At 70.9% G+C, this 111,544-nt stretch carries 109 protein-coding genes and 2 pseudogenes (2 of these 111 cut by a window edge); 43 read left to right on the plus strand and 68 right to left on the minus strand.

Annotated features, from left to right (window positions below; genetic code table 11):
• The 5 genes from PUW82_RS00340 to pxpA form a co-directional block, all read right to left on the minus strand.
• A protein-coding gene (locus PUW82_RS00340) for a DNA-directed RNA polymerase subunit beta' (protein WP_274220395.1) crosses the window boundary here: on the minus strand, nt 1-1,741 show its 5' portion. It extends 2,132 nt beyond the left edge of the window; only the first 1,741 of its 3,873 coding nucleotides appear in the window; its start codon is at nt 1,739-1,741; its stop codon lies beyond the left edge, outside the window.
• 41 nt (nt 1,742-1,782) lie between these two features.
• Entirely contained in the window at nt 1,783-5,277 is a 3,495-nt protein-coding gene (gene rpoB / locus PUW82_RS00345; protein WP_274220396.1) for a DNA-directed RNA polymerase subunit beta, read from the minus strand.
• Between the two features lie 285 nt (nt 5,278-5,562).
• Nucleotides 5,563-6,186 carry a hypothetical protein gene (locus PUW82_RS00350; protein WP_274220397.1) on the minus strand — a complete coding sequence of 208 codons (624 nt, stop codon included), beginning with the start codon at nt 6,184-6,186 and terminating at the stop codon, nt 5,563-5,565.
• 76 nt (nt 6,187-6,262) lie between these two features.
• Complete coding sequence (locus PUW82_RS00355; protein WP_274220398.1) at nt 6,263-7,819, minus strand: 5-oxoprolinase subunit B/C family protein; 1,557 nt, start codon at nt 7,817-7,819, stop codon at nt 6,263-6,265.
• Between the two features lie 31 nt (nt 7,820-7,850).
• Nucleotides 7,851-8,597, minus strand: a complete 747-nt coding sequence (gene pxpA / locus PUW82_RS00360) for a 5-oxoprolinase subunit PxpA (protein ID WP_274220399.1) — start codon at nt 8,595-8,597, stop codon at nt 7,851-7,853.
• An 85-nt stretch (nt 8,598-8,682) separates the two neighbouring features.
• On the opposite strand from pxpA, the gene PUW82_RS00365 reads away from it, so the two are divergent.
• On the plus strand, nt 8,683-10,404 hold the full coding sequence (locus tag PUW82_RS00365; RefSeq protein ID WP_274220400.1) for a dipeptide ABC transporter ATP-binding protein: 1,722 nt from the start codon (nt 8,683-8,685) through the stop codon (nt 10,402-10,404).
• A gap of 72 nt (nt 10,405-10,476) precedes the next feature.
• Here PUW82_RS00365 and PUW82_RS00370 read toward each other — a convergent pair whose 3' ends face one another.
• The 3 genes from PUW82_RS00370 to PUW82_RS00380 form a co-directional block, all read right to left on the minus strand.
• Nucleotides 10,477-11,430: an ABC transporter permease gene (locus PUW82_RS00370; protein WP_274220401.1), complete on the minus strand. Its 954-nt coding sequence runs from the start codon at nt 11,428-11,430 to the stop codon at nt 10,477-10,479.
• Nucleotides 11,427-12,431: an ABC transporter permease gene (locus PUW82_RS00375; RefSeq protein WP_274220402.1), complete on the minus strand. Its 1,005-nt coding sequence runs from the start codon at nt 12,429-12,431 to the stop codon at nt 11,427-11,429. Before PUW82_RS00375 ends, PUW82_RS00370 begins: the two co-directional genes overlap by 4 nt.
• Before the next feature lie 80 nt (nt 12,432-12,511).
• Nucleotides 12,512-14,185: an ABC transporter substrate-binding protein gene (locus PUW82_RS00380; RefSeq protein WP_274220403.1), complete on the minus strand. Its 1,674-nt coding sequence runs from the start codon at nt 14,183-14,185 to the stop codon at nt 12,512-12,514.
• Between the two features lie 161 nt (nt 14,186-14,346).
• Between PUW82_RS00380 and PUW82_RS00385 the strand changes: the two genes are divergently transcribed.
• The 3 genes from PUW82_RS00385 (at nt 14,347) to PUW82_RS00395 (ending at nt 16,344) form a co-directional block, all read left to right on the plus strand.
• Nucleotides 14,347-15,210 (plus strand): spermidine synthase, encoded by an 864-nt coding sequence (locus tag PUW82_RS00385; protein ID WP_274220404.1) that lies wholly within the window; start codon nt 14,347-14,349, stop codon nt 15,208-15,210.
• Nucleotides 15,211-15,289: 79 nt separating this feature from the next.
• The gene (locus PUW82_RS00390) at nt 15,290-15,814 is read left to right on the plus strand and encodes a hypothetical protein (RefSeq protein WP_274221721.1); all 525 of its coding nucleotides are present in this window, start codon (nt 15,290-15,292) and stop codon (nt 15,812-15,814) included.
• Nucleotides 15,815-15,855: 41 nt separating this feature from the next.
• Complete coding sequence (locus PUW82_RS00395) at nt 15,856-16,344, plus strand: SprT-like domain-containing protein (RefSeq protein WP_274220405.1); 489 nt, start codon at nt 15,856-15,858, stop codon at nt 16,342-16,344.
• Between the two features lie 47 nt (nt 16,345-16,391).
• Here the strand turns inward: PUW82_RS00395 and PUW82_RS00400 are convergent, their stop codons facing one another.
• Complete coding sequence (locus PUW82_RS00400; protein WP_274220406.1) at nt 16,392-16,976, minus strand: 2-phosphosulfolactate phosphatase; 585 nt, start codon at nt 16,974-16,976, stop codon at nt 16,392-16,394.
• Between the two features lie 32 nt (nt 16,977-17,008).
• On the opposite strand from PUW82_RS00400, the gene PUW82_RS00405 reads away from it, so the two are divergent.
• The gene (locus tag PUW82_RS00405) at nt 17,009-17,560 is read left to right on the plus strand and encodes a hypothetical protein (RefSeq protein ID WP_274220407.1); all 552 of its coding nucleotides are present in this window, start codon (nt 17,009-17,011) and stop codon (nt 17,558-17,560) included.
• 36 nt (nt 17,561-17,596) lie between these two features.
• Here PUW82_RS00405 and PUW82_RS00410 read toward each other — a convergent pair whose 3' ends face one another.
• From PUW82_RS00410 to PUW82_RS00430, 5 genes are all read right to left on the minus strand, one after another.
• Complete coding sequence (locus PUW82_RS00410; protein WP_274220408.1) at nt 17,597-19,069, minus strand: ABC transporter permease; 1,473 nt, start codon at nt 19,067-19,069, stop codon at nt 17,597-17,599.
• Nucleotides 19,066-19,827 (minus strand): ABC transporter ATP-binding protein, encoded by a 762-nt coding sequence (locus PUW82_RS00415; RefSeq protein ID WP_274220409.1) that lies wholly within the window; start codon nt 19,825-19,827, stop codon nt 19,066-19,068. Before PUW82_RS00415 ends, PUW82_RS00410 begins: the two co-directional genes overlap by 4 nt.
• Before the next feature lie 96 nt (nt 19,828-19,923).
• The gene (locus PUW82_RS00420; protein WP_274220410.1) at nt 19,924-20,577 is read right to left on the minus strand and encodes a response regulator; all 654 of its coding nucleotides are present in this window, start codon (nt 20,575-20,577) and stop codon (nt 19,924-19,926) included.
• Complete coding sequence (locus PUW82_RS00425; RefSeq protein ID WP_274220411.1) at nt 20,574-21,770, minus strand: sensor histidine kinase; 1,197 nt, start codon at nt 21,768-21,770, stop codon at nt 20,574-20,576. The genes PUW82_RS00420 and PUW82_RS00425 overlap by 4 nt, the downstream gene beginning before the upstream one ends.
• A gap of 9 nt (nt 21,771-21,779) precedes the next feature.
• Complete coding sequence (locus tag PUW82_RS00430; RefSeq protein WP_274220412.1) at nt 21,780-22,784, minus strand: diacylglycerol/lipid kinase family protein; 1,005 nt, start codon at nt 22,782-22,784, stop codon at nt 21,780-21,782.
• Between the two features lie 169 nt (nt 22,785-22,953).
• Here PUW82_RS00430 and PUW82_RS00435 point away from each other — a divergent pair, with 169 nt between their 5' ends.
• A complete protein-coding gene (locus PUW82_RS00435) occupies nt 22,954-24,507 on the plus strand; it encodes a DUF6421 family protein (protein ID WP_274220413.1) in 1,554 nt (517 codons plus the stop codon).
• A gap of 71 nt (nt 24,508-24,578) precedes the next feature.
• Nucleotides 24,579-25,646, plus strand: a complete 1,068-nt coding sequence (locus PUW82_RS00440) for a threonine aldolase family protein (RefSeq protein ID WP_274220414.1) — start codon at nt 24,579-24,581, stop codon at nt 25,644-25,646.
• A gap of 61 nt (nt 25,647-25,707) precedes the next feature.
• Here PUW82_RS00440 and PUW82_RS00445 read toward each other — a convergent pair whose 3' ends face one another.
• A complete protein-coding gene (locus PUW82_RS00445; RefSeq protein WP_274220415.1) occupies nt 25,708-26,163 on the minus strand; it encodes a VOC family protein in 456 nt (151 codons plus the stop codon).
• Between the two features lie 99 nt (nt 26,164-26,262).
• Here PUW82_RS00445 and PUW82_RS00450 point away from each other — a divergent pair, with 99 nt between their 5' ends.
• Entirely contained in the window at nt 26,263-27,279 is a 1,017-nt protein-coding gene (locus PUW82_RS00450) for a helix-turn-helix transcriptional regulator (RefSeq protein WP_274220416.1), read from the plus strand.
• Here the strand turns inward: PUW82_RS00450 and PUW82_RS00455 are convergent.
• Both PUW82_RS00455 and PUW82_RS00460 read right to left on the minus strand, forming a co-directional pair.
• Nucleotides 27,252-29,171 (minus strand): M3 family metallopeptidase, encoded by a 1,920-nt coding sequence (locus PUW82_RS00455; protein WP_274220417.1) that lies wholly within the window; start codon nt 29,169-29,171, stop codon nt 27,252-27,254. The two genes, PUW82_RS00450 and PUW82_RS00455, sit on opposite strands and share 28 nt — an antisense overlap.
• 22 nt (nt 29,172-29,193) lie before the next feature.
• Nucleotides 29,194-29,805, minus strand: a complete 612-nt coding sequence (locus PUW82_RS00460; RefSeq protein WP_274220418.1) for an NUDIX hydrolase family protein — start codon at nt 29,803-29,805, stop codon at nt 29,194-29,196.
• Nucleotides 29,806-29,876: 71 nt separating this feature from the next.
• Between PUW82_RS00460 and PUW82_RS00465 the strand changes: the two genes are divergently transcribed.
• The 4 genes from PUW82_RS00465 to PUW82_RS00480 all read left to right on the plus strand — a co-directional run bounded on the left by PUW82_RS00465 (nt 29,877) and on the right by PUW82_RS00480 (nt 38,097).
• The gene (locus PUW82_RS00465; protein WP_274220419.1) at nt 29,877-30,530 is read left to right on the plus strand and encodes an alpha/beta hydrolase; all 654 of its coding nucleotides are present in this window, start codon (nt 29,877-29,879) and stop codon (nt 30,528-30,530) included.
• Between the two features lie 212 nt (nt 30,531-30,742).
• Nucleotides 30,743-32,398 carry an ABC-F family ATP-binding cassette domain-containing protein gene (locus PUW82_RS00470; protein ID WP_274220420.1) on the plus strand — a complete coding sequence of 552 codons (1,656 nt, stop codon included), beginning with the start codon at nt 30,743-30,745 and terminating at the stop codon, nt 32,396-32,398.
• A 97-nt stretch (nt 32,399-32,495) separates the two neighbouring features.
• Nucleotides 32,496-37,331: an Lhr family ATP-dependent helicase gene (locus tag PUW82_RS00475; RefSeq protein ID WP_274220421.1), complete on the plus strand. Its 4,836-nt coding sequence runs from the start codon at nt 32,496-32,498 to the stop codon at nt 37,329-37,331.
• Complete coding sequence (locus PUW82_RS00480; protein WP_274220422.1) at nt 37,324-38,097, plus strand: DNA-formamidopyrimidine glycosylase family protein; 774 nt, start codon at nt 37,324-37,326, stop codon at nt 38,095-38,097. Before PUW82_RS00475 ends, PUW82_RS00480 begins: the two co-directional genes overlap by 8 nt.
• 39 nt (nt 38,098-38,136) lie before the next feature.
• Here PUW82_RS00480 and PUW82_RS00485 read toward each other — a convergent pair whose 3' ends face one another.
• A complete protein-coding gene (locus PUW82_RS00485; RefSeq protein WP_274220423.1) occupies nt 38,137-38,784 on the minus strand; it encodes a YitT family protein in 648 nt (215 codons plus the stop codon).
• A gap of 220 nt (nt 38,785-39,004) precedes the next feature.
• Between PUW82_RS00485 and PUW82_RS00490 the strand changes: the two genes are divergently transcribed.
• Together PUW82_RS00490 and PUW82_RS00495 are read left to right on the plus strand one after the other, a co-directional pair.
• Entirely contained in the window at nt 39,005-39,412 is a 408-nt protein-coding gene (locus PUW82_RS00490; protein ID WP_274220424.1) for a transferase, read from the plus strand.
• 31 nt (nt 39,413-39,443) lie between these two features.
• Nucleotides 39,444-40,199, plus strand: a complete 756-nt coding sequence (locus PUW82_RS00495; protein WP_274220425.1) for a LysR substrate-binding domain-containing protein — start codon at nt 39,444-39,446, stop codon at nt 40,197-40,199.
• 12 nt (nt 40,200-40,211) lie between these two features.
• On the opposite strand, the gene PUW82_RS00500 is transcribed toward PUW82_RS00495, so the two are convergent.
• Nucleotides 40,212-40,511 carry a hypothetical protein gene (locus PUW82_RS00500; protein WP_274220426.1) on the minus strand — a complete coding sequence of 100 codons (300 nt, stop codon included), beginning with the start codon at nt 40,509-40,511 and terminating at the stop codon, nt 40,212-40,214.
• Between the two features lie 89 nt (nt 40,512-40,600).
• Between PUW82_RS00500 and PUW82_RS00505 the strand changes: the two genes are divergently transcribed.
• Nucleotides 40,601-41,326: a glutamine amidotransferase gene (locus PUW82_RS00505; protein WP_274220427.1), complete on the plus strand. Its 726-nt coding sequence runs from the start codon at nt 40,601-40,603 to the stop codon at nt 41,324-41,326.
• Between the two features lie 18 nt (nt 41,327-41,344).
• Here PUW82_RS00505 and PUW82_RS00510 read toward each other — a convergent pair whose 3' ends face one another.
• The 10 genes from PUW82_RS00510 to PUW82_RS00555 form a co-directional block, all read right to left on the minus strand.
• On the minus strand, nt 41,345-42,196 hold the full coding sequence (locus PUW82_RS00510; protein ID WP_274220428.1) for a TspO/MBR family protein: 852 nt from the start codon (nt 42,194-42,196) through the stop codon (nt 41,345-41,347).
• 32 nt (nt 42,197-42,228) lie between these two features.
• Nucleotides 42,229-43,965 carry a malto-oligosyltrehalose trehalohydrolase gene (treZ, locus tag PUW82_RS00515; protein WP_274220429.1) on the minus strand — a complete coding sequence of 579 codons (1,737 nt, stop codon included), beginning with the start codon at nt 43,963-43,965 and terminating at the stop codon, nt 42,229-42,231.
• Nucleotides 43,962-46,391, minus strand: a complete 2,430-nt coding sequence (treY, locus tag PUW82_RS00520) for a malto-oligosyltrehalose synthase (RefSeq protein ID WP_274220430.1) — start codon at nt 46,389-46,391, stop codon at nt 43,962-43,964. The genes treZ and treY overlap by 4 nt, the downstream gene beginning before the upstream one ends.
• A complete protein-coding gene (glgX, locus tag PUW82_RS00525) occupies nt 46,388-48,604 on the minus strand; it encodes a glycogen debranching protein GlgX (protein WP_274220431.1) in 2,217 nt (738 codons plus the stop codon). Before glgX ends, treY begins: the two co-directional genes overlap by 4 nt.
• Before the next feature lie 182 nt (nt 48,605-48,786).
• Entirely contained in the window at nt 48,787-49,551 is a 765-nt protein-coding gene (locus tag PUW82_RS00530; RefSeq protein ID WP_274220432.1) for a hypothetical protein, read from the minus strand.
• Complete coding sequence (locus PUW82_RS00535) at nt 49,548-50,177, minus strand: hypothetical protein (protein ID WP_274220433.1); 630 nt, start codon at nt 50,175-50,177, stop codon at nt 49,548-49,550. Before PUW82_RS00535 ends, PUW82_RS00530 begins: the two co-directional genes overlap by 4 nt.
• Complete coding sequence (locus PUW82_RS00540; protein WP_274220434.1) at nt 50,174-50,791, minus strand: hypothetical protein; 618 nt, start codon at nt 50,789-50,791, stop codon at nt 50,174-50,176. Before PUW82_RS00540 ends, PUW82_RS00535 begins: the two co-directional genes overlap by 4 nt.
• A 43-nt stretch (nt 50,792-50,834) precedes the next feature.
• A complete protein-coding gene (locus PUW82_RS00545; RefSeq protein WP_274220435.1) occupies nt 50,835-52,079 on the minus strand; it encodes a hypothetical protein in 1,245 nt (414 codons plus the stop codon).
• 4 nt (nt 52,080-52,083) lie between these two features.
• Complete coding sequence (locus PUW82_RS00550; protein ID WP_274220436.1) at nt 52,084-52,392, minus strand: BAR domain-containing protein; 309 nt, start codon at nt 52,390-52,392, stop codon at nt 52,084-52,086.
• A gap of 7 nt (nt 52,393-52,399) precedes the next feature.
• Entirely contained in the window at nt 52,400-52,687 is a 288-nt protein-coding gene (locus PUW82_RS00555; RefSeq protein WP_112617469.1) for a WXG100 family type VII secretion target, read from the minus strand.
• A 183-nt stretch (nt 52,688-52,870) separates the two neighbouring features.
• Here PUW82_RS00555 and PUW82_RS00560 point away from each other — a divergent pair, with 183 nt between their 5' ends.
• The 5 genes from PUW82_RS00560 to PUW82_RS00580 all read left to right on the plus strand — a co-directional run bounded on the left by PUW82_RS00560 (nt 52,871) and on the right by PUW82_RS00580 (nt 57,553).
• Entirely contained in the window at nt 52,871-54,328 is a 1,458-nt protein-coding gene (locus PUW82_RS00560) for an HNH endonuclease signature motif containing protein (RefSeq protein ID WP_274220437.1), read from the plus strand.
• Between the two features lie 251 nt (nt 54,329-54,579).
• Nucleotides 54,580-55,404: a F0F1 ATP synthase subunit B family protein gene (locus PUW82_RS00565; RefSeq protein ID WP_274220438.1), complete on the plus strand. Its 825-nt coding sequence runs from the start codon at nt 54,580-54,582 to the stop codon at nt 55,402-55,404.
• The gene (locus tag PUW82_RS00570; protein WP_274220439.1) at nt 55,394-55,810 is read left to right on the plus strand and encodes a phage holin family protein; all 417 of its coding nucleotides are present in this window, start codon (nt 55,394-55,396) and stop codon (nt 55,808-55,810) included. The genes PUW82_RS00565 and PUW82_RS00570 overlap by 11 nt, the downstream gene beginning before the upstream one ends.
• Entirely contained in the window at nt 55,807-56,382 is a 576-nt protein-coding gene (locus tag PUW82_RS00575) for a DUF3618 domain-containing protein (protein WP_274220440.1), read from the plus strand. The genes PUW82_RS00570 and PUW82_RS00575 overlap by 4 nt, the downstream gene beginning before the upstream one ends.
• Before the next feature lie 130 nt (nt 56,383-56,512).
• The gene (locus PUW82_RS00580) at nt 56,513-57,553 is read left to right on the plus strand and encodes a YihY/virulence factor BrkB family protein (RefSeq protein ID WP_274220441.1); all 1,041 of its coding nucleotides are present in this window, start codon (nt 56,513-56,515) and stop codon (nt 57,551-57,553) included.
• 4 nt (nt 57,554-57,557) lie between these two features.
• Here the strand turns inward: PUW82_RS00580 and PUW82_RS00585 are convergent, their stop codons facing one another.
• From PUW82_RS00585 to PUW82_RS00595, 3 genes are read right to left on the minus strand one after another with little or no spacing between them, the layout of a single operon-like run.
• Nucleotides 57,558-58,028 (minus strand): glutaminase, encoded by a 471-nt coding sequence (locus PUW82_RS00585; RefSeq protein WP_274220442.1) that lies wholly within the window; start codon nt 58,026-58,028, stop codon nt 57,558-57,560.
• A 9-nt stretch (nt 58,029-58,037) separates the two neighbouring features.
• Nucleotides 58,038-58,895, minus strand: a complete 858-nt coding sequence (locus tag PUW82_RS00590) for a transposase (protein WP_274220443.1) — start codon at nt 58,893-58,895, stop codon at nt 58,038-58,040.
• Between the two features lie 10 nt (nt 58,896-58,905).
• Complete coding sequence (locus PUW82_RS00595; protein WP_274220444.1) at nt 58,906-59,046, minus strand: hypothetical protein; 141 nt, start codon at nt 59,044-59,046, stop codon at nt 58,906-58,908.
• Between the two features lie 89 nt (nt 59,047-59,135).
• Between PUW82_RS00595 and PUW82_RS00600 the strand changes: the two genes are divergently transcribed.
• A complete protein-coding gene (locus PUW82_RS00600; protein ID WP_274221722.1) occupies nt 59,136-59,495 on the plus strand; it encodes a DUF7882 family protein in 360 nt (119 codons plus the stop codon).
• Nucleotides 59,496-59,499: 4 nt separating this feature from the next.
• Here PUW82_RS00600 and PUW82_RS00605 read toward each other — a convergent pair whose 3' ends face one another.
• The 5 genes from PUW82_RS00605 to PUW82_RS00625 all read right to left on the minus strand — a co-directional run bounded on the left by PUW82_RS00605 (nt 59,500) and on the right by PUW82_RS00625 (nt 63,502).
• Nucleotides 59,500-59,817, minus strand: coding sequence for a DUF7882 family protein (locus PUW82_RS00605; protein ID WP_274220445.1), 318 nt, complete (start codon nt 59,815-59,817; stop codon nt 59,500-59,502).
• A 58-nt stretch (nt 59,818-59,875) separates the two neighbouring features.
• Complete coding sequence (locus tag PUW82_RS00610) at nt 59,876-60,127, minus strand: hypothetical protein (RefSeq protein ID WP_274220446.1); 252 nt, start codon at nt 60,125-60,127, stop codon at nt 59,876-59,878.
• 75 nt (nt 60,128-60,202) lie between these two features.
• A complete protein-coding gene (locus PUW82_RS00615; RefSeq protein WP_274220447.1) occupies nt 60,203-60,757 on the minus strand; it encodes a MarR family winged helix-turn-helix transcriptional regulator in 555 nt (184 codons plus the stop codon).
• A 96-nt stretch (nt 60,758-60,853) separates the two neighbouring features.
• Nucleotides 60,854-62,113 (minus strand): Na+/H+ antiporter NhaA, encoded by a 1,260-nt coding sequence (gene nhaA / locus PUW82_RS00620; protein ID WP_274220448.1) that lies wholly within the window; start codon nt 62,111-62,113, stop codon nt 60,854-60,856.
• Nucleotides 62,114-62,191: 78 nt separating this feature from the next.
• Nucleotides 62,192-63,502, minus strand: coding sequence for a hemolysin family protein (locus PUW82_RS00625; RefSeq protein WP_274220449.1), 1,311 nt, complete (start codon nt 63,500-63,502; stop codon nt 62,192-62,194).
• Nucleotides 63,503-63,715: 213 nt separating this feature from the next.
• Between PUW82_RS00625 and PUW82_RS00630 the strand changes: the two genes are divergently transcribed.
• On the plus strand, nt 63,716-64,546 hold the full coding sequence (locus PUW82_RS00630; protein ID WP_274220450.1) for a hypothetical protein: 831 nt from the start codon (nt 63,716-63,718) through the stop codon (nt 64,544-64,546).
• Here PUW82_RS00630 and PUW82_RS00635 read toward each other — a convergent pair.
• Nucleotides 64,531-65,070 carry a YaeQ family protein gene (locus PUW82_RS00635; RefSeq protein WP_274220451.1) on the minus strand — a complete coding sequence of 180 codons (540 nt, stop codon included), beginning with the start codon at nt 65,068-65,070 and terminating at the stop codon, nt 64,531-64,533. The two genes, PUW82_RS00630 and PUW82_RS00635, sit on opposite strands and share 16 nt — an antisense overlap.
• A 43-nt stretch (nt 65,071-65,113) precedes the next feature.
• Between PUW82_RS00635 and PUW82_RS00640 the strand changes: the two genes are divergently transcribed.
• Complete coding sequence (locus PUW82_RS00640; protein WP_274220452.1) at nt 65,114-65,959, plus strand: NAD-dependent epimerase/dehydratase family protein; 846 nt, start codon at nt 65,114-65,116, stop codon at nt 65,957-65,959.
• Nucleotides 65,960-66,018: 59 nt separating this feature from the next.
• Here the strand turns inward: PUW82_RS00640 and xylB are convergent, their stop codons facing one another.
• Complete coding sequence (gene xylB, locus PUW82_RS00645) at nt 66,019-67,314, minus strand: xylulokinase (protein WP_274220453.1); 1,296 nt, start codon at nt 67,312-67,314, stop codon at nt 66,019-66,021.
• Nucleotides 67,315-67,369: 55 nt separating this feature from the next.
• Nucleotides 67,370-68,557 carry a xylose isomerase gene (gene xylA, locus PUW82_RS00650; protein WP_274220454.1) on the minus strand — a complete coding sequence of 396 codons (1,188 nt, stop codon included), beginning with the start codon at nt 68,555-68,557 and terminating at the stop codon, nt 67,370-67,372.
• 88 nt (nt 68,558-68,645) lie between these two features.
• On the opposite strand from xylA, the gene PUW82_RS00655 reads away from it, so the two are divergent.
• The 4 genes from PUW82_RS00655 (at nt 68,646) to PUW82_RS00670 (ending at nt 70,995) form a co-directional block, all read left to right on the plus strand.
• On the plus strand, nt 68,646-69,848 hold the full coding sequence (locus PUW82_RS00655) for an ROK family protein (protein WP_274220455.1): 1,203 nt from the start codon (nt 68,646-68,648) through the stop codon (nt 69,846-69,848).
• A gap of 69 nt (nt 69,849-69,917) precedes the next feature.
• Nucleotides 69,918-70,274, plus strand: coding sequence for a DUF6804 family protein (locus PUW82_RS00660; protein ID WP_274220456.1), 357 nt, complete (start codon nt 69,918-69,920; stop codon nt 70,272-70,274).
• Nucleotides 70,271-70,537: a hypothetical protein gene (locus PUW82_RS00665; RefSeq protein WP_274220457.1), complete on the plus strand. Its 267-nt coding sequence runs from the start codon at nt 70,271-70,273 to the stop codon at nt 70,535-70,537. The genes PUW82_RS00660 and PUW82_RS00665 overlap by 4 nt, the downstream gene beginning before the upstream one ends.
• Nucleotides 70,534-70,995 (plus strand): BLUF domain-containing protein, encoded by a 462-nt coding sequence (locus PUW82_RS00670; protein WP_274220458.1) that lies wholly within the window; start codon nt 70,534-70,536, stop codon nt 70,993-70,995. Before PUW82_RS00665 ends, PUW82_RS00670 begins: the two co-directional genes overlap by 4 nt.
• Before the next feature lie 42 nt (nt 70,996-71,037).
• Here the strand turns inward: PUW82_RS00670 and PUW82_RS00675 are convergent, their stop codons facing one another.
• Together PUW82_RS00675 and PUW82_RS00680 are read right to left on the minus strand one after the other, a co-directional pair.
• Nucleotides 71,038-71,217 (minus strand): DUF3072 domain-containing protein, encoded by a 180-nt coding sequence (locus PUW82_RS00675; protein WP_271175000.1) that lies wholly within the window; start codon nt 71,215-71,217, stop codon nt 71,038-71,040.
• Nucleotides 71,218-71,471: 254 nt separating this feature from the next.
• Nucleotides 71,472-71,867, minus strand: a complete 396-nt coding sequence (locus PUW82_RS00680) for a hypothetical protein (RefSeq protein WP_274220459.1) — start codon at nt 71,865-71,867, stop codon at nt 71,472-71,474.
• A 380-nt stretch (nt 71,868-72,247) separates the two neighbouring features.
• Here PUW82_RS00680 and PUW82_RS00685 point away from each other — a divergent pair, with 380 nt between their 5' ends.
• Entirely contained in the window at nt 72,248-72,442 is a 195-nt protein-coding gene (locus tag PUW82_RS00685) for an Rv3202a family protein (RefSeq protein WP_274220460.1), read from the plus strand.
• Nucleotides 72,443-72,554: 112 nt separating this feature from the next.
• On the opposite strand, the gene PUW82_RS00690 is transcribed toward PUW82_RS00685, so the two are convergent.
• The 3 genes from PUW82_RS00690 to PUW82_RS00700 form a co-directional block, all read right to left on the minus strand.
• Nucleotides 72,555-72,710: a zinc transporter permease gene (locus tag PUW82_RS00690; protein ID WP_274220461.1), complete on the minus strand. Its 156-nt coding sequence runs from the start codon at nt 72,708-72,710 to the stop codon at nt 72,555-72,557.
• A 106-nt stretch (nt 72,711-72,816) separates the two neighbouring features.
• The gene (locus tag PUW82_RS00695) at nt 72,817-73,098 is read right to left on the minus strand and encodes an ArsR/SmtB family transcription factor (protein WP_274220462.1); all 282 of its coding nucleotides are present in this window, start codon (nt 73,096-73,098) and stop codon (nt 72,817-72,819) included.
• Nucleotides 73,099-73,152: 54 nt separating this feature from the next.
• The gene (locus PUW82_RS00700) at nt 73,153-73,512 is read right to left on the minus strand and encodes a hypothetical protein (RefSeq protein WP_274220463.1); all 360 of its coding nucleotides are present in this window, start codon (nt 73,510-73,512) and stop codon (nt 73,153-73,155) included.
• Between the two features lie 158 nt (nt 73,513-73,670).
• Between PUW82_RS00700 and PUW82_RS00705 the strand changes: the two genes are divergently transcribed.
• Entirely contained in the window at nt 73,671-74,912 is a 1,242-nt protein-coding gene (locus PUW82_RS00705; RefSeq protein WP_274220464.1) for a maltokinase N-terminal cap-like domain-containing protein, read from the plus strand.
• An 85-nt stretch (nt 74,913-74,997) separates the two neighbouring features.
• Here PUW82_RS00705 and treS read toward each other — a convergent pair whose 3' ends face one another.
• Together treS and PUW82_RS00715 are read right to left on the minus strand one after the other, a co-directional pair.
• Entirely contained in the window at nt 74,998-77,301 is a 2,304-nt protein-coding gene (treS, locus tag PUW82_RS00710) for a maltose alpha-D-glucosyltransferase (RefSeq protein ID WP_274220465.1), read from the minus strand.
• Nucleotides 77,302-77,374: 73 nt separating this feature from the next.
• Complete coding sequence (locus PUW82_RS00715; protein ID WP_274220466.1) at nt 77,375-80,764, minus strand: DUF5979 domain-containing protein; 3,390 nt, start codon at nt 80,762-80,764, stop codon at nt 77,375-77,377.
• A gap of 325 nt (nt 80,765-81,089) precedes the next feature.
• On the opposite strand from PUW82_RS00715, the gene PUW82_RS00720 reads away from it, so the two are divergent.
• The 3 genes from PUW82_RS00720 (at nt 81,090) to PUW82_RS00730 (ending at nt 87,966) form a co-directional block, all read left to right on the plus strand.
• The gene (locus PUW82_RS00720; RefSeq protein WP_274220467.1) at nt 81,090-85,412 is read left to right on the plus strand and encodes a DUF7933 domain-containing protein; all 4,323 of its coding nucleotides are present in this window, start codon (nt 81,090-81,092) and stop codon (nt 85,410-85,412) included.
• A gap of 85 nt (nt 85,413-85,497) precedes the next feature.
• Nucleotides 85,498-86,988, plus strand: coding sequence for a SpaH/EbpB family LPXTG-anchored major pilin (locus PUW82_RS00725; protein WP_274220468.1), 1,491 nt, complete (start codon nt 85,498-85,500; stop codon nt 86,986-86,988).
• Between the two features lie 12 nt (nt 86,989-87,000).
• Nucleotides 87,001-87,966, plus strand: a complete 966-nt coding sequence (locus PUW82_RS00730) for a class C sortase (protein ID WP_274220469.1) — start codon at nt 87,001-87,003, stop codon at nt 87,964-87,966.
• On the opposite strand, the gene PUW82_RS00735 is transcribed toward PUW82_RS00730, so the two are convergent.
• Nucleotides 87,891-88,751, minus strand: a complete 861-nt coding sequence (locus PUW82_RS00735; protein WP_274220470.1) for a phosphatase PAP2 family protein — start codon at nt 88,749-88,751, stop codon at nt 87,891-87,893. The two genes, PUW82_RS00730 and PUW82_RS00735, sit on opposite strands and share 76 nt — an antisense overlap.
• Nucleotides 88,752-88,835: 84 nt before the next feature.
• Entirely contained in the window at nt 88,836-90,134 is a 1,299-nt protein-coding gene (locus tag PUW82_RS00740; RefSeq protein WP_274220471.1) for a PP2C family protein-serine/threonine phosphatase, read from the minus strand.
• Nucleotides 90,135-90,242: 108 nt separating this feature from the next.
• On the opposite strand from PUW82_RS00740, the gene PUW82_RS00745 reads away from it, so the two are divergent.
• Nucleotides 90,243-91,307 (plus strand): magnesium and cobalt transport protein CorA, encoded by a 1,065-nt coding sequence (locus tag PUW82_RS00745; protein WP_274220472.1) that lies wholly within the window; start codon nt 90,243-90,245, stop codon nt 91,305-91,307.
• On the opposite strand, the gene PUW82_RS00750 is transcribed toward PUW82_RS00745, so the two are convergent.
• Entirely contained in the window at nt 91,285-91,734 is a 450-nt protein-coding gene (locus tag PUW82_RS00750) for a VOC family protein (RefSeq protein WP_274220473.1), read from the minus strand. The genes PUW82_RS00745 and PUW82_RS00750 overlap by 23 nt on opposite strands.
• 79 nt (nt 91,735-91,813) lie before the next feature.
• Between PUW82_RS00750 and PUW82_RS00755 the strand changes: the two genes are divergently transcribed.
• Together PUW82_RS00755 and PUW82_RS00760 are read left to right on the plus strand one after the other, a co-directional pair.
• A complete protein-coding gene (locus tag PUW82_RS00755; protein ID WP_274220474.1) occupies nt 91,814-92,290 on the plus strand; it encodes a hypothetical protein in 477 nt (158 codons plus the stop codon).
• Entirely contained in the window at nt 92,287-92,607 is a 321-nt protein-coding gene (locus tag PUW82_RS00760; RefSeq protein ID WP_274220475.1) for a transcriptional regulator, read from the plus strand. The genes PUW82_RS00755 and PUW82_RS00760 overlap by 4 nt, the downstream gene beginning before the upstream one ends.
• Before the next feature lie 16 nt (nt 92,608-92,623).
• Here PUW82_RS00760 and PUW82_RS00765 read toward each other — a convergent pair whose 3' ends face one another.
• Nucleotides 92,624-93,166: a TetR/AcrR family transcriptional regulator gene (locus PUW82_RS00765; protein WP_274220476.1), complete on the minus strand. Its 543-nt coding sequence runs from the start codon at nt 93,164-93,166 to the stop codon at nt 92,624-92,626.
• A gap of 84 nt (nt 93,167-93,250) precedes the next feature.
• On the opposite strand from PUW82_RS00765, the gene PUW82_RS00770 reads away from it, so the two are divergent.
• The gene (locus PUW82_RS00770) at nt 93,251-94,018 is read left to right on the plus strand and encodes an SDR family NAD(P)-dependent oxidoreductase (protein ID WP_274220477.1); all 768 of its coding nucleotides are present in this window, start codon (nt 93,251-93,253) and stop codon (nt 94,016-94,018) included.
• A gap of 31 nt (nt 94,019-94,049) precedes the next feature.
• Here PUW82_RS00770 and PUW82_RS00775 read toward each other — a convergent pair whose 3' ends face one another.
• A complete protein-coding gene (locus tag PUW82_RS00775) occupies nt 94,050-94,514 on the minus strand; it encodes a hypothetical protein (protein WP_274220478.1) in 465 nt (154 codons plus the stop codon).
• A gap of 103 nt (nt 94,515-94,617) precedes the next feature.
• Nucleotides 94,618-95,109 (minus strand): hypothetical protein, encoded by a 492-nt coding sequence (locus PUW82_RS00780; RefSeq protein WP_274220479.1) that lies wholly within the window; start codon nt 95,107-95,109, stop codon nt 94,618-94,620.
• Between the two features lie 90 nt (nt 95,110-95,199).
• Here PUW82_RS00780 and PUW82_RS00785 point away from each other — a divergent pair, with 90 nt between their 5' ends.
• The 4 genes from PUW82_RS00785 to PUW82_RS00800 are packed head-to-tail and all read left to right on the plus strand — an operon-like array spanning nt 95,200 to nt 97,789.
• Nucleotides 95,200-95,397 carry a hypothetical protein gene (locus tag PUW82_RS00785; protein WP_274220480.1) on the plus strand — a complete coding sequence of 66 codons (198 nt, stop codon included), beginning with the start codon at nt 95,200-95,202 and terminating at the stop codon, nt 95,395-95,397.
• Nucleotides 95,394-96,194 carry an ABC transporter ATP-binding protein gene (locus PUW82_RS00790; protein ID WP_274220481.1) on the plus strand — a complete coding sequence of 267 codons (801 nt, stop codon included), beginning with the start codon at nt 95,394-95,396 and terminating at the stop codon, nt 96,192-96,194. Before PUW82_RS00785 ends, PUW82_RS00790 begins: the two co-directional genes overlap by 4 nt.
• Before the next feature lie 10 nt (nt 96,195-96,204).
• Nucleotides 96,205-96,972 (plus strand): ABC transporter permease, encoded by a 768-nt coding sequence (locus PUW82_RS00795; RefSeq protein WP_274220482.1) that lies wholly within the window; start codon nt 96,205-96,207, stop codon nt 96,970-96,972.
• A gap of 40 nt (nt 96,973-97,012) precedes the next feature.
• Nucleotides 97,013-97,789 (plus strand): helix-turn-helix domain-containing protein, encoded by a 777-nt coding sequence (locus PUW82_RS00800; RefSeq protein WP_274220483.1) that lies wholly within the window; start codon nt 97,013-97,015, stop codon nt 97,787-97,789.
• Nucleotides 97,790-97,839: 50 nt separating this feature from the next.
• Here the strand turns inward: PUW82_RS00800 and PUW82_RS00805 are convergent, their stop codons facing one another.
• A complete protein-coding gene (locus PUW82_RS00805; RefSeq protein WP_274220484.1) occupies nt 97,840-98,460 on the minus strand; it encodes a tripartite tricarboxylate transporter permease in 621 nt (206 codons plus the stop codon).
• Between PUW82_RS00805 and PUW82_RS00810 the strand changes: the two genes are divergently transcribed.
• Nucleotides 98,353-98,742: a FadR/GntR family transcriptional regulator gene (locus PUW82_RS00810; RefSeq protein ID WP_274221723.1), complete on the plus strand. Its 390-nt coding sequence runs from the start codon at nt 98,353-98,355 to the stop codon at nt 98,740-98,742. The two genes, PUW82_RS00805 and PUW82_RS00810, sit on opposite strands and share 108 nt — an antisense overlap.
• Before the next feature lie 118 nt (nt 98,743-98,860).
• Here PUW82_RS00810 and PUW82_RS00815 read toward each other — a convergent pair whose 3' ends face one another.
• The 11 genes from PUW82_RS00815 to PUW82_RS00865 form a co-directional block, all read right to left on the minus strand.
• Nucleotides 98,861-99,025, minus strand: coding sequence for a hypothetical protein (locus tag PUW82_RS00815; RefSeq protein ID WP_274220485.1), 165 nt, complete (start codon nt 99,023-99,025; stop codon nt 98,861-98,863).
• 402 nt (nt 99,026-99,427) lie between these two features.
• Nucleotides 99,428-100,267 (minus strand): F510_1955 family glycosylhydrolase, encoded by an 840-nt coding sequence (locus PUW82_RS00820; protein WP_274179329.1) that lies wholly within the window; start codon nt 100,265-100,267, stop codon nt 99,428-99,430.
• Nucleotides 100,268-100,466: 199 nt separating this feature from the next.
• Complete coding sequence (locus PUW82_RS00825) at nt 100,467-101,087, minus strand: DUF305 domain-containing protein (RefSeq protein ID WP_274179331.1); 621 nt, start codon at nt 101,085-101,087, stop codon at nt 100,467-100,469.
• 124 nt (nt 101,088-101,211) lie between these two features.
• Nucleotides 101,212-101,616, minus strand: a complete 405-nt coding sequence (locus tag PUW82_RS00830; RefSeq protein WP_274179332.1) for a four-helix bundle copper-binding protein — start codon at nt 101,614-101,616, stop codon at nt 101,212-101,214.
• Between the two features lie 100 nt (nt 101,617-101,716).
• Nucleotides 101,717-102,553, minus strand: coding sequence for a F510_1955 family glycosylhydrolase (locus PUW82_RS00835; protein ID WP_274179333.1), 837 nt, complete (start codon nt 102,551-102,553; stop codon nt 101,717-101,719).
• A 64-nt stretch (nt 102,554-102,617) separates the two neighbouring features.
• A complete protein-coding gene (locus PUW82_RS00840; RefSeq protein ID WP_274179334.1) occupies nt 102,618-103,229 on the minus strand; it encodes a DUF305 domain-containing protein in 612 nt (203 codons plus the stop codon).
• Between the two features lie 94 nt (nt 103,230-103,323).
• Complete coding sequence (locus PUW82_RS00845) at nt 103,324-103,755, minus strand: DUF6153 family protein (protein WP_274179335.1); 432 nt, start codon at nt 103,753-103,755, stop codon at nt 103,324-103,326.
• Nucleotides 103,756-103,789: 34 nt separating this feature from the next.
• A complete protein-coding gene (locus PUW82_RS00850; RefSeq protein ID WP_274179336.1) occupies nt 103,790-105,928 on the minus strand; it encodes a heavy metal translocating P-type ATPase in 2,139 nt (712 codons plus the stop codon).
• A gap of 41 nt (nt 105,929-105,969) precedes the next feature.
• A complete protein-coding gene (locus tag PUW82_RS00855; protein WP_274179337.1) occupies nt 105,970-108,234 on the minus strand; it encodes a heavy metal translocating P-type ATPase in 2,265 nt (754 codons plus the stop codon).
• Entirely contained in the window at nt 108,231-108,554 is a 324-nt protein-coding gene (locus PUW82_RS00860; RefSeq protein ID WP_210007723.1) for a heavy-metal-associated domain-containing protein, read from the minus strand. Before PUW82_RS00860 ends, PUW82_RS00855 begins: the two co-directional genes overlap by 4 nt.
• Before the next feature lie 30 nt (nt 108,555-108,584).
• A complete protein-coding gene (locus PUW82_RS00865; RefSeq protein ID WP_114587688.1) occupies nt 108,585-108,866 on the minus strand; it encodes a metal-sensitive transcriptional regulator in 282 nt (93 codons plus the stop codon).
• Between the two features lie 133 nt (nt 108,867-108,999).
• Between PUW82_RS00865 and PUW82_RS00870 the strand changes: the two are divergent.
• Both PUW82_RS00870 and PUW82_RS00875 read left to right on the plus strand, forming a co-directional pair.
• A pseudogene (locus PUW82_RS00870) lies at nt 109,000-109,318 on the plus strand (ArsR/SmtB family transcription factor).
• A pseudogene (locus PUW82_RS00875) lies at nt 109,315-109,757 on the plus strand (cation diffusion facilitator family transporter); the annotation flags it as partial. The pseudogenes PUW82_RS00870 and PUW82_RS00875, both read left to right, overlap by 4 nt.
• A 196-nt stretch (nt 109,758-109,953) precedes the next feature.
• Here PUW82_RS00875 and PUW82_RS00880 read toward each other — a convergent pair.
• The 3 genes from PUW82_RS00880 to PUW82_RS00890 form a co-directional block, all read right to left on the minus strand.
• Nucleotides 109,954-110,562: a cadmium resistance transporter gene (locus tag PUW82_RS00880; protein WP_210006387.1), complete on the minus strand. Its 609-nt coding sequence runs from the start codon at nt 110,560-110,562 to the stop codon at nt 109,954-109,956.
• Nucleotides 110,559-111,032 carry a signal peptidase II gene (locus PUW82_RS00885; RefSeq protein ID WP_228176924.1) on the minus strand — a complete coding sequence of 158 codons (474 nt, stop codon included), beginning with the start codon at nt 111,030-111,032 and terminating at the stop codon, nt 110,559-110,561. Before PUW82_RS00885 ends, PUW82_RS00880 begins: the two co-directional genes overlap by 4 nt.
• Nucleotides 111,033-111,093: 61 nt before the next feature.
• Nucleotides 111,094-111,544, minus strand: the 3' portion of a protein-coding gene (locus tag PUW82_RS00890; protein WP_114587691.1) for a heavy metal translocating P-type ATPase. The gene runs 1,469 nt beyond the window's last position; only the last 451 of its 1,920 coding nucleotides appear in the window; the start codon falls outside the window, past its right edge; the stop codon is at nt 111,094-111,096.

Consider the following 111,544-nt stretch of genomic DNA (forward strand, 5'->3'; position numbering starts at 1 on the left):
TGTCCTGCGAGGGCAGGGTCACCGGGCGACCGTCGGACGGCTTGAGGATGTTGTTCGACGCGAGCATCAGGATGCGCGCCTCGGCCTGGGCCTCGACCGACAGGGGCAGGTGGACGGCCATCTGGTCACCGTCGAAGTCGGCGTTGAACGCCGCGCAGACGAGCGGGTGCAGCTGGATCGCCTTGCCCTCGACGAGCTGGGGCTCGAAGGCCTGGATGCCCAGGCGGTGCAGGGTGGGTGCACGGTTGAGCAGCACGGGACGCTCGCGGATGATCTCCTCGAGCACGTCCCAGACCTCGGGACGCGTGCGCTCGACGGCGCGCTTGGCGGCCTTGATGTTCTGCGAGTGACCGAGGTCGATCAGGCGCTTGATCACGAACGGCTTGAACAGCTCGAGCGCCATCTGCTTGGGCAGACCGCACTGGTGCAGCTTGAGCTGGGGTCCAACGATGATGACCGAACGACCCGAGTAGTCGACGCGCTTTCCGAGCAGGTTCTGACGGAAACGTCCCTGCTTGCCCTTGAGCATGTCGGACAGCGACTTCAGCGCGCGGTTGCCCGTACCCGTGACGGGACGACCGCGACGACCGTTGTCGAACAGCGCGTCGACGGCCTCCTGCAGCATCCGCTTCTCGTTGTTGACGATGATCTCGGGAGCCCCGAGGTCGATCAGACGACGCAGACGGTTGTTGCGGTTGATCACGCGGCGGTACAGGTCGTTGAGGTCGGAGGTCGCGAAGCGGCCACCGTCGAGCTGGACCATGGGACGCAGCTCCGGCGGGATCACCGGGACGACGTCGAGCACCATCGAGGCCGGCGACATGCCGGTCTGCAGGAACGAGTTGACGACCTTCAGGCGCTTGATCGCACGGATCTTGCGCTGGCCCTTGCCCTCGGAGATCTGCAGGTGCAGCGACTCGGCCTCGGCGGCCAGGTCGAACGCCGCGAGGCGACGCTGGATGCCCTCGGCGCCCATGTAGGCCTCGAAGTACTGGCCGAAGCGGTCCTGCAGCTCGTGGAAGACGTCGTCCTCCTGCTTGAGCTGGCCGACCTCGAGGGAGCGGAACTCCTCCCACACCCGCTCGAGGCGCGAGATCTGCTCGTCGAAGTTCTTGCGGACCGTCGCCATGTCCTTCTCGGCGGAGTCCTTGGCCTTCTTCTTCTGGTCGGCCTTGGCACCGTCGGCCTCGAGGGTCGCGAGCTCCTCCTCCAGCTTGGCCAGACGCGTCGCCACGCGGGCGTCACGGCGGTCGCCGAGGTTCTTGATCTCGAGGCGCAGGTTGTTCTCGTGCGTCGGGAGGTCGCGGTGACGCGCATCCTCGTCGACCGAGATGACCATGTAGGCGGCGAAGTAGATGACCTTCTCGAGGTCCTTCGGCGCCATGTCGAGCAGGTACCCGAGGCGCGAGGGCACGCCCTTGAAGTACCAGATGTGGGTCACGGGAGCGGCGAGCTCGATGTGGCCCATGCGCTCGCGACGGACCGAGGACTTGGTGACCTCGACGCCGCAGCGCTCGCAGACGATGCCCTTGAAGCGGACGCGCTTGTACTTTCCGCAAGCGCACTCCCAGTCGCGGGAGGGCCCGAAGATCTGCTCGCCGAAGAGGCCGTCCTTCTCGGGCTTGAGCGTGCGGTAGTTGATGGTTTCGGGCTTCTTGACCTCGCCGAAGGACCAACGACGGATGTCGTCAGCGGTGGCCAGGCCGATGCGAAGCTGATCGAAGGTGTGTGACTCGAGCACTAGTTCTCCTGTGTCGGAATTCTGTTCGTTGCCTGGCCGGATCAGATCTCGTCGATCGACGAGGACTCGAAACGGCTGGAGATGTTGATGCCGAGCTCCTCCGCTGCGCGGAAGGCTTCATCGTCGGTGTCGCGGAGGTTGACCTCGGTGCCATCGGCCGAGAGGACCTCGACGTTCAGGCAGAGCGACTGCATCTCCTTCATGAGCACCTTGAACGACTCGGGGATGCCGGGCTCCTGGATGTTCTCGCCCTTGACGATGGCCTCGTAGACCTTCACGCGGCCGACGATGTCGTCGGACTTGATCGTCAGGAGCTCCTGGAGGGCGTACGCGGCGCCGTAGGCCTCGAGGGCCCACACCTCCATCTCACCGAAGCGCTGGCCACCGAACTGCGCCTTACCACCGAGCGGCTGCTGGGTGATCATCGAGTACGGGCCCGTCGAGCGCGCGTGGATCTTGTCGTCGACGAGGTGGTGCAGCTTCAGGATGTACATGTAGCCGACCGAGATCGGAGCCGGGAACGGCTCGCCGGAGCGGCCGTCGAACAGCTTCGTCTTGCCCGAGGAGTCGATGAGACGCTCGCCGTCGCGGGTGAGGTTCGTCGAGTCGAGCAGACCGGCGATCTCGGACTCGAACGCGCCGTCGAACACGGGCGTCGCGACCTTGGTGCCGGGGGCGGCCTCACGGGCGATCTCGGGCAGGCGGTCGGCCCACTCGGGGGTTCCCTCGACCTTCCAGCCCTGCGCCGCGATCCATCCGAGGTGCAGCTCGAGGACCTGGCCGAAGTTCATTCGACCGGGGATGCCGAGCGGGTTCAGCACCACGTCGACGGGCGTGCCGTCGGCGAGGAAGGGCATGTCCTCGACGGGGAGGATCTTCGCGATGACACCCTTGTTGCCGTGGCGGCCGGCGAGCTTGTCACCTTCGGTGATCTTGCGCTTCTGGGCGATGTAGACCACGACGCGGCGGTTGACGCCCGAGCCGAGCTCGTCGTCGCCGTCCTCGGCGTTGAACTCCTTGACGGCGATGATCGTGCCCTGCTCACCGTGGGGCACCTTCAGCGACGTGTCGCGGACCTCGCGGCTCTTCTCGTTGAAGATCGCGCGCAGCAGGCGCTCCTCGGCCGACAGCTCGGTCTCACCCTTGGGCGTGACCTTGCCGACGAGGATGTCGCCGGGCCGGACCTCGGCGCCGATGCGGATGATGCCGCGCTCGTCGAGGTCCTTCAGCAGGTCGGGCGCGACGTTGGGGAGGTCACGGGTGATCTCCTCCTTGCCGAGCTTGGTGTCGCGCGCGTCGACCTCGTACTCCTCGATGTGGATCGAGGAGAGCGTGTCGTTCTTCACGAGCTCCTGGCTGAGGATGATCGCGTCCTCGAAGTTGTGACCCTCCCACGTCATGAACGCGACGAGGAGGTTCTTGCCGAGCGCGAGCTCGCCGTTCTCCGTGGCGGGACCGTCGGCGATGACCTCGCCGACCTCGACGCGCTCACCGGCCGAGACCACGACGCGCTGGTTGTACGACGTGCCCTGGTTCGAGCGGTCGAACTTGCGGAGGAAGTAGTCCTGCGTGCCGCCCTCGTCGAGCTGCACGGTGACGACGTCGGCCGAGACCTCGGAGACGACACCGGCCTTCTGCGCGGTGAGGACGTCACCGGCGTCGATCGCGGCGTAGCCCTCCATACCGGTGCCCACGAGCGGCGAGTCGCTGCGCAGCAGCGGCACAGCCTGACGCTGCATGTTCGCACCCATGAGGGCGCGGTTCGCGTCGTCGTGCTCGAGGAACGGGATGAGCGAGGTCGCCACCGAGACCATCTGGCGCGGCGAGACGTCCATGTAGCCGATCTCGTCGTTCGGGAAGAGGTCGACCTCGCCGCCCTTGCCGCGACGGGCGAGGACGCGGTCGGCCACGAACGAGCCGTCCTTGTTCAGCTCGACACCGGCCTGCGCGACGACGTAGTCGTTCTCCTCGCTGGCGGTGAGGTAGTCGATCTCGTCGGTGACCTTGCCGTCGACGACGCGACGGTACGGGGTCTCGATGAAGCCGAACGCGTTGATGCGGGCGAACGACGCGAGCGAGCCGATCAGACCGATGTTCGGGCCTTCGGGGGTCTCGATCGGGCACATGCGGCCGTAGTGCGAGGGGTGGACGTCGCGGACCTCGACGCCGGCGCGCTCACGCGACAGACCACCGGGACCCAGCGCCGACAGGCGGCGCTTGTGGGTCAGACCCGCGAGCGGGTTGTTCTGGTCCATGAACTGCGACAGCTGCGACGTTCCGAAGAACTCCTTGATCGCGGCGACGACGGGGCGCACGTTGATCAGGGTCTGCGGCGTGATCGCCTCGATGTCCTGCGTGGTCATGCGCTCGCGGACGACGCGCTCCATGCGCGACAGACCGGTGCGGACCTGGTTCTGGATGAGCTCGCCGACGGCGCGGATACGGCGGTTGCCGAAGTTGTCGATGTCATCGGTGTCGAGGCGGATCTCGACGGCCTTGCCGTCGCGGACGCCGTCGAAGGTCGCGTCACCGCGGTGCAGACGAACCAGGTACTTGATGGTCGCGACGATGTCGGCGACGGTGAGCACCGACTCCTCGATCGGGGTGTCGAGACCCAGCTTCTGGTTGATCTTGTACCGGCCGACCTTGGCGAGGTCGTAGCGCTTGGCGTTGAAGTAGAAGTTGTCGAGCAGCGCGCGGGCGGCCTCGGCGGCGACCTGCTCGCCCGGACGGAGCTTGCGGTAGATGTCGCGGAGCGCGTCCTCCTTGGTGAGGATCGTGTCCTTCGCGAGCGTCTCCTCGATCGAGTCGAACCCGGCGAACTCGGCCATGATGTCCTCGCTCGTCAGGCCGAGAGCCTTGAGGAAGACGGTGACCGACTGCTTGCGCTTGCGGTCGATGCGGACGCCGACCTGGTCGCGCTTGTCGATCTCGAACTCGAGCCAGGCGCCACGGCTGGGGATGACGCGGGCCGACACGATGTCCTTGTCGGAGGTCTTGTCGGGCGTCTTGTCGAAGTAGACGCCGGGCGAACGCACGAGCTGCGACACGACGACGCGCTCGGTGCCGTTGATGATGAAGGTGCCCTTGCCGGTCTGGAGCGGGAAGTCGCCCATGAAGACCGTCTGGGTCTTGATCTCACCGGTGAGGTGGTTCATGAACTCGGCCTCGACGTAGAGCGGGGCCGCGTAGGTCTTGCCGCGCTCCTTGCACTCCTCGATGGAGTACTTCTCGGGCTCGAGGTAGGGGTTGGTGAACGAGAGCTGCATCGTCTCGCCGAGGTCCTCGATGGGCGAGATCTCCTCGAAGATCTCCTCGAGGCCGCTCTGCAGCGCGATGTCGGTGCGGCCGGCGGCCTGCGCCTCGGCGAGGCGGGCCTTCCAGGTGTCGTTGCCGACGAGCCAGTCGAAGGACTCCGTCTGCAGCGCGAGCAGGTCGGGGACCGTCAGCTTGTCGGAGATCTTCGCGAACGAGAGGCGGGAAGCGCCGCGGCCGTTCTTGGGGGTGGTGGTGGATGCGTTGCTCGCAGCAGCCAAGGGGATTACCTCCGTGGCCCGAGGGGGGCCGGTTCCTTGTCGTCAGGTGGAGTGCTCCCGATCCAGCTCGCGCGTCTCACGCCGTTGAACGGGGCGGAATCGCGCAGAGCACAAGCCGACCACCATATGAGGGCAAGGGGACGGGAGCGCAACTACCAACTATAGGCGGCACGACGCGCCATGTCCAGCACTATCCTTGACGACCCCCGGTCGCTGCGGTATAAATGCGCGCCGCCCGCTCGGATGAGCGGGCGGCGCGGGTGCCGACGAGGCCGGCCGAGGCGATTACGCCCAGGTCCAGGTGGCCAGCACCGACTCGTAGACGGCGGCGCGGTCGGCCTCGGTGACCTCCGGGCTGAACGAGAAGGTGATCACGTAGGTCTGGTCGCCCTGCGAGGCGTAGAACTGGTCGATGTTGTACTGCACGCCCTGCTGGTCGAGCGCGGCCGAGAGGTGCGCGGACTCCTCGCCGGCGACGGTCGTGCGCTCCTCGACCGTCACGTCGGTGGCACCCGCAGCACCCTCGAGCTCGTCGACGCCGAGCGACTCGACCTGGTCGGCGGTGATGGCCTGCGGCGCGGGCGAGAGCACGACGTTGACGTTGTCGGCGAACCCGTCGGCCGAGGCGTCGGAGAGGTTCGCGACGAACACGTCGATGCCCTCCGTGCCCGGCAGCTCCTGCTCGGGGATGCCCCAGCCCTCGGGGACCGAGAAGCTGTAGCCGGTGCCGGTGATGCTCTCGCCCGCGGCGGGCTCGACGGCGGGCGTGCTGGCGGACGGCGACGCGGACGCGCCGGCGTCCCCCGACGCGGCGGGCTCGGCGTCACCGGACTGTCCACCGCAGCCCGCGAGAAGCAGGGCGGCGGAGACGAGAAGGGTGGCAGCGGTGGTGGTTCTGGTGCGAGTCATGGCTGACACGCTAGGGGAATCGCGTCGTCCCGGACGGCCCTTGACAGGGGGAGTTCTCCCCTTGACATACCGGCGATCACGCGCCGGTCGTCGGCGGCACGGTCGGCCGCAGCCGCACCCGGTCGCCCGGTCGCACCTGCGCCAGTCGCGCACGGCCCGTCGCAGTGACGACCCCGACCACCGGGTAGCCGCCCGTGACGGGGCCGTCGGCGCCGAACACGACGGGCAGCCCCGACGGCGGCACCTGGATCGCGCCCGGCGACATCCCCTCGCTGGGCAGCTCGTCGGTGCGCGCGCGGTCGAGCACCGGTCCGTCCAACCGGATGCCGACCCGATCGGCGTCCGCCGACACCGTCCACACCGCGGCGGCGAGGGCGCGACGCGACGCGATCGTGATCCAGCCGCCCCGCGGGCCGGGGACGAACGGGATGTCGAGCGGAGCGGCATCCGTCGCCACCGGGGGTAGCCCCCACGGGTGCAGCGGCAGCGCGGGGATCGGGCCGGCCGTCTCGTCGCCCACGGCGACGCGGTCGTCCGTGCGCACGGGGGCAGGGCCGAGCCCCGACAGCGTGTCGGTCGACCGGCTGCCCACGGCGGGCGGCACGAGCCAGCCGCCGCGCACGGCCAGGTAGGCGCGGGCACCGGCGAGGAACGCGTCCATCCGCAGCTCCGAGCCCGCGGGCCAGGGATGAACGACGTACGGGTCGCGAGCGCGCCCGTCGATCGTCAACGGTGCCCACCCGCCGGTGACGACGACCGCGAGGTCGCGCTCCGCCACGGCGCGGAACCCGCCGAGCACGACCTCGATCGCGGCGGCGTGCGGCCGATTGCCGAGCAGGCGGTTCGCGAGCGCCCACGCGGGCGCATCGGCCGCACCGGAGCGGGCGATGCCCTCGGCGGCGCGTCCGGGTCGGCCGGCATCCTGGAACGTCGCTCGTGCACCGGCCGCGACGACCCGGATGCCGCTCCCCGGCGGCTGTGCCCTTTCGCTCTCGGTCTCGCGGCGCCCGACGCTGACGGCCCGGCTTGCCGCGAAGCGGACGGCGGCACCGGGGGCGAGGAGCGCGGGCCGAGCGGCATCCGGGTCGAAGAGGACGGCGTCGGTCGTGCCGATGAGCTGCCAGCCGCCGGGGGTGTCGCGCGGGTACGCCCCCGAGAACGCTCCGGCGAGCGCCACCGACCCGGCCGGCACCCGCGTGCGGGGCGAGGCGCGACGGGGGACGTCGAGGTCCCACCCGTCGCCGATGAGGTAGCCGAACCCGGGAGCGAAACCCGTGAACGCCACCGTCCATGCCGTGCTCTCGTGGCGCGCGGCGAGCGCATCGGCGCTCGTGCCGAGCAGCGCCGCCGTCTCGGCGAGGTCGGCTCCGTCGTAGACGACGGGCACGATGACCGCGGCAGCCGTCGCCGGTGGCGCGGCGGCGGTCGCGGCTGCCCGGGTGATCCAGGCGCGCACCCCCTCAAGCGAGAGCATGCGGGGGTCGGCGCGGACCAGCACGGTGCGCGCCGCGGGGACGATGTCGACGACGCCGGGCGGCGGATCGGCGACGAGGCGGGCGTGCAGCGCCACGGCGTCGGTGAGGCCGCCGACCTCGACGAGAACGGCATCCGCACCCATGCGCAGCATCCTCATCGTGCCGCCTTCGCCGCCCTCATCGCGCTCGTCACCAGGGCGCCCGGATGTCGACTCCTGCGCTGTCCAGCGCGGCACGCACCGCGCGGGCCATCGCGACCGCACCCGGAGAGTCGCCGTGGAGGCACAGCGACACCGCCTCGCTGCGCACGACCTCGCCCGACACCGCGACGACGACCCCCTCGGCGGCGAGGCGCAGCGCGCGCTCGGCGACCTCGTCGGGGTCGTGCAGGAGCGCGCCGGTCTCTCCGCGCGGAACGAGTCCGCCGCCGGGGAGGTAGCCGCGATCGAGGAACGCCTCGTGCCGGAACGGCAGCCCCGCCGCGCCCGCCTCGGCGGCGAGCGCGCCGCCCAGCCCGAGGATCGGAACCGCGCGGCCGAGCTGCGCCGACAGGTCGGCCACGGCTTGCGCCACCGCCGCCGCGGTCGCCGGGTCGTCGGTCGCCGCGTGATAGAGCGCGCCATGCGGCTTGACGTAGCGGATGTCGCCGCCCGCGGCCGCGAGCGCCACGAGCTGTTCGTGCACCTGGCTGCGCAGCACCGCGGCGTCGACGGCGATGCGCACGCGCCCGAAGCCCGCGCGGTCGAGGTACGACGGGTGCGCGCCAACGGCGACCCCGGCGGCGGCGGCGGCGGCGACGGCCGCGCGCATCGCGGTCTCGTCGCCGGCGTGACCGCCGCACGCGATCGACGCGCTCGAGACCACCGCGAACATGGCCCCATCGTCGGCGGTCGGTACGCCGTCGACGGTCTCGCCCAGGTCGGCGTTGAGGTCCATGCCCCCACGCTAGCCCGCGTTACGTCGATGTAACGGCTCGCGTGGGGGCGATGCGTTCGGGCCCGCGGCCGGGCAGGATGGGCAGATGACAGACTCCCCCACTCCCCTGCTGCGGGTGCGCGACATGGCCGTCGACTTCCGCACGCTCGAGGGCCCCGTCCACGCCGTCGAAGGCGTCGACCTGGAGATCTCGGCCGGCGAGACGGTCGCGATCGTCGGCGAGTCCGGCTCGGGCAAGTCCACGACGGCGATGGCCGTGATCGGCCTGCTGCCCGGCAACGGACGCGTCGTACGCGGCAGCATCCAGCTCGACGGCCAGGAGCTCGTCGGCGCCTCCGAGGGCACGATGCGCCGCATCCGCGGCGGGGCGATCGGCCTCGTCCCGCAGGACCCGATGTCGAACCTCAACCCCGTGTCGAAGATCGGCACGCAGGTGGCAGAGACGTTGCTCGCGCACGGGCTCGCCACGTCCAAGGACGTCGACCGCAAGGTCGTCGAGACCCTCGCCGCCGCGGGTCTGCCCGACGCCGCCGAGCGCGCCAAGCAGTACCCGCACGAGTTCTCGGGCGGCATGCGCCAGCGCGCGCTCATCGCGATCGGCCTCGCCTGCAACCCGCGGCTGCTCATCGCCGACGAGCCCACGAGCGCCCTGGACGTCACGGTGCAGAAGACCATCCTCGACCAGCTCGGCCGGATGACCGGCGAGCTCGGCACGTCGGTGCTGCTCATCACCCACGACCTCGGACTCGCCGCCGAGCGCGCCGCCCGCGTCGTCGTCATGCACCGCGGGCGCATCGTCGAGCAGGGCCCCGCCCGGCAGATCCTCGAGGACCCGCAGCAGCCCTACACGCAGGCGCTCGTGAAGGCCGCACCGTCGGTCGCCGCCGTCCGTCTGCGCCCCGACGCCTACCGCCCCGCGGCATCCGTCAGCGCCCCGGCATCCGTCAGCGCCCCGGCCGCCGTCGGCGAGCCCGCGTCCGCGACGCCCGCGGCGACCGTGGCCTCGCCGGCAGCGGCATCCGGGAACATCGTCGAGATCGAGAACCTCACCAAGCTGTACAAGATCCGCGGCAAGAAGGAGGACTTCGCGGCCGTCCGCGACGTCTCGCTCGCGATCCCCCGCGGTGAGACCGTCGCGATCGTCGGCGAGTCCGGCTCGGGCAAGACCACGACGGCGCGGATGCTGCTGAAGGTCGTCGAGCCCACGTCGGGCAGCATCCGCTACGAGGGTCAGGATGTCGCCGGCCTCACCGGCGCGAAGCTGCGCGAGTTCCGCCAGAAGGTGCAGCCGATCTTCCAGGACCCCTACTCGTCGCTGAACCCCATGTTCACCATCGAGCGGATCATCGGCGAGCCCCTCGACTTCTACAAGCGCGGCTCGTCGAAGGACCGCGCCGCGCGCGTCCGCTCGCTGCTCGACGACGTCGCGCTGCCGCAGAGCATGCTGCGCCGCTACCCCTCCGAGCTGTCGGGCGGCCAGCGGCAGCGCGTCGCGATCGCGCGTGCCCTGGCGCTGAGCCCCGAGCTGATCGTGTGCGACGAGCCGGTCTCGGCGCTCGACGTGCTCGTGCAGGACCAGATCCTCACGCTTCTGCGCGACCTGCAGAGCGAGTACGGGCTCAGCTACCTCTTCATCTCGCACGACCTCGCCGTCGTCCGCCTCATCTCGGACTACGTCTGCGTCATGAAGGACGGCGCCCTCGTCGAGGCCGCCTCGAGCGAGGAGATCTTCACCAACCCGCGTGACCCGTACACGCGCCGGCTGCTGTCATCGATCCCCGGCAACGAGCTCGACATCGCCTCCTGACCGAGGCCGGCGACGAGAAACGCCCCGCGTACCGCTGAAGCGGGCGCGGGGCGTTCTCGTGGTGCCGCAGTCTCAGCGGGCGCGGGTGCGGGGGTCCATCGCCTCGCGCAGCGATTCGCCGAGCAGGGTGAAGCCGAGCGCGGTGATCATGATGCACAGGCCGGGCAGGAACGCGAGCCACGGCGCGATGGCGAGCTCGCTCTGCGCGTACGTGAGCATGCGTCCCCATTCCGCCGTGGCCGCGCCGCCGCCGCCGAGGCCGAGGAACGACAGCGCCGCGGCGTCGATGACGGCGGTCGCGAGCGTCAGAGTCCCCTGCACGATGACAGGCCCCAGGCTGTTGGGCAGCACGTGGCTCATCGTGATCTTGCCGCGCCCCAGACCGAGGGTCTGCGCCGACAGGATGTAGTCGGCGCTGCGCTGCTGCAGCATCGACGCCCGCAGCAGGCGGGCGAAGATCGGCACCTGCGAGGCCCCGATCGCGATCATGATCGCCAGCTGCGACTGACCGAGGATCGCCGCGATCGAGACGGCGAGCAGCAGGTTCGGCACCGACAGCAGGATGTCGACGAAGCGCATGACGATCGTGTCGACCCAGCCGCCGAACATGCCGGCGATCAGGCCCAGCAGCATGCCGCCGGCGAGACCGAACGCCGTCGAGATCACACCGATCAGCAACGAGGCGCGCGCGCCCCAGATGAGTTTCGACAGCACGTCGCCGCCGAAGCGGTCGAGCCCGAGCGGGAAGCCGGCGATCTCGCCGGGACCCGGGATGTGGGTCGGCGTCACCTCGCGGGCGCCCGGGAGCGCCGTCTCGGGGTAGGGCGCGAGCCACGGCGCGAGGATCGCCACCAGCAGGAACAGCAGCACGATGACCGCACCCGCCCAGGCGACCGGGTTGCGGCGCAGTCGTGCGAACACGTCGTGCCAGAAGCCGCCGCCCGTGCGGGCTTCGAGCACCCCGTGCTCGGCGACGGCCGTAGCGGGTCCGCCACCGGGGGCGGGAGGGAGCGCGTTGGAGCTCATGAGACCCTCACTCTCGGGTCGATCAGGCTGTACGACACATCGACGAGCAGGTTGATGAGCGCGTAGATGATCGCGATGAAGATGATGAAGCCCTGCAGCACGGGGAAGTCACGAGCCGTAATGGCGCGGGCCAGGAACGAGCCGATGCCCGGGAAGGCGAACACCGTCTCGGTGAGGATCGCACCGGCGAGCAGCAGTCCGACCTGCAGGCCGACCGTCGTGGCGACCGGAAGCATCGCGTTGCGCAGGATGAACCGGCTGCGCAGCGTCCGCCGCGCGATGCCCTTCGCCCGGCCCGTGCGCACGTAGTCGGAGTTCTGCACCTCGAGCACCGAGGCGCGGGTGATGCGGACGATGATCGCGAGCGGGATGGTGCCGAGGGCGAGCGCCGGCAGGATCAGGTGCAGCACGGCATCCCACGCGGCGTCGAACTCACCCGTGATCAGGCCGTCGAGCACGTAGAAGTTCGTGTAATGGGTCGCGTCGATGCGCGGATCCTGCCGCCCGTCCGAGGGCAGCCAGCCGAGCTCGACCGCGAAGACGTACTTGAGCATGAACGCCAGGAAGAACACCGGGATGGTGACGCCGACGAGGCTGAGCACGACGGCGAGGTGGTCGCTGACCTTGCCGTAATGGCGTGCGGCGAGGTAGCCCAACGGGATGCCGACGCCGACGGCGATGATGAGGGCCGCGACCGAGAGCTCGATCGTGGCGGGGAAGCGGCGCAGGAACTCCTCGACGACGGGCCGACCCGTCTCGATGGAGGAGCCGAAGTCGCCGGTGAGCAGCCGCCCCATGTAAGTGGCGTACTGCTCGAGGATCGGGCGGTTGAACCCGTACAGCTCGTTGATCCGCTCGATGGCGGCGGGGGTGGCCTTCTCGCCCAGGAGGGCGACGGCGGGTCCGCCGGGAAGAGCGCGGACCCAGAGGAACAGGAGGATGCTGAGGCCCAGAAGGGTCGGGATCAGCAGAAGCAGCCGGTGGCCGATGGTTCGCAGCAACGCGGAATCTTTCGGTGAGGAGTGCGGGGCGGGCTCGCGCCCGGGACGGTCGCCCGCCCCGCGTGGTCAGCGGATCGCCGTCACTCGGTCAGGACGATGCCGGTGAAGACCTCGTCGTTGACCGGGCTGGCCGGGTAGCTCTCGACCCGCGGCGCGAAGGCCAGGGTCGGGGCCGGGTGGGCCAGCGGAACGCCGGGGATGAACTCGGCGACCTGCTCGTTGATCTGCTCGTAGAGGGCGGTCTGCTCCTCGAGGTTCGGCACGCCGCGCGCCTCGTTCAGCGCCGCGAACAGCTCGGGGTTGTCGAAGCCCCACTCCGCCGAGGCCGCGCCGAAGAACACGCCGACGAAGTTGTCGGTGTCGTTGTAGTCACCGGTCCAGCCCAGGAGGTGGATGCCGTGGTCCGGCGTGCCGGTGATCTTGTCGAGGTAGTCCGGGCTCCAGGCATCCGTCTGCGGCGTCAGCTGCACGCCGACCTCGGTCAGCTGGGTCGAGATGACCGTGGCGATCTGCTCGGGGTCCGGCATGTACGGGCGCGAGACGTTGACCGGGTAGTTGAACGTCAGCGAGAGCGGGTTGGCGTCGGTGTAGCCAGCCTCGGCCAGCAGCGCCTTGGCCTGCTCGGGGTCGTACTCGTACGTCGTGACGTCCTCGTTGTAGCCGTTGACGGAGTCGGGCATGAACTGGGTCGCGACCTCGGTGCCCTCGGGGAGGACCTGCGAGATGAGCGCTTCCTTGTCGATCGCGTGCGACAGAGCCTGGCGGACGCGGACGTCCTGCAGCTCGGGCTGGGCCTGGTTGAACGCGAGGTAGAGGATCGTGAACGGCGGACGCGAGACCATCGTGAAGCCGGCCTCTTCGAGCGCGGCGGTGTCGGCGGGGCCGACGAGGTCGTAGCCGTCGATCGAACCGGCCTCGAGAGCCTGGCGGCGCGCGGTCGGGTCGTCGATGACGCGGAAGATGATGTTGGTCACCTGACCCGCCTCGCCCCAGTAGTCCTCGTAGGCCGAGAGGGTGAGCTCTTCACCCGGCGACCACTCATCGAACTTGTAGGGGCCGGTACCGGTGGGGTGGCCTGCGCCGTACTCCGACAGCGACGGCGCTTCTTCGGTGCCGCCGATCTCGTCCGCACCGTACTCCTCGAGCGCCGTGGGGCTCTGCATCGCGAAGGCGGGCAGCGACAGCGCCGGGATGAAGCCGGCGAACGGCTGCTTGAGCGTCACCGTGGCCGCGAGCTCCTCGTCGGCGGTGCACGACTCGAAGACGGCCGTGTCGGGGGTCTCGACGTAGCCGCGGAACAGCTTGCCGTAGTAGTACGACAGCGCCTCGCTGGCGGCGAGGCCGGTCCAGTTGTACCAGCGATCGAAGTTGGCGCACACGGCCTCGGCGTCGAACGGCGTGCCGTCGTGGAAGGTCACGCCCTCCTTCAGCTGGAACGTGTGGGTCAGGCCGTCCTCGGACGACTCCCAGCTCTCGGCGAGCAGCGGCGCCGGGTCGGCGGTGCCGGGCTCGGTGCCCACGAGGCCCTCGAAGATCTGCCGCGAGACGCGGAACGTCTCGCCGTCCTGCGCGAAGGCCGGGTCGAGGTTCGCCGGGTCGGCGGAGGCTGCGAAGACGAAGGTGCCGTCGACGTCGGCAGCGGCATCCGTCTCGCCGCCACCTCCGCGCTGGCTGGTGCACGCCGAGAGGGCGAGGGCGCCGACGGCGACCACCGCCAGACCCGCGAGCGCGCGCTTCCGTGGAGTGGAGAGCATGGGGGTGTCCCTTTCTGAGGTCCGGAGCGGGCCCACCGCGGCGCGCTCCGAGGTAATGCGTTTGAACTTATACGGGCTCGAGGGTCGAAGTCATTACATCGATGTCTCGATCGTGTTTCGACTGCGCGGAACGGCCCGGCCCCTGCCAGTAGCGTGGAGGAATGGCACGAGCGCGCGTCGAGGAGTCCGGGCCGCGGACGCGGCTGTCCGACGGGACCATCGCCCGCATCGCCCCGAGCGACGTCACCTCGGGCTTCGAGCTCGACGTCGACGGCACCCCGCAGTCGCACGTCGACCTCGACGATCCGACGCACCTGCACTTCGAGTACATCGCGCGGATGGCGGCCGTCATCGACCGGCTGCGAATGCCGGGCCAGCCGCTGACCGCCGTGCACCTGGGTGCCGGTGCCCTGACCCTGCCGCGCTACATCGCCCACACCCGCCCCGGCTCGCGCCAGCAGGTGATTGAGCTCGAGCAGCCACTCGTCGACCTCGTCCGCGAAGCGTTGCCTCTCCCCCGCGGCGCTCAGATCCGGGTGCGGATCGGCGATGCCCGCGCCGTCGCCGAGAAGCTGCCGCCCGGGCTCACCGGCGCCGCGGACCTCGTCGTCTCCGACGTCTTCGCGGGAGCCCAGACCCCCGCGCACCTGACCACCGTGGAGTACTACCGCTCGCTCGCCCGCCTGCTCGAACCCGCGGGCGTGCTGCTGGTCAACGTCGCCGACGGCGCGGGGCTCGCCTTCGCCCGGCGCCAGGTCGCCACGGTGCGCGCTGTGCTGCCCGAGGTGCTGCTCCTGGCCGAGGTCCAGCTGCTGAAGGGTCGGCGGTTCGGCAACATCGTGATCGCGGCATCGGCCTCGCCCCTGCCGACCGAGTGGCTGCCGCGACTGATGGCGGCGGGGCCTTTCCCCGCCAAAGTCGCGCAGGGGGCCGAGATCGACGAGTTCGCCCGCGGCGCCCGCATCGCGACCGACGCCGACGCGACCCCGTCGCCCAAGCCCGCGGCATCCGTGTTCGAACGGTGATCGGCGCGGCGGGCGGACGCTTCGGCGGGTTCGGGTCAGACTGGGATCCACCGTTCTCGAATCGCGGAGGGGGATGACGGTGGGCTACATCCTCGGGTACGACCCGGAAACGCTGCGGGAGAACGTCGACCCGCGACAGTGCGCCGAGCGACTGGACGAGATCGGCGAGCAGCGCAGCCTGCCCGCCCTGCTCGAGCGCGTCTGGCTGCTCAAGGTGCTGGACCGCCTCGACGAGGCGCTCGTCCTCGCCGAGCAGGCGGTGCGCGTCGCCCGCATGGGCGGCACCCGCAAAGACCTGCTGCGCGCGCGTGTGCTGCACGCGACGATCCTGCAGAACCGCGGCGCCTTCGCCGCGGCCATCCAGGAGCTGACGACCTGCGCCGAAGAGGCCGAAGGGCAGAACTGGCCACTGCTGGCCGCGTTCGCCTACCAGCACCGCGGCAAGGTCTCGTACGACGCCGAGGACTACGTCGCCGCCCGCACCGACTTCAAGCGCGCCCTGTTCCTGCGCCAGGAGGGCGGCGCGCCCGAGGACCAGCTCGAGTCGACCTTGCTCGCCGTCGACGCCGCCGAGCGCCGCTCGCGCTCGAGCATCGCCAGCTGACCGTCCGCGGTCTGTCCCATCCCGCGCGTAGCGTCACCGTCATGAGCGATCTCGATCGGGTCCGCGTCTGGGCCGAGGCGCTCATCGCCGCGCACCTCGACGACTCGTGGACGTTCCGGTTCGACAACGCCAAGCGCCGCGCCGGACAGTGCGACTACACGCGGCGCGTCATCAGCGTGTCGCGCTACCTCTCCGCGCGCTTCGACGACGACGAGAACCACCAGACGTTGCTGCACGAGGTCGCCCACGCGATCGCCGGGCCTGCTGCGGGCCACAGTCGCGAGTGGCTGCGCGTCGCGCGAGACCTCGGGTACGTCGGCGGCACAACCCATCGTGGTGAGACCGCCGTCGAACTGGCACCCTGGGTCGGCCATTGCCCCGTCGGGCACGTGGCCTACCGGCACCGCCGCCCGACGCGCGCGGCCTCGTGCCGCTCGTGCGCCCCGTCGTACGACGAGCGGTACCTCTTCCGGTGGGTGCGCCGCGACATCTCCGCGGCCGACCGGCGCGCCGCCGCCACCCCGCGCTGACCCGCCGCGCTGACCCACCCCGCGCTAACCGCCGAGGAGTTGGCGCGTCAGGCGTCGGCGAAGACGCCGTCGCGGAACACCGGGACGACCGTGTCGGCGTCGAGCTCGGCGGCGGCGAGAGCCTCGTCACGGCGGTCCGCGGCGACGAGTTCCTGACCCGACCCGCTCGCGGTGAGCAGGTGACGCACGGCTCCCCGCAGTCCGCGGAACGAATCGCACGCCGCCGCCGCCTCGGGCGCGGTGTGGTCGATGCCGCGCAGCGAGAGCGCGTCGACGACGGCGCCCGCACCGAGCAGGTCCTCGACGGCGACGCGCAGCGCACCGTCCCCGCCGCCCGGGTCGCCGACCGCGATGACGGCGATGCTCGTGCGCGCGGCCCGGCGCTGCTGCTCGGCCAGCACGGCATCGGCGACGGCGGCGGCGTTGCGCAGCCCGCCGCGCAGCACGAGCGACCCGGATGCCGCGGCGGCGGCCGCCACGTCGGCGGCGGCGCTCGGCGAACCGGTGCTCAGCACGTCGACCACGACCACCACGTCGGCGGCGGCGAGGCGCTCGAGCCCGGCCCGGCCCCAGTCGAGCCGCACCTGGTAGCGGGACTGATCGAACGGCGAGGATGCAGCGGGCGACGGCATCCGTTCAGCCTACGACGGGGCAGACTGGGCGCATGCGCATCCTCCAGAAGCTCGTGCTCGACTGCGACGCCGACGCCGCCTGGCGTGCCCTCCACTCACCGCGCGCGCTCGCGGAGCTGTACGCGCCGCTCATGGGACTGCGTCCGCTCGCGGCGGAGGGCATGCCGACCTCGCTGGAGCCCGGGGCCGACGTCCCGGTGCAGCTGACCGCGTTCGGGGTGCCGGTGGGGCGCCAGCTCATCCATGTCTCGGACCGGCACGTCGAAGAGCGTCGCTCGGAAGAGCCGGACGGCACGGCCGTGCGGATCCTCCGAGACAGCGGCATCCCGCTGACCGGTCCGCTGTCGGTGCTCGACGTCTGGGACCACCAGATGGCCGTCTCGCCCGCCCCCGGCGACCCGACCCGCACGCTCTGGCGCGAGCGCCTCGTCATCGGCGGGCTCGCGGCGCCGGCGCTCTGGCCGATGCTGTGGGCGACGTGGCAGTGGCGCTCGACGCGGCTGCGGCAGGTCGCCCCGACCTGGGCGTTCGATCCCGAGACGGATGCCGCCGACGTCGACGCCCCGGACCGCACCGGCGCGTGACGCCGACGCCGTCCGGGGCCGGCCGGGGCGTGAGCCTCACTCGGCGAGCGCCTCGACGGGAGACACGCGCGTCGCGAGGCGGGTGGGAACCACGGCGGCGATGAGCGTCAGCGCGGCGGTCGCCACGACGATGCCGGCCACGGCGAGCCACGGGACACCGGGCAGGACGAAGTTCGGCGACAGCCACAACGGCGGCACGCGCACCGAGCCCAGCAGCGACTGCGCGGCGGCCCACCCGTAGGCGATGCCGAGCATCAGTCCGAACACGACCGAGGTGATCGTGATGTGCGCGGCCTCGAACAGCACCATGGCGCGGATCTGCCGGCCGGTCAGTCCGAGCGCGCGGAGCAGCCCCAGCTCGCGCGTGCGCTGCACGACGCCGATCGTGAGCAGGTTGACCAGCCCCACGGCGGCGATGACCGCTGACACGCCGACGAGCGCCATCATCACGGTGCTGAAGGTGTCGAGCAGGCGCGCCATCTCGTCGGGCAGCTCACCGCCGCCGGACGCCGCGATCACGCCCTTGACCGACTCGGCCGCCACGGCGAACATCGTCACGAGCGTCACGCCCATCACGACGCCGATCGCCATCCGGCTCGATCGCTCGGGGTAGCGCAGCGCGTTCTCGGCGGCGAGGCGTGCCGCGGCCGAGCGGCCGAACATGCGACCGGTCCCGCGCAGCAACGGCGGCATGACGAGCGTCGCGCCGAGGCTGAGTCCCGTGAACGAGGCGAGTCCGCCGAAGAAGGCGATGACCACGCCGAGCGGGGTGACGAAACCGGCCACGATGCCCAGCGCCAGCAGCCCCGCCCCGAGGACGAAGAGGACGATGGACGTGACGCGGCGCGAGCGACGGCCGGCGGCCTCGTCGGCGGTACGCGGCGCCGCCCCCGACAGCGCGGCCAGCGGGGTGACCTCGAGGACACGACGCGAACCCGCCCATGCGGCGGCCCACGTCGTGAGCGCCACGATGATCGCGGGAGCGAGCAGCACCGGCTGGACGACGCTGTAGTCGACGTCGATGCCCCAGGCGGCATCCGCGATCGCCTGCAGGGCGACGGCCGCCGCGGTCCCGCCGACGAGGCCGAGGACGGCGCCGATCGCACCGACGACGAGTCCCTGCCGCGCGATCTGCGCGCGCTGCGACTGCGCCGAGGCACCGATCAGGCGCAGCAGCGCGATCTGGCGGGTGCGGCCCGCGACGATCGTGGCGAAGGTGTTCGCGGTCACGATCGCCGCGACGTACATCGCCACGGCCACGAGCAGCACGCTCAGGATGGCCACCACCGCGATGACGGTGTCGCCGCCGGCGAGGAACGGGTCGGCGAGCAGCCACGCCCCGAGCAGGCCGGTCACCGCGACCAGCAGCACGCCGAACCCGCCCGAGATCGCCGACACGAGCACCGACGCGCCCATGCCGCGTTCGCGCAGCCACGCGAGGCGACCGGATGCCGCCGACCGCGGCGCCCGCGAGGCGCCCGGTACCGCCGGCGCCGCGACGGCGGTCATGCCGACACCTCTGCCGCGAGCATGTGCGCCGAGATGGCCTCGGCGCTCTGGCTGGGCTTGTCGGCGACGATGCGGCCGTCGCCGAGGAAGAGCACCCGGTCGGCATGCGAGGCGGCGATGGGGTCGTGCGTGACCATCGCGATCGACTGACCGTGCTCGCGGCTCGCCGTCGCGAGCAGCGCGAGCACCTCGCGGCCCGAGCGCGAGTCGAGGTTGCCGGTGGGCTCGTCGGCGAACACCAGGTCGGGGGCGGTCGCGAGGGCGCGGGCGATCGCGACGCGCTGCTGCTGGCCGCCCGACAGCTGGTGCGGCCGGTGGCGCAGGCGCGCGCCGAGGCCGAGCGAATCGATGAGGCCGTCGATGCGCGAGCGCTCGAGCGCCGACGGCGCGCGCCCGTCGAGCTCGAACGGCAGCGTGATGTTGCCGAGCACGTCGAGGGTGGGCACGAGGTTGAACGACTGGAAGATGAAGCCGACGCGGCGGCGCCGCAGGATCGTCAGGTCGAGGTCGGAGAGCCCCGAGATCTCGGTGTCGCCGATCCAGGCGCGGCCCGACGTGGGCGCGTCGAGCCCGGCCATGATGTGCATGAGGGTCGACTTGCCCGAGCCGGAGGGGCCCATGATCGCGGTGAACTCGCCGCGACGGATGCCGACCGAGACGCCGTCGAGGGCGCGCACGCCGGTCTCGCCGGCGCCGAAGGTCTTGGTGAGGTTCTGAACCCGGGCGGCCAGGCCCAGGTCGGTGGTCGAGATCTGCATGTCTTCGACGCTACGAAGGGGCCCGGCGGCGCCGCATCCGTCCCGCGTCGCCGCCGCGTACATCTGCCGGATGATCTCGCGGCCCCGCGGCGGGAATCAGGCCAGGCCGTGCTCGAACGCGAAGACGACGAGCTGCACGCGGTCGCGCAGGGTGAGCTTCGCGAGGATGCGGCTGATGTGCGTCTTCACGGTGGCCTCGGACAGATACTCGCGCTGCGCGATCTCGGCGTTCGAGAGCCCGCGCGCGGCGAGGGCGAAGATCTCGCGCTCACGGTCGGTGAGCTCCGCGAACGCGGGCGGCACCGGCTTCTTCTCGGGGCCCGAGAACGTCGCGAACAGCTCGCGCGTGGCGGATGCCGCGATGACCGACGACCCGGAGTGCACGGTGCGCACGGCCGCCAGCAGGAACTCGGGGTCGGCGTCCTTGAGCAGGAAGCCGCTCGCCCCCTGCCGGATCGCCCGCGCGGCGGCCTCGTCGAGGTCGAACGTCGTGAGCATGACGATGCGGGGCGGGTCGCCGCCGAACACCGGGTCGTCGAGCAGCTGGGCCGTGGCGGTGAGGCCGTCCATGACCGGCATCCGGATGTCCATCAGGACGACGTCGGGCCGGGTCTCACGTACGACGCGCAGTGCCTCGGCGCCGTCGGAGGCCTCGCCGACGACCTCGAGGTCGGGCTGCGAGGAGATGACCATGCGGATGCCGGCGCGGAACAGCGCCTGGTCATCGACGAGGACGACGCGCACGCTCACGCCGGACCGCCGATCGGCAGGGTCGCCGCGACGACGAAGGCGTCGCCGACGGGACCGACCTCGAGGTGCCCGCCGATCAGCTGTGCGCGCTCGCGCATGCCGACGAGCCCGTACCCGCCCGACGGCGTTCCGCCGGCGATGGCCGACGCGGGCGGGAGCGGATTGCTCACACGGACCTCCACGCGATCGGGCAGCCAGGCCAGGGACACGTCCACGGTACCGCCGGCGCCGTGGCGCATCGCGTTCGTCAGCGCCTCCTGCAGGATGCGGTACACCGCGATCTGCACGGCCGCCGGGGGTTCGCCCGGCGGCACGGGGTCGACGTCGACGCGCAGGTCGAGGCCCGCCGCGCGCACCTGCGCGTAGAGCACCTCGAGCTCGGCGACCGTGGGCTGCGGGCCCTCGCCTTCGCTGTGCCGCAGCTGGGTCAGCAGCATCCGGACGTCCGACAGCGCCGAGCGCGCGGTCGTCGAGATCGTCTGCAGCGAGGCGGCTGCGGCGTCGGGGTCGGCGGCGGCGGCATACCGGGCACCGTCGGCCTGGGCGATGACGACGGCGAGCGAGTGCGCGACGACGTCGTGCATGTCGCGGGCGATGCGGTTGCGCTCGAACTCCGCGCGGGCGCGGGTCTCGGCCCGGCGCTGGGCCTCGGCGGTGCCCCGCGCGCGCATTCCCACCCGCACCAGGGCGCCCACCGTCCAGGCGAGCAGCAGTCCGAACACCGAGGCGATGATGAGCACCGTGCCGGTGATGAGCAGGTACGCCAGATCGCCCCCGATGGCGTCGACCGAGTACAGGGCCGTCGGCACGAGCAGGTACACCGTGATGGCGAGCGCGCCCGCGATCGACGACGCGAAGCCGAGCCAGAAGACCCGGTTCGTGCCGTAGGCGGCGCAGGTGTACAGCACGGCGAAGATCGCGATGTCGACCGGCAGCGGCGGCAGCTGCGCGAGCATCTGCAGGATCGCTCCGACCCATGCCAGCGCGAGCGCGAGCGGCGGCGAGATGCGGCGCAGCGCAAGGGCGGCGCTGAACGGCCCGACGAGGAGCACCGCGATGATCGCCGACACGCGGTCGTTCGGGATCCCCACCCCGATGACGCCGCCCCACGTGAACAGCAGCATCACGACCGCGAAGGCGGCGGCCACCGCGACGTCGGTGACGATCTGGTAGCGCTGCAGCGGACGGATCACGCCTCGACGCTACGCGAGCGGTCCCGGCGCGGCATCCGTCTCGGGATGTATCCGGGGTGCCCAGAGGCGCAGGCCGTCGGGGACCGCGCGGATCCGCATCCGGAACCCGTCGGCGCGCTCCTCGGCGAGCTCGCCGTCATGCGCGAACACCGGCGGCGCATCGCCCGGGCGCACCTCGAGGTCGATCGAGGTGTCGACGATGCGCTCGAGATCGGATGCCGGCGGCATCAGGCGCAGCGCCCGCATGAGGGCCAGCGTGCGGCGTCCGAACGCGAGCGAGGCCACGGCGCGCAGGCGCGTGCCGCGCGCGTGGTGCACGCGCACGTCGAGCACCGCCTCGTCGAGGTTCTCGCGCCGCATCATCGCGATGCGCCGGGGGTCGCCGCGACCGATGCCCGCGAACACCGACCACACACGCGCGCGGCGGCCGTCGCGCACGATCGTGATGCGGTGGGCGCCGTGGATCGCCCGCCACGCCGCCACGGCCCCGCCCCACCATTTGCCGAGGCTCGTCCGCTTCTCGCGCTCGGCGAGCAGCTCGGGGTAGGCCCCCAGCGACACCGCGTTGAGCACGGTGATCGGATCGTCGTCGTCGACGGTCACCTCGGCGACGACGACGGAGCGCAGCGCGCCGGCGGCGTACGCATCGAGGGCCGCCTCGACGGTGTCGAGACCGGCGGCGCGGGCGAAGTGGTTGAAGGTACCGCCGGGCAGCACGAGGAGCGGCAGGTCGTGCGACCGCGCGAGGTGTGCCGCCCGCGAGACCGACCCGTCGCCGCCGAGGACGGCGAGCGCGAGGAGTGCGTCATCGCCCGCCATCGCATCGGCGACGATGTCGTCGAGCGAGGCGCCCTCGAGCGACACGATGCGCGCGGCGGGAAGCCGGCGGCGGATCTCGGGCAGGGGGTCGGCACGCACGACGGATGTGCCCGACTTCGGGTTCGCGACGAGCAGCAGCCCCCGGCCGTCAGGGTCCGGCAGAGCGCTGTCGTCGGGCTGGTCGGACGCGGGCATGGTGCGACGCTAACCCGGCGTGGCGGATGCCCGCCACGCCTTGACACCTCGCAAGAGGAACGCCGGGCACGGGGCGGACGTATCGCACGTCGGCACGGGCCCGTTAGTCTGGCGCAACCTGACCACCGCTCCCCCGCGGAGCCGTACCTCGCAGATCGGAGGTTCCCCCATGTCCATCGCGCAGACGCACCCCACCCCCGGTGCCGCCAAGACGATCATCGGCGAGCCCGAGGTCGTCGAGGACGGCGCCGTGATCGACGCCGCGGGCATCGCGCTCGCCGCCGACGTGGAGCACGACCCCGCCTGGATCGCCCTGCGCGACGCCGCGACGGCGCTGCAGGCGCTGCAGGCCGCCGACGGCTCGGTGCCGGACCCGGCCGACCGGGATGCGGCGCGACGACACGTCGCGGTGATCACCGGCGCGATCGCGCAGCTCGCGCCGCGGTTCCCGCACGATCGGGCGTACCTCGCCGCGTCGATCCGGGACTTCGAGCGATGGGCCGGCCCGGACGATCCGGGTGGAGCCGTGTCGACGGAGGGGGCGTTCGGCGTGCCCGATTTCCTCGACTCGCTCGTGGCGTTCCAGCCGCAGCGGCACCGCATCGACGGCATCCGGCACCTCGTGGTGTTCCCGATGTACACGCAGAACGGCTCGCGCGACCGGCACGTCGAGGCGCTGCTCGTCGAGGCGATCTGGCCGGAGGAGATCGCCCGGCTCGAGACGATGTACCCGAACCGCCTGTTCGTGTCGCTGCGGCTGCTCGATTTCACGGCCGGCTACGACACCGACTCGGCCGTGCTGTTCCCCGAGACCGTCGCGATGCGCGAGATCCCGACCTTCACGTGGGGCGCGATCTTCCAGGACCGCGAGGCCGCCCGCTACCGGCGCGTCGTCGCCGCGGCATCCGAGATCACGAAGCTCGACCTGCCCGCCGAGGCGGCGGAGATGCTCGACGATCAGGCGCTCACCGAACGCGCGTTCGTGATGTGGGACCTCATCCACGACCGCACGCACATGCGCGGCGACCTGCCGTTCGACCCGTTCATGATCAAGCAGCGGATGCCGTTCTTCCTGTACTCCCTCGAAGAGCTGCGGTGCGACCTGACGGCGTTCCGCGAGTGCGTCGCGCTCGATCGGCGCCTGAACGCGGAGGCAGACCTCGACGCGGTGGACGCCGAGCTGCTGCGGTTGTCGCGGCTGGTGCAGTACGCCGTGATCTTCGACCGGATCTTCCGGTTCGCGATCACCGGCACGCGCGTGCGCAACTACGACGGGCTCGGCGGCCAGCTGCTGTTCGCGTGGCTGCACCGGAGCGGCGTGCTGCACTGGACCGACACGGCGCTCGCGTTCGACTGGCGGGAGGTGCCGGATGCCGTCGTCGCCCTGGGCGACGCGATCGACCGCCTGTACTGGGAGTCGATCGACCGGCCCAAGACGGCGCACTGGCTCGCGGCGTACGACCTCGTGCGGTCGGTGCTCGAGCCCCATCCGGCGTCGGCCTGGGCCCGGGGGCTGCCGGATGCGGTGCTCGCCGGTCCGGCGAAGGGCTACACCGACGCCGTGCTCGACGACGAGTTCCCGCTGTCGATGTTCTACGAGGCGCTCGAGAAGAAGATGCGCGACGTCATCGCATCGACCCGCGGCATCCGCGGGACGACGACGGCACCGACCCGCGGCATCCGCGGGACGACGACGGCACCGACCCGCGGCATCCGCGGCTGACCGGCGCTGCCCGCGGATCCACCTCGCGCGGTGGATTCGCGGGCGGCGGACCGGTGAGAAAGGATGAGCACATGACCTCCCTGCACGACACCTCGGTGCGCGGCTTCGCGTCCGACAACTACTCCGGCATCCACCCGGAGGTCCTCGCCGCCATCACCGCGGCCAACGACGGGCACCAGACCGCCTACGGCTCGGACGTGTACACCGCACGCCTGCAGGAGCTCGTCACCGAGCACTTCGGCGCCGGCGCGGAGGCCTTCCCCGTGTTCAACGGCACGGGCGCGAACGTCACCGCGCTGCAGTCGATGCTGCCGCGCTGGGGCGCCGTGATCGCGGCATCCACCGCTCACATCAACGTCGACGAGGGCGGCGCCCCCGAACGCGTCGGCGGCATCAAGATCCTCAACGTCCCGACCGCCGACGGGAAGCTGACCACCGAGCTCATCGATCGCGAGGCGTGGGGCTGGGGCGATGAGCACCGCGCCCAGCCGCTGGTGGTGTCGATCACGCAGTCGACCGAGCTGGGCACGATCTACACTCCCGACGAGCTGCGCACGATCGCCGACCACGTCCACGCACGCGGCATGCGCCTGCACATGGACGGCGCGCGCATCGCGAACGCCGCCGCGGCGCTCGGCCTGCCGCTGGCCGCGATCACGCGTGACGTCGGCGTCGATGTGCTCAGCTTCGGCGGCACGAAGAACGGCGCGATGATCGGCGAGGCCATCGTCGTGCTCGACCCGGCGGCATCCGAGGGGCTGACGTATCTGCGCAAGCTCAACATGCAGTTGTCGTCGAAGATGCGTTTCGTCTCGGCGCAGCTGGTCGCGCTGCTCGAGAACGACCTGTGGCGGCGCAACGCCGAGCACGCGAACGGGATGGCGCAGCGCCTGCGCTCGGCCGTCGAGGCCGGCATCGCCGACGGCTCGATCCGGGGTGTGGAGTTCACGCAGCCGACGCAGGCCAACGGCGTGTTCGCGGTGCTGCCCGAGGGCGTCGCCGACCGACTGCGCGCATCGTTCCGTTTCTACGATTGGGACGAGGCCCGGCGTGAAGTGCGCTGGATGTGCTCGTTCGACACGTCGGCATCCGACGTCGACGCGTTCGTCGCCGAGCTCGCGCGTCTGACGACCGGCTGACGCCCGCTCTGCGGCGGCGGGAGCCGCGGCACGGAGCGATCCGGCCGCGGCTCCCGGGCGTTCAAGCGGCGGTGACGCTGAAGCTCCACGTGACGCCGAACCGGTCGGTGAGCATGCCGAAGCCGGCGCTCCAGGCCGACGCCGCGAGGGGCTCGACGATGACGGCATCCGTCGCCAGCGCGTCCCAGGGGCCCTGCAGCTCGGCGAGGCTCTCGGAGCCGACCGAGACGAAGAGTGCCTGATCGGTGACGGTCGCGTTGTTCTCGCGGCGGGTCGCGCCGCCGCCGACGATCGAGCCTTCGGTGCGGCCCGGGATGTCGTAGCCCATGATGCGGAAGCCGTTCTCGGCGACCACGAGGCCGAACACGACGGCGTCGGCGCCGGGCGCGTCCGCCGGCATGCCGACCTCGGCGTACGTGGTGATGACGGTGTGCCCGCCGAAAGCGGAGCCGTAGAAGTCGAGCGCCGCACGTGCATCGCCGCGGAAGTTGAGGTGGGGGGTGGTCTGGATGGTCATCGCTGCTCCTGGGTGAGGGTCGGCCCGATCGGCTCGACACCGTCAGCCTGACGGGCGTGCAGGTCAGTTTCTGTCCGCCTCCGCCGATACGGTGGGGCCATGACCACGACCTCGCGGCTGCTGACGCTGCTGTCGCTGCTGCAAGCCCGCCGCGACTGGCCCGGCGCCGTGCTCGCCGCGCGGCTGGAGGTCAGCGATCGCACGGTCCGCCGCGACATCGACCGGCTGCGCGAGATGGGCTATCGCATCCACGCCTCGCTCGGCCCCGACGGCGGCTACCGCCTCGACGCGGGCAGCGAGCTGCCGCCGCTGCTGTTCGACGAGGACCAGACGGTCGCGGTCGCCCTCGCGCTGCGGTCCGCGCCGGCGGTCGGAGCGGGCATCGGCGAAGCAGCGATCCGCGCCCTCGCGACGATCCGGCAGGTCATGCCCTCGCGCCTGCGGCACCGGCTCGACGCGCTCGAGATCACGACCGTCGGCCGCCCCGGGGATGCCGCGCCGCCGGACGTCCCGCTCGAGGTGCTCGTCACGCTCGCCGATGCCATCCGCGACCGGCAGACGCTCCGCTTCGACTACGTCCGCGGCGACGACGACAGTGGGGCGGACGGAGGCGCCGCGCCACCCCGGCGCGCGGAGCCGCACCACCTCGTCGCCGCGGGCGGCCGCTGGTACCTCGTCGGGTGGGACCTCGACCGGGACGACTGGCGCCTCTACCGCGTCGACCGCGTGCATCCCCGCATCCCGCACGGTCCGCGTTTCAACCGGCGGGCGGTGCCCGGCGGCGACGTCGATGCATTCGTGTCGGCGCGCTTCCGAGGTTCCGACGTCGACGCCTGGCCCTGCCGGGGCACGGTCGTCGTGCATCTTCCGGCCCGCCGGGTGCGCCCCTTCGCGGGCGACGGCACCGTCACCGCCGTCGACGACGCTACCTGCCGGCTCGAGGCCGGCTCGTGGTCGTGGACGGCGCTCGCCGCGTCATTCGGCCGGTTCGACGCACCGATGGAGGTGGTCGGACCGCCCGAGCTCGCCGACGCGTTCGCCGCGCTCGCCGACCGCTACGCGCGGGCGGGCTCGGGTCGGCGCAGGCGTCAGGCGCCGGCGAGCCAGGCGCGGTAGGCGTCGAAGGCGTACGGGCGGCCGAGGAAGTCGGCGACGAGGTCGGCCGCGTCGCGGCTGCCCCCGGGCTCGAGGACACGCTCGCGGTACCGGCGCGCGACGGCGGGGTCCATGAGGTCGTCGCCGAACGCCGACAGCAGGTCGCGCGCGATCACGAGGCTCCACTGGTACGTGTAGTAGCAGGCGCCGTACCCGGTGAGGTGGCCGAACCCGGCGTAGGTGTGACCGCCGGGCAGCGGGTGCACGGGCGACGACGCGCGGTACCACCGCTCGACCGCGCCGGCGAGATCCGCCGGACGCTCGACGTGCAACCCGTACGAGACGTTGGCGTGCCCGAGCTGGCGGGTCACCTCGAGCGCGCGGCCGAAAGCATCGGCGACCCGCATGCGCTGCACGAGGTCGGCCGGGATCGGCTCGCCCGCTTCGTTGCGGGCGAAGGTCGCCAGCACACCGGCATCCCACGCCCATTCCTCGAGCAGCTGGCTGGGCGCCTCGACGAAGTCCCACTCGGTCTCGATGCCGCTGAAGTCGGCCCACACCGCGTCGGCGCCGCCGAGGATGCCGTGGACGAGGTGTCCGAACTCGTGGAAGAACGTCACGACCTGGTCGTGCTCGAGCAGCCCGCGCGAGAAGTTGCACAGCAGCACGCCCTCGGGCAGCGAGCGGCCCGCGATCCCCGGTGCGAGGCCGAAGCAGGCGGCGTGGTTGTACTTGCCGTCGCGGGGATGCAGGTCGAGGTGGATGCGGCCGAGGTGGCGGTCGTCGCGGAACACGTCGTAGCTGCGGACGTCGGCGTGCCACGCGGCGGCATCCACCGGCCGGTAGGTGATGTCGAGCAGCCGCGCCGTGACGTCGAGCACGCCGGGCAGGACGTTCTCGAACGCGAAGTACGCCCGCACCTCCTGAGCGTCGACGGCGAACCGCTCGCGCTTGAGGGCCCCGAGCAGGTACCAGAGGTCGGCCGAGGTCACCGCGTCGGCATGGGGCTCGTCGCGCCGCAGGCGTTCGAGCAGCTGCTCGTACTCGGCTGCCGCGACCTCGCGCGTGGCGTCGGCGATGCGGTCGAGGAACGAGCGGATCGCCGCGCTCGAGCCGATCATGCGGGTCTCGGTCTCGTAGTCGGCCCAGTCGCCGTAGCCGAGCAGCTCGGCCCGCTCGGCGCGGACGGCGAGCAGCTCCGCGAGCACCGGATCGTTGTCAGGCCACGCGAGGTCGTTGTAGACCGACAGCAGCGCGGTGCGGGTCGAACGACGCTCGGCGAACTCGCGCACCGGCATAAGATCGGTGTACTCCGTCGTCAGCGTCACCCGACCGTCCTCGTCGACGGGATGGGCGTCGAGGAAGTCCCGCGGCAGACCGGCGAGGTCCTCCGCCGCGACCGTCACCTCGCGGCGACCGTCGCGGATGTTGCGCGAGAACCGCAACGACAGCTCGGTGTCGCGCTCGGCGAGCGCCCGCAGCCGGTCGCGGGTCCGCTCGTCGCGATCGACGCCGCCCCGCCGGAAGTCCCGCTGGATGCGCGCGAGCAGCCGGCGCCCGGCGGCATCCAGTCCGTCCGTGGCCAGGCCGTCGAAGACCGCGAACAGACGCGGGTCGAGGGCCCGCTCCGACAGCAGCGCGTCGAGGGCCTGCACGCGCGCTTCAGCCGCGTCGCGGACGGCGGGATCGGGGTGCGCCTCGCTCAGCACGGATGCCTCGGACGCAGCCTCGGCGATCGCGATCGACGCCTCGTTCCACAACTGCAGCCGGGCCAGCGGCGACAGATCACGGCCCGCGACGAGCTGCGCGTCGATGTCGCGGACGCGGCCGATGCGGGCGTCGGGGCGGTCGGAGGCGAACGCGAGCCACCCCGAGGGGTCGGCGGGGAAGGTCAGAGGCTGCGGCGCGGTCATGCCCCGAGCCTACGCAGGGCGCTCAGCGCAGGGCGCCGACCGAGGCGAGGGCCAGGCGGATGAGGGTGCCGCGGCCACCCTCCATCTCGGCGGCGAGCGCATCCGAAGCCGCCTCGGCCGGGTCGAGCCACGTCACCTCGAGGGCGTCCTGCCGCGGCTCGCAGGTTCCCGTGACCGGCACGACGAACGCGAGCGACACGGCGTGCTGCCGGTCGTCGTGGAAGGCGCTGACACCGGGGATCGGGAAGTACTCGGCGACCGTGAACGGCGTCGGCGCGGCCGGCAGCAGCGGAAACGCCATCGGGCCCAGGTCGTTCTCGACGTGGCGGAACAGGGCGTCGCGGATCGTCTCGCCGTAACGCACGCGACCCGACACGATCGTGCGCGTCATCTCACCCACCGGGGTCGCGCGCAGCAGGATGCCGACCTGCGTCACCGCACCGAGGCCGTCGGTGCGCACGGGCACCGCCTCGACGTAGAGCATCGGCAGCCGGCGCCGCGCCTCGGTCAGCTCGACGTCGCTGAGCCACGCGGGGTTCGTCGCCCCGCCGCCGGGAGCGCCCCGCAGCGGATCGACGGGAAGCGAGGACGCGTCGCCCTCGTCGGGATCGGGGTCGGGGGTGCGCACGGCCATGCTCCATGTATACCAATGCCATCCGCCAGCGCGATGGACCCGACGTCGGAGCCGGCTGGCAGGATGGTCGCATGTCCGAGACCCCGGTCCTCGATTCCGCCGCCGTGCGCTGGTCGGTGCCCGCGGCCGAGCGGGCCGGTCGGCCGCTCCTGGTGCTGATGCACGGGTACGGATCCGACGAGAACGACCTGTTCGCGCTCACCCCGCACCTGCCGCCGGAATACGTCGTCGCCGCCGTCCGCGCTCCGCTGGCTCCGCCCTTCCCGACGCCCGGATGGTCGTGGTACCCGATCGAGGGCCTCCACGGCCGCGACCCCGACATCGCGACGGCGAGCGCCCGCGCGCTCGTGACCTGGATCGACGGGGTGCGCGCGGACGCGGCATCCGTCGGTGTGCTCGGGTTCTCGCAAGGCGGCGTCATGGCGATCGAGGCCCTGCGCCTGGCGCCCGAGGCGTTCGCGTTCGCGGTGAGCCTCGCCGGCTACGCCAACCCTCACCCGCTGCCCGGCGACGCCGCGCTCGCCGAACGGCGCCCGCCGGTGTTCTGGGGGCGCGGTGCCCTCGACGACGTCATCCCCGCCCCCCTCGTCGCCCACACGGTGCAATGGTTGCCGGGCTACGTGGATCTGAGCGGCCGGGTGTATCCCGGGCTCGGGCACGCCGTGTCGGCCGACGAGCTGAGCGATGTCTCCACGTTCCTGCGCAAGCAGCTGCCCGAGGCGTAGACTTCCCCCGCCCCTGTCCCGAGTGTGAGGAACGACCGTTGATCGGTTTCGACGCGACCGCGCTGTAATCCCGCGCTGATCCGTCGATGCCTCCGGGCGTTCGATTCGGCCAGCGCTTTCGATACCGCGCTGGCCCGCCGGACCGATCCCCTCTCTACCGGGGCTTCTCGGTGTCCGTCGCGCCCGCGCTCGACGACATCCGAGGAGGCACCATGCCCCATCCCACTCCCGCGGTCGTGCTCGACCGCATCACCCACGTCTGGCCCGACGGGACGACCGCGCTGCACGAGGTCTCCGGAGCATTCGGAGCCGGACGCACCGGCCTGGTCGGCCGGAACGGCTCCGGCAAGACCACGCTCCTGCGGCTCGTCGCGGGCACGCTGGCCCCGAGCTCCGGCGCCGTCACCGCGGCCGGACGCGTCGAGCTGCTGCCGCAACGCCTGACCCTCGACGTCGACCGACGCGTCGCCGACCTCGTCGGGGTCGCGGCCGTCGTCGACGCGGTGCGCGCCGTCGAGAGCGGCGACGTCGACCCGCGCCACTTCGACACGATCGGCGACGACTGGGACGCCGAAGCCCGCGCCACCGCAGCCCTTGCCGCCGCCGGTCTGCCGCCGGGCGCCCTCGACCGCCGCGTGGGCGAGCTCTCGGGCGGAGAGGCGGTGCTCGCTGCCCTGGTCGGGGTGCAGCTGCGCCGCGCCGAGGTCGCGCTGCTCGACGAGCCCACCAACAACCTCGACCGCGACGCCCGGGAACGCGTCGCCGAGATCGTGCGGTCGTGGCGGGGCGCACTGATCGTCGTGAGCCACGACACCCGGCTGCTCGAACTCATGGACGACACCGCCGAGCTGTACGGCTCCGAACTCAGCGTGTTCGGCGGCCCCTACTCCGCCTGGCGCGCGTGGCGCGATGCGGAGCAGGCAGCGGCACGCGCGGCCGAGACCACCGCCGCGGCGGCGCTGCGGCGCGAGAAGCGCGACCGGATCGAGGCCGAGACCACCCTGGCCCGACGCGCGGCCATGGGGGCCAAGGCCCAGCGCGAGAAGCGGGTGCCCGGGATCGTCGCGGGCAACCGCGCCTCGGCGGCGCAGGTCTCGGCGGGCAAGGTGCGCGGTGCGGCATCCGATCGCGAGGCGACGGCGCGGGCCGCCCTCGACGCCGCCGGCCGCCGGGTGCGCGACGACGACGCGGTGCGCATCGACCTGCCCGATCCGGGTGTCGCCGCCGGCCGTCGCATCGCGACCATCGCCGACGGCGACCGCTCGTGGGTCGTGCAGGGCCCCGAGCGGGTGGCACTTGTCGGGCCGAACGGCGCCGGCAAGACGACGCTGCTCGAGCGGCTGGTCGGGTCGGCGCGCGCTCACTCCTCAGCATCGGCCGGCTCGGCCCCGGAGGGCCCGGGTGCGGGCGCTGAGGAGCGGAAAGCGAGGAGTTGCGGCACCGCGACGGCGCACACCCACCGGGTCGGGTACCTCTCGCAGCGGATCGACGGGTTGCGGGAGGGTGACAGCGTGCTCGAGAGCGTGCGGGCCGCGGCCCCGACCGCCACCGACGCCGAGCTGCGCAACCGCCTCGCCCGGTTCCTGCTCCGCGGCGACACCGTGATGCGGCCGGTGGCGGCACTGTCGGGCGGGGAGCGGTTCCGGCTCGCCCTCGCGCGCGAACTGCTCGGCGACCCGCCACCGCAGCTGCTCGTGCTCGACGAGCCGACGAACAACCTCGACCTCGACACGGTCGATCAGCTCGTCGATGCGCTCGCTGCTTACCGGGGCGCCGTCATCGTCGTCAGCCACGACGAGGGCTTCCTGGCCCGGCTGGCACCGACGCTGACGCTCGAGGTGCGCGACGGCCGGGTGACCGAGACCTGACCGGATGCCGCGCCGGCGGGGGCCGTGCCGCCTGGCACGTCGGTCGCCGCCGGCGCAAGGCCGCGCCGATGTCGGTGGTCCGCGCGAAGATGAGCACATGGCCGATGTGCTCGCCCGATTCTCCGCGCCCACCGCGGATTGGTTCCGCGGTGCGTTCTCGAAGCCGACGTCGGCGCAGGCCGGCGCGTGGGAGGCCGTCTCGGCGGGCAAGCACGCCCTCGTGGTGGCGCCGACCGGCTCCGGCAAGACGCTGTCCGCCTTCCTCTGGGCGATCGACCGGATCTTCCGCGACAAGGTCGCCGCGGGCCCCGCCGACGACCTTCCGGTCAAGCGGCGACGCACGGATGCCGCCCCCGCTGACACCCGCGTCCTCTACGTCTCCCCCCTGAAGGCGCTCGGCGTCGACGTCGAGCGCAACCTGCGCTCGCCCCTCGTCGGCATCGGCCAGTCCGCGCGGCGGCTCGGGCAGCCCGTGCCCGACGTGACGGTGGGCGTCCGCTCGGGTGACACCTCGTCGGCCGACCGGCGCGCGCTCGTCGCGCGCCCGCCCGACATCCTCATCACCACGCCCGAGTCGCTCTACCTGATGCTGACCTCGCAGGCGTCCGAGACGCTGCGCGGCGTGCACACCGTGATCGTCGACGAGGTCCATGCCGTCGCGGCGACCAAGCGCGGCGCGCACCTCGCCGTCAGCCTCGAACGCCTCGACGCGCTGCTCGAGAAGCCCGCGCAGCGCATCGGGCTCTCGGCGACGGTGCGCCCCATCGACGAGGTCGCCCGCTTCCTCGGCGGGGCCGCGCCGGTCGAGATCGTCGCGCCCCGCGCATCGAAGGCCTTCGACCTGAACGTCGTGGTCCCGATCCCCGACATGCTGCACCCGCCGGCCCCGCCCGGCGCCGACGAGGCCGCCCCGGCGGCGCGCACCGACGACGGCGAGGGCGACGACGGCGAGGGGGACGACGGCGCCTGGTATCAGGGACCGCAGGCGAGCGAGGTCACCGGATCGGTGTGGCCGCACGTCGAAGAGGCGATCGTCGACCGCATCCTGAAGCATCGCTCGACCATCGTCTTCTCGAACTCGCGCCGGCTCGCCGAACGGCTGACGGGTCGTCTCAACGAGATCTACACCGAACGCCTCGGCGGCAACCTGCCCGATGCCGCTGCCCCGCCCGCCGCAATGATGGCGCAGGCGGGCGCCACGGCCGGGGCCGAGCCCGTGCTCGCGAAAGCCCACCACGGTTCGGTGTCGAAGGAGCAGCGCGCGCAGGTCGAGGACGAGCTGAAGTCCGGAGCCCTGCGCTGCGTCGTCGCGACCTCGAGCCTCGAGCTCGGCATCGACATGGGGGCGGTCGATCTCGTCATCCAGGTCGAGGCCCCGCCGTCGGCGGCATCCGGTCTGCAGCGCGTCGGCCGCGCCGGGCATCAGGTCGGCGAGGTCAGTCGGGCGGCGCTGTTCCCCAAGCATCGCGGCGACGTCCTCCACACCGCGGTCGTCACCGAGCGCATGCTCGCGGGCAAGATCGAGGCCATCGCGGTGCCGCAGAACCCGCTCGACATCCTGGCGCAGCAGACGATCGCCGCCTGCGCGACCGGGACGATCGAGGTCGAGGGCTGGTTCGAGACCATCCGGCGCAGCGCCCCGTTCCGCACGCTGCCGCGCTCGGCGTACGAGGCGACGCTCGACCTGCTGGCGGGGCGCTTCCCGTCCGACGAGTTCGCCGAGCTGCGTCCGCGACTCGTGTGGGATCGCGATCAGGGGACGCTCACGGGGCGCCCCGGGGCGCAGCGCATCGCGGTCACGAGCGGCGGCACGATCCCCGACCGCGGGCTGTTCGGCGTCTTCGTCGCCGGTGAGAGTCGCAACGCACGCGTCGGCGAGCTCGACGAAGAGATGGTCTACGAGTCGCGGGTCAACGACGTGTTCACGCTCGGCACCACGAGCTGGCGCATCGTCGAGATCACCCACGACCGGGTCAACGTGGTGCCGGCGTTCGGACAGCCGGGCAAGCTGCCGTTCTGGCACGGCGACGGACTCGGACGTCCCGCCGAGCTCGGTGAGGCGCTCGGCAAGTTCAGCCGCGAGGTGTCGGCGGCTGCGCCCGAGAAGGCGGCCGAGCGCTTGCGCGAGTCGGGGCTCGACGACTACGCCATCGAGAACCTCCTCGCCCACCTCGCCGAGCAGCGCGAGGCCACGGGCAGCCTGCCGACCGACCGCACCCTGACCGTCGAGCGCTCGCGCGACGAGGTCGGCGACTGGCGCGTCATCCTGCACTCCCCGTACGGCATGCACGTCCACGCACCGTGGGCACTGGCCGTCAACGCCCGCATCCGCGAGCGCCTCGGCGTCGAGGGCGCGGCGGTGGCGAGCGACGACGGCATCATCGCGCGCGTCCCGGATGCCGCTGCCGAGCCGCCCGGCGCCGAGCTGTTCGTCTTCGACGCCGACGAGCTCGAGCACATCGTGACCGACGAGGTGGGCGGGTCGGCCCTGTTCGCCTCGCGCTTCCGCGAGTGCGCCGCCCGGGCGCTGCTGCTGCCGCGGCTCAACCCGAACAAGCGCGCTCCGCTGTGGCAGCAGCGGCAGCGGTCGGCCCAGCTGCTCGAGGTCGCACGGCGGCATCCGTCGTTCCCGATCATCCTCGAGACGCTGCGCGAGGTGCTGCAGGACGTCTACGACCTGCCGGCGCTGCTGCGCATCTCGCGGAGCATCGCCGACCGCCGCATCCGTCTCGTCGAGACCACCACGTCGCAGCCCTCGCCGTATGCCCGTGACCTGCTGTTCGGCTACGTCGGCGCGTTCATGTACGAGGGCGACTCACCCCTCGCCGAGCGCCGGGCCGCGGCGCTGTCGGTCGACCCGGCGCTGCTGTCGGAACTGCTCGGCAAGGTCGAGATGCGCGAGCTGCTCGACCCGGAGGTCATCGCGCAGTTCGAGCGCGAGGCCCAGCGCCTCGCCCCCGACCGGCGGGCGCGCGGGGTCGAGGGGGTGGCCGATCTGCTGCGTCTGCTCGGGCCGCTCGACGCCGCCGAGGTCGCCGCCCGCCTCGACGACCCCACCGCCACCGCCACCGCCACCGCCACCGCCACCGCCACCGACACCGACACCGCCACCGGCACCGGCCCAGCGGAGGATCGGCACGCCGCATCCGCTCCGCCGGACGGCGGATCTCCTCCCGCGCACCGGGTCGCCGAGGCCGCCGACCTGCTGCAGCAGCTCGTGACGGCACGACGCGCCATCCCGGTCACGATCGCCGGCGCGCAGCGGACCGCCGCGATCGAGGATGCCGGCCGCCTGCGCGATGCGCTGGGGGCGGCGTTGCCGGTGGGTATCCCGACCGCGTTCCTCGAGCCCGTCGTCGACCCGCTCGCCGACCTCGTGGCCCGGCACGCCCGCACCCACGGCCCGTTCCGCACCGCCGATGTCGCGACGCGTCTCGGCATCGGCACCGCGGTCGCACGGCAGACGCTGCAGCGGCTCGAGTCGCAGGGGCGGATCGCGAGCGGCTACTTCCTGCCCGAGGCATCCGGAGCCGACGCCGACGACCTCGAGTGGTGCGACTCCGAGGTGCTGCGGCGGCTGCGGATGCGGTCGCTCGCGGCGATCCGCGGCAGCGTCGAGCCGGTCTCGCCCGAGGCGTTCGCCCGGTTCCTCCCGGTCTGGCAGCACGTCACGCGTCCCCTCGAGGGCGTCGACGGCGTGGCCGCGGTCATCGAGCAGCTCGCCGGTGTACCGATCCCCGCGAGCGCGTGGGAGTCGCTGGTGCTGCCCTCGCGGGTGCGCGACTACTCCCCCGGCATGCTCGACGAGCTGACGGCGACGGGCGAGGTCGTGTGGTCGGGGCACGGCACCCTGCCCGGCCGCGACGGATGGATCGCGCTGCATCCGGCCGACATGGCCCCGCTGACCCTCGCGTTGGCGGACGCCGACACCGAGGCCGACGAGTCGTCGACCGCGGGCGAGCTCGACGTGCGGATCCTCGAGGCGCTGGCCGTCGGCGGCGGCTGGTTCGCCGGACAGCTGGTCGCGGCGGTCGGGGCGCCGAACGAGCAGAGCGTGCTCGACGCCCTGTGGCGCCTGGCGTGGGCCGGCCGGCTGACGAACGACACGTTCACGCCGGTGCGTTCGCTGCTGTCGGGCGGGTCGCAGGCCCACCGCAGCGCGCGTCGGACGCCGCGCTCGCGCCTGTACCGCGGCACTCCGCTCGCGCGCCCGACGGCCCCCGCCGCACCGCGCCCGACGACGCTCGGCGGACGCTGGTCGCTGCTCCCCGCCGTCGAACCCGATCCCTCGCTGCGGGTCACCGCCTCGGCCGGCCTGCTGCTCGATCGCTACGGCGTCGTCACCCGCGGCAGCGTGCAGTCCGAGGGAGTGCCCGGCGGGTTCGCACAGGTCTACCGGGTGCTCGCGGGCTTCGAAGAGGCGGGCCACTGCCGCCGCGGCTACGTCATCGAGACGCTCGGTGCCGCGCAGTTCGCGGCATCCGTCACCGTCGACCGCCTGCGTGAGTTCGCCGCGCTGGCCGATCCCCCGCCCCGCCGCGCCGTCACGCTCGCCGCGACCGACCCCGCCAACCCCTACGGCGCGGCGCTCGGCTGGCCCGCGCTCGAGGGCGTGTCGCATCGCCCCGGGCGCAAGGCGGGCGGCGTCGTCGTGCTCGTCGACGGCGCCCTGACCCTCTACCTCGAACGGGGCGGGCGCTCGGCACTGGCGTTCCACGACGATGACGAGGTCCTCACGGCCGCGGCCGCCGACCTCGTCCGCACCGCGCAGGCACGCCGACTCGACACCCTGACGGTGGAACAGGTCAACGGTGAGTTCGTCTACGGCACGGCCACCGGCCGGGCGCTCCGCGCCGCGGGGTTCGTCGAATCCTCGCGGGGCCTCACGCTGCGGCGGGCGACCGCGGGAAGCCGGAGCGCCGCGAATGCCTGAGGGCGACACCGTCTTCCGCGCCGCGCGCCTGATCGGCGACGCGCTCGTCGGGCACGCGGTCACCCGGTTCGACATCCGGGTGCCCGGGAGTGCCACCGCCGACCTGCGCGGCGAGCGCGTGCACTCGTCGATCGCGCGGGGCAAGCACCTGCTGCTGCGGGTCGGCGAGCACACGCTGCACTCCCACCTGAAGATGGAGGGTCGCTGGCACGTCTACCGCCCCGGTCAGCGTTGGCGGGCGCCGGCGTTCCAGGCTCGGGCGATCGTGGGAACGGCCCCGGCGGATGCCGTCGGGTTCGAGCTCGCCATGGTCGAGGTGCTGCCCACCGCCGACGAGGACCGCCTTGTGGGCCACCTCGGTCCCGATCTGCTCGGCCCGGACTGGGACCTCGCCGAGGCGTCGCGCCGGGTTGCCGCCGACAGCCGAGCGGCGCACGTCGCGCTGCTCGACCAGCGCAACGTCGCGGGCCTCGGCAACGTGTACGCGAACGAGCTGCTGTTCGTCCGCGGCATCCTGCCGACGACGCCCGCGACCGAGATCGACGCGACGGCGGTGCTCGAGACCGGATACCGGATGATCCACGCCAACCGCGACCGCTCCGCCCGCACCTTCACCGGCATCGACCGGCCGGGCCAGCGCATGTGGGTGTACCGGCGCGAGGGCAAGCCGTGCCGGCGATGCGGCACGCTCATCGAGACCGACGAGATCGGCGCGCTGCCCACGAGCGAGCGCCTGATCTTCTGGTGCCCGCGCTGCCAGAGCTGACGTCGCACGGAAGACAGCCGGCGCCGCGCGGGCCGGCGATCATCGCCCGATGTAGCGCCCCGGGCGGTGGTTGAGCACGAGCACGACGCTCAGCACGACCGCTCCCGCGGCGCTGAGCAGCACCGCCGGCCACGGCAGCACGAGCAGGGCCGCCAGAATGATGATGATGTCGAAGATCATCTGGGTCCACCCGGCGCTGAAACCCGTGCGCTCCTGCAGCACGAGGGCGATGATGTTCACCCCGCCGAGGCTCGCGCGATGGCGGAACAGGATCAGCAGGCCCACGCCGGCGAGCAGGTTCCCGCCGAGCGTTCCGTAGATCGGTTCGATCCTCGCGAACAGCATGAGGTGCTGGTGCACGAAGGTGAACGCCGACACGAGACCGATCGACGCGAATGTCCGGATCGTGAACGACAGGCCCTTCTTCCACAGCGCGAGAATCGCGAACGGCGCGTTCACGACGGCGAACAGCACGGGGAACGACCACCCCGTCGCATAGCCGACGAGCAGCGCCAGCCCGGCCGTGCCGCCGGTCACCGAGCCCGACGACTGCAGCAGGTGCAAGCCCAGCGACGCCACGAACGTGCCGGTGAGGATGCCGACCAGGTCTTCGGCACGCGTATGCCGGGTGAGGGCCGCTTCGAAGACGAGCGACGGTCCGGTCGAGGGTGCGCGAGAAGGCTCCACGAGCCCATCCTCGCAAACGACGGGCGAGGACGGCGACGGCCGGCATGTTATCGCCCGGCCGTCACCTCGCACACCCCGTCGACCTGGTCGCGTCGGCACCGCACGCTTGTACCAGCAAACCGCTCGGCCCCGCGCTCCGAATGATTCGTGGGAATGAAAACGCGGGTCGCGGGGTTGTTTCCAGTACTCAGTACCGGACCCGGAACTGTCGGAGGGGATCGTGGGCAAGAACTACATCGACATCGAGAACGACCGTGGCGAGACGCTTCGCTACCGCAAGCACGCGAACGGTCGAGGCTTGATCGCGAACGGGGCCAAGGTGCACCCGACCGCTCTCATCGAGGCGGGCGCCTACGTCGAACCCGGGGTTCAGGTCGCAGCCGGCGCGCACATCGGGCGCGGCGTGTGGATCGAGCGCGAGGCCGTCATCGGCCCGAACGCCGAGATCGCACCGCACGCGCACGTAGGCTGCGGCGCCGCGATCGGGCCGCGCGCGAAGATCGGCATCCGCGCGTTCATCGGGGCGCACGCGCACGTCGCGGGCGGATCGCTCATCGGCGACGACGAGAACATCGCCGACGGCGAGCACGTCGCCACCGACCAGCGGGGTCTGCGGCTGGCGGCCTGAGCCGTCGCCCGCGGGCCGATACCCTCGGAGGATGGCTACGGGCGGACCACGTCGGCGCCCCGCACGCAGCGGGCGTCGCCCCGACGTGCCCGCGAAGGGCGCGAAGGCTCCGCGCCGCGACGACCGCTCGGGCGCCGCGCGCAGCGATCGAGCGGCACGCCCGCGCGCCGACGAGCGACCGGACGACCGGATGCCACCGGGACCGTTCCGTCTCGGCGCGGTGCCGGGTGCGACGCCCGGCAAGTGGATCGACATCTGGAAGCAGCGGATGCCGCACAACCCGCTCGAGCTCATCCCCCTCGAGGTCGTCGACCAACGCGCCGCGCTGCGCGAGGGGCTCGTCGACGCCGCGATCGTTCGGCTGCCGATCGAGCGCGACGATCTGAGCGTCATCCCGCTCTACGACGAGACGCCCGTCGCGGTGTGCTCGGTCGAGTCGGCTCTCACCGCCGCCGACGAGCTCACCCTCGCCGACCTGGCCGGTGAGCTCGTCATCGTCCCGCGCGACGATGTGCTCGGTGCGGTCGTGCCGGATGCCGTCACCCCGGCGTTCGCTCCGCTCGCGACCACCGCCGACGCGATCGCGACCGCCGCCACGGGCACCGGCGTCGTGCTCATGCCGATGTCGCTCGCACGCCTGCACCACCGGAAGGACGTCGACTTCCGCCCCGTCATCGACGGCCCGCTGTCGAGCGTCGCTCTGGCGTGGCCCACCGACGCGACGACGCCACTGGTCGAGACCTTCATCGGGATCGTGCGCGGACGCACCGCCAACTCCTCGCGCTGAGCGCCCCGCGGGTCAGCGACCGTGCAGCTCGCGGCCGCCGTCGGCGACCACGCCAGCCACCGGCGTCCGGCGCAGCAGCGCCGCAGCGTCCACCGGATCGGTCGCGTCGACGGCATCCGGGTCAGCCTCGAGGACGACGACGAGGGGTGCGGCCATCCGCAGGCGGGTTTGCGTCGCGCGCGCCCGCTCCTGCAAGCCCGGGACGTCGGCGGGGCGGCGGATGCGCCAGCCGTACCCGGCCGCGGCACGATCGAGGCGGTCCAGGATGTCGCCCAGCTCGGCGACGTCGGTCACGATGAGGCGATCGGTCATGGGCCCATTCTCCGTGCCCTTGCGCTCGGCGCGGCGACATCGGGCGTCACGGCGGCGTCGCCCTCACCGCACCGCCGTAGAATTCTCGAATGGCCCCGCTCGTGTACGTCTGCGTGCGCCCGCAGCAGGTGGCCGCCGAGGCCGAGTACGCGTCGTTCCGGACCGCGATGGGGCTCACCACCTCGCAGCTCGAGCGCATCGACCTCACGCGCGATCCGCTTCCCGCCGACGCCCTCACCCGGTGGCGCGGTTTCGTCGTCGGCGGCAGCCCCTACAACGCCACCGACTCCGCCGAGACGAAGGCTGAGGCCCAGCTGCGCCTCGAGGCCGATCTGGCGCGGATCGCCGATGCCGCGGCATCCGGTGAGACCGCTGCCCTGTTCACCTGTTACGGCATCGGCGTCGCGACGGCGCACCTCGGCGGCGAGATCTCTCGCGACTATCCCGAGGAGACGGGGCCGACCGAGGTCGCGCTGACCGACGACGGCCGCGCCGATCCGCTCTTCGGAATGCTGCCGCCGACGTTCGCCGCGCTCACCGCGCACAAGGAGGGCACCAGCACGCTGCCCGCCGGCGCCGTGCTGCTCGCGACGAACGCGAACTGCCCGGTGCAGGCCTACCGTGTGGGCACCCGTCTGTATGCGACGCAGTTCCACCCCGAGCCGACGCCCCGCGACTTCACCGAGCGCATGACCGTCTACCGCAACGACGGGTACTTCGACGCCGCCGACTACGACCGCGTCGCCGCGCGGGTGCTCAGCACTCCGGTCACCGAGCCGGCGCGCCTGCTCGCCGCCTTCGCCGCCGCGTACTGAGCGCCCCGCACCGAGCGGTCAGGCGGTGCGGGTGCGGTGCAGGATGCCGCGGTGCTCGCGGCCGTTCGCGCGCCAGGCCGACACGATCGCGGCGGCGACCACGATGACGATGACCACGACAGCGGCCACGGCGACCGGCGTCGACTGCGGCTCGTCGGTCGTGCGGGCGATCGCGACCCAGGCGAGGCCCCATGACATCGCGATGATGGGCGAGGGGCGCCCGCGCGAGAACGCTGCGATGCCGACGCCGACCGCGGCGACCAGGGCCAGCACGACGACGCCCCAGATGTCGGCCTGCGCGCCCCACGACTCGGGCACGGTGCGGCTCAGCCACGCCGTGACGTTGGCGACGGTCGCGAGCGACACCCAACCGAGGTGGAGCCCGACGGTCGCGTCCATGAGCAGCCGATCGCCGATCGACCGCGGGCGCGAGCGCACGAGCAGGCGGAACGTCCAGCCGAGCGCCGCGAGCAGCGCGACGATCGCGATGACGGTCACGAGCAGCGTCGTGAACTGCGCGGCCAGCAGCCACCCGCCGTTGAGGACGGCGGTCAGCGCGATCCACCACCCGGCCATGCGCTGCCGGTCGCGCGCACGCTGCGAGGGCAGCGCCTGCCAGATCGCGTAGCCGATCATGAACAGGTAGATCACCGACCAGATGCTGAACGCCTGGCTCCCCGGAGCGAGCACGGTCGAATCGGCGTCGAGCGCGCCGCCCTGCACCTCGCGGACGTTGGTCCCGCCCAGAAGGCCGGTACCGACCATCGCCGCGATGATCATGAAGACGACCGCCGAGATGACCGTGATCTGCCGGGCGAGGTCGCTGCCCCGTCCCGGCGTCCGTGCTGCGTGGTGTGCTGTGGTGCTCATCACTTCACGCTAGGGCGGTCACCCCGCGTCGATCACGTGCTTGACAGATCCGGGCCCACGATCACCGCGGCATCCGGCGGCACCACGAGCAGCCCGTCGAGGCGTTCGCTGGGCAGCGTCTCGAGCCAGACGACGTCGTCGCGCGGGTCGATCCGCCACGGCTGGGTCGACAGGTTCACGAGAACCCGCGCGCGCCCCCGCTGCAGGTCGTAGAGCCGGCCGCCCTCACCCTCGGTCGCGCCGGCGCCGCGCGCCGAGAACCGGGGGTCGGTCAGGTCGGGCGCCGCACGCCGCAGGCGGGCGAGGTCGCGGTACAGGGCGAGCAGGCGGGCGTGGTCGCTCTCCTCCGCCTCCGTCCAGTCGAGCTTCGAGCGCAGGAAGGTCGCTGGGTCGTTGGGGTCGGGCACGAGGTCCTCGTCCCATCCCATCTCGGCGAACTCCTGCTTGCGGCCCGCGGCGGTGGCTTCGGCCAGCTCGGGCTCGGGGTGCGAGGTGAAGAATTGCCACGGGGTCGTGGCACCCCACTCCTCGCCCATGAAGAGCATCGGCGTGCCCGGCGCGGTCAGGGTCAGCACGGCGCCGACGGCGAGTCGATCGGTGCTGAGCGTCGCCGAGAGACGGTCGCCCGCCGCGCGGTTGCCGATCTGGTCGTGGTCCTGCGCGAAGGTGACGAGCCGCCACGAGGGCACCTCGGGCGGGATGGGTCGCCCGTGCTCGCGGCCGCGGAACGACGAGAAGGTGCCGTCGTGGAAGAAGCCCTCGTTCCAGGCCTTCGGCAGCGCGTCGAGCGCGTCGAAATCGGAGTAGTAGCCGACGGTCTCGCCCGTCAGCGCGACGTGGACGGCGTGGTGCCAGTCGTCCGACCACTGCGCCGTCATCCCGTATCCGCCCGCCTCGCGCGGCAGGATCATGACCGGGTCGTTCATGTCGCTCTCTGCGATGAGGGTCAGCGGCCGGCCGAGGTGGGTGCTCAGCGCGTCGACGCGCTCGCCCAGCTCCTCGAGCACGTGCATGGGGCTGTCCTGGTCGTGCAGCGCGTGGACGGCGTCGAGACGCAGCCCGTCGACGTGGAAGTCGCGCAGCCACATCTCGGCGTTGCCGATGATGTACTCGCGCACGGCGTCCTCGTCGAGGTTGACGCTGTCACCCCACGTGTTGCGGCGTCCGTCGCGCAGGTAGGGGCCGTACTCGGGCAGGTAGTTGCCCGAGGGTCCGAGGTGGTTGTAGACGACGTCCTGGATCACGGCGAGGCCGGCGGCGTGCGCGGCATCGACGAACCGGCGGTAGGCATCGGGGCCGCCGTACGACTCCTGCACGGCGTACCAGAGCACGCCGTCGTAGCCCCAGTTGTGGGTGCCGTTGAAGGCGTTCACCGGCAGCAGCTCGATGTGGGTGACGCCCAGCTCGACGAGGTGGTCGAGGCGCTCGGCTGCAGCCTCGAGGGTGCCGGCGCTGGTGAAGGTGCCGATGTGGAGCTCGTAGATGAGCCCGCCGGCGAGCGGACGCCCGGTCCAGGCGTGGTCGGTCCACGTGAACTGCGACGGGTCGTCCCAGGCCGACAGCCCGTGCACGCCGTCGGGCTGACGACGCGAGCGCGGGTCGGGACGCACGTCGTCGCTGTCGCCGAGCACGAAGCCGTAACGGTCGCCCGGCTGCAGCGCGACGTCGGCCGACCACCAGCCTGCGGCGTCGCGCGTGAGCTCGACGTCAGCGGCATCCGGACGTCGCAGCCGCACCCGTTCGGGACGCGGCGCCCATACCTCGATCATGCGTTCTCCTTCGCGGGCACCGTGGCGTCGGGGGACGTCGCGGCGGTCGGCGTGGTCGCGGCCAGCAGGGCCACGGGGTAGGTGTCGAGCAGGTCGGCCAGACGTACGCTGCCGCCGTCCCAGGCGCGGCCGGTCAGCGCGTCGACGTGGCGTCCCGCCGGAAGCAGGACCACCGTGTCATCCCAGCCACCGCGGGCAGCGAGACCCACGGGCAGGCGCGTGGCCACGGCGATCGCGCCGCCGCGATCGAACACGACGGCGTGGTCGGCCGCCGCTCCGACGACCGGCAGCGGTGCGTAACGCGTGAACAGCTCGGGGCGGTCGCGGCGCAGGCGCAGCGCGCGCGAGACGACGAGCAGCTTCGCCGCGCCGGAGTCGTCGACCTCGGGCAGCCAGCCCTGATCCAGCTTCGTCAGCAGCGCGCGCCGCTCGGCGAAGTCGACGTCGCGACGGTTGTCGGGGTCGACGAGCGAGAGGTCCCACAGCTCGCTGCCCTGGTAGACGTCGGGCACGCCGGGGCCGGCGAGCTGCAGCAGCTTCCCGGCCAGCGAGTTCGACCGGCCGGGCGCGGTGATCTCGCCGACGATCTCTTCGACGATCGCTCGGGCCTCGCCCGAAGCGGCATCCACCAGCGCATGGATGCGCGCTTCGGCGTCTTCGTCGGGGTCGGCCCACGACGTGACGATGCCGCCCTCGCGCGAGGCCTTCTCGGCGTAGTCGTGCAGGCGCTCGGATGATGCCGGCCAGGCGCCGACGATCGCCTGCCACAGCAGGTCGTCGAGGCGGCCGTCGCCGGTCGATGCCACGGCGCGCAGCCGCTCGAGCGTCGCGCTCCACCGCTGCGGCACCTCGGCGAGCACCGACAGGCGGGCGCGGACGTCCTCGCTGCGCTTGGTGTCGTGAGTGCTCAGCGCCGTCATGGCGTGCGGCCATGTGGCCTGCCGCTGCACCTGTGCGCGGTGATAGCCCGCCGCGTCGAGCGCGAAGACGCCCGGATCGCCGCCGACCTCGGTCAGCGTGCCCAGACGCGGATAGCGGTAGAACGCGCTGTCCTCGACGCCCTTCGCCATGACCGGACCGGTCGTCTGCCCGAAGCGGCGGCTGAGCTCGGTGTCGCCGGCGGTGACCAGCGGGGCGAGCACCGCGACGGCCTCGGCCAGGTCGGGGCGCGACGCGGATGCCGCAGCAACGGCTTCGGCGACGAGTTCGCTGCCCGCCGGCGGGTAGACGCGGTAGACCGAGAAGCTCGTGAGCAGTTCCGCGAACGCGTCGCGGGCGACGTCCTCGCCGAGCTGGTCGCGCACCTCGGCCGGCAGGCAGCGGACGAGTCGTCCGACCTCGGCGGCCTGGATGGTGTCGGCGACCGTGCGCTTGGCATCGCGGACGATGTCCTCGTACGTCTCGGGTGACGCCGGCGACCGCAGCGCGGCATCCAGCGTGTCGAGCGCGCTCTGCCCCGCGGGGTCGATGAGCACGCGGTCGATCTCGGCCATCGCGTCGTAGCCGGTCGTGCCGGCGGTCGCCCACCAGGCCGGCAGCTGCTCGGCGTGGTCGGTCGCGGCGTGCTCGAGGATCTTCTCCACCAGCACGTACGCCCCGCCCGTGGCCTGCGCGAGCTGATCGAGGTAGCCGCCCGGATCGGCGAGACCGTCGGGGTGGTCGATCCGCAGGCCGTCGACGAGTCCCTCGCGCAGCCAGCGCAGGATCTCGGCGTGACTGGCGTCGAACACCTCGGGAAGCTCGACGCGGACGCCGGCGAGCGTGTTCACCGCGAAGAAGCGGCGGTAGTTCAGCTCGGCGGCGTCGTCGCGCCAGAAGGCGGCGCGCCAGTGCTGGGCTGCGAGCACAGCGTCGACGGTCGCGGGGTCGGTCGTCGCCGCCGCGGGCGCGGTGCCGTCGGCGAGCGGGAGCACGTGGTCGAAGTAGCGCGCGACGCCCGAGGCTCCGTGCGCCTCGTCGGCCGTGACCGGGGCGACCTCGATCTCACCGGCCGCGACGGCCTCGCGCAGGGTCTTCCCCAGGATGGGCAGGGCGAGCTTGCCGCCGCCGTGCTCCCAGTCGATGTCGAAGGCGGCGGCGTGCGCCGAGTCCCGACCGTGCCGCAGCACGTCCCACCACCACGGGTTCTCCGCCGCGACGGCGACACCCTGGTGGTTCGGGACGATGTCGACGAGCACGCCGAGACCGGCGCCGCGCGCGGCGGCCGAGAAGCGCGTGAGCGCCTCCGGTCCGCCGCGCCGCGGGTCGACCCGCGTGGGGTCGACGACGTCGTAGCCGTGGTCCGAGCCCTCGGCCGCGGCGAGCAGCGGCGAGAGGTAGGCCCAGTCGACGCCGAGGTCGCGGAGGTAGTCGACGATCCCGGCGGCCGCGTCCAGGTCGAACGCAGGCCGGATCTGCAGGCGGTAGGTCGAGACCGGTGCCGTCATCGCCCGGGAACCTCCACCGTCGGAGCCTGAGCCGGGACGATGTCGACGGGCGACGTGTACGCCGCGGCGAGCGACGCGGCGACGGAGTGGTCGGCCTCAGCCTCGGGCTCGACGTACTCACCGAGCACGACGAGCGACTTCGCACGCACGCCGATGGCCTTGCCGCCCTCGAGCGGCTCGGAGTCGACGAGCTCGCCGCTCGTGTCGATGAGCACCTCCCAGCGGTCGCTGTACTCGTCCGAGGGCACCGCGAAGTCGACCTGCTCGTCGCCTGCGTTGAAGAGGATGAAGAAGTGGCCGTCCGAGATGTCCTCGCCGCGACGGTCGCGCTCACGGATGCCGTCACCGTTGAGGAAGACGCCCACGGCCCGCCCGAAGCCGGAGTCCCAGTCCTCGGGCTGCATGGCGGTGCCGTCGGGGCGGAGCCACACGATGTCGGGAAGCGGTGCACCCTCTTCACGGCGTACGGGACGACCGTCGAAGAAGCGGCTGCGCCGGAACGTCGGGTGCAAGCGCCGCAGTCGCGCGAGAGCCGCCGTGAACTCGATCAGCGGCTGGTCGACCTGGTCCCAGTGGATCCACGTCAGCTCATTGTCCTGCGCGTAGCCGTTGTTGTTGCCCTGCTGCGTGCGTCCGAGCTCGTCGCCGTGACAGATCATCGGCACGCCCTGACTGAGCAGCAGAGTCGCGAGGAAGTTCCGCTGCTGACGAGCGCGCATCGTGAGCACCTGCGGGTCGTCGGTGGGGCCTTCGACGCCCATGTTGTACGAGCGGTTGTGCGACTCGCCGTCGTTGCCGTCCTCGCCGTTGGCGTCGTTGTGCTTCTCGTTGTACGACACGAGGTCGCGCAGCGTGAACCCGTCGTGCGCGGTGACGAAGTTGATGGATGCCACGGGCCAGCGGCCGTCGTGCTCGTAGAGGTCTGCCGAGCCGGTCAGGCGCGAGGCGAACTCGCCCAGCGTCGAGGCCTCGCCGCGCCAGAAATCGCGGACCGTGTCACGGTACTTGCCGTTCCACTCCGTCCACTGGGGCGGGAAGTTGCCGACCTGATATCCGCCGGGGCCGATGTCCCACGGCTCGGCGATGAGCTTGACCTGCGAGACGATCGGGTCCTGCTGCACGAGCTCGAAGAACGCCGACAGCCGGTCGACGTCGTAGAACTCGCGGGCGAGAGTTGCGGCGAGGTCGAAGCGGAAGCCGTCGACGTGCATCTCGGTGACCCAGTAGCGCAGCGAGTCCATGATCAGCTGCAGCGCGTGCGGGTTGCCGACGTTGAGGCTGTTTCCCGTGCCGGTGTAGTCGGTGTAGTAGCGCTTGTCGTCGTCCTCGAGGCGGTAGTAGGCCTCGTTGTCGATGCCGCGCATCGACAGGGTCGGGCCCATGTGGTTGCCCTCGGCGGTGTGGTTGTAGACCACGTCGAGGATGACCTCGATGCCCGCGGCGTGCAGCGCCTTGACCATCGCCTTGAACTCCTGCACCTGCTGGCCGTGGTCACCCGTGGCCGAATAGGTGTTCTGGGGCGCGAAGAACGCGATGGTGTTGTAGCCCCAGTAGTTCGACAGGCCCTTCTCCTGCAGCGTCGAGTCGTTGACGAACTGGTGCACGGGCATCAGTTCGAGCGCCGTGATGCCGATCTTCTTGAGGTGGTCGATGACCGCGGGGTGCGCGATACCCGCGTACGTTCCGCGGATGTCCTCCGGAATGTCGGGATGCAGCTGCGTGAGGCCCTTCACGTGAGCTTCGTAGATCACGCTCTCGGCGTAGGGGATCTTCGGCAGCCGGTCGCCGGCCCAGTCGAAGAAGGGGTTGACCACGACGCCCTTCATCATGTGGGCGGCCGAGTCCTCGTCGTTGAACGAGTCGGGGTCGCCGAACTCGTAGCTGAACACCGGCTGACCCCAGTCGACCTGGCCCTCGACGGCCTTCGCGTACGGGTCGAGCAGCAGCTTGCTCGCGTTGAACCGCTTGCCGGATGCCGGGTCGTGCGGCCCGTGCACGCGGTAGCCGTAGCGCTGGCCCGGCTGCACGTTCGGCAGGTACGCGTGCCACACGAAGGCGTCGACATCGCGCAGCTCGACGCACGTCTCGGTGCCGTCCTCATCGAAGAGGCACAGTTCGACTTTCTCCGCACCCTCACTGAAGAGAGCGAAGTTCGTCCCGTTCCCGTCGTAGGTCGCTCCGAGCGGATACGCGGAACCCGGCCATGCCTGCATGTGATCTCCCCTGTTCGTGAGGCTCACATTACTCAGGCGGCATCAGAGGAACCGGTGGCCTTGACAAGCGCTCGGCAGGCGTCCGTTCTCAGCGCGGCTCGCACCGAATCGATGTCGCGCGAACGATGAGCGACGGCTCGGAGGCGTCGCGCACGCCATTCAGCGGATGCGTGTTGCGGAGATCACGATTCGCGCGATCCGAAGCGAGCGCCGAGCATGCCGGGCGGCGTCTGCCGCGCATCCGCCGCGACGGACTCCGGGATGCGGCCACCGGTCTCGAGCTCGTCGATGGCGTCACCGATGTCCGCGAGGATGCGGGCGCGCGTGTGCTCATCGAGAGCCGCGACGGCCGCAGCGAGCCGATCCACCGTGGCCTTCCAGCGTGCGGAGCCGTCCGTGGGCTTGCGCCGGAAGACCACGAAGTACAGCACGCCGACGATGAGATCCGCCGCGATCAGCGCAATGCCCCACATCCCCTCGGCCCGATCCTGGATCGTGGCGAGGACCGACACGATCAGCGCTGCTCCCGCGGCGAGGGCGTGAACCCATCCGATCGCGTGGGCGGACCCCGCATCCACGCGGCCGGCGTCGCGCCCGCTGGTGATCAGCCCCGCGCCGGCGACGACGGCGCCCGCCGCGAACGCGACACCCGCGGGACCGACCGCCGCGACATCCGCTCGGCCGAACACCCACCCGAGCAGCAGGGCGGCGCCTACCACGGGCGCGCCCAGCCCGACGAGATTCCAGATCAGCAGCAGGATCGTGATCGCCGGGTTCCGACCTGAATGCGAAGCGAGCTCGCGGAACACAGACGTGGGCGCGAAGAAGGCGATGACGCGCCGCACCGTAGGCGCCTCCTGCCACGCGCGCGCCTCGAGGCGCCACCAGTCGATCGGCTCCCATGTGCGTCGCGTTGCGGCGAATCGCGCCGCGGGCCCTGTCGTCATCTCGTCCACTCCGGCCAGTTCCGCCCCTCGGCGTCGAGCGGCGACACGAGACGAGCGGGGTCGAAAGCCGCAGCTCGATCACCGTCGACCCCGTCGATGCGCAGGGTCGTGAGGAACACCTCGACCAGCGCCGCGACCGCCGTCACCGCGGGCGCGGCGACGGGAGTCATGTCGACGCGGATGCTGTGGCCAGGCGGCACGAAGAGCCACCGTACCGCTCCCAGCGCCGGGGAAGCGCTGACCAGGACCGTCGACGACACACCTCGACCCACGGGCAGGTCAGGGGTGGCGCGGACCTGCGGCGGCAGCAGCGCGGGAGGGCGCACGAAAGCATCGATCTCCTCGGGCGTCGGCTCGACCTCGCTGACGGCGATGCGCACGGCCGTCCACACCCGCCATGCCGGCGCGTACAGCAGCACGCCGGCGCTTCCCTCATCCGCGATTCGCGCCTGGGCTCGCGCCGCGAACTCGGTCGCGAGGTCCGAACGGACCACGTCGGCGCCGTGTCTGCGCACCGTCGCTGCGACGGCCTCCCGCGCCCACTGCGCTCGGGCGCTGTCGCTCATCACCTCGGTACGGAGCGGGACGACGAACTCGGGATCGTCGACGTAGCGGACGGCGGTCACGGGCGGACCAACGCGAAGGTCGCGACCGAAGCGTCGATCATGGCGATCCAGTCGGCGATGCGGGCATCCATCTCGGCATCCGTCTCGATCGGCTGAACGAGGGTGGCCGTCAGTTGCAACGCACTCGACCTCCCGGTGCCGGGGAGCGGGGTGAGGTAGACGAGGGTTCGAGTCTCAGCCTCGTCGCCATCGATGCGCGCCCGCTTGCGATGCTCCCACCGGAGGAAATGCCGACTGTCTCCGAGCGCCCGTGCGCCGTGGTGCTCGATCGCCTCGGCCACGCGCGCATCCAACGGCGCTGACGGAGTCGAGCGCTGCAGCGAACCGAGGATGGTGACGGGCGCCAGCAACCCCGGAGGCGTCTCGGCTCCGGGCATGATCATGAATATCGCGCCCTGCGCTCGAGCCGACGCGAATGCCTCGGCCACGAGGGGGCCGAGTCGCGCGAACAGCACCGGCTGGTGAGCTGCCATGAGACGCTCTCGCGCCCGGGCGACGAGCCGCTGCTCGACATCGGGCGCCATCTCGTGCAGTTCCCAGCCCGGCGGCCCGATCATCCGGAACGCCGGGATGGACGAAACACGCCCGAGCAGTTCATCCCGCAGCGACATCACGGAAACACCCTGCCACAGTCCACGGACCTCGGCCGGACCGCGCTCACCAGCGCAGGTCCGAGAGGTTCAGGAACGAGCCGGACGCCGCGTCGATGATGTTCTCTCCGTAGCTGAAGATGTTCGCGACGCTCCCGACGAAGGTCCCCGCCGCATCTGACGCGTACGCCGCCTGCTGCGGCATCGTGCCGAGTTCGCCGACCACTCGCCACATCTCGTTGTCGAAGCCGGTCACCACGTCGGACATGAAGTCGAGGTTGTTGCCGCCCAGCGACAGGAATCCGGCGCCGCTGCCGCCGAGGCTGCGCATGTTGGACACGAAGTCGGGCAGGCCGCCGCTCAGACTCAGGCTCCACCGCGCCGCGTCGTCGGCTACCGACAGCCCGCCGCGCGACAGGCCCGTCCACGCGCGCATCCCCGCTCCCACACCGCCGGAGGCGAACTCGCCCAGCGCGCCGAACGGGAAGACTCCGAGGATCGCAAGACCGACCTCGACCGGACCGGCGTCGCCCCGAGTCGCTTGGTAGATGGTCAGGACGAGCGAGAGGACACCGACAGCGAGCGCGAGCATGGCGACGATCGGCCCGCCGACGACGAGCGCCAGAACCGCGAGGACCATGCCCGCGATCGCCAGCACGTCGAGGACGAACGACACGATCCCGTCGAGGTTGTCCCAGAACGAGTCCTGCACGCCGTCTTGCGTAGCGGAGCGAATGCCCGACACCGCGGTCTCGAACGCCGATTCCCACGCGTCGTAATCCGCGTCGAAGGCGTTGCCCGCGGACTCCCAGAGGTCGTATGCGGCGTTGCGGGCCGCCAGCGCGTCCGCAGCGGCCTCATCGGCTTGCTGCTGCGCGGCGTCCGACGCGGCCGGATCGGCCGACGGTGCGGAGTTGGTCTGGTTGACCCGGGTGTTCTCCGCTTCGGCGGCCTCGTCCCGTCGCAGCTGCAGGGTCGCCCACGCGTCGTTGGCGGAACTCACGCTCGAGTGCATCCGTGTCTGGACGTCGCCGAGCGCCGAGCCGTAGTCGCGGATGAAGGGGCCGACGGCGACGTAGAGGTCGGCGGCACGCCCGAGCTCGCGATGGACCTCTTCGCCCGCTTCGCGCAGCTTGTCGATCGCGGCGCCTTCCATGTCGGCGCCCTCAGCCACGAGGCGGTCGAGCAGCCCCGCGGCATCCCTCATTGCTGAGCCGAGATTGACGACCTGATTGCCGCGGGACTCGATCGACCCCGCGCTTCCGACGACGACCTCTACCGGCCGCCCGCGCGGCGACTCGTGCGTTGCCATCCCCTTACCCCGTTTCCTGCATCTGCGCAGCCATCTGCGCGGCCGACTCGAGGTCGAAATCGCCGAACCCCTCGAGCACCGTCTTGGCACGGTTGATCACCGATTCCAGCCCCTCGTTGAGCTTTCCGCGGCGGTCGTCCCACTGACTTTCGAACGTGTTGGCCTCGTCGCGAAGCTCGCCTCGCTCGTACGGGCGGTCGATGTCGGAAGCGAGATCGCTCGCCCGCGACGAAGCATTCTCGAACTCCGTCTGCGTCGCCAGCAGGTTCGTGTAGAGCGCGCCGATCTCGTCGTACGAAAGTCGAACGGCCATCGCTGTGTCAGCTGCCGGCGAGCTGCTGGTCGAGGTCCTGGATCGCGCGCATCATGCCCAGAAGCGACTCGGACATGTCGTTGATGCCATCAACAGCGTTCTTCAGACCCGTCGTCAGCTCGGAATACCCCTCACCGAACTTGCCCGACGCGTGCTGCGTCTTGAAGTCATCACCCAGCAACGTGTCGACCTGCGACTTCAGGGTGTCCAGCTGCCCCTGAATGTCATCACGAGCCTGCGCCAGCGAGCTCGCAACCTGCTCCATCTCGCCATAAGACGCACCGAAATCAGCCATGACGGCCCTCCTGAAAGTTGGTGTTCCGACTCCCCTCCGGAGCCGACACTGAAAAGCTATCGGCCCGCATCACCCGAGGTCGATGGGGAGAACTCCCCATCGGCCCCGATGGCTCCCGGTGGCGCATCGCTCGGGAGAAGCCCTCGGCAGCGCGATGTCGGACGTTCGTGTCATTATTCGAACATGTCTTCGAATGTTGGGAGCGGGAGCGGGAGCGACGCGAATCTCGCGGCGCTCGCGGAACTCCTCGTCGACGCCGCGGGTGTCACGGATGCGGCACGCGCCGTGCAGATCCGCGAGGTGCGCGTGCTCGCCGCGGCGGGGCGGCTGGCGGAGCAGCAATCGGCGGGGGCTGACGAGCGGGTGAAGGCGCGAGAGATGGCTCTGCGCGGGATCGCGGCGGAACTTGCCGGGGTGTTCGTCACGACGGACCGGACGCTGCAACGACGGATCGACGAGGCCCGCGACCTGGTCGAGAACTACCCGGTGACGATGAACGCCTGGGAAGCGGGCCGCATCACGCGGGGGCATGTGCGGGTGATCCAGGACACCGGCTGCGTGGTGCCGGCCGAATCGCGGGCGGAATTCGAGCGTGTAGCGATCGAGAGATGTGAGGGTGAGACGCCCAACCGGGTGCGAGATGCGCTGGTGCATCTCGCGGAGAGACTGCATCCGCGCTCGTTCAGCGAACGGCACGAGCAGGCTGCCGCGGGGCGGTGCGTGCGCGTGCAGGCGGGGGCGGACGGGATGTCGGACCTGATCGCGACACTGCCGAGCGTGATCGCCGAGGGCGTGGTTGACCGGCTGACGCGACAGGCACGCGAGATCATCGACGCCCGCCCGCAGGCCGACGCGGCCGGGAGTGACGATAGGGCGGCGGAGACGGTCGAAGGGGCGAGGCCTGACACGGCTCCGGCTGAAGCAGCTGCGGCGGGAGGTTCGTCGTTCTCGGGCGACACGCGCACGATGGACCAGGTCCGCGCCGACGTGTTCGCCGACCTGCTGCTCACGGGAGCGCCGTCACTCGACGCCACGGCCGACGACGACGGCAACGGCACGCTTGGCGCGATCCGCGCGAAGGTACAGGTCGTCGTGTCCGCGCTCACCCTTACCGGCCAGGACGACGGGCCCGCCGACCTCGTGGGCCGCTCCCCCATCGACGCCGCCACCGCCCGCGAACTCGCCGGCGACAACACCGCCTGGGATCGGCTCCTCACCCACCCCGTCACCGGAACCGTCCTGGAGTGCGACGCCTACCAGCCGACCGCCGCAATGAGACGCCTCCTGCGGGCGCGGGACCGGCACTGCCGATTCCCCGGATGCCGGCAGCCCGCCATTCGGTGCGAGATAGACCACACCCACGCCGCCTCCGACGGCGGACCCACGCACGTGGGCAACCTCGCACACCTCTGCAAGAGGCACCACGAGATCAAACACCACACCCGATGGCGAGTGAAACAGCTGGCGGGAGGACTGCTCGTGTGGACCTCTCCCACGGGGAGTGTCTACCGCGAAGACGCGCCGCCGCCCCTCGTCGCCTTCACCCCGGCGACGGAATCACCGCCGGCCACGGACTCGACGGCCGAGGCAACATCCGCACTCCGCGGCATCCGAACCGGGCACGACAGCCCGCCGTTCTGACACCTGCGTCCCGCCGTTTCGACGTGCGCGGTCCGGCCGTTCTGACACGCGAGTCTCGTGCGAGCGGCGCCGATGACGCCGCCACGCGTGCCGCCGGCGCGATCCCGGGGCATCCGATACGCGCCGATCTTCGTCCGAATCACGACGCCATCCCACAGCGGTTCTCTGCCGTCAAGCCCCGGGCAGGACGTACCGGAGCAGGAGTTACATCGGGAACCCACGAACGCAAAGCGGTACCGAGAGGAGAACCGATGTCGCAGAACTATGGTGAGCCGACGTCCGGCTCGCAGGCAGGATCAGCGTCCGGAACGGCCGAGACGGCGAAGCAGGAGGCCGGGCAGGTCGCCGGCACGGCTCGCGCAGAAGCCGGGCACGTCGTCGAGACCGCGAAGCACGAGGCCGCGGGTGTCGCATCCGAGGCGAAGTCGCAGGCCAAGCAGGTCTACTCGCAGACGAAGCAGCAGCTGACCGAGCAGGCTGCGTCGCAGCAGCAGCGCGTCGCCGACGGGCTGCGCTCGATCGGAGACGAGCTCAGCACGCTCGCGAAGGGTTCCGACAACCCGGGCATCGCCACGGACCTCGTCCGTCAGGCGTCGACCCGTGTCAGCGGAGCCTCGGACTGGCTGTCGCAGCGCGACCCCGGTTCGCTGGTGAACGAGGTCAAGACCTTCGCACGCCGTAAGCCCGGCGTCTTCATCGCCGGCGCTCTCATCGCGGGCGTCGTCGCCGGTCGACTGACGCGCGCCCTCACCGAGAGCGCCAAGGAAGAGCACGAGGCGACGGGCACGGGCCACACCGGCTCGGGCGTCACCGAGGGCACGTCGGGCGCGGGTCGCATCCCCGCCGCTCCGTCCGCTCCGACCCCGGCTCCGGTGGACACACCGATCGGCTCGCCGGTCGGAACCCCGGTCACGCCCGTCGCTCCGCCCGTCGGTTCGCCGGCCGGGTCGCCGATCACGCCGGCCGTCACGACGCCGGATGTCGCGGCGGAACCCACGCCGCTGTACGAGAGCTCGCGCGGCGTCACCGCCGAGCCGTACACGGAGGGTCTCGGGGAGACGCGCGATGACCGATAACCCCACCCCCTCCGAGCAGCAGGCGGCGAACACGTCGCTCGGCGATCTGCTGGGCGAAGTGACGCGCGACCTGTCGGAGCTCATGCGCCAGGAGATCAACCTGGCCAAGGCCGAGCTCAAGGAGTCCGGCACCCGCGCCGGCAAGGGCGCGGGCATGCTCGGCGGCGCCGGGTACGCCGCACTCATGGCGATCTTCTTCCTGTCGATCGCCCTGTGGTGGGCCCTGGGCTACCTCGTCGGCCTCGGCTGGTCGGCCGTCATCGTCGCCATCATCTGGGGCGTCGTCGCGGCTGTGCTGTACTCCCTCGGCCGCAAGCAGCTCAAGCAGGTCCAGGGTGCGCCGCAGACCGCGGAGACCCTCGGAAAGATCCCCGACGCACTGAAGAGAAATGAGGAGAACCGATGACCGATTCACCGGAAGCGATCCGCGCCGACATCGAGCGCAAGCGCCGCGAACTCAGCCAGGACACCGATGCCCTCGTCGACAAGGTGACCCCCTCGAAGATCGCGCATCGCCAGACCGACAAGATCAAGGGAGCGTTCGGATCCGTGCGCGACCGCGTCATGGGTGCTGCCGATGACGCGGGCTCGTCGCTGCACGGTGCCGGCTCCTCCGTCGCCGACGGCGTCTCGAGCGCCGCGCACCGTGTGGGCTCGAAGGCCGAGGGCAACCCCCTCGCCGTCGGACTCATGGCCTTCGCCGGCGGCCTGCTCGTCGCCTCGCTGATCCCCGCCTCCGAGAAGGAGAAGGGCATCGCGGCCGACGTCAAGGAGCAGGCGCAGCCTCTCGTCGATGAGGCGAAGAGCGTCGCCCAGCAGGTCGGTTCCGACCTGAAGGAGCCGGTGCAGGAGGCCGCGGCTGCCGTCAAGGACACCGCGACCGAGGCCGTCTCGCACGTCAAGGGCGACGCCCAGGACGGCGTCGACAACGTCAAGGACCGCACCCAGGAGGCTCGCGACAACGTCAGCGGCAGCTGACACCCTCCGCCTCGCCCCGCGAGGCAGCAACCGTGCACCGAGCCTGCGGCGAACAGCCGCGGCCTCGGTGCACGGTTGCGAGAGGCCGGTGATGCACCATCCGGCCGACCTACTTCCCCAGGAGAGAGACATGTCCCGTCACACCGACACGCGCGACCCCGAGCACCCGGCCAAGCCCGACTCGCTGACCGACGTCGAGAAGCCCTCGTGGAAGCACGTCCTCAAGCGGACGTTCCGCGAGTTCAGCCGCGACCAGAGCCCCGACCTCGCGGCGGGACTGACCTACTACGCCGTCCTCTCCGCCTTCCCGGGACTGCTCGCGGTGTTCTCGCTGCTCGGCGTGATCGGCCAGGGTCAACAGGCCGCCGACGCCGTGCTCGACATCGTCGGCCAAGTCGCTCCGGGCGGCACCGCCGAAACCCTGCGCGGGCCGATCGAAGAGCTCGCCAGCTCCCCCACCGCCGGCTTCGCGCTCATCTCGGGCATCGTGCTGGCCCTGTGGTCGGCATCGGGCTACGTCGGCGCCTTCAGCCGGGCCCTCAACCGGATCTGGGAGATCGACGAAGGCCGGCCGTTCTACAAGCTCAAGCCGCAGCAGCTCGGCGTCACCGTGCTGGCCGTCGCCCTCGTCGTCGTCGCCCTGGTGCTGCTCGTCGTATCGGGACCGTTGGCCCAGGCCATCGGCGATGCGATCGGCCTCGGCGACACGGCCGTGCTCATCTGGCAGATCGCCAAGTGGCCGGTGCTGGCTCTCATCATCGTGCTGCTCGTCGCCGTCCTCTACTACTTCGGCCCCAACGCCAAGCAGCCGAAGTTCCGCTGGATCAGCTCGGGCGCTCTCATCGCGATCGCGGTGCTGGCCATCGCCACCCTCGGCTTCGGCCTCTACGTGGCGAACTTCTCGAACTACGAGCGCACGTACGGCTCCTTCGCCGGCGTCATCATCTTCCTGCTGTGGCTGTGGATCACCAACCTCGCGCTGCTGTTCGGCGCGGAGTTCGACGCCGAGCTCGAGCGCGGCCGCGAGCTGCAGGCCGGCATGCCCGCGGAAGAGACCATCCAGCTGCCCCCGCGCGACACGAAGCGGATCGAGAAGACCGAGAAGCAGGAGGCTGAGGAACGCGAGGAGGCTCGCAACCTGCGTCAGTCACGCGGTCGCTCGGACTCCTGATCCCTCAGCGCAGCAGCGCGATGCGATCATCGAGGTAGTCCGCCAGCGACATCCGAGCACCCGCCGCGAACGCGACACTCACGCCGCCGTCGACACCGGAGAGAGGCCCTGAGGCCCCTCCGGCATCGACGGCGGCGAGGTCGATCGGGCTCCAGTCGATGTGCACCGGCTCACCCTCGGCGAAGCCACCGCGAAACGCCGCCGCCGCCCGCTCGTAGCGGGCCCGCTGCGACTCGGCCGTGTACCCGCGGATCACCTCGGCCCGCGCGCGCAGCACCTCGCCGGTCGCGAAGACCTCCTCATCGGCGATCAGCAGCACACCGACATGCCAGGCGTCCCCGACCGGAAGGATGCGGCTGGCGCGGCCGAACCCGAGCAGGCGGCGCCCCTCCTGGCGCACTCCCAGGCGCTCCCGATGCGCCCCCGCCAGGCGCCGACGCGCGTCGTCGATGAGGGCGGCCGCAGAAGAAGGCATGCCCCGATGCTATTGACCGCGGGCGGCGGCGTCGCCGACCTTGCGCTCCGCGGCCGACAGAGCATCGCGGGCCTCGCGGGCCTGACGCTCGAGTTCGTCCACAGCGGCATCCGCGGTCTCCGCCTCGTCGACCACCCGGGCGAGGTCGCGGCGCAGATCGTCGACCCGCTCGTGCAGCCGGTCGGCCTTCTCGCGGGCGGTCTCGGTCTTGCCTTCGATGCGTGCGAGCTCGCGCCGAGCCTCGGATGCCGCCCGATCGGCCTCACGCCGGCGCTTCTCGGCCTCGCGGCGTGCACGGCGCTCGGCGAGGTCGTCGTGCGCCGCGGCGGGCGGCTCGATCGCGCCCGGCACCGAACCCGCGACCCGCTCGGCCAGGTCGTCCGCGGTCACCGCCCCCGGATCGAGGGGACGAAGCAGCCGCCCGGCGGCGACGACGGCTCCGGCGACCGGGTCGACGATCGCGGCGTTGACCGTCCGCTCCACCTCGTCCCTCGCTCCGGCGGTCAGCGTGACATCGGCGTCCCGCGCCAGGTCGGCCGCACGACGCGCGAGCGCGGCCACGAGGGCACGCCGCTGCTTGCCGAGTCGCGCGAGCTCGGCGGCATCCAGGTCGTCCTGCGCTTCGCGGAGCGCACCCGAGAGCTCGAGTGCCTCACGGAACGCCGGGTCGTGGCTCAGGAGGTTGACCGCCCACGCGGCGACCGTGGGCTTGCGCAATCCCCGGATGCCGCGGGCCAGCGCTCCGGTCTCGGCGGCGGCGCGGTCGTTGCGCGCCCGGGTGAAGTCGGCGGGCGGCAGGCTCAGCAGCTCGGCTGCGACGGCGTCCAACGCTGCGACATCCAGCCCATTCGCCCCGTCAGCACCCATCCGGCCATTCTCACCGACGCGGCTTGCGCGCGCGAGGCATGAGCTCGCCGTCCACGACGTCGAAAGCGGGCAGGTCGGCGAACAGCTGCTCTTCGACCGATCCGCTGTCGTGCGGTTCGGTCTCGTCGCCAGGTCGGGGATCGATGCTCATCGGTGGTCTACTCTCGCCCGCGATCCGCGAAGCGTCGAGGCCTTGACAAGCTACGGGCGTTTCGCCCCGCGTTGGATAATGTGGTGCCCGTGGGCAGCATCTACTACGGCGACGGCGCAGCGCCGATCCAGATCGAAGACCGCACGCTGGCGCACCTGAAGGTCGTCATCTCGACCAAGCTGCGGCGCGGTGAGAGCTTCACGCTCTCGTGGCGGCACCCCGAGGGCGAGCCCACGGGACGCAGCACCATCTGGCTGCATCCCTCGATCCCGCTGCGCTTCGTCTTCGACGATCCCGAGCCCACGACGCTCAGCCGCGAGTGGGTCGAGGAGCTCGCCAGCTCGGCGAACTCGTCCGGCGGCATCATGGTCGTCGCCGAGCATCCCGACGACGAGGCCGTGGCGACGTCCGAAAGCCCTGACGCCGGCGAGAGCGGCACCGCGTCCTGAGAGGTCAGCCGACCTCGGGCGCGCCTTCGTCGGTCGGCTCGGGAACGAGTGAGAGGCCCGACGGTCCGCTCGCGACCTGCATGAGCTCTTCGACCCAGTAGCGGTTGATACGCGGCTGGCGGCTGCCCGAGAAGTGGAACTGCAGGGGCACGGACGGGTGGATCCAGTAGCTGCGGCGCTCACCGCCGCGGGGCAGGTCGATGTCGAACATGAACGGCTCCGAGCGGCGCAGCTTGTTCATGATCACGATGCGCAGGTGCGCCAGGGTACGGTCGTCGATCTCGACGGAGTTCCCCAGCGTGTCATAGATGAATCGGCCCACGCAGTGAGCCTAACCCGCCGGCAGCGGTCCAGAAAACGAACCCGAGCGCCGTGCGGCCTCAGACGTCGGATCGGGCGGGTATCTCGGCGCCGAGCATCTCGGCCGCGCCCTCCTCGACCCCCACGGGCACCACCAGGGGACGGCCCGCGCTGAACGCCTCCCACTCGCGCAGCACGACGCGCTCGACGTCGGTCACCGCGAGCGCGGGATGCGCAGCCGCCAGCCGCGCCACGGCACCCGAGAACGAGGTCACGACCTGCCCCTCGAGGGTGATGCGCTCCTCGCTCGGGGTCACCGGAAGAGAACACATGTTCCCATCGTGTCACGCGTGGCACAGCCTGACGAATGTCAATTCGCCGGCTTTCTCCGTTACCGAAGTACCCCCTCAGGAGCGGTCGCTGTTCGCCTGCTCGGCCTGCGGATCATGCGCGTGGGCGTCGACCTCGTCGACGGCCTGCTGCAACCGCCCGAGGCAGTCGATGACGATGCGGGCCTCGTCTGCGCTCATGCCGTCGACGGCCGCGATCATGCGCTCGTGCATCCGACCGAGCGTCTCGCGGACCTCCTGATCGGACTTGTCGGTAGCCACGACGTGCACGCTGCGCCGGTCGCTGGGATGCGCCTGCCGCACGACGTGACCGGACTTCTGCAGGCGGTCGATCAGGGCTGTGGTGGATGCCGTCGAGATGCCGAGGTACCGCGACAGCTCGGTCGGCCCGACGAACCGGCCGTCACCCTGCGCCTTGATGAGGTAGCGGAGCACGAGCAGTTCGTTCTCACCCATCGACATCGAGTCGCGGGTGCGACGACGCATCGCGGCTTCCGCCGCGCGGTACAGCCGGAACGCTTGCAGGACCGCAACCCCGCGCTCGCGCGGCGTCGCGGTGTCCTCGGGACCCGAGGGGTACCAATAATGCTTGGTCGTCGAAGCGTCGGGCACCACGGCATCCTAGAACGAGCCCGCAGGCGAGCGCACGCGGCACGCGGGGTCATTGACTCCCCCGCCGTTCCGTGCCTGGTCACCGCGCACAGCGGATCAGGGGCGGCCGTCGAAGCCCAGGGCGGGGCCGTCGCCGTCGATGCCGTCCGCCGCGGCAACCGCCTCGCGGCGCGCGCGCGCCGCGTTGCGGCTGAGCAGCACCGCGGCGCCCAGGGCCGACAGCAGGGTGCCCAGCAGCACGGCGAAGCGGGCGCCGTCGGTGTGCACTCCGTCGTCGAACGAGAGCCCGGTGATGAGCAGCGACACCGTGAAGCCGATGCCGCACAGCAGACCGATCGGCAGCAGATCACGGAGCGCGACGCCCTCCGGCAGCCGCAGGCGCGTCACCCGCGTCACGAGGGCGGTCGTCGCGAGCACGCCGATCGCCTTGCCGACGACGAGGCCGCCGACGATTGCCGCCACGACCGGCTGCGCGACGACGGCGAGGGGGTCGCCCGCGCCGACAACGGTGACACCTGCCGCGAAGAAGGCGAAGACGGGCAGCGCGATGCCGGCCGAGAACGGGCGCACGAGGTCGTCGTAGGTGTCGGTGCGCGCGATGCTCTCGCCGGCCAGCGGACGCGCCGGGACGGCGAAGCCGAGCAGCACCCCCGCAATCGTCGCGTGCACGCCGGAGGCATGGAGGAAGCCCCACACGAGGAGGGCGAGGGGTAGCAGCAGCCACCAGCGCGCCCAGCGCCGGCGCACGAGCACCGCGTACACCGCGACGCCGGCGAGCGCGATCACGAGCGGGACGAGCTGAATGGTCGCGGTGTAGAAGACGGCGATCACGATGATCGCGAGCAGATCGTCCACGACGGCGAGCGTCAGGAGGAAGGTGCGGAGCCCCGGCGGCAGCCCGCGGCCGAAGATGGCGAGCACCGCGAGGGCGAAGGCGATGTCGGTCGCCGTGGGGATGGCCCATCCCCGCAGCGCCTCCGTGTCGCCGAACGCGAGCACGACGGCGACGAAGATGACGGCGGGAACCAGCATGCCGCCGACGGCGGCCAGCACCGGTACCGCTGCTTCACGCGGGCGCCGCAGGCTTCCCGCGACGAACTCGTGCTTCAGCTCGACGCCGACGACGAAGAAGAACAGGGCGAGCAGCCCGTCGGCGGCCCAGTGCGAGAGCGACAGGTCGAGGTGAAGCGCCTCGGGTCCGATCGTGAACTCGGACAGCGCGGTGTAGGCATCGGCGAACGGCGAGTTGGCCCAGATCAGAGCGAGGGCGGCGGCTGTCAGCAGCAGCGCTCCGCTCGTGGTCTCGCGGGAGAGCCAGCGGCGCAGCCGGGCTCGGCGGGGCAGTGCGTCGTACATACGAAGAAACCTCTCGTCCTCCGTCGACGGTCGCCGACGGGAATGTCGACCAGACTTCCCGACGCACCGCCCCCGAGCTTAGCCGTCCTCGGATGCCGCGGGCTCGGCCTCCGGCGAGACGCGAGCGACATGCAGCTCGGAGATGCGGCGCCGGTCGAGGCGCGTGACCTCGATCGACGCGCCGTCCACCTCGATGCGGTCGCCGACCCGCGCGAGTCGGCCGAGCTGCTCGATCACGAAGCCCGCGACCGTGTCGGAGGTGCCGCGTGGGATGGAGATGCCCGTCGCCTCTTCGAAGTCCTGAAGGTTCAGTCGACCGTCGACGGATCCGCCCTCGACCGCCAGGACGTGCGGCATGACCTCGGTGTCGTACTCGTCGACGATCTCGCCCACGACCTCCTCGACCAGGTCCTCGAGGGTCACGATGCCGTCGGTGCCGCCGTACTCGTCGACCACGACCGCGATCTGGCTGCCCTCTGCGCGCATGCTCGTGAGCGTCGGCAGCAGCCGCGCCGTCGAGGGGAAGTAGCGGATGGGCCGCACGATGTCGGCGAGGGTCTGCGTGTCGTCGGTGGCGGCCGCGTCGAGCAGGTCGCGCACGTGCACGAACCCGACGACGTCGTCGATCGTCTGATCGATGATCGGATAGCGCGAGTAGGGCAGGTCGCGGACGACCGCCGCCGCTTCGCCGACCGTGTCGCGTCCGAGCAGGGAGACCACCTCGGGACGGGGCCGCATGACCTCGCTGAGCTGGCGGTCACGGAGCGACAGCACATCGTCGAGGATGCGCCGTTCGTCCTCGGGCAAACCCTCGTGACTCGACACGATGTCGCGCAGCTCTTCGTCGCTGAGCTCCTCGCCGGTCTTGTTCGGGTCACCGCCGAGCAGGCGCACGAGGAGATTCGTCGAGATCGAGAGCAGCCAGATCACCGGCCGCATGAGCTTGGCGAAACCGTTGAGCACCGGCGCGACGCCGTATGCGAAGGCGGCGTTGCGCTGAATGGCGAGCCGCTTGGGCACCAACTCACCCAGCACCAGCGAGAGGTAGGCGATGATCAGCGTCAGCACGATGGTCGCGACGGTCATCGCGGCGCCGCGGGCAACACCCCACGACTCCAGCACCGGCGCGAGCGACGGGGCGATCGACGAGGCTCCGTACGCGGCCGAGGCGAATCCGGCGACGGTCACGCCGATCTGCACGGCTGAGAGGAACGTGTTGGGGTTGCGGGCGAGAGCGGCGACCTTCTCGCCGCGCTTTCCGCGCAGTGCGAGAGCGTTGACCTGGCTGTCGCGCAGGGTCACGAGGGCCATCTCCGTGGCGGCGAAGACGCCACCGATGAGGACGAAGATGACGACGAGGACGATGTTGAGGAGCAGGTCGCCGTTCATCGGCGGCCCGCGCGCGGGAAACGGATCGCGCCCGGGGTCACCCGGGCGCTGGGACTATCGGAGTCAGAGGCCGAAACGGCGCAGTGCGTCATCGCTCCAACGTATCGGCATCCTCTCTGAATCCGCTGAACAGAAACGATCGACCCGTCGCGACCGGGGAATTCGGATGCCGCGACCCGCCCCGCTTCCGCCCGCGTGTGTCACGATTCTGGAATGGACGACGGGCTGGACGCCGAGCTGCGCGCGTTGCGCGCCCGCGCCTATGCCCCCGGGGCCGACATCGATGCCGATCCGGCGGCCCTGCACCGACTCGCCGAGCTCGAGGCGCTGCGCCGATCCGCCCGCACCCGTTCGCCCGGGCCGATGCGCGGTGACGATCCGGACGCGACGCCGACCGCACGCCTCGTCGACGCCGGGCCAGCCCTCACCGACCCGGAACCGCCTCGCCCCGACTCCGGAATCTCGGCCGGCACCGAGATCGCGGCCGACACCACCGCGGCACAGGCGACCGGTCGCGCCTCGCGCCGCCCGTCGGTGCGGACGGCGCTGACGTGGGCGGGGTCGCTCGTGGCCGTCGCGGTGCTCGCGGCCGCCGTCACGAACTTCGCGACGGCGCGCACCGCCTCGACCGCCACCGCGATCCCCGACGACGCACCGGTCACCCACCTCACGACGCTCCTGCCGACAGGGGGCGAACAGCCCGGCTTCTTGCGCGAATGGGGAGCGGATGACGCCCGCTCGTTCGAGCCGTTCTTCGGCCTGCGCACGTACGAGGTGCGCGCCCCCTGGCACGAGCACGAGCAGACGTGCCTGCTCCTGATGAACGAGGAGCATGCCGACGAGGCGACCGACGGCGGCTGGGGATCGTACGGTCAGGGGTGCTCGGCGGGGGCCTTCCCGGCGGCGATGTCGTTCGTCGTGACGGAGGAGTACCCCGCGGAGCTGCGCGAGCACTTCCCGAACGGATCCGCGCTGCAGTTCGTGCTCAGCGACGTCGGCGTCGACGTGTTCCTCTCGGACGCGCCGGCTCAGGCCGCCGGCTGAGTCGCGACATCCGACTCCGCCGTCACGCCGCCCAGATCGACATACAGTCGACGCTCGGTGATCGAGACGGTCGCGACGTTGCGGCGGTCGAGCGCCGCGGCGAGCGTCTCGACGAAGCCGGGTTCGAAGCTGTGGAGCGGGATCTCGGACGCCCGGTGGATCTTCTTCCCGGCCCACGCCGCGGCGACCGGCCCCGGGTTGCGGTGCGTGTAGACGGCGACGCGACCGGACTGCTTGCTGCCCAGGTGCAGGCGCGAAGCGTCCGGCGCCCCCACCTCGATCCACGCGACGATCGCGCCGGTCAGGTCGCGCACGAGCACGGCGGGCTCGTCCTTGGCCGCTATGCCCTCGGTGAACGCGATGCCCTCCTCGTACTCGAGGCAGTAGGCCAGCAGTCGCGTGATGAGGAACGCCTCGGTCTCGGAGGGATGCCGCGCCATGCGCAGGGCGAACGACTCGTAGACACCGCGGTCGACGTCCGCCAGGGTCACGTCGAATGTGTGGATCGTCGCACCGGCAGCCATGACGACCGAGCCTAGCCGCCCGAGGGTGTGACACCCTGATCACATGCGGATCGCACTGACGGGATCATCGGGAAAACTCGGCACGGTCGTCGCTCGTGAACTCACGGCGGCGGGCCACGAGGTCATCGGCTTCGACGTCGTGGGCGCGCGCGGCCCCGCGTTCGTCCAGATCGACCTCACCGACTACGGCCAGGTCGTCGATGCCTTCGGGGCCGTGGGCGACCGGCATGACGGGGTCGATGCGATCGTGCACCTCGGCGCGGTGCCCGCACCGGGCCTGCGCCCCGACATCGCGACCTTCCACAACAACATGACGGCGACGTTCAACGTGTTCCATGCCGCGACGAGGCTGGGCGTCGACCGGATCGTGTACGCCTCGAGCGAGACCGTGCAGGGTCTCCCGTTCGACGTGCCGCCGCCGTACCTCCCGGTCGACGAGGAGTACCCGGCTCGTCCCGAGTCGGTGTACTCGTTGGTCAAGCACCTCGAGGAGCAGCTCGCGATCGAGCTTGTGCGCTGGCACCCGGGCCTGTCGATCACGGCGCTGCGCTTCTCGAACGTCATGGTGCCCGAGGACTACGCCGAGTTCCCCTCGTTCGACGCCGACGCCCGACACCGCAAATGGAACGCGTGGAGCTACATCGACGCCCGCGACGGCGCGCAGGCGGTCCTGCGCGCGCTCGAGAACGCACCCGCCGGCTTCGACCGCTTCCTCATCGCCGCGGCCGACACCGTCATGTCTCGGCCGAACGCCGAGCTCGTCGCCGAGGTCTTCCCGGGCGTCGAGGTCCGCGGCGACCTGGGCGATAACACCTCGCTCTTCTCGACCGCCAAGGCGCAGCGCCTGCTCGGCTACGAGCCGCAGCACTCCTGGCGCGACCACGTGTGACGCGAACGGGACCGGATGCTGCGGCATCCGGTCCCGTTCCTTCGCGCGGTGACCGCGGATCAGAGGATGCGGCGCGCCTGCTCGGCCGCGCCGAGCGCGACGTACTCGCCGGGGGCGGGCACCTCGACCTCGAGACCGAACACCAACGGCGCGATGCGCTGCACCGCTTCGGACCGGGCTCCCCCGCCGACCAGCAGAACCCGGCGCAGGGGTACCCCGTGCGCGCGCAGGGCGTCGAGTCCGGCGCCGAGCCCGCTGAGCAGGCCCTCGACGGCGGCCCGCGCGAGGTTCTCGCGCGTCGTCGAGGCGAGAGTCATGCCCGACAGTGACGCGGTCGCATCGGGCAGGTTCGGAGTGCGTTCCCCCTCGAAATAGGGCACGAGCGCGAGGCCGCCCGCCCCGGGATCGGCCGACAGTGCGAGGCGTGACAGCTCGTCGTGGTCGACGCCGAGCAGCGACGCCGTCACGTCGAGTACGCGCGCCGCGTTGAGCGTGCAGACGAGCGGCAGGTGATGGCCGTCGGCCGAAGCGAACCCCGCCACGATGCCCGAGGCGTCGGCCACCGCGTTCTCGCTGACGGCGAAGACCGTGCCCGACGTGCCGATGGACACGACGACATCCCCCACGCCCGCACCCACCCCGAGAGCGGATGCCGCGTTGTCACCGGCCCCGGCCGCGACGCGGCGTCCGTCGGCGTCGAGCACGAACTCGTCGGCGCCGAGCACCCGGGGCACGAGGACGTCGTGGCCGAGGGCGGCGACGAGGAGGTCGCGGTCGTAGGAACCCGTCGCGGCGCTCCAGTAACCGGTGCCCGAGGCGTCGGACCGGTCGGTCACGAGCTCGTCGAGCACCGCGCCGCGCCCGGCATCCCCCGGCCCGAACCCGCGCAGCCGCCAGGTCAGCCAGTCGTGCGGCAGGGCGACCGCCGCGACGCGCGCGCCGTTCGCGGGCTCGTGGTCGCGCAGCCACCGCAGTTTGCTGATCGTGAAGGACGCGACCGGCACGAGCCCGGTGCGCTCGGCCAGCGCGTCGGCCCCGAACTCCGACACGAGGTCGGCCGCCGCGGCCGCCGACCTCGTGTCGTTCCAGAGCAGGGCGTCGCGCACGACGCGGCCGGCCTCATCGAGCGCGACCATTCCGTGCTGCTGACCGCCGATCGACCACGCCGCGACGTCGGCCATGCCGCCCGCCAGTTCGATGGCCCGCTGGAGCGCGACCCACCAGGCCTCGGGATCGACGCTCGTGCCGTCGGGGTGGGGCGCGCGCCCCTCGCGGAGCACCCGCCCCGACTCACCGTCGACGACGACGACCTTGCACGACTGGGTCGACGAATCGATCCCCATCACCAGCGCCATGCCGGCATCCTCTCCTCGGTTCCGCCGCGGCCCGGCCGCGGTCGGACGACGGGTATCAGCGCGCGCCGAGCAGGTGCTCGGTGGCCAGCTGCTGCAGTCGAACGAAGCCGAAACCATGACCGCCGAGGTAGGCGTCGGCGTCGAAGTCCTCGTAGGCCGAACGATCGCCCACGAAGTCGTCGTACGTCTCGCCCTCGGCGAAGGTCGGCTGCGACAGCTCCGCGACGCGGGCGGCCTCGAGCGCCTCCTGCACCTCGGGGTCGGCGCGGAAGGCCTGCGCGCGCTCCTTGAGCAGCAGGTAGGTGCGCATGTTCGCGGCGGCGGAGTCCCACACCCCCGTCTCGTCCTCGGTGCGGCTCGGCTTGTAGTCGAAGTGGCGGGGGCCGTCGTAGGCCGGCCCACCGTTGGGGCCGCCGTTCTCGAGCAGGTCGACGAGCGCGAACGCGTTGTGCAGGTCGCCGTGACCGAAGACGAGGTCCTGGTCGTACTTGATGCCGCGCTGGCCGTTGAGATCGATGTGGAAGAGCTTGCCGTGGTACAGCGCCTGGGCGATGCCGGCGGCGAAGTTCAGACCCGCCATCTGCTCGTGGCCCACCTCCGGGTTCAGACCCACGAGCTCGGGGCGCTCGAGCGACTCGATGAAGGCGAGAGCGTGGCCGACCGTCGGCAGGAGGATGTCGCCGCGCGGCTCGTTCGGCTTCGGCTCGATCGCGAAGCGCAGGTTGTATCCCTTCTCGACGACGTAATCGCCGAGGAAGTTGACGGCCTCGCGGTAGCGCTCGAGCGCGGCACGGACGTCCTTGGCGGAGTCGTACTCGGCGCCCTCGCGACCGCCCCACATGACGAAGATCTCGGCGCCGAGCTCGGCCCCGAGGTCGATCTGTCGCAGCACCTTGCGGATGGCGAAGCGTCGCACGGCGCGGTCGTTCGAGGTAAAGCCGCCGTCCTTGAACACCGGGGCGCTGAAGAGGTTGGTGGTCACCATCGGCACCGTCAGACCGGTGTCGGCGAGTGCGCCCGTCAGCCGATCGATCTGCGTCTGACGCTCGCTGTCGCTCGACCCGAACGCGAACAGGTCGTCGTCGTGGAACGTCAGTCCCGCGGCGCCGAGCTCGGCGAGCTTCTCGACCGCGTGCACGACGTCGAGCGGGGGCCGGGTGGGGCCGCCGAACGGGTCGGTGCCGTTGTAGCCGATGGTCCAGAGGCCGAAGGTGAACTTGTCGGCCGGGGTCGGGGTGCGCATGCGTGCTCCTTCGCGTCGATTGCTGCGACCTCAGGCTAGAACTATTTGTCTTGTGCGTCAACAAACCCGCGTCTCGTAGGCTGTGCCCGTGAGTATCGCGCCCGGGACCGCCGAACTCGTCCGACGGGCGAACCTCGCGCGGATGCTGACCGCGGTGCACCGCTCCGGCCCGCTCTCGCGCGCGACGCTGACGGCGGACCTCGGGCTGAACCGCTCGACCATCGGCGCCCTCACGAGCGAACTCGGCCGCTTGGGCCTCGTCAGCGAGACCGCCGGAGCCGCCGAGGGACGCATCGGCCGCCCCTCCCCCGTCATCAGCGCCCGCGGCGACATCGTCGCGATCGCCGTGAACCCGGAGGTCGACGCCGTGACGATCGCCGCCGTGGGGCTGGACCGGCGCGTGCACGCGCGCCACCATGCGCCCACCGCCCACCTCATCACGCCCGCCCACCTCGCCGACCTCGTGGCGGCGACCGTCTCGGGGTGGCGCGAAGACGCTCTGGCGGCGGCATCCGTCGTCGGGGTCGGCGTCGCCGTGCCCGGCCTCGTGCAGCCGGCGGAGGGCCTCGTCGTGCACGCCCCGCACCTGCGCTGGACCGACGCCCCCCTCGCCGATCTCATCTCGTCGGCGACCGGCCTGCCCACCACCGTCGGCAACGATGCGTCGTACGGCGCGCACGCCGAGTACCTCTTCGGTGCCGCCCGCGGCGTCGCCGACGTGATCTACCTCAACGGCGGGGCGAGCGGGATCGGCGGCGGTCTCGTCGTCGGCGACGTGCTCGTCGGCGGGGCGCGCGGGCTGGCCGGCGAGTTCGGGCACAACCCCGCCGCGCTCGAGGATGCCGCCGACCGGCGCTCGGGCACGCGCGGTGCCCTCGAGGACGAGGTGAGCCGGCACCGGCTCATCACGGTGCTGGGGGTCGCCGCGGCCGACGACGCCGAGCTGCGGACGGCGCTGCAGCAGAGCACGAACCCCGCCGTCGCGGACGAGGTGGACCGCCAGCGCCGGATCCTCGCGACGGCCGTGGCGAGCGCCGTGAACATCCTCGACCCCGCCGTCGTCGTCCTGGGCGGTTTCCTCGCGGCCCTCATCGAGGCGGAGGTCGAGCTGTTCACCGCCGCGGTGGCACGCCAGACCATCGCCGGGTCGGCCCCGCTCATCCGCATCGCGGAGCTCGGCGACGACCGGCTGCTCATCGGCGCCGCCGAGACGGCGTTCGCGGCGCTGTTGGACGATCCCGTCGCGACCATAGCGATCAGCGAGACGGCGTCAAGCACAGGAACCGGCTGACCTCGAGCTCTTACGATCGGGGAGGCGCCGGCGACGGCGTCACCCGCACCCCCCGAGAGAAACCTCCGCATGGCCTCCAGAACCGCCCGCCCGACTGACCCACCGCTGCGCCAGCGCAACGCGCTCGCTCCCGGCATCCTCGGGGCCGCGGCCCTCGTCGCCGGGATGGCGCTGATCGGCGGCGAATTCGCGATCGTCATCTCGTTCATCGTGGCGATCCTCGCGCTCATCATCGCCTGGTTCGCCGTGCAGGCCGGCCAGTGGTGGTGGGCGGTGGTCATGGTGGCCATCGCCGTCGTGTGGAACCCGGTCGTCCCCTTCGCGTTCGCCGCACCGGTCTGGCTGACGGTGCACATCGTCGGCGCGGCGGCGTTCGTGGCCGCCGGGGCGATGATCTCCACCGTGCGGAACGAGCCGGCCCGATGAGCGCCGCGCCGCCGATCGGCGAGCCCCGCGCGGGCGCGGGTGTCGTGTGGGCCCGCGTCGAGGACGGCTTCCATGTCGGCAGCCGGGTGGGTGAATTCGTCGGGTACATCGACCGTCAGCGCGACGGCCGCTACCTGGCATACGACTCGCGCTCGCAGTGCATCGGGGCGTTCACCGAACTCACCGGCGCCATGCGCGCGCTCAGCGATCCGCCGGCCGCGACCGAGGACCGTCCGCCGGTCGAACTGTGGGAGATCAGATGACATCGACACCCGGCGGCCTGCTGTCGGTGCTCTACACGAGCACCGCCCGCGCGCCCTTCGGCGACGAGGACCTTCGCGCGCTGCTCGAGCAGAGCCGCGCGTCCAACGCCGACCGCGACCTCACGGGCATGCTGCTGTATCGCGGCGGCCGCTTCGTCCAGGTGCTCGAGGGACCGGAGGACACCGTGCGGGCGCTCGTCGAGCGCATCGGTGCGGACCCGCGGCACGGCGGCATGCGCGTCCTCATCGAGCAGCCGATCCCGCACCGCGAGTTCGCGGAGTGGACGATGGGCTATCAGCCGATCGCCGAAACGACCGGCACGGCGCCGACCGGGTTCCGCGATACCTTCGACGATCTCGAGAGCCGCGACGACCCGAGCGCGACGCTCCGGGCAGCGCGCGAGCTCAGCCTGTGGTTCCGGGTGCGGCAACGCCGGAAGGGCGCGGACGCGGGCTGAGCCGGCATCCGCGCCCGTTCCGGTGCGCTCGCGTCGGACGCGTCAGGATGCCTCGCCGCGACCGGTCGCGTTCTGCAGGCGGTCGATCTGCTCCGAGGCCTCGGCCTTGGTCAGGCTCGCGGGCAGCTCTTCGCCGGCCTCACGCGCGAGGGTATCGAGGTAGCTGCGCTGCGGGCCGGTCATCGGCTCGTCACCGGTAACCCAGGTGTCGGGGTCCTTCACGGGCGACCCGACGCCGCCGCCCTCGGGGCCGCCGAGGGTCTCGCCATCGGCGGCGCCCGGCCCCGCCGGCGGGGTGGGTGCGCCGGGCTCGGCGGGAGCCGGCACCGTCGGCTCCGCGGGAACGGGGGCCGTCGGCTCAGCGGGTGCGGGGAAGGTCGGCTCGTCGGGAGTGGGGATGCTCTGATCGCTCATCCTCTGACGCTACGGCGACCACGCGATGATGCCGAGGTACTTGCGCTTCCGCGCGAATCCGCTCAACCCGACGCGACCAGGCGGACGAACACGTGCAGCGCCGCCGCCCGCGCCGCCGGGTCCCAGCCCGCCCACGCGAGGGCGAGCGCGGTCACCGTCGCGGGGTCGTCGTTCAGGTAGGCGGCAATCATCCGCGCCGCCAGCAGCTCGGCACTGGTCGCGTCGGCGCTCACATCCGGCCGCCAGACCTCATCCGGGGGTGCGGCGACACTCGCCGCCCGGCGGTCGCCCACGGTGACGGCCAGCGCCGAGACGATCTGCACCTCGCGGCGGCGCGCGTGGTGAGCGTGTCGAAGCACCCACCGCTCGATGTCGCCCGCTCCGGGCGACCGCAGGGCGATGGCCAGCTCGGCGAGGGCCATGTGGGCGAGCGGACCGATCGGGGGCGGGGTCGGCACACGCGCATTGTGCCAGCCCGGGCGGGGGCACGGCCAGTGCGGGTGCGACGAGTGCAGGTGCGCGACGGGAGGGGTGCGCGACCGCGGTCGCCGCGCGCAATGAGAAGACCCGGTCTCGAGGACGCCGTTCGGGCAGCGTCCCCGCGACCGGGTGCTCTTCGATCCTGGGCGACGCGGCGCAAGATCAGCGCAACGGCGTCATCGCATCACCTCAAGAAATCCCGAAGGGCGGTCTCGAACGGGGGCTTTGCGCGCCCGACGCAACACCTTGCGTTCCCGCGGTGCGGCTCCGAGGCTGGAAGGACCGCCGACGCAGCGGATCACCGCACGATCGATCGGGTGAGCGCCGGAACGCGGCGACCGCCCCGGAAGGAGACGCCATGGCAGAAGTCAGGAACGAGCACGGCCCGGAGGTCCCCGTCGCCGATGCCGTCGAGCAGGACCTCGCCGTCGAGGCGGCATCCGTCTCTTCGCCGGCGCCGCCCGAGGCGACGACCGAAGCGGATCCCGCCGACGTGTGGGATCAGCAGCAGGAGGTCCCGGCCGGCGACGACGACGAGCACCCGCTGAGCTGACGCACGGCACAGCCGCCGCCGACCCGCACGAGCCGATACGAGAAGGAGCCTGCACCCGGATGGGTGGCAGGCTCCTTCGATCGTGGGCGGGTCGGCGTTCGAGCCGGACCGCTCAGTGCTCGTCGTAGTGGTCGCCGTGAGGCGCGTGACGGTGGCCGTCGTGGACGTAGTCGACGTGGTCGTCGTGCTGCACGCTGTCGTGGCCGCACTCGGCGCCGTGGGTGTGCTCGTCGAGAGTGTGCTCGGCGTGGGTCTCGGTCGTGCTCATGATCTGCCTCCAGAACGGGTCGGGCCGCGGCGCGGCCGGAATACATCCAGCAGACCATACGCATAAGCACATTGCAATATGTGCAGTTAACTGAGACCGATTCTCGTCACCGCTCGAGGGCGTGCTTGACGGCATCCTCGACGATGTGGGCGACGTGCAGATCCGCCACCGCGTAGTGCGCTTCGCGCCCCGTGCGCTGCACCGAAACGAGCCCCACCGAGCGCAGGGTGCGCAGGTGCTGCGACACCAACGGCTGCGACAGACCGCTCGCCGTCGCCAGGTGCCCGACCGTGGCGGGCCCGTCGGCGAGCAGCTGCAGGATCCGCAGCCGCGACGACGACGACAGCGCCTTGAACAGTTCGGCGACCGGCTCGAGCTCTTCGTTCATATGAACATATAAACACTGGTCGATACGACCGGTCACCGAGCGCCGCCGCGGGGGTCAGCCGCTGTCGCCCCCGGATCCGGAGGTCGCCCGACGCGACGTGAACAGGGCCGGATGCCGCTGCGGCAGCGTCGAACGTGCGCGGGTCACCGCCACGGTGACGAACGCGAGGATCAGCGCGACGGTCACGACACCGCCGAAGGTGACGACGCGCATCGTGCGCTCCTCCCACCCCCACCCGAACGCGAGCAGCAGGACGCCGAGCCCGAGCACGGCGCTGAGCCCGAGGCCGACCGCGACGGGACCCCGCACGCGTCGGCGCACCGCACGCCACTGCGCGCGCGTGATCGCCGGGTCGACGACGACGTCGGCGTCCCACCGGCGGACCCGGCGGCTCACCTTCTCGTGAATGGACATGCGGACCTCCGCGGGCCTGACGTTCGGTTGCTCCCGACGGGACTATCGGCCGGAACGGGCGGAATGTGCGGGCGCGACGCGCGGGATCGGCAATACGCCTCCGACGGCCGCGCGTCCAGCCCTTTCCGCAGGCGACTCCGACACGCCATGGTGAGACGGTGCGATTGACAGACGAACTCGGCGCCTGGGTGGCGCGACAGCGGTGGTACGCCGGCAAGAGCCACGAGCCGCGGTTCCGGATCCTCGACGCGCAGCCGGCTCCCGAGGCGACGCGCTACCTCCTCATGGATGACGCCGGGTCGCTCCCGACGCTCTACAACGTCCCGCTCGTGCATCTGCCGGCGTCGGACGACCCCGACGCGGTGGTCGGACACGACGACGACGGCGTGCTCGTCGATGCGGTCCGCCACGACGGCTTCACCATCGGGCTGCTGGCCGAGATGGGCGTCGACGTCAGCCGCGTGACGGGGTCGCGCGTGCTGACGGGCGAGCAGTCGAACACCTCGATCGTCTACGACGTCAACGGCGAGCCCACCATCATCCTCAAGCTCTTCCGCACGCTCCACCACGGCGAGAACCCCGACGTCACCGTGCAGCGCGTGCTCAGCGACGCCGGCTCGCCCTACGTGCCCCGCTTCTACGGCAGCCTCGACGCCTCGTGGCCCGATGTCGGACGCACATCCGGGTCGGCCAGCGGCACGCTCGGCTTCGCGCAGGAGTTCCTCCGCGGCGTCCGCGACGGCTGGGCCGTCGCCCTCGACGCCGCACGCGAGGGCCGCGACTTCACCGACGCCGCAAGCGACCTCGGCCGCGCCGTCGCCGGCGTGCACGGCGCGCTGGGCGCTGCGCTGGAGACGAAGGATGCCGGCGCCGACGAGGTCGCCGCGACCGGCAATGCCTGGCAGCGACGGCTGTCGATCGCGGCATCCGAGGTTCCCGCGGTCGCCGAGCGCGTCGCGGCGATCCAGGCCGTGTACGCCGCCGCTCTCGCGCGCCCGTGGCCGCTGCTGCAGCGGATCCACGGCGACCTCCACCTCGGTCAGGTGCTCGCCGTCCCCCACGGCGGGTGGCGCATCGTCGACTTTGAGGGCGAGCCGCTGCGGCCCATGGCCGAGCGGGCGATCCCCGACCTGCCCCCGCGTGACGTCGCCGGCATGCTGCGTTCGTTCGACTACGCCGGTGCGGTCGGTGCCGGGCCCGACGCCGGCGCCTGGGCCGCGTCCTGCCGCGACGCCTTCGTCGCGGCCTACGTCGAAGCTCCCGGCGCCGTCGCGCTCGACCCCGTGCTGCTGCGTGCGCTCGTGCTCGACAAGGCCGTGTACGAGTCGATCTACGAGGCTCGAAACCGCCCGGACTGGCTGCCGGTGCCCCTGGCTGGCATCGACGCCGCCCTCGCCTGAGCCGCAGCTCACCGAAAAGCCCCGCCGCGTCGGACGCAGCGGGGCTTTTCGCGGTTTCGGCCGCGCCCGACTCGGCCGCGGGGGGTCAGTCCTCCGCGGAGGCGACGGGCTCGGGCGCGTTCAGCACCAGGAACGTCGCACCGTAGGCCGGCAGGGCGACGCTGAAGCTCTGCAGGTCGTCGACGCGTCCGAGGGTCTCGCCCGAGGCGGCATCCACCACCTCGCTCTGCGGCACGAGCTGCTCCGACCGCACCGTGCCCTCGATGGGCTCGGCCGAGAAGTTCAGCACCGTCACCTGCATCGCGGCGTCGGCGGAGGGGTTGCCGTCGTCGAGGCGGTGCACCAGCACGAGCATGCCCGCGTGGGCGACCTCGGGGATGTCGACCTGCGTCGCCGAGGCGATGCCGTACTCGCGCCGCAGGTCGATGATGCCCGACAGGCGCGACGCGAACGATTCCGGATCGTCGAGCTGGGCCGGCAGCGACCCGTAGAGCGAGCGGCCCCGCGGCATCCCGGCGGCGGAACGCGTCGCCGACGGGTCGACGTCGAGCAGGTCGTGGGCGCCGCGCTCGATCCAGCGCGTGTCGCCGGCCGACAGCAGGTCGGCGACCTCGTCGGCCGGGATGGTCAGCATGCCGACGAGGTCCCAGCCCGAGAGGGCGAAGACACCGGGCTGCCAGGCGTTGTAGGCGCTCAGCAGCAGGTGCGCGTCGCGGATGAGCGGGATGTCGTCGTCCGAGACGTCGTCGAGCCGCGCGATGCCCCGCGTCGCGGCGATCAGCGAGGTCGTCGTGCAGGCGATGCCGTTCTGCGTGAACACCCGGTTGTAGTCGGCGGTGCCGGTGAGGTGCTCGGTGAGGTCGGCGCGCACCTCCTCGGCCAGGTCGCTACCCGAGATCTCGCGGCCGCGGAACCGGTAGACGTCGTCGCCGTGGCGGGTGGCCCAGTGAACGAGCTCGTAGGTGAGCTCGTCGTGGTTCTGCATGCCGTGCACGAGCTGCACCGGCGCGACACCCAGGTCGAGCGAGGTCGTGAGCGCGAGGCGCAGGAACTCGGTCTGCCCGGTCGCGAGCGCGTGGTGGTAGCCGGGGCGACCGATGAAGTCGTACGACAGGTCGGCGCCGACGGCCCCGGTGTCGCGGATGTCCTCCATGGTGAGGTTGAGCTCCTGGAACGTGAAGCCGCCGACCTTGCGCACCATGCCGGCGATGATGTGGTTCGCGGCGTGCGAGAGGGGGTGGCCCTCCGACCATGCGGGCAGGCCCTCCGCGCTCTTCTCGACCCCGAGGAAGCCGTTGGCGTCGAGGCGCAGCGCGCTCGTGCCCAGCTCGCCGAGCGAGTGCAGGGCGTCGCCGATGACCAGGCGCATACCGGCGAAGGTGGGGTCGAGCCAGTTGATCGAGGGCTGCCCCTGCTTGAAGTAGTGCAGGTACACCCAGCGACGCGTGCGGCCGTCGGGGCCGATCACGGGCGCCGTCGCGCTCCAGTTGGTCTCCTTGACACCCGGGGTGTAGAAGATCACGCGCTGGAGCGCCCCGATGATGTACCCCTGCTCCGCGAGCTCGTGCTCGGTCGCCGGGTCGAGGTTGACGCTGTCGACACCCTCGGGAACCTCGGGCAGCAGGTGCCAGTCCTCGGGCGGGATCTCGACCATGTGGTAGATCCCCGGGTAGTCCTTGTAGCCCATCTCGGCGAGCCGGAAGTCGGCGCCCTTGCCGGTGTGGCCGGGCACGATGTCGTCGATGACGCTGCCGCCGTGGGTGTCGGCGACGTCGCACAGCGCGCGGAACTCCTCCTCGGTTCCGAAGGCCGGGTCGATCGACGTGCTGATGCGGTCGAAGTGCCCGTCGACGCTGGGCGTCTCGCGCCACCCCTCGATGCCGCCGGCGCGCTTGACCGGGCCGGTGTGGATGGCGGTGATGCCGATGCGCTCGAACGCCGACCACAGCGCGTCGTCGCCGAGCGCCGCGAGGAACGACTGCCCCGGACGGGTGATGAGCGAGATCGGGTACGCCGTGAACCAGACGTCGGTCGTCGCGATGGCGCGGCGGGCGTCGGGCCGCGCGTAGGGGTTGCGCCACATCGCGGGCTGACCCGACAGCTGGCGGGCCAGCACGTCCGCGTCCTTGAGCATCGCCTGCCGCACGAGCCACTCGACGTACGACGGGTTGGTGCCGTTCGCCTTGCGCGGGTCGGTCATGTTGCGTCGCACGCTGCCGCCCCGGAACTGATCGCGGGGGCGCAGCCGCCGCGGGCGCGCGGGGTAGCGCTGCTCGTCGTAGCTGATCTCGGGCATGTCGAGATCACCGTCCTCACCGTCGGTGCCCGCCGCCCCGGGAAGGGTGATCGGGGCGGTGTAGAGGTCCTCCGGCTGTTCGTCGCGCGCCATGCCTCAACCGTATTGAGTCCGAGCGACCGTCACGAGGGGCTGGTGTCCGCTCGCGCGAGGCATTATGGGCCGCTCACACGCGCCGGCGACGCGCGACGAGGGCAGAACCGAGCAGCAGGAACAGGATGCCGGCGGCCGGCAGCAGCGGACTGAAGCTCCCACCCGTCGTGGGCAGCGACCCCGCGGCATCCGGTGTTCCGGTGTCGTCTCCGGGCTCGTCGGGTACGGCGGGCTCGTCCGGCACCTGGGGGCGCAGGATGTTCTCGAGCACGATCGCGATCGTCTGCTGACCGGACGCCGAGACCGGCACGACGACACGGCCGTTCGACTGCACGGGCAGGACCTCGCCGTCCAACGTCCAGACCGGGTCCTGCCAGGTGCCGCCGGGGACGTCCGCGGGCCGCGGCTCCTCGGCTTCGATGATCGACCCCACCGGGAAGCGGTCCGAGGCGACGGTCTCGCCGGCGGCGAGGGTGAGGTCGGGCTGACGCTCGTCGTCGAGCCACCAGGCGATGTCGAACGCGACGTCGTCGGCGACGAGACCGGCGGCGTCGTCGACCGTCTTCGTCAGCGACACCATCGCGTACTGCACAGCGGAGTTCGTCACGACGATCGTCGGGGTCTGCTCCGTCGCGGCGATCGTCAGCGACCGCGAGGGCGACCACGTCGGGCGGGCCCAGTCGTAGTCCTCCGGCAGCGTCGCCTCGTCCGGCGGCGCCTCGGCGAGGACGATGCGCGTGCCGACGGGGAACGTCCGCGGTGCACCAGCGTCGTCGAGCGGACCGACGGGCGTGCCGTCGGCGGGCAGCACGATCGTGCCGACGTCGACGGCGCCGGTCGGCAGCAGCGCGAGGTAGCCGACGAGGAAGGTGTCGGTGCTCAGCTGCTCGGGTGTGACGCCCGCGAGGTCCTTCGCGACCTGGAACGTCCCTCGATCGAACGTCGCGGCGTTCGTCATCGTCTCGACCGCGACCGCCGCGTCATCGTCTCCGATGGTCAGCGTCCCCGGGGTGAACGAGGTCGAGACCCAGGTCACGCCCCGTTGCAGCGGAGCCGGGGCCTCGCGGAACTCCACGACGGTGCCGTAGGGGAACAGCAGCGGGTCGCCCGACGCGTCGAGCGGCGACACCGGCGCCCCGTCGACGGGCACGCGCACGCGGCCGGCGGTCACCTCGCCGTCCGGGGTCGTCGCGGTCCATTCCGCCGTGAACAGCGTGCCGTCCGGCAGGTCGTCGGGCACGATGCCCTCGAACCTCTTCTGCACGGCGAAGGTCCCTTCGCGCAGCTCGTTCGTGACCTCGACCGAGATGTCGCCCGAGGCCGGCAGCGGGATGTCGACGACGGCATCCTCGAGCGGCACCTGTCCCTCGAAGCCGCCCGCGGTGAACGTCTCGATTCCGCCCTCCGTGGCGACCCGGAACACCGGCGCCTCCCAGTCGGACACGTCGACGGGCTCGCCGTCGAGCAGCGGGATGGGCTCCGCGAGGCGCAGGAACTGCGCCCCCGTCTCGACGTCGGTCAGCACGACCGGCTCCCCCACCGCGATCTCTCGCGTGCGGCGCGCCTCGGTACCGGGCTCGACGGGGTCGATGTTGTAGCTCACGGAGTACGCGTAGCCGAGGTCGCCCGCCGCCCCCACCGTGTGCTTCACGATCGAGATGCTGCGCGGTTCGACTTCGGGTGCGACCGTGTTCGTCAGCACGACGGCCGCCGTGCCGGTGTCGGCGATCGTGATCACGCGGCCCGGATCCCACGTCGCGCTCGTCCATCGGTACCCGTCCGGTGCGCTGATGCTCGAGAGGTCCTCCGACAGCGTGATGCGGGTGCCCAGCGGGAACTGCTCGTCGGGCGACGCGGGCGTCCCGTCGAACGGCACCTCGAGCACGCCGGAGTCCAGGGCCGCGCCACCGCGGGTGGCGGTCCAGGTCACCTCGACCGAGCCGTCGGGCACGTCGGGGAGGGGACCGGCGGCGGTCGCGATGCGCTTGCTGACCGAGAACGTGCCGACGAGTGGCGTCGCCTCGTTCGTAACGACGACGTCGGCCGTCGCTCCGGCCGTGACCACGAGCGGGTCGGGTGTGATCGCGGGCGCCGCCCATTCGTATCCCGGGATGCTGGCGGGCGGGATCTCTGCGAACTCCACCACCGTTCCGACGGGGAAGTCCTCACCCGCCGGCACCCAGGTGCCGTCCGCGGGCAGCTCGAAGCTGCCCCGCACCTCGTCGCCTGAGGGAGTCGTCGCGGTGTAGTTCACGGCGAAGGTGACGCCCGCCACCGCCGCGGGGTCGATGCCCTCGAGCGCCTTGCGGATGCGGAAGGTGCCCTCGTCCGCGGCGCACGAGATCGCACCGGCGAAGAAGAACGAGTGCACCTCGCCGCCGCCCGTCGTCACGTTGCGCCCGATGATCTGCCCGTCGAGCGGTGAGGCGGTGACGGTGATGTCGGCGTCGGGCGCGTAGATCGAGCCGTCGATGCGCGCCTGCGCCGCCGTCACCGACACCTCGCCGGTCAGCGCCGAGAGATCCCACATGATGTACGGCGAGTACGCGCCCTGCGGGTCGACCCGGGCCCCGACGACCTCCGTCGTCCCCGCCGGCACCCGGATGACGAGCGGATTGGGCACGCCGGGTTCCGGTCCCGGCGAGAACTGCAGCAGCGCAGCGCCGGCGATGTCGTCGTAGTCGACGACGTTGGGTCGCGTCGCGCTGAGCGGCCCGAGGACGATCCGGTCGCCGACATCCTCGGCGATCGTCACGGGGAAACCTGCGCCGAGCGCGGGATCGGCGATGTCGGCGAGGCAGGCGGCGGCCTGCTCGTACGATGCTTCGCGCGCCGACTCGACGTAGCCGGCGACCGCATCCGCGGAGGCATCGGCCGTGTAGATGCTGCCTCCGCCGACGGCTCCGGTGGGTGGCTCGGCGTCGTCGGGATACCGCTGGTGGGTCGCGTCGATGAGGGGTGTGAGATCGGGCTGCGACGCGTCGAGGTTCAGGCGCAGCCAGTCCGCGCGCGCGGCCGCCTGCCAGGGTCCGTCGCGCTCGACCATCTTCAGGTCGCCCCGCAGCGCGGGGTCGGACGTGCCGGCGCTGGTGATCGCGGTGATCCCCCCGCTGCCCGGGTCGAACGCGCCGACGAGCAGCCGGGTCGGGTCGCCGTCGACCGTCGGCAGCGTGTAATCGGCCGTGCCGGCGACGACGTGGACGAGGGTGTACTGACCGTCGCCGGGCTTCGTGGCCGTGCCGCCGACGGCGATCGCGCCCTCCGTCTCGTCGTTGCCGAGGACGGCGTCCTCGCGCGCGTAGACGGTGTAGCCGCCCCCGATGGCGAAGGGGTTGAACGACTCCGGGTAGGCCGCGTGGGCGGGCTCCGCCGGCGCCGCCACGGCGATGGAGGCGATGAGCGAGACGGCGACGACGGATGCTGCGCCGATCCGCCCCCTCGTCCGAGCGGTGGCGATCGGCATGGCGTCTCCTCGGTCGGTGGCGACTCCGCCGATCGATCGACGGGCATTCCGCCGGGTCAGTCAAGCACCTGGGCGCGCCCGGGGGAACCCTGGGCGAAGAACGCGATCGCCGCGCTAGATGAGAGCCGGCTCATCTAGCGTCGAAGACCTTGACTGCCATTCCCGGCGTCCTTACGCTCGGCAGTGCACGATCGGTCGAAGGAAATACTGAGGATCGAAGTCGGCAATCCTGATCTACCGACTCTTCGAGTCTCGACCCGATCCGCGACGACCACCCGACAACGCCCGTCGCCCCCTCGCCTTCGACCCCGGAGATGGCACAGCCATGGCCTCTATCCGTCGTGCCCGCGCGCAGCGCGGCGCTCGCGCCCACCGCATCCGCGGTGCAGCGGCGTACGCAGCGGTGGCGGCCCTGACGCTGGGGCTGCTGTCGACGCCGGTCGGTGCCGCCGCCCTCCCGTCGGCTGCGGCCGGTTCGGTCGACGAGCCCGTGCTCCCGCCCGCGCCCGCCGACACACCGGCAGCCGACGCCACGGACGCGCCGCCCCCGCCGACACCCGCGCCCGCGGCGACGGCGGCCCCGGACACCGGCGTCGCGGACGCGCCGTCGCCGACACCGCCGGATCCAGCCGACGACACGACGCCGGCCCCCTCGCCGTCTCCCGCCCCCGAGGGGATCACGCCCACTCCCGAGCCCGACCCGACGGTCGCGCTCTCGACCCGCGCCACCCGCGCGGCACGAGCGCCACCCGGCGAGGCGCGCATCGGCATCCTGGCGGCCGGGGTGCCGGAAGGACCGCGGCCGGTCTGGCAGGAGTCCTTCGAGCAGGGCCTGACCACGACCACCCCCAGTGGGGTGACGACCTACGCCGCCAACCGGTTCGCCGCCTCGAGCGGCTGGGCGATCGGCACCAACTGCACCGGTGTCCTGGTGAACTTCACCGCCACCTACCCCAACGCGAGCTTCTGCCCGACGCAGACCGTCCTCGGGGTCGGGCAATCCTCCCTCGCCGCACGCGAGACCCGTCGCCTGGCCGATGCCCTCGGCCAGCTCGCGGCCGGCGTGGTCGGCGGCACTGCGGCCAACGCGCCGGTGAACGGCTCGACGAGCGGCACCACCGGAACGCAGAGCAACCACGCGCTCGTCGCGCTGCCCTACGCGACCGTCGCGGGCGGCACGACGGTGGCCCAGACGAACGCCGCGATCGGCGTCGCGGCTGCGGGCTCGCGCTACTACACGCTGCGTTTCGACGCCGCGGGAGCACAGTGCGGCACGAACAACGCATCGCTGTCACTGTCGCTGTTCACGGGCACGACCACGCTGCTGAACGCCTTCCCGACGCCGGTCGTGCCGTGCGCCGCTACGGGATCGGTTTTCTACAGCTCCCCCGCGCAGCCGACCCTCGGCACCCTCGGTGGTGTCGTCGATCCGGCCATCTCGCCGTCGGCGCGCGCAGCGACGTACACCGGAACGGCGGCCTCGTTGCTGACTCCGGCGCAGATCTCCGCCGCACAGGTGCGACTCACCAACACGGTGACGGGCACCGGCAGTGCCTTCGGCGTCGACAACCTCCGCGTCCTCGACGTCTCGCCGGCCCTCGACGCCGCGTTTTCACCGTCGCCCGCGGTCGCCACGACGCCGACGACGCTCACCTACACGGTCACCAACACCGCCGACCTGCTCGCGAAGACCGACTGGAACTTCGCCGCGACGCTGCCGAGCGGGCTCGTCGTGGCGCCGGCCCCCGGTGTCGGCGGCACGTGCACGAACGTCACGGGAACGGCGTACAGCGTCACGGCCGCCGCAGGAGCCGGGACGATCACCGTCGCCGGCGGCGACCTCGCGGCGGGCCAGACCACGTGCACCGTCACCGTCACCGTCGTCGCGGCCACGGCCGGCACGTATTCGAGCGGCACGGTGACCGCCGGCGGCCTCATCGTCTCGCCCGCCGCCCCGCTCACCGTGCAGCCGGCGACCACCGTGACTGTGCGGAAGATCATCACCGCGCGCACGTCGCCGACCGATCAGTTCACCCTGTCGGTCCGCAGCGGCACGACGGTGCTCGGCTCGGCCACCACCTCGGGCACCGCCGCCGACGTGCAGGCAGCTCAGGTCGGCCCGATCGCCGTCCCGGCGGGCAGCACCGTCACCATCCACGAGACGGCGAGCGCCGGCGCCGGGCTCGGGTACGGCGCCACGTACGAGTGCGTGCGTTCCGGCACCGTGATCGCAGCCGGGACTTCGCCCTCCGGCAGCCTCACGATGCCGGCGGAGCAGGGCGCGCAGGTCGTCTGCACCTTCACGAACGCCCCCCAGCAGCCGCGCCTGCAGTGCGACACCAACCATTACTACGCCGTCACGGCCGACGGAACGCTCGTGCAGGGAGACATCGTCAGCGGCGGGGTCGCGAACGTCGGCACCTGGAACGTCGGCACGAACGCGAACGCGCTCGGCATCAGCCCCGGGGGTGAGACGGCGTACGCCCTGCAACGCTCGACGGATGCCACCGACGTGGCGGCCATCCTGAAGTGGACGCCCTCCGGCGGGTTCCAGACACTCGCCGGCACGGCGTACACGACCGTCGGCGGCGGCGCCGAGGTGCCGGGCTCGCTCGTCGCCGGCGCGGTCGACCCGCGGACGGGTCGCTACGTGTTCGGCAAGTACAACGGATCGGCGTTCCACCTGTGGAGCTTCACCGAGTCCGCCCCCGCCGCCTCGCGCTACAGCTACATCGGCAGCTTCGCCACGACGGGTTCACCCGACGGCAACGGCGACCTCGCCTTCGACGCCGCCGGCAACCTCTACGTCCTGGGGGCCTCGGTCGACGCCAACGGGCAGAGCTCGGCGGTCATCTTCACGATCACCGCCGAGAGCCTCGCCACCGCGAGCGGAGGCAGCCTGCCGGTCGGCGCGACGACCTCGCGCACGCTGACCGGCCTCGACGCCACCCCGGCGTTCGGCGCCGCGAACGGCATCGCGTTCTCGCCCCGCGGCACGGCGTACGTCTCGAGCGGAACGGCCGCATACGAGTTCGACGCCACCACGTGGGCCCGCATCCCGGGCTCGTCGCGCACGACCGTCGCCCACACCGACCTCGCGTCGTGCACCTCGCCCTCGTCGATCACCGTGCTCAAGAACGTGGTCGGCCGAGCGGCGGCATCCGATCAGTTCACCCTCACACTGACCAACGGCGCCACAACCGTCGCGACGACCACGACGACCGGCTCCGCGACCGGTCGCCAGACCCGCCAGATCGGTCCCGCGCCCGCGCCGGTCGGAGCGACGTTCTCGTTCTCCGAGACGATGGCCGCCGGTTCGGCCTCGGCGATCGGCGTCTACACGGTCGTGAACGAGTGCTGGGCAGACGGGGTGCGCCTGAGCAACGCCGCCGCGACGTCGGGGTCGGTGACGATCCCGAATCGCCAGAGCGTCAACGTCGTCTGCACGCTGTTCAACTCGCCGCGCCCCGCCGCCAGCGTCACCCTCACCAAACAAGTGCTCGATCCGGTGACCGGGACCGCTGCGCCCGCCGCCGGTTGGACGCTGGGCACCACGGCCGTCGCGACGACCGGGACGGCGACCGTCCTGCCCTCGGAGGCCCCGCGCCAGCAGACGGATGCCGCCGGGCGCGCGGTCTGGAGCGTCCTCTTCGGATCGGCTGCGTCGCGAGCGACCCTCACGATCAGCGAGGAGCAGCGCACCGGGTTCGTCTTCGATCGCGGCTCGTGCACCGTCAACGGCGCGGCCACGCCCGTGACGTTCACGACGAGCGGCAGCATCGTCAGCGCGTCGATCCCGGGCGTCGCCTCGAGTGCGGTCGTCGCGTGCACGATCGTGAACCGGCCCGCCGCGAACCTCAGCCTGACGAAGGTCGTCTCGTTCGGCTCCGCGGTTCCGAGCGACTGGGTGCTGTCGGCCGCCGCTCCCGCGGGGTCGACCGCGCTCGCGGGACCGCGCGGACGCAGCGGCACCGGCGCTGTCTCGGCCGTGCCCGTCACCCCCGGCATCCCGTACCGCCTGAGCGAGTCGGGACCGCTGACGACCTATGTGCAGGTCGGCGACTGGCGCTGCGTCGACGCGAACGGCGCGACCGTGCCGGTGAGCTCCGCGGGCGACGTCACGCTCGCCGCGGGAGCGGACGTGACGTGCTCCGTGACCAACGCGACCGCGACGCTCACGGTCGTGAAGGAGGTCGTCGGGGCGCAGGACGGGTTCCGGCCCGCCGACTGGACGATCACCGCGACACCCGACGTGTTCGCCGGCGGAACCGTGCCCACGCAATCGCGGCCCGGAGCCGCCTATGCACCCGGGGGCAACGCGAGCAGCACCTTCGAGGTGCGCCCGGGCCACGGGTACACCCTCAGCGAGGAACCGACGCGCTCCGGCTCGCGGCTGGCGTATCAGACGCTGCGGCTCGAACGGCTGGTCGGCTCGACCTGGACGGCCGTTCCTTCCGCGGCGATCGTGGCGCCCGCTCCCGGCGAGAACGCCGTCTACCGCTTCGTCAACGCCCCGGTGCAGCCGACGACGCTGCCGCTGACCGGCGGAACCGGCGCGGACGCCTTCTTCATCGCCGGCGCCGCCCTCCTGGGCCTCGTCGCGATAGCGATCTTCCTTCGGACGATGCGAAGGAGGCGGCTGATGTGATTCACGCCCCACCCGTCGGCCGGCGGCATCCATTGTTCCGACGACTCCCTCGATACACAGACCTCACACCTGACAGGAGAAACTTATGACCACCTCACTTCGGAAGCGGGTGAGTGCCGCTCTCGGCATCCTCGCTCTGGGGGCCGCGACCGCGCTCGTCGCGGTGACGCCCGCCCACGCGGAGCCCGGCAACATCGACCCGGACATCCCGCGTTCGCTCACGGTGCACAAGTACGCGCTCGGGCCTTCGAGCCCGCAGGACATCGGCACCGGCCAGGAGCTGGCGACCCCGCCCGCGGGCACCCCGCTCGCCGGCGCCGTCTTCACCGCCTCGCTCGTGGCCGACGTCGACCTCTCGACCCCCGAGGGCTGGTCGACCGCGGCCAACCTCACGCCGGCGACGGCCGCGGGTCGCCTGTCGACGACGAGCTTCGCCTCGACGCCGTCAGCGCCGGGGACGGGCATCGCGACCTTCCCCGCCGACATGCCGATCGGTCTGTACCTCGTGACCGAGACCACGCTGCCGGAAGAGGCGACCAACCCCTCGGCGCCGTTCCTCGTCACGCTGCCGTTCCCGACCGGTCCCACCGGCGCTCCGGCGAACGAGTGGATCTACGACGTGCACGTCTACCCGAAGAACGCGGTGACCGACGTCACCAAGACCCGGGTGCCCGCACCGGCGAACTCGGCCGAGGCCCGCAACCCCGACCTCATCCGCTGGGCGATCGCGTCCGCGATCCCGACGCTCGCCGCCGGTGACAGCATCGAGGTGTTCGACCTCGCCGACACCATCCCGGCGCAGCTCGAGTACGTCACTGCCCCGCCCACCGGCGTGGCCCCGACGAACGTCGTCGTCACCAGCGCCGCGGGTCTGCCGCAGACCTTCACCGAGGGCGCGGACTACAACCTCGTGACGGAGGGGAGCACGCTGACCCTGGAGTTCACGTCCACCGGTCTCACCCGGCTCACCGGATTGCAGGGCGGCGTCGTGTCGTTCAACGTGCTCACCCGCGCGATCGCGATCCCCGCCGACGGCCGCATCGTCAACACCGCGACCGGCACGATCAACGGCTCGAGCGAGACGGTCGTCGGTGTGACGCCGATCGGCCAGCTCACGGTGTTCGCCTTCGAGGGTCCGACCAACGACCGCATCGCCCTTGCCGGCGCCGTCTACCAGGTCTTCCTCACCGAGGAAGACGCCATCCGCGGCATCAACCCGATCACGGTGGACGGCATCTCGCAGTGGACGTCGGGAGCCGACGGCTACGTGGAGATCCCGATCGTCACCCCGGGCAACTACTGGGTGCGCGAGATGACGCCTCCGGCAGGCTTCCAGCCGCCGTCGCCGGACCGCGTCTTCACGCAGGTCGTCGCCGGTGAGACCTCGACGACCCCGCCGATCCAGAACTACGTCGAGTTCACCCACAGCCAGGTGCCCGCGTGGGCCCTGCCGCTGACCGGTGGCGACGGCGCGCGCTGGTTCGGCATCGGCGGTGGCGCCCTGCTCGCCACGATGCTCGGTGCCGCCCTGATCCTCTCCCGCCGTCGCGCCGCCGCTGCGCGCGTCTCGGCCTGAGGTCCGCACCCCATGACGACGACGGCGGAGCCTCCCTCTCGAGCGGAGCTCCGCCGTCGTCCGCGGTGGCGGCTGTCGATCGCGTCGCTGCTCATCGCGACCGGGGCTGTCGTCGCCGCGGGGCTACTGCTGTACCCGTCCGCGGCGGCGTGGTTCAGCCAGTACGAGCAGTCCCAGCAGATCGACGGCTACTCGGACCAGGTGCGCGACCTGGGCGCCGAGACCATCGAGCAGAAGCTCGACGCAGCCCGCGAGTACAACCAGCGGCTCGCCCCCGCCGGCGCCGAGATCGGCGCCCATGAACGACTTCCCATCGCCAACGCACCCGATCAGGGCGATGCCTACGCGTCACAGCTGCGCGGTGCCGACGGTGGCCTGATGGCACGGCTGCGCATCCCCGACATCGACGTCGACCTGCCGATCTTCCACGGCACGAGCGAAGCCGTGCTCCACGCCGGTGTCGGCCACCTCGAAGGCACCGCGCTGCCCGTAGGCGGCCCCAGCACCCACTCCGTCCTCACCGCCCACCGCGGTCTCGCCTCGGCCGAACTCTTCACGCATCTCGACCGGGTCGCCGTGGGCGACACCTTCACCGTCGAGGTGTTCGGCGAGGTGCTCTCCTACCGGGTCATCGAGACCCACGTCGTCGAGCCCGACCAGACGCAGGCGCTCGTCCCGCGCGTCGGCCAGGATCTGATGACGCTCGTCACCTGCACTCCGCTCGGCGTCAACAGCCACCGCATCCTGGTGACCGGGGAGCGCATCATCCCGACCCCCCAGGCCGACCTCGATGCGCAGGGCGAACGTCCCGACATCCCGCGGTTCCCCTGGTGGGCCGTCATCGCCGGCGGTGCGCTGGTGCTGGCGATCGGTTACGTCTGGTGGACGGGGCGTCCGGTCCGTCAGGCCGTGGCGACGCCGCGCGCCGAAACCACCCTCGACGCCGATGCGGCGCGCGACGAGCCGAGGCTCATGTAGAGCGCCGCGAGCGTCGTCGCGGTGATCGCGATGGCGATCAGCGCCGCACTCCACACGGTGCGACCGGTGCCGACGGCGTACGACAGCGACAGCGCGATCGCCGCGACGACCGATCCGGACACCAGGACGGATGTCGCGATGCGCGAGCGACGCGTCGTGACGACAGCGCGGTCTGCGCCCCCTCCCGGGCGGTGCAGCAGCGCGCGCAGACCCGATGCCGCCGAGCACCAGAACCCGACGATCAGGCTCGCGGTGACGACGTCGCTCGGGCGATGCCACCCCGCCGCGATCACCCCGAACCCCGACAGGATCGCCCAGCCCGTCAGGACGGGGACGAGCGGGAGCTTCAGGTGCCGCGGAGCCGCGAAGAGCGCCGCGCAGGCAGCGGCGATCGCGAGGGTCGCGTGCCCCGAGGGCAGCGAGTTGCTGTATTCGTCCAGACCGAGGGTCAGATCGGGGCGGACGATCACATTGTGCTTCAGGATGTTCGACGTCAGCGCGGCCCCGGCGAAGACGGTCACAGCGATCGCCGCGTCAGCGAAGCGCCGTCGCGCGAGGGCCAGGACGACGCTGCCGATGACGAGCCCCGCGGCGACGATGACGACGGTGTTCTCACCGAATTGGCGTGCGAGACGCACCGCGGGATCCGACGACTGGATCGTCGTGTCCATGACCGCCTGGTCGACGAGCTGGCCGTTCGCGGTGAAGACCGACACCGCGACGGTGATAGCCACGGCGAGCGCCTGCAGGAGGGCCAGCCTCAGGTATTGCGTTCCTCGGTTCATCGCGACATCCCCCTTCCCAACCGTCGACGCTACGGCGAGAAGTTGAGGAATTGATCCACGCGTGGCCGTCGGGCGACCCGTGGCTCAGTCGCCGGACCAGACCACCGCCAGGACGGTGACGTCGTCTTCGCGGTCGCTCCGCTCGGCCCGCTCGACGAGGTCCGTCACGATCGTGTCGATGTCGTCGTGCTCGACCAGGAAGTCGCGGTACCGGTCGATCGAGTCCAGCGAGCCGCCGAACAGGTCCAGCACCCCGTCGCTGACGCTGATCAGGCTGTCGCCGCGTTGCAGCGTCGTCTGCGCCCCGGTCCACCGGGTCCCGACGCCGATGGGCAGGTGGCCCGAACGGAGGAACTCGATGCCGCCGGTCGCGCGCCGCAGCGCGGTGAGACCGTGTCCGGCATCCGCCCACCGCAGGGTGCCGTCGCGGCCGACACGGGCGTGGAAGCAGGTCGTGAACTGCGCTCCGATGATGTCGGTCGGACCTGTGTTGAGACCGACCGCCGTGCGGTGGAAGGCCTCGGCGGGATCGGGGTCTTCGAGGCTGCTGCGGATGACGGTGCGCACCGCGGCCGCGATCATGCCGGCCCCGACGCCCTTGCCCATGACATCGCCCAGCGTGAAGGCAGCGCCGCCGTCGGGGGTGGCGTACCAGTCGTAGAAGTCGCCGCCGACCTCACGCGCCGGCACGCAGGCTCCCGCGACGCGGAAGCTCGACGGGAGCTCCGACCCGTCGACCGGCTGCAGCGAGCGCTGCACGACCGCGGCCTGCGTGACCTCCGCCTCGGCGAGCCGTCGCCGCCGCTGCGAGATGTCGAGGCGCTGCAGCGAGCGCCGCGACAGCTCGTTCACCACGGCGCCGGCGGCCGCGTACACGAGCACGGCGATGAGCAGACGCACGAACTCGCTCGCGCCGATGTTGCGGCCGGCGTCGAGCACGAGCGGCAGCAGCAGGGTGATGCACACGCCCAGCAGCGGCACGAGCACGCGCCAGCGGCCCGGCCCCGCGGCGATCCAGATGACCGGGAGGATGATGATCGCCAGGAACACCGACTGAGTGTCGCCGGTTCCGAAACGCAGCAGGCCGATCGCGATGAAGTCGCCGATGGGCACGATCAGCTCGAGTCGCCGGAGAGCCGGCCATCGCAGCATCAGCGCCGACGCGGCCAGCAGCACCAGCGCGAGGCCGACCCCCTGCCACATCCGCACCGGGTCGGTCACCAGCAGCCAGGGAACCGCCGCGCTGGTGACGGCTGCCACCACCAGGAGCCCGGCGACGACAGCCTGCTTGGCGAGCGGCTCCCAGTACGTCGGAGCAGGCGCCCGCGGCGACGGTGCGTTGCCCGAGCGCCGAACACGGGTCCACGGAGGTGCCTGCGTCATACGGCCAGTCAATACGACGGATGCCGGTTGTGGGGCGGGTCTTGACCAACTCGTCGTCCTCCGGCACACGCGCCGGCGCATGTAGGATCGCGACGGCGAGGGGATCTCATGGCGTTGATCGACAACGGCGTTTACGTGCACGGGCGCCGCGCGGCTGATCCCGACGACCTCACGCAGACATTCGACGCTCTCGATGACCGGGATGCTCTGGCGTGGATCGGGCTCTTCCGTCCGACGGACCAGGAGCTGACGGCGATCGCCGAGGAGTTCGACCTCCATCCGCTCGCGGTGGAGGACGCCCACAAGGGTCATCAGCGCGCGAAGCTCGAGCGATACGGTCATACCCTCTTCGCCGTGCTGCGTCCGGCCTGGTACGACGACGAGAACGAGACGGTCGAGTTCGGTGAGATCCACATCTTCACCGGCCCGAACTTCGTCGTGACGGTGCGCCACGCGTCGAAGCCCTCGCTGGCGGGACTGCGCAAGCGCCTCGAGGCGCAGCCCGAGTACCTGGCGAAGGGTTCCGAAGCGGTCCTGACCGGGATCCTCGACGAGATCATCGACGGCTACTCACCCGTCGTGGTGGGCGTCCAGGACGACATCGACGAGATCGAGGACGACCTGTTCGACGGCAACGTCGACCCCGGGTCGTCCAAGCGCATCTACCAGCTGCTCTCGGAGGTCATCGGCTTCCAGCGCGCGATCGGCCCGCTGTGCGGAATGCTGGAGGCCCTGTTACGGGGTGCGGAGAAGTACGGCACCGACGTCGACGTCCAGAACCAGTTGCGGAACGTGTACGACCACGCCATCCGGATCACCGAGCGGGTCGACACCTTCCGCTCGCTGCTCGAGAACGCCCTGACGCTGCACTCGACGCTCGTGACCCAAGAGCAGAACGACGCCATGCGACGGATGACTCGCGCGAGCCTCGCGCAGGGCGAGGAGAGCAGGCAGCTCTCCCGCGCGGCGATCGCCCAGGGCGAAGAGGTGAAGAAGATCTCGTCGTGGGCCGCGATCCTCTTCGCGCCGACGCTGGTGGCGTCGATCTACGGCATGAACTTCGACCAGATGCCGGAGTTGCACTGGGCCTTCGGCTATCCCTTCGCCGTGAGCCTCATGATCCTGCTCGGCCTGAGCCTGTGGTTCGTTTTCAAGCGGAAGAACTGGCTGTAGCGGCATCTGCCGAGCCGGCGCCCGGCAGAACGAAGGCGCCGGTCTCGCCCGGGTTGACCGCGATCTCCCAGCGGAAGCCGTCCGGGTCGGAGAAGTACCCGGAGTACCCGCCCCACGCGCGCGGACGTCCGGCGCTCACCGGTGCGTCGAGCGCCGCGGCCTCGGCCAGCACGGCGTCGACCTCCGTCGGCGTCGCGACGTTGTGAGACAGCGTGATCGGCGCGACTCCGGGTGCCGGCGCCTCACCGACCTCGGCGGCGAAGCCTGCGACCGACCAGAGCGAGAGCACCAGGCGCTCGGCCACCGGCAGCATGATGACGTCTGCGCCGTCGAAGATCGGCGTCCACCCGAGCCCGTGCACGTAGAAGGCGCGGCTGCGGGCCAGATCGGCGACGGCCAGGGTGATGAAGCTCAGGCGCTGTTCCACGGCCCGAGTCTGGCACTCGACGCGGGTCGGCGCGAGCGGTGACTTGCCACGAAGGCAAGCGACTCATAGAGTTGCGATCATGGCAAACAACAGCGGCGAGATGACACCGGACGAGGCGCGGGCGGCACTCGACGACGTCGCACACGATGGCGCGGCGCTGGCAGCGCGCGTCGTCACCCCCTGGTGGTACCACCCGACCCTCGGTCTGATCGTCGGCGTCTTCGTCGTCGCGCAGGTGCTCCCCGGCGCGTGGTCGATCGCCGCGGTCGCGCTGGGCATCATCGCGATACCGGTCCTCACGACGACGTACGCGCGGCGCTATGGCGTGGCCATCTCGAAGCCCGCGGGCCCCCGCGGACGCCGGCTGATGCTGACTGCGCTCGTGGTGCTCGTCGCGTGCATGCTGTCGGGTCTGACGATCAGGCTGGTCGGGCTCGAGTCCGGGTGGGCCCTCATCCCGGTCATCGTCGCCTTCGCCGCGACGGTGATCCTCGGCCGGCGCTTCGACGAAGCGCTGCGGCGAGAGCTGTCGGCCACGTCGATCGAGCCGGCATGACGACCGCTCCCGAACCCGCCTTCAGCGAGGTCATCCACGCGCCGCTCCGCCTGCGCATCTGCGGACTGCTGCGACGCGTCGACGAGCTCGACTTCGCCGTCATCCGCGATGCGCTGCAGATCGACGACCCCCGGCTGTCGAAGCACCTGAAGGTGCTGACGGATGCCGGTTACGTCGCGCTCCGCAAAGAGAGCTCGCCCGCCCGAGCCGACGCCCGTCGGCTCACGTGGGTCAGGCTGACTCCCGCCGGCACGGCTGCGCTCGAAGCGCATCTGGCCGCCCTCGCCCGCATCGCCGACGGCGCCCTCTCCGACTGAGGCGCGACCCGCCCCGTCAGTCGGCGCGGATTCCGCGCAGCACGACCTCCACCAGGGTCTGCGCCTGCGGGCCGTCCGGAGCGATGCCGGCGGTACGGATCGAGTGAGCCACGCCGCAGGTGAGGAGCAGGATCGCTGCGGCATCGATATCCGGTCGCACGCGCCCATCGGTGCGCGCGTCATCGAGCACATCGTCCAGCCGGGCGATGAGCGCGTCGCGCTTGGCCGCCGTCTCCGGCAGCAGCGGCTCGGGGCGCGCGGTCACGGCTTCGAAGAGCGGATCGGCGACGAGGAGCCCCACATGCGCGGTGATCGCGCGCTCGAACCGATCGGCACCCGACCCGTCGAGCAGAGCGTCGAGCTCATCGAAGCGAGCACACGCCACGACCTCTTCGAGCTCGGCGACCGTGGCGAAATGCCGATACACGGTGCCGACTCCCACATCTGCCGCGCGCGCCACGGCGTTCATCGAGAGAGCTTCACCCCGGTCGGTCGCCTCACGGGCGACGGCGAGGATGCGGTCGCGGTTGCGCGCAGCATCCCGGCGGAGCGTTTCCATGCGCCCAGTGTAACGGAGCAGCCGTCCGAACGGATACAGTGTCCGAACGGATAGTTTTTCCGCTTAACCCGAGGAGTTCACGCCATGACCACCACAGCCCGTCCGCTTGCCCTCGTCACCGGAGCGAGCTCCGGCATCGGCGCGGAGTTCGCTCGCCGCTACGCCAGCGAAGGGTTCGACCTTCTGCTCGTCGCTCGCTCCGAAGGTGCGTTGACCGCGCTGGCCACCCAGCTCGCTGACGCGCATGGCGTCGCGGCATCCGTTCATCCCGCTGACCTCTCCGACGCCGACGCCGTCGCGGGACTGGTCGGGGCCATCGATCGGCTGCCGCGCATCGATCACCTCGTCAACAGCGCCGGCACCGCGCCCGCGGGCGACCTTCACCGGATGGATGCCGCAGAGTTCCGTCGGATGGTCGACATCAACGTGACCGCGCTCACGCTGCTGACGCAGGCGGCGATCATCCGGATGCGCGCGGCAGGCAGCGGCACGATCATCAACATCGCCAGCAGCGCCGGCTACCAGCCCATCCCTCATTTCTCGGCCTACGCGGCGTCGAAGGCGTACGTCGTCAGCCTGACCGAAGCTCTCTCGGAAGAGCAGCGACCCCACGGCGTGCGGATCGTCTCGGTCGCTCCGGGCGACACCGACACACCCATGAATCCGGGAGCGGCACGCAACAAGCGTCAGGCCCGCGACGTCGTCGACACGGCGTGGAAAGTGCTGCCAACCACGACGCCCTCGGTCATCGACGGCCGGATGAACCGCGCGCTCGCCTACCTGTCGAGCCGGGTGCTCACGAGGCGGCTCAGCCTCCGCATCGCCGAGCGGATGATGCGGAGCAAGGCCTGACCCGCTCGCGCGGGCGCGTCGGGAGCCCGGGCTACTCCGCCGGAGGATCGCCCTCGGCGCAGGGGGTGAGTCCGATCAGGAACAGGACGGAGCCGCGATAGGTCTCGGCGACCTTCGCCTCGAGGGTGATGCCGCCGGAGTGGTCCAGAGCGACACCGGGCGGCTTCACCTCCACGTTCTCGTCGACCATGAACTCCTTGCCCAGGCGACCGGGAAGCGCGTCGATGAACGCCTCCCCGTCGAAACCGGGCCGCGCCGTGACAGCCCATCGGATGGTGGCGTAGTACTCGCCCTCTCCGCACGTCAAGTAGGGCGGGGTCGGCGTGTCCACCTCGACGACCCCACCGGGAACCCCGTCTGCTATCTGCTGCAGAACCGCCTCCGTCTCCGCTCGCGCCTGCTCGAGCGTCGGGCGTCCCGCCGACCCGCACCCCGCCAACGTCACACCGGCGAGGACGAGAACACCGACGACGGGCACACCGCGTGGAAGACTCACCGGCGCCCCGCTCCCGGGACGATCCCCGCGCCGGCGGTAACGACCAGCGACAAGCCCACCACCAGGCTGATAGCCATCCCGGCCGCCGCGAGGCCCATCACGCTCAGTGACTGGTCTTGCCGCGGGCCGATGCCAACCGCGGGCGGATGATCCTGTCCGTGATGATCCCGGTGACCAGCGAGAAGACGAACTTGTGGATGACGTCGACAGCGAGCTCGCGCGCCGGCCACGTGTGCGGTGGCGCCCCCGCGCCCGTCGTGTTCTCGACCGTCTGATCGAAGGCCAGGCGAACGGCGCAGTGCCACACGTTCGCGTAGGCGCCGCGGATCCCGACGGCCGACCACACCCCGCGAAGCGCTCCGAGAGCGGCGGCGGTGAGGTAGTGCATGACGTGGTTCCACGAGGTGGGCGTGGATGCGTCACTCGGGCGACGGCCGAGCGCGCTCAGCAACGCACGCGCGGGAACGAACGAGTCCGGACGGCGCGTGATCGCCTGTTCGAACTTCTCGGTCAGCATCATCACCGACCCCGCGACCAGCCCGGCGACGGCGCCGATGCCGGCAGCACGGGTGAGGGTTGTCGTTCGTGGAGTCATCGCCCCATCGTGTGGTCCGGAGCAGCCGCAGCGAACGGGGTTGACGAGCCCCGCCCAGAGGCACCTTCCTCCGCGGATCGAGCGAAGCGCTTGACCTTGACGCTGCGTCAGCCCCTCACGCTGCTGGGCATGAACCTTTCACTCTCCTGGATCGAGAGACTCGCCGGCTCGCTCGACGACAAGAAGCGGTACCGCGTGGGCGGCGCACGGATGGACGGCTGGGCCGGCAACGAGCGCACCCGCCTGACGGATGCCGTGCGCACGGCGAGCCTCGGAGGCGCGCGATGAGCGCGGCGGCCGTTCCCGTGATCTCGGTCCGCGGGATCGAGAAGTCGTACCGGGAGCTCCGTGTGCTCTCGGGTGTCGACCTCGAGGTGCAGCGCGGCACGGTCTTCGCGCTGCTCGGGTCCAACGGCGCCGGCAAGACGACACTCGTGCGGATCCTGTCGACGCTGCTGCGGGCCGACGCCGGCGCGGCATCCATCGATGGTCTCGACGTCGCCGAGCAGCCCGCTGCGGTGCGCGAGGCGATCAGCCTCACCGGTCAGTTCGCCGCCGTCGACGAACGGCTGAGCGGTCGCGAGAATCTGGTGCTCATCGCCCGGTTGCGTCACCTGCGGTCCCCCGGCGCGATCGCCGACGATCTGCTCGCGCGCTTCTCTCTGACGGATGCCGGCGGCCGAAAGGCGTCGACCTACTCCGGGGGCATGCGACGACGGCTCGACATCGCCATGAGCCTCATCGGGAACCCGTCCGTCATCTTCCTCGACGAGCCGACGACCGGGCTCGACCCGGAAGCGCGGCAAGAAGTGTGGCAGACCGTCCGCGACCTGGCCGCCGGCGGCACCACGGTGCTGCTGACGACCCAGTACCTCGAAGAGGCGGAGCAACTGGCCGACCGCATCGCGATCCTGCACCGGGGCCGGATCATCGTCGACGGCACCCTCGGCGAGCTGCGCCAGCTGCTGCCGAGGCCGACCGTCGAGTACGTCGAGAAGCAGCCCACCCTCGAGGACGTGTTCTTCGCGCTGACGGGCGAGAACGCTGCCGACACCGACTCCGACACCACTGCATCCCAGAATTGAGGACACGACCATGACCAGGCACTTTCTCGGCGACACCGCCGTGCTCACCGCGCGCTCCCTCACGCACGTCGTGCGGAGCCCCGACACGATCATCACGACCGCGGTCACGCCGATCGCGATCATGCTGCTGTTCGTCTACGTCTTCGGCGGCGCCATCGACACCGGCGGCGTGACCGACTCGTACGTGGGATACCTGCTGCCCGGCATCCTGCTCATCACCGTCGCGTCCGGCATCTCCTACACGGCCTATCGATTGTTCCTCGACATGCAGGGGGGCATCGTCGAGCGGTTCCGGTCCATGCCCATCGCGCGGACGTCGCTGCTCTGGGCGCACGTGCTCACCTCGCTCATCGCGAACCTGGTGTCGCTGGCGCTGGTCGTCGTCGTCGCGGTCATCATGGGCTTCCGCACGGCGGCCGATCTCGGCGGATGGCTCGCGGTGCTGGGCATCATGACGCTGTTCACCCTCGCGCTCACCTGGCTCGCGGTGATCCCCGGGCTGACCGCGAGCTCGGTCGAAGGGGCGAGCGCGTTCTCGTACCCGCTCATCTTCTTGCCGTTCGTCAGTTCCGCGTTCGCTCCGACCGAATCGATGCCCGGGCCGGTGCGGTGGTTCGCCGAGAATCAGCCCGTCACCTCGATCGTGGACGCGATCCGCGCGATCTTCGCCGGGCAACCCGTCGGTGGCGAGCTCGGGATCGCGGCGGCCTGGTGTGTCGGCATCCTGATCGTCGCGTTCCTCTTGGCGATGGTCAGCTACCGGCGGAAGATCGCCTGACCGGCACCCGCTGGATGTCGGGGCAAGGCAGGATCGGATCGTGCTGACCATCAGTCAACTGGCCGCATACGCGGGGGTCACGGTGCGCGCCGTGCGCCATTACCACCAGATCGGACTACTGCCCGAGCCCGAGCGCGACCGGTCGGGCTATCGGCGTTACGGTGCCCACGCGGTCGTGTCGCTCGTCAAGATCGCGACACTCGCCGACGCCGGCGTGCCCTTGTCCGAAGTCGCGGACCTGCTCGAGGCGGACGACGACACCTTCTCGAAGGCGGTGCAGCGCATCGACGCCCACCTTCGCGACGAGATCGCCCGTCTCGAGCGCAGCCGGTCGTCGATCCGAAAGCTCGCCGCCGGCGACGCCCTGCTGCTGCCCGCCGACGTGGTCGCCTATCTGGATCGCCTGCGCGACCTCGGCATCGCCGGGCCGGTCCTCGACGGCGAGCGCGACGGGTGGATCCTCATGGCCGCGCGCTGGCCCGACCGGATACGCGAATGGATGCCGGGCAAGATGGCCTCGCTCGACGACCCCCGCATCGTCCGGCTCTACCGCGTCCTCTCGATGCTCTTCGACATCGACCTGCCGCAGGAGCCGCTGCTGGTCGAAGCAGCGGACCTCATGGCCGCCCTCGCCGAGGAGGCCTACCGGCAGGACCACACCACGCAGCAGGAGACTCGGGATGATGCGGTCCCCTTCGACCTGCTGGAGCTGCTCGCCCTCGAGACCGACCCCCGCGCCACGCGCCTGGTCGAGCTGATGCGCGAGCGCGGCTGGGACGGCTGGACCCGTCTGGAGCGCATCGACCCGCCGCACTGAGGGCCTGGGCGCTTGCGGCCACCTCTCGTGAGCGAGAACGACGACGTCCCTCAGCGCCGACGCCGCCCGCCACGCACCGTTCGGATGTTCTGAGTGTGCGAGCCTCCTGCCCGCCCGACCGCAGCCATGGGGTCATTGCGTCCGGCGTGCGCGCGCACCTTCCCGACAACAGACGCGATGACGACGACGAGCAGAAGCCCGTAAATGGATACAGCGATGGGCGACGAGACGAACACCGCAGGGTCCCCTTCAGCGCTCAGCAACGCATCGCGTGAAGAGGTCTCGGCGAGCGGACCGAGGACGATGCCGATCATGAGCGGCGCGAGCGGAATGCCGAAGCGCCGCATGGCGAAGCCGAGCAGAGCGAGGCCGAGTAGCAGCCACAGTTCGAATGTCGACGCCGACGTCGCGTACACGCCCATGGCGCAGAAGCGCTCAGACGCTTGTCCGAGGGGCTTGTGATTCTCGGCGCCCATCGCGACGCTCGCGTCGTCGAGCTGACAAGCGACGAGGCGCAGCATCTGTTCGAAGTACGCGCGAGCGTAGACCCGCTTGCCTGCGCACTGGCCGCCGAGCGACGGACATCCGACGACATCGGGCGCATCGACGCAGCATTGCGCGAGCTCGCGCCGCTCACCGGAAGTCCGAGCTCGGAGGCGCTCGATGCGCACCGCGGGTTCCACCGGGCGATCTACCTCGCTGCCGGCAACCCCATCCTGGTCGGAATGCTCGACAGCATCTGGGACAAGGGCGACCTGTACCGGAGACGCGCCCTCAGCGAGCGGACTCCTTCCACGGAGGACAAAGCACGTGTGCACCGCCAGCACCAAGAATTGCGCGACGCGATCCGCGATGGCGACAAGGAAGCGGCTCGCTCGCTTTCATACGCGCACATCACCCATAGCCTCGGAAGGCGGGCCATCGGGCTGCTCGACGCGGCCCCCGACGACTGACGATGGTCGCGATGCGACACGAGCCGACAGCGCCCGCCCTATCGGCGGCGCATGCCGAAAACCGTGCTGCCGACGTTCCGGCGCGAATCGGTTTCGGCTGGGGGTTTCGGCGGATCGATCAGCTGCGCGCCGCCTGATCCTCACCTCTCACAGCTGCGTGGTCGATCGCGCTGATGTAGAGGGTGAGGGCATCGCGGCTTTGCTCGAGGAACCGGATGCGTTCGGTCATGCTGTCGCGTTGGCGGGCGAGCATGTTCCGCAGCTCAGGGTCGGCGTCTTCCACGACGATCTCGGGGCTCTGGCCGAGGCACGGGAGGATCGCAGCATCCGGGGCGGCACCCCTGTTCTGTCAGCTAGTTCGCCGATGCGCATGTGGCTCCTCTCGACGTGCTCCTGATCACTGTGCTGAGATCGTGCGATTGCTCGCTAAGCCACCAAATACGCCCGCCGAAACGACGTTCTCGGTGGGCGTTTTCAGCGCCTGCTCCGGATGCGGTCGAAAACGATCGTTATCGGTCGATCGGGTCTGCCGACATTGACGCTGCCGGTCCCGGGTGGTCGTCAGCTCGATCGACGCGCAGAAGGGTTAAGGCGATCAGGATTATCACGATCAGCGTCGACGCCGAGACGATGATGACCCTGACCTGCGCAGGGTAGCGGAGTCGCGGCCGTCGCGATGAGCGGTTCATTGCGATGGGGCGATGATGGTGGTGGTCTCCGGGGTGATCTCGACGATGCCGCGCTCGTCGGCGACTATGAACCGGCCATCGTCGGTGATGGTGAACGCTTGGGCGGCACCGCTGAGAGTGGCCCGGCGCTCCCAGGCCCCATCTGCTGCTTGCACCCACAGAGCATCGTCTGTTCCAATTCCCGCGATGGTGCCGTCAGGCTGAGGGGCAAGGCTATAGAGCAGTGGCGCTCCTTCGACGGCGGCAAACGTTGCGCCGCGATCGCTACTGCGAAGGAGGCCTTGTTCTGCTGCGGCGTAGATGCCTTCTTCCGTAGCTGCGAGGTCGACGGCGGATAGCGCGGCGCCGCTGAACCAGTTCCGGCCGTCGTCGGTGCTGACGAGCAGATCCGCATTGCTTGAGGCCAGTCCGTAGAGCGTCCCGTCTGGCCCGGCGGTAAGCACATGGAAGTCGGCGCTTCCGGTGAGCGAGACCGGTGACCAAGTTTCGCCGAAGTCGTCGCTGCGGATGATTCCCAAGTTTGGCGCTCCGAGTTCCGACGGGGTCTGCGTTCCCGGATGGCCGGAGGCAAAGAAGGTCTCGCCGCGGAGCGTGAATCCCATCGCGTCCAGGTCCTCCCCCGCGATCGGGCCCGACATTTCTCCGTCGGGGGCGAGGGTGAGGATGCCGCCGTGGGTGGCCACGAACAGGTCCTCTCCTCGCGGGTCGGCGACTATGCCGTGAATGTGTTGAATCACTGGCAACGATGCGTCGCTGTGGGAAGGTCGCTCAGCTGCGCACCCGGTGATCGCGATCGCGGTGAGGGTGGTGACGGTCAGGGGCAGAAAACGGTTCATGATCTTCCGGGTCGCGGGAGGGCGGACACCCCGATGAAGGGTTGCCGCCGGGGTATAGGTGAGCGGGAACGTGGTGTCTGCGCTAGATGATGGTTTGGCCAGGGCGATGCCGTCACTGTTCCGACCGTTGCCGACCTTGCCTTGGCCATGTAGATGGCGGTGTTGTGCTGCTGGATCATCTGCTCTTTGACACGACCGACTACTCGGTGGGGCAGTCACGTAGGGCTGACTGATCGAAAGTGGGAGCGGAACGAGCCAGGGCCTCTTCGGGGGTGTCGGCGACTCCGTTGCGTTGGATGTCGTTGATGAGCCACTTCATCTCGAGTATTTCGTTGCGCTGTGCCGCGCTGATTTCGGCGGCGAGTTCGCAGACTCGGACGTCCTGGATCTGCGCACGCTCCGAGCGGGTGATGGCGAGGGAGTGGTGGGGGATCATCGCGTTCATCCAGGCGGTGTCGTTCACGGTGATCTGACTGCGGTCAAGGGCGACTCCGCCGGCGAGCAGCAGGACGCTGACTGTGGCGGCGGCGATGTTCGCTTTGACGCTTTTGTACATGTTGAGCATCCACGCCAGCATCACCAGCCCCATCGCGCCGCCCATGGTCAGGGCCATAAAGACGCGGCTTTCACTGAAGCGGACGTGGCTCCACTCCCAGGAGCCGACGAACATCACCCAGTACATGACAACCATCCCGGTGAGGATCATCGCCCCGAACCGGAGGTACATCTTCCAGGGCTTGGAATGACCCTGCTGGCTGTGCTCGCCGGTCGCTGCGCTTCGGTCGTTCTGCTCGGGATCGTGGTAGTCGTTCGCGGTCATGACATCTCCTGTTCGGATGGGGGGAGCGGCGAGGTGACGGGACGGTCGATTGCGGTATCGACCGTCCCGTCAGCGACCGCCATGGCAGGTTGTGCTAGCAGGGCGATCTCGAACCTGAGCCGACTTAGAGAGCGGCGAGAAGGTCGGTGCATGCCTGCTCGCAGCGGCGGCAGGATTCGGCGCACACGCGGCAGTGCTCGTGCATGTCTGCGTGCTGTTCGCACTCGGCGGCACAGGACGCGCAGGCGGTGCGGCAGGCTTCGAGCAGGGCGCGAACCGTCGCAACATCCGGCGCGGTTTGGCGGGAGAGCACTGCACCTGTGGTGGCGCAGATGTCTGCGCAGTCCAAGTTCTTCCGAATGCATGTAACGAGCTCCGCGACCATGCCTTCTCCGAGGCATGCGTCTGCGCAGGCGGTACATGCCTGGGCGCATTCGACGCACGCCTCGATACAGCGCAGAAGGGCGTCCTGTGCTCCGGCGAAACCGACTTTCGGGTGGGTGGCGAGCATCTGATCTGCAACAGTCATGGCTGCTTTCCTTTCTTCGGGGACCTTCCCCGGCATGCGGTCACGCTAGAGCGAGGTCGAGGGTCGACGTAGGGGGTTGAGGTCTTTCGATGAATGGTGGCTAGGTGAAGGGCAGCAGGCTGAGTCCGCTGTCGTCGACGATGAGGATGTCGCCAGCGTCGGTGACGGCCATTGCCTGTGTGGAGCCGTGCGCCGTCCCGATGTTTCGCCACGACGGATCGCGTGTGGTGCTGCTCCACAGGCTGCCTTTGCTTCCCACGCCGATCAGTTGCTGGCCGTCCGGTGACACAGCGATGAGAGACACGGTCGGGCTGTCTGGCAGTGGTCCGAACGTCGCCCCGCGGTCGGTGCTGACCTGGGGTCCGTCCGGCGTCGTAGCGATGATGCGTCCGGTGGCGTCGACGACGAGTGCGAAGGCCAGCAGGGTTGCCCCCGTAGGAGACCAGCTGGCCCCGAGGTCGCTGCTTGCCAGCATCTGGGCGCTACCGGTTTCTTGTCCGTACAGGGTGCCGTCCGGTGCGGCGGTGAGGACGTGGAAGTCTTTCTCCCCTGTGAACGCCACAGGCTCCCATGTCGTGCCGCCGTCGCTGCTGCGGATGATGCCGAGGTTCCCTTCCCCAAGCTCCCCGGGGGTGCCTCGGCCGGGGTGGCCGGAGGCGATGAGGGTGTCGTCGACGGCGGTGAGGCCCATCGCGTCGAAGCCGTAGCTGCCGACGCGGGAGCCGAGTTGCCCGTCAGCGGTGGCGGCGTAGAGGCCTTCGTGGGTGCCGAGGAGGAAGCCGTCATCGTCGGGTGCGGGCACGATCGCGTGAACGTGAGACAGCGCTGTGTCGGCGTGGTCGCTGCCGGTCGATGGCGGTTCGGCTGCGGCGCAGCCGGTGAGGAGCAAGCTGGTGAGCGCGACGAGGCTCGCCGTCGCGCGCAGGTGAATGCGCATTCGCACCCTTTCGATTCCAAGGGTGAGGACGCCCTGCGGGGGCGTCCTCACCGGTGGGGTGCGTTTAGAGCTGCGCGAGCAGTTCCTGCATCTGGGCGATTTCGGCGGTCTGCGTGTCGACGATGGTCTGCGCCATCTCGACCGCGTCAGGGTTCTGGCCGTTTTCGACTTCGTCTTGGGCCATCTCGATCGCGCCTTCGTGGTGCATCGTCATCTGCTCGAGGAACAGCCGGGACGCCTCGGTGCCGGTGGCGGCTTCCAGCGCGGCCATGTCGTCCTCGCTCATCATGCCGCCGCCGTGGTCCATGCCCTCCATGCTGTCCTCGGACATGTCGGCGCCCCACTCGGTCAGCCAGGACTGCAGCTGGTCGATTTCGGGCTGCTGGGCGGCCTTGATGTCCGAGGCCAGGGTGAGCACGCCCGGATCGATGCCTTCCTTGTCCAGGATCATGTCGGCCATCTCGACAGCCTGCTGGTGGTGCGGGATCATCATCTGCGCGAACATCACATCCGCGTCGTTGAAGTCTGCCGTCGTCGCGGACGATGAGGACGGGGACGAGCTGCTGCCGTGGTCCATGCCGGGCATGGACTCCGAGCCGGAGCCTCCAGCGCAGCCGGCAAGGGTGAGGGCGGCGGCGAGGGTGAGCGCAGCGGTTGCTGCGGTACGAATCTTCATCAGGGTTCTCCAAATACAGGGGTACGTGAACGAACACCGGTCACATCGACAGGTGGGTAAGGCCGGGCCGGCAAGGTGCGCCGGCTCGGCCGCATCACGTACGGCTGATGCAGAGAGTGGTGAGAGAAGGCGGCCGCAAGCTCGGCCTGCCGGGAAGCGAGGCGCTCAGTGGCTGCGGGCGTGGCAGGACCGACAACCACACCGGGCTCGGGCGGAGTCGGGCCAGCAGCAGCACGGTGGCCAGCAGCGCCAGCACACACGCCATGGCCATCATGTCGGAGTGGCCTGAGCCGCAGTCCGCGCACCCTTCGTCCGTCGCGGTGGTACCGGAATGATGATCATCCGCGGTGGCACTGGCGGTGGCGACGGTGGTTTGGTGGCCGGTGTCGGCGGCGGTGTGGGTGTTGAGGGAGTGCATGGCCAACAGGCCGACGATGACCGCGCCGATCAGAGCGATGAGCAGCAGAAGGGTGCGCGCCATCGACCGTCCGGCGTGGAGCCGTTCCGTCAGTGCGATCAGCGACATGTCACCTCCCTCCTTCCACGGTACGACACTCCTGTCAGCGGCCGGTAACCGTGTCCGGGCTGAGGTCCAGCCGTCGCAGCAGTTGAGCGTTGAGGGCGACGACGATGGTGGACAGCGACATCAGGATGGCGCCGACAGACATCGGTAGGACGAACCCGATGGGGGCGAGCACCCCTGCGGCCAGGGGGACGGAGATGAGGTTGTACCCGGCGGCCCACCACAGGTTCTGCTTCATCTTGCGGTAGCTGGCCCGGGACAGCTCGATCACCGACAGGACGGAGCGGGGGTCGTCGCTGGCAAGGATGACCCCTGCGGACGCGATCGCCACGTCGGTGCCGGCGCCGATAGCGATGCCGACGTCGGCTTGCGCGAGGGCCGGTGCGTCGTTGACCCCGTCACCGACCATGGCGACCTTGCGACCTTCGCTTTGAAGCTCCTTGACCTTGGACGCCTTGTCCTCCGGGCGGACCCCGGCGAAGAACCGGTCGATACCGAGGTCGGTGGCGACGGAGGCGGCGACCGCTTCGGCGTCTCCGGTGATCATCACGACCTGCACACCCCGCTGATGCAGAGCGTCGACCGCGTTGCGGGACTCGGGACGGATCTCGTCCGCCAGGCGCAACGCCCCCGCCACACGCCCGTCGACGAGAACGTGCAGGATGATCGCGCCCTCCTTGCGCCACTCATCCGCGACAGGCAGCTCGGCCGCGCCTTCCTGCTCCAGCAGGTGCGGACCACCGACTTGGACGGTGCGACCGGTCACCCGCGCACGGACACCGACGGCCGGTGAGGACTCGAAGTCGCTCGTGGCGGGAACGGTGAGTTGCTTCTCCTGTGCGGCGTTCACGATCGCCCGAGCCAGGGGGTGTTCCGAGTCTGCTTCGGCGGCGGCGGCCCACGCGAGAAGCTCGTCCGCGTCGATACCGGCGGCCGGGTCGATCGCGGTGACGGCGGGGGTGCCCTTGGTGAGGGTGCCGGTCTTGTCGAACAGGACCGTGTCAACGGTCCGCATGCTTTCCAGCGCGAGGCGGTCTTTCACGAGCACGCCGCCGCGGGCGGCGCGCTCGGTGGCGATGGACACCACCAGCGGGATGGCCAGGCCCAGCGCGTGCGGGCAGGCGATGACGAGCACGGTGATGGTGCGGATGACGGCTTGGTCGGGGACCCCGACCAACGTCCATACCGTCGCGGTGACCACGGCCGCCCCCAGAGCGAACCAGAACAGCCACCCGGCGGCACGGTCTGCGAGGCGTTGCGCGTGTGAGGAGGAGTTCTGCGCTTCGGTGACGAGTTTCTGGATGCCGGCGAGAGCAGTGTCCTGCCCGACCGCAGTGATTTCTACCCGCACCCCGGAGTCGGTGGCGACGGTGCCGGCGATGACCTGGTCTCCGTCGCTGCGGCGAACCGGGCGGGATTCGCCGGTGATCATCGACTCGTCCATGCTGGCCGAGCCCTGCACGATCCGACCATCCGCCGGCACCCGTCCACCGGGGCGCACAACGACAACGTCGCCAACCTGCAGCTCGGCGGGGGCGACGGTGACGGTGCTGTTCCCCTCGACCTTCTCGGCCTCGTCGGGCAGGAGCGCGGCGAGGGAGTCCAGCGCGGAGGTGGTCTGGGCGAGGGAACGCATCTCGATCCAGTGCCCGAGGAGCATGATGACGATCAGCAGCGCCAGCTCCCACCAGAAGTCCAGCTCGTGGTGCAGCAGCCCAATGCTTGCCCCCCACGAGGCGAGGAACGCAACGGTGATCGCGAGGGCGACGAGGAGCATCATGCCGGGCTTGCGGGCGCGGAGCTCGCTGACGGCACCGGTGAGGAACGGTGCACCACCCCACACATACATGACGGTGCCGAGGATCGGGGACACCCATCCCACCCACGCCGCGTCCGGCAGCGAGTATCCGATCAGCATCGAGAACATCGTGGAGAACCCCACGACCGGCACAGCAAGGATCAACATGATCCAGAACAGGCGCCGGAACCGGGCAACGTGATCGCCGTGTCCGGCGTGCCCGCCGTGGTCGGCGTGGCCGTGCTCGGAGTGTCCGGCGGCGGGTGCCCGGTCGTCGCTGTGTGGGTGACCCGTCGCCGCGTGGTCGTGTCTGGCGGTGACCGCCGGAGCGTCGTGGCCTTGGTGGTCGGAGTGGTTGTGGTGGTCGTACTGGCTCATCGGAGCCTCCTTCGCTGGGTGCGCCGGTACGGCGGCACGGGTCAGGCCGGTTGGGGCACGGGAACGGGGGTCGTACGGGCAGATGACGGGTCGGGTCGGAACCGGCGCAGCCGGAGGCTGTTGGTCACGACGAACACCGACGACAACGCCATCGCCGCCGCGGCGACGAGAGGATTGAGCAGGCCGGCCATCGCGATCGGGATAGCGGCGACGTTGTACGCGAACGCCCAGAACAGGTTTCCCTTGATGGTGCTCAGGGTGCGGCGGGCGAGGCGGATCGCGTCGGCGACGACGGTCAGGTCGCCGGAGACGATGGTGATATCGCTGGCGGCGATCGCGGCGTCCGTGCCTCCGCCCATGGCCAGGCCGAGGTCGGCGGCGGCGAGGGCTGCGGCGTCGTTGACGCCGTCACCGACCATCGCGACCACGTGGCCGTCGTTCTGGAGCTGGCGGATCACATCGAGCTTGCCGGCCGGAGTGACCTCGGCGTGCACGTCGGGGATGCCGACCTCAGCGGCGATCCGTGCGGCGGTGGTGGTGTTGTCGCCGGTCAGCAGCACCGGGCGCAACCCGAGCGCCTGGAAGCGCGCGATCGCGGAGGCGCTGGTCAGCTTCACGGTGTCGGCCACCCCGATTGCGCCGAGGTACTCCCCGTCGCGACCGACCGCGATCGCGGTACCGGTTCGCGCGAGAGCATTCAGCTCGGCGGCGGCTTCGGCCGGCGGGTGGATGCCCCACTGCTCGGCCAGCCAGGACGCCCGGCCCGCAACGACGGCAGACCCGTCCACGATCCCTTGGACACCGAACCCGGCGTGCGACACGAAGCTGTCCGCGTACGCGACCGCCGGGGCGGCAGTAGCGACGGCACGGGCGACCGGGTGCTCGGATCCTGCCTCGACCGCCGCCGCAACGCGCAACAGCTCGTCCCGGGTGACACCTGCGACGGGGCGGACGCTTGTGACGGTCATCTGACCGGTGGTGACTGTGCCGGTCTTGTCGAGCACGATGGTGTCGACTGTGCGGGTCTGCTCCAGCACTTGCGGGCCGCGGATCAGGATGCCCAGCTGGGAGCCGCGGCCGGTCCCGACCAGCAATGCGGTGGGGGTGGCGAGACCGAGGGCGCACGGGCACGCGATGATCAGGGTGGCGACCGCCGCGGTGAAGGCCAGCTCGAGCGAGGCTCCGGCGATTGTCCAGCCGAGGAACGCAGCCACGGCTAGTCCGATGACGATGGGGACGAAGACGGCAGAGACGCGGTCAGCGATGCGCTGCACCTTGGCCTTGCCGGTCTGGGCTTCCTCCATCAGCCGTCGCATGCGGGCAAGCTCCGTGTCCGCCCCGATCCGGGTGATTTCGACGATGAGGCGACCGCCCACGTTCACCGTCGCGCCGACCACACGGGAACCGGCGGTCACTTCGACGGGCACCGACTCTCCGGTGAGCATGCTGGCGTCGATCGCGGAGGAACCATCGATCACCAGCCCGTCAGAGGGAACCTTCTCCCCCGGCCGGACAAGCACGGTGTCTCCGACAGCGAGCTGCGCGACCGGCACCGACCGTTCCCCACCGTCGACGAGCTTTGTGGCATGCTTCGCGCCCATCTCCAGCAGCGCCCTCAGCGCCTCCGACGATGACTTCTTCGCGTGTGCTTCGGCATAGCGGCCCGCCAGGATGAAGACGGTGACCAGCGCCGCGACTTCCAGGTAGATCTCATGTCCGCCGGCCTGCGGGGTGCCGATCAGGGTGAAAGTCATCGTCATCCCGGGCATGCCTGCCTCGCCAAAGAACAGTGCGTACAGGGACCACCCGAACGCGGCAATCACGCCGACGCTGATGAGAGTGTCCATGGTCGCCGCGCCGTGACGGGCGTTGACCGCCGCGGCCCGGTGAAAGGGCCACGCCCCCCATACCGCGACCGGGGCGGTGAGGGTGAGCGCCAGCCACTGCCAGTACTCGAACTGCAACGCCGGGACCATCGACAGCACCGCCACCGGCAACGACAGTGCAGTGCTAATCAGCAGCCGGCGCCGCAGCGCCCCTACCTCGTCGGCCTCCGAGCTGCGCGCCTCCTCGGCGTGGTCATCGGTTGCCGGCGGTGCGGGGAGGGCTGCTTGGTAACCGGCGGATTCGACCGTGGCGATGAGGGTGGCGGGGTCGACATCGTGCCCGCGAACACGTGCTTTCTCGGTGGCGTAGTTCACCGTCGCTTCCACACCGGGAAGCTTGTTCAGCTTGCGTTCGATCCGGGTCGCACAGGAAGCGCACGTCATCCCGGAGATATCGAGCTCGACGTCGACCGTGCTCATGCGGGGCTACCTGCCACGGCGTAGCCGGCCTCCTCGACCGCGGCTTTCACGGCGTCAGAGTCGATCGGCGCGGCGCTGTGAATGGTGACCCGTGACGTACCGCCGGCGTTCAGGTCAACTGTGACGTTCTCCACACCGTCGATCGCGGTCAGCTCCTCAGTGACGCTCGACACGCAGTGCGAGCACGTCATCCCGTCTACCAGGACGTCTTTCGTGACGGCGGCGGAGGTCGACGCGGGAGCGTCCGTCGCTGCGGATGTGGTGCAGCAAGCGCAGCCGGCGTTGGTGTCTTTCAGAACGAGGTCAATGCGGTCAGTCATGATGTGCTCCTTCAAGGGGATTCGGTGTGATCAAGAACGGACGAGTCGGGCGATGGCGTCGTTGGCCTCACGGATCTTCTCCGCAGCTACCTGGCCGCCTTCGGCGCTCGCTTCCGCGACGCAGTGGCTCAGGTGGTCGCCCAGCAGGGACAGCGCCACTGTTTCCAGGGCCTTCGTCGCGGCAGACACCTGCGTGAGGATGTCGATGCAGTACTTGTCTTCGTCGATCATTCGGGCGATCCCACGCACCTGACCCTCGACCCGACGCAGTCGCTTCTGCAGGTCGTCTTTGTTGCCGTCGTATCCGTTCACAGAAATACCATACCCCCCTAGGGTATTGATAGCAACAGGACGGGGTAATCACCTCGCACCCGGCGTACAGCGTTCTGTTTATTCAGCGCTCTCTGTATTTCGGTGTCATGTCCACCGCGACCGCTACCGCACCGTGACGCACACCGCGGCGCTCGCCCGCCTCGGCCACGCACTCTCTGACCCGACGCGCGCGGGCGTCCTCCTGGCGCTGCGCGAAGCACCCGCCTACCCCTCCGACCTGGCCGACGCCCTTGCCGTCTCTCGTCAGGTCATGTCGAACCAGCTCGCGTGCTTGCGCGGCTGTGGCTTCGTCGAGGCCTGTGCCCGATGGTCGACGGACCTGGTATCGACTCGCGGACTCACACCTCGCCCCTGCCTTGGACGAGCTGCTGCGCGTTGTCCTCTACGTCGAGCCCGGCTGCTGCGCCGGAGAGAGCTGCACCTGCGCATGACCACCACCGCTCCCCGCCTCGCTGACAACCGCCGACAGGTCCTGCAACGCCGAATCCGGTGGATTGTCACGGCGACGATCGCCTACAACCTGATCGAGGCCGTCGTCGCGATCACCGCCGGCACGGTCGCATCCTCGGCCGCGCTTATCGGGTTCGGCCTGGACTCGACGATCGAGGTTCTGTCGGCAGCCGCGGTCGCCTGGCAGTTCACCCGTCGCGACCCCGAGCGGTGGGAAAAGGGCACGCTCCGCGTCATAGCGGTCGCGTTTTCGCCTTCGCCGCGTACGTCACCGTCACGTCCGTGCTCACTCTCATCGACCAAGTGGACGTCAAGCACTCCACTCTCGGTATCGTCATCACCGCCCTCAGCGTCGTCATCATGCCGTTCCTCTCGCTCGCGGAGCGTCGCGCCGGTCGCGAGCTGGGATCGGCCACGGCCCGACACGCCATATCGCCGGCGCGGTCGTCGGACGGGAAGAGGTCTATAGCCGCGACAACGATCACGGGTGAGCTAGGACAGCCTTGTCAATTGCGTTCGGCGGAACAATCGCTCGGCGTCGTCGAGTAGCTCAGAGCGGCGACAATCATGACGTCTAGACGCGCAGCTGCCTAAATTGCCCTGCATGACGGTTGTGTCAGAGCCCGAATGCTCCCCCGCTGATCAGGATGAAGATGCCAAGCCCGATAAGAACGAGAGGGAACAAGATGTGCTCCCAACGTTCCAGGATCTCCGCGATCGGACGTCGCGTGGCAATGAACTTGGCCACGACCACCAGCACTGCAACGAACACGAGGAACACAACGCAGTATGCGACGACGGCAGCGGGCCCCACGCTGAGGAAGACGGGAACGTAGACGCCGATGTTGTCCCCACCGTTAGCGAAGGTGACTCCAGCCACGGCCCAGACAGCGACCTTCTTGCCTTCGATCTTGCTCTCATCGTCATCGTCATCGTCGTCGTGTCGGCGGTGCCAGGCTTGCCAAGCCGCCCACAGCCCTAGACCTAGCGGAATGAGCCCGAAGTAGGGAATCACCTCTGGAGGCAGAAACGCCCCAGCGCCGAGGGATACGAGCACGGCGGCGCCGAGAATACCTGCGAATCCCACATACTGACCAACGAGGATCCGAACTGTAGTTCCCCGTTGCCCGGCGCCGCGGGCGAAGAACAGAGAGAGCACGATGATGTCGTCGATGTTCGTCGCGAGGAACAGCCCGATCGCCTGCAGAACGGAGGAGAAGATCATGCTCGGGTCTTTCCCTGACGGAGGTATAGCAGGAGGCCGAATCCGACGCCGATGCCGATGATGACGTCGGCGAGGTTACCGATGAACAGGTTGCCGTAGGCGAGAAAGTCTGTGACATGACCCACTCCGAATCCGGGTGGAGCAAACAGCCGATCTAGGAGGTTACCGACCGCGCCGCCCCAGATTAGCCCGATCACGACGGCCCACCCCGCGGTGCGGGCGCGTGTGGCGGCAAGGAGCAGACCCACGGATGCTGCGGCCGCGATGAGGGTGATCAGCCAGGTTGAGCCGGATCCGAGGGACATGACGGTGCCGGGGTTGAACGCGAGTTGTAGGCCGAGCAAGTCTCCGAGGAGCGGGATGCGGGCTTGTTCGCTGAGCCGTGCGAGGGCGAGTGCTTTGGTGCCTTGGTCGATCAGCACGGCACTGGCGGCAACGGCGAACGCGAGCAGAAACAGTCGGGGTCGCACGCGCGCACCAATTGGGCCGGCGGCACTCAATACGGCACCCGCCCTCCCGGGCGCACGGCTGTCAGCGGGCCCGGTCATGGTGCGTGCGCCGCGCCGCGCGGAGGCCGTTGAGGATGACGATGACTTCCGCGATTTCGTGGACGAGCACCACGGCCGCAAGTCCGAGGATTCCGGTGATCGCCAGCGGTAGGAGGACAGCGATGATCGCGATGGACAGTATGACGTTCTGGTTGATGATATTGCGGCCGCGGCGGGCATGGGCGAGGGCCTGCGGAATGAGGCGCAGGTCGTGGCCGGTGAATGCGACGTCGGCGGACTCGATGGCGGCATCGGCGCCCTTGGCTCCCATCGCGATCCCTAGGTCGGCGGCTGCGAGAGCGGGGGCGTCGTTGATACCGTCCCCGATCATGGCGGTGGGCTGCGACTTCGACAGTTCCGCGACAGCGGTGGCCTTATCCTCGGGGCGTAGTTCGGCACGTACGTCGCTGATGCCGGCCTGTGCGGCGAGGGCG

This window comes from Microbacterium thalli, from assembly GCF_028737325.1.
GTDB lineage: Bacteria > Actinomycetota > Actinomycetes > Actinomycetales > Microbacteriaceae > Microbacterium > Microbacterium thalli.

Excerpts from the sequence above, each read along its gene's own strand:
- PUW82_RS00350 (WP_274220397.1), bottom strand. The coding sequence starts at position 6,186 with ATGACTCGCACCAGAACCACCACCGCTGCCACCCTTCTCGTCTCCGCC.
- PUW82_RS00355 (WP_274220398.1), bottom strand. The coding sequence starts at position 7,819 with ATGAGGATGCTGCGCATGGGTGCGGATGCCGTTCTCGTCGAGGTCGGC.
- pxpA (WP_274220399.1), bottom strand. The coding sequence starts at position 8,597 with ATGGACCTCAACGCCGACCTGGGCGAGACCGTCGACGGCGTACCGACC.
- PUW82_RS00365 (WP_274220400.1), top strand. The coding sequence starts at position 8,683 with ATGACAGACTCCCCCACTCCCCTGCTGCGGGTGCGCGACATGGCCGTC.
- PUW82_RS00370 (WP_274220401.1), bottom strand. The coding sequence starts at position 11,430 with ATGAGCTCCAACGCGCTCCCTCCCGCCCCCGGTGGCGGACCCGCTACG.
- PUW82_RS00380 (WP_274220403.1), bottom strand. The coding sequence starts at position 14,185 with ATGCTCTCCACTCCACGGAAGCGCGCGCTCGCGGGTCTGGCGGTGGTC.
- PUW82_RS00385 (WP_274220404.1), top strand. The coding sequence starts at position 14,347 with ATGGCACGAGCGCGCGTCGAGGAGTCCGGGCCGCGGACGCGGCTGTCC.
- PUW82_RS00395 (WP_274220405.1), top strand. The coding sequence starts at position 15,856 with ATGAGCGATCTCGATCGGGTCCGCGTCTGGGCCGAGGCGCTCATCGCC.
- PUW82_RS00400 (WP_274220406.1), bottom strand. The coding sequence starts at position 16,976 with ATGCCGTCGCCCGCTGCATCCTCGCCGTTCGATCAGTCCCGCTACCAG.
- PUW82_RS00405 (WP_274220407.1), top strand. The coding sequence starts at position 17,009 with ATGCGCATCCTCCAGAAGCTCGTGCTCGACTGCGACGCCGACGCCGCC.
- PUW82_RS00410 (WP_274220408.1), bottom strand. The coding sequence starts at position 19,069 with ATGACCGCCGTCGCGGCGCCGGCGGTACCGGGCGCCTCGCGGGCGCCG.
- PUW82_RS00415 (WP_274220409.1), bottom strand. The coding sequence starts at position 19,827 with ATGCAGATCTCGACCACCGACCTGGGCCTGGCCGCCCGGGTTCAGAAC.
- PUW82_RS00430 (WP_274220412.1), bottom strand. The coding sequence starts at position 22,784 with ATGCCCGCGTCCGACCAGCCCGACGACAGCGCTCTGCCGGACCCTGAC.
- PUW82_RS00435 (WP_274220413.1), top strand. The coding sequence starts at position 22,954 with ATGTCCATCGCGCAGACGCACCCCACCCCCGGTGCCGCCAAGACGATC.
- PUW82_RS00440 (WP_274220414.1), top strand. The coding sequence starts at position 24,579 with ATGACCTCCCTGCACGACACCTCGGTGCGCGGCTTCGCGTCCGACAAC.
- PUW82_RS00445 (WP_274220415.1), bottom strand. The coding sequence starts at position 26,163 with ATGACCATCCAGACCACCCCCCACCTCAACTTCCGCGGCGATGCACGT.
- PUW82_RS00450 (WP_274220416.1), top strand. The coding sequence starts at position 26,263 with ATGACCACGACCTCGCGGCTGCTGACGCTGCTGTCGCTGCTGCAAGCC.
- PUW82_RS00455 (WP_274220417.1), bottom strand. The coding sequence starts at position 29,171 with ATGACCGCGCCGCAGCCTCTGACCTTCCCCGCCGACCCCTCGGGGTGG.
- PUW82_RS00460 (WP_274220418.1), bottom strand. The coding sequence starts at position 29,805 with ATGGCCGTGCGCACCCCCGACCCCGATCCCGACGAGGGCGACGCGTCC.
- PUW82_RS00465 (WP_274220419.1), top strand. The coding sequence starts at position 29,877 with ATGTCCGAGACCCCGGTCCTCGATTCCGCCGCCGTGCGCTGGTCGGTG.
- PUW82_RS00470 (WP_274220420.1), top strand. The coding sequence starts at position 30,743 with ATGCCCCATCCCACTCCCGCGGTCGTGCTCGACCGCATCACCCACGTC.
- PUW82_RS00475 (WP_274220421.1), top strand. The coding sequence starts at position 32,496 with ATGGCCGATGTGCTCGCCCGATTCTCCGCGCCCACCGCGGATTGGTTC.
- PUW82_RS00480 (WP_274220422.1), top strand. The coding sequence starts at position 37,324 with ATGCCTGAGGGCGACACCGTCTTCCGCGCCGCGCGCCTGATCGGCGAC.
- PUW82_RS00495 (WP_274220425.1), top strand. The coding sequence starts at position 39,444 with ATGGCTACGGGCGGACCACGTCGGCGCCCCGCACGCAGCGGGCGTCGC.
- PUW82_RS00500 (WP_274220426.1), bottom strand. The coding sequence starts at position 40,511 with ATGACCGATCGCCTCATCGTGACCGACGTCGCCGAGCTGGGCGACATC.
- PUW82_RS00505 (WP_274220427.1), top strand. The coding sequence starts at position 40,601 with ATGGCCCCGCTCGTGTACGTCTGCGTGCGCCCGCAGCAGGTGGCCGCC.
- PUW82_RS00510 (WP_274220428.1), bottom strand. The coding sequence starts at position 42,196 with ATGAGCACCACAGCACACCACGCAGCACGGACGCCGGGACGGGGCAGC.
- treZ (WP_274220429.1), bottom strand. The coding sequence starts at position 43,965 with ATGATCGAGGTATGGGCGCCGCGTCCCGAACGGGTGCGGCTGCGACGT.
- treY (WP_274220430.1), bottom strand. The coding sequence starts at position 46,391 with ATGACGGCACCGGTCTCGACCTACCGCCTGCAGATCCGGCCTGCGTTC.
- glgX (WP_274220431.1), bottom strand. The coding sequence starts at position 48,604 with ATGCAGGCATGGCCGGGTTCCGCGTATCCGCTCGGAGCGACCTACGAC.
- PUW82_RS00530 (WP_274220432.1), bottom strand. The coding sequence starts at position 49,551 with ATGACGACAGGGCCCGCGGCGCGATTCGCCGCAACGCGACGCACATGG.
- PUW82_RS00545 (WP_274220435.1), bottom strand. The coding sequence starts at position 52,079 with ATGGCAACGCACGAGTCGCCGCGCGGGCGGCCGGTAGAGGTCGTCGTC.
- PUW82_RS00550 (WP_274220436.1), bottom strand. The coding sequence starts at position 52,392 with ATGGCCGTTCGACTTTCGTACGACGAGATCGGCGCGCTCTACACGAAC.
- PUW82_RS00555 (WP_112617469.1), bottom strand. The coding sequence starts at position 52,687 with ATGGCTGATTTCGGTGCGTCTTATGGCGAGATGGAGCAGGTTGCGAGC.
- PUW82_RS00560 (WP_274220437.1), top strand. The coding sequence starts at position 52,871 with ATGTCTTCGAATGTTGGGAGCGGGAGCGGGAGCGACGCGAATCTCGCG.
- PUW82_RS00565 (WP_274220438.1), top strand. The coding sequence starts at position 54,580 with ATGTCGCAGAACTATGGTGAGCCGACGTCCGGCTCGCAGGCAGGATCA.
- PUW82_RS00570 (WP_274220439.1), top strand. The coding sequence starts at position 55,394 with ATGACCGATAACCCCACCCCCTCCGAGCAGCAGGCGGCGAACACGTCG.
- PUW82_RS00575 (WP_274220440.1), top strand. The coding sequence starts at position 55,807 with ATGACCGATTCACCGGAAGCGATCCGCGCCGACATCGAGCGCAAGCGC.
- PUW82_RS00580 (WP_274220441.1), top strand. The coding sequence starts at position 56,513 with ATGTCCCGTCACACCGACACGCGCGACCCCGAGCACCCGGCCAAGCCC.
- PUW82_RS00585 (WP_274220442.1), bottom strand. The coding sequence starts at position 58,028 with ATGCCTTCTTCTGCGGCCGCCCTCATCGACGACGCGCGTCGGCGCCTG.
- PUW82_RS00590 (WP_274220443.1), bottom strand. The coding sequence starts at position 58,895 with ATGGGTGCTGACGGGGCGAATGGGCTGGATGTCGCAGCGTTGGACGCC.
- PUW82_RS00595 (WP_274220444.1), bottom strand. The coding sequence starts at position 59,046 with ATGAGCATCGATCCCCGACCTGGCGACGAGACCGAACCGCACGACAGC.
- PUW82_RS00610 (WP_274220446.1), bottom strand. The coding sequence starts at position 60,127 with ATGTGTTCTCTTCCGGTGACCCCGAGCGAGGAGCGCATCACCCTCGAG.
- nhaA (WP_274220448.1), bottom strand. The coding sequence starts at position 62,113 with ATGTACGACGCACTGCCCCGCCGAGCCCGGCTGCGCCGCTGGCTCTCC.
- PUW82_RS00625 (WP_274220449.1), bottom strand. The coding sequence starts at position 63,502 with ATGAACGGCGACCTGCTCCTCAACATCGTCCTCGTCGTCATCTTCGTC.
- PUW82_RS00630 (WP_274220450.1), top strand. The coding sequence starts at position 63,716 with ATGGACGACGGGCTGGACGCCGAGCTGCGCGCGTTGCGCGCCCGCGCC.
- PUW82_RS00635 (WP_274220451.1), bottom strand. The coding sequence starts at position 65,070 with ATGGCTGCCGGTGCGACGATCCACACATTCGACGTGACCCTGGCGGAC.
- PUW82_RS00640 (WP_274220452.1), top strand. The coding sequence starts at position 65,114 with ATGCGGATCGCACTGACGGGATCATCGGGAAAACTCGGCACGGTCGTC.
- xylB (WP_274220453.1), bottom strand. The coding sequence starts at position 67,314 with ATGGCGCTGGTGATGGGGATCGATTCGTCGACCCAGTCGTGCAAGGTC.
- xylA (WP_274220454.1), bottom strand. The coding sequence starts at position 68,557 with ATGCGCACCCCGACCCCGGCCGACAAGTTCACCTTCGGCCTCTGGACC.
- PUW82_RS00660 (WP_274220456.1), top strand. The coding sequence starts at position 69,918 with ATGGCCTCCAGAACCGCCCGCCCGACTGACCCACCGCTGCGCCAGCGC.
- PUW82_RS00665 (WP_274220457.1), top strand. The coding sequence starts at position 70,271 with ATGAGCGCCGCGCCGCCGATCGGCGAGCCCCGCGCGGGCGCGGGTGTC.
- PUW82_RS00670 (WP_274220458.1), top strand. The coding sequence starts at position 70,534 with ATGACATCGACACCCGGCGGCCTGCTGTCGGTGCTCTACACGAGCACC.
- PUW82_RS00685 (WP_274220460.1), top strand. The coding sequence starts at position 72,248 with ATGGCAGAAGTCAGGAACGAGCACGGCCCGGAGGTCCCCGTCGCCGAT.
- PUW82_RS00690 (WP_274220461.1), bottom strand. The coding sequence starts at position 72,710 with ATGAGCACGACCGAGACCCACGCCGAGCACACTCTCGACGAGCACACC.
- PUW82_RS00695 (WP_274220462.1), bottom strand. The coding sequence starts at position 73,098 with ATGAACGAAGAGCTCGAGCCGGTCGCCGAACTGTTCAAGGCGCTGTCG.
- PUW82_RS00700 (WP_274220463.1), bottom strand. The coding sequence starts at position 73,512 with ATGTCCATTCACGAGAAGGTGAGCCGCCGGGTCCGCCGGTGGGACGCC.
- treS (WP_274220465.1), bottom strand. The coding sequence starts at position 77,301 with ATGGCGCGCGACGAACAGCCGGAGGACCTCTACACCGCCCCGATCACC.
- PUW82_RS00715 (WP_274220466.1), bottom strand. The coding sequence starts at position 80,764 with ATGCCGATCGCCACCGCTCGGACGAGGGGGCGGATCGGCGCAGCATCC.
- PUW82_RS00720 (WP_274220467.1), top strand. The coding sequence starts at position 81,090 with ATGGCCTCTATCCGTCGTGCCCGCGCGCAGCGCGGCGCTCGCGCCCAC.
- PUW82_RS00725 (WP_274220468.1), top strand. The coding sequence starts at position 85,498 with ATGACCACCTCACTTCGGAAGCGGGTGAGTGCCGCTCTCGGCATCCTC.
- PUW82_RS00730 (WP_274220469.1), top strand. The coding sequence starts at position 87,001 with ATGACGACGACGGCGGAGCCTCCCTCTCGAGCGGAGCTCCGCCGTCGT.
- PUW82_RS00735 (WP_274220470.1), bottom strand. The coding sequence starts at position 88,751 with ATGAACCGAGGAACGCAATACCTGAGGCTGGCCCTCCTGCAGGCGCTC.
- PUW82_RS00740 (WP_274220471.1), bottom strand. The coding sequence starts at position 90,134 with ATGACGCAGGCACCTCCGTGGACCCGTGTTCGGCGCTCGGGCAACGCA.
- PUW82_RS00745 (WP_274220472.1), top strand. The coding sequence starts at position 90,243 with ATGGCGTTGATCGACAACGGCGTTTACGTGCACGGGCGCCGCGCGGCT.
- PUW82_RS00755 (WP_274220474.1), top strand. The coding sequence starts at position 91,814 with ATGGCAAACAACAGCGGCGAGATGACACCGGACGAGGCGCGGGCGGCA.
- PUW82_RS00760 (WP_274220475.1), top strand. The coding sequence starts at position 92,287 with ATGACGACCGCTCCCGAACCCGCCTTCAGCGAGGTCATCCACGCGCCG.
- PUW82_RS00765 (WP_274220476.1), bottom strand. The coding sequence starts at position 93,166 with ATGGAAACGCTCCGCCGGGATGCTGCGCGCAACCGCGACCGCATCCTC.
- PUW82_RS00770 (WP_274220477.1), top strand. The coding sequence starts at position 93,251 with ATGACCACCACAGCCCGTCCGCTTGCCCTCGTCACCGGAGCGAGCTCC.
- PUW82_RS00780 (WP_274220479.1), bottom strand. The coding sequence starts at position 95,109 with ATGACTCCACGAACGACAACCCTCACCCGTGCTGCCGGCATCGGCGCC.
- PUW82_RS00790 (WP_274220481.1), top strand. The coding sequence starts at position 95,394 with ATGAGCGCGGCGGCCGTTCCCGTGATCTCGGTCCGCGGGATCGAGAAG.
- PUW82_RS00795 (WP_274220482.1), top strand. The coding sequence starts at position 96,205 with ATGACCAGGCACTTTCTCGGCGACACCGCCGTGCTCACCGCGCGCTCC.
- PUW82_RS00820 (WP_274179329.1), bottom strand. The coding sequence starts at position 100,267 with ATGAACCGTTTTCTGCCCCTGACCGTCACCACCCTCACCGCGATCGCG.
- PUW82_RS00825 (WP_274179331.1), bottom strand. The coding sequence starts at position 101,087 with ATGACCGCGAACGACTACCACGATCCCGAGCAGAACGACCGAAGCGCA.
- PUW82_RS00830 (WP_274179332.1), bottom strand. The coding sequence starts at position 101,616 with ATGACTGTTGCAGATCAGATGCTCGCCACCCACCCGAAAGTCGGTTTC.
- PUW82_RS00835 (WP_274179333.1), bottom strand. The coding sequence starts at position 102,553 with ATGCGCATTCACCTGCGCGCGACGGCGAGCCTCGTCGCGCTCACCAGC.
- PUW82_RS00840 (WP_274179334.1), bottom strand. The coding sequence starts at position 103,229 with ATGAAGATTCGTACCGCAGCAACCGCTGCGCTCACCCTCGCCGCCGCC.
- PUW82_RS00845 (WP_274179335.1), bottom strand. The coding sequence starts at position 103,755 with ATGTCGCTGATCGCACTGACGGAACGGCTCCACGCCGGACGGTCGATG.
- PUW82_RS00850 (WP_274179336.1), bottom strand. The coding sequence starts at position 105,928 with ATGAGCCAGTACGACCACCACAACCACTCCGACCACCAAGGCCACGAC.
- PUW82_RS00855 (WP_274179337.1), bottom strand. The coding sequence starts at position 108,234 with ATGAGCACGGTCGACGTCGAGCTCGATATCTCCGGGATGACGTGCGCT.
- PUW82_RS00860 (WP_210007723.1), bottom strand. The coding sequence starts at position 108,554 with ATGACTGACCGCATTGACCTCGTTCTGAAAGACACCAACGCCGGCTGC.
- PUW82_RS00880 (WP_210006387.1), bottom strand. The coding sequence starts at position 110,562 with ATGATCTTCTCCTCCGTTCTGCAGGCGATCGGGCTGTTCCTCGCGACG.